This window comes from Mycobacterium sp. NGS40 (assembly GCF_059812735.1).
Map to the genome: position 1 here is coordinate 1 of NZ_JCALDG010000014.1, position 115343 is coordinate 115343.

At 64.7% G+C, this 115343-nt stretch carries 101 protein-coding genes, 1 tRNA gene, 1 other RNA gene and 1 pseudogene (1 of these 104 running past the window's edge); 44 read left to right on the plus strand and 60 right to left on the minus strand.

Going from position 1 to position 115343, the window contains the following annotated elements:
- Nucleotides 1-14 precede the first annotated feature (14 nt).
- Nucleotides 15-359, plus strand: a complete 345-nt coding sequence (locus AC5Y5O_RS20730; protein ID WP_096285796.1) for a Zn-ribbon domain-containing OB-fold protein — start codon at nt 15-17, stop codon at nt 357-359.
- A gap of 4 nt (nt 360-363) precedes the next feature.
- On the opposite strand, the gene AC5Y5O_RS20735 is transcribed toward AC5Y5O_RS20730, so the two are convergent.
- Entirely contained in the window at nt 364-1188 is an 825-nt protein-coding gene (locus AC5Y5O_RS20735; RefSeq protein ID WP_096285794.1) for a class I SAM-dependent methyltransferase, read from the minus strand.
- A 153-nt stretch (nt 1189-1341) separates the two neighbouring features.
- Between AC5Y5O_RS20735 and AC5Y5O_RS20740 the strand changes: the two genes are divergently transcribed.
- A complete protein-coding gene (locus tag AC5Y5O_RS20740) occupies nt 1342-2016 on the plus strand; it encodes a winged helix-turn-helix transcriptional regulator (protein ID WP_096290944.1) in 675 nt (224 codons plus the stop codon).
- An 8-nt stretch (nt 2017-2024) separates the two neighbouring features.
- Here the strand turns inward: AC5Y5O_RS20740 and AC5Y5O_RS20745 are convergent, their stop codons facing one another.
- On the minus strand, nt 2025-4190 hold the full coding sequence (locus AC5Y5O_RS20745) for an acyl-CoA dehydrogenase family protein (RefSeq protein WP_500027146.1): 2166 nt from the start codon (nt 4188-4190) through the stop codon (nt 2025-2027).
- 136 nt (nt 4191-4326) lie between these two features.
- Nucleotides 4327-5085, minus strand: coding sequence for an SDR family NAD(P)-dependent oxidoreductase (locus AC5Y5O_RS20750; protein ID WP_096285790.1), 759 nt, complete (start codon nt 5083-5085; stop codon nt 4327-4329).
- A gap of 112 nt (nt 5086-5197) precedes the next feature.
- Here AC5Y5O_RS20750 and AC5Y5O_RS20755 point away from each other — a divergent pair, with 112 nt between their 5' ends.
- The 5 genes from AC5Y5O_RS20755 to AC5Y5O_RS20775 all read left to right on the plus strand — a co-directional run bounded on the left by AC5Y5O_RS20755 (nt 5198) and on the right by AC5Y5O_RS20775 (nt 12502).
- A complete protein-coding gene (locus AC5Y5O_RS20755; protein ID WP_500027149.1) occupies nt 5198-6727 on the plus strand; it encodes an ATP-dependent DNA ligase in 1530 nt (509 codons plus the stop codon).
- A gap of 36 nt (nt 6728-6763) precedes the next feature.
- A complete protein-coding gene (locus AC5Y5O_RS20760; protein ID WP_500027151.1) occupies nt 6764-9031 on the plus strand; it encodes a carbon starvation CstA family protein in 2268 nt (755 codons plus the stop codon).
- Nucleotides 9032-9068: 37 nt separating this feature from the next.
- Nucleotides 9069-10592: an Hsp70 family protein gene (locus tag AC5Y5O_RS20765; RefSeq protein ID WP_500027155.1), complete on the plus strand. Its 1524-nt coding sequence runs from the start codon at nt 9069-9071 to the stop codon at nt 10590-10592.
- A 151-nt stretch (nt 10593-10743) separates the two neighbouring features.
- Nucleotides 10744-11622: a polyphosphate kinase 2 gene (ppk2, locus tag AC5Y5O_RS20770; RefSeq protein ID WP_096285782.1), complete on the plus strand. Its 879-nt coding sequence runs from the start codon at nt 10744-10746 to the stop codon at nt 11620-11622.
- Between the two features lie 52 nt (nt 11623-11674).
- Complete coding sequence (locus tag AC5Y5O_RS20775) at nt 11675-12502, plus strand: oxidoreductase (protein WP_096285780.1); 828 nt, start codon at nt 11675-11677, stop codon at nt 12500-12502.
- Between the two features lie 48 nt (nt 12503-12550).
- On the opposite strand, the gene AC5Y5O_RS20780 is transcribed toward AC5Y5O_RS20775, so the two are convergent.
- Together AC5Y5O_RS20780 and AC5Y5O_RS20785 are read right to left on the minus strand one after the other, a co-directional pair.
- Nucleotides 12551-14134 carry an AMP-binding protein gene (locus AC5Y5O_RS20780; protein ID WP_500027158.1) on the minus strand — a complete coding sequence of 528 codons (1584 nt, stop codon included), beginning with the start codon at nt 14132-14134 and terminating at the stop codon, nt 12551-12553.
- 46 nt (nt 14135-14180) lie between these two features.
- Nucleotides 14181-15362: an acyl-CoA dehydrogenase family protein gene (locus tag AC5Y5O_RS20785; RefSeq protein ID WP_500027161.1), complete on the minus strand. Its 1182-nt coding sequence runs from the start codon at nt 15360-15362 to the stop codon at nt 14181-14183.
- A 279-nt stretch (nt 15363-15641) separates the two neighbouring features.
- Between AC5Y5O_RS20785 and AC5Y5O_RS20790 the strand changes: the two genes are divergently transcribed.
- From AC5Y5O_RS20790 to AC5Y5O_RS20810, 5 genes are all read left to right on the plus strand, one after another.
- On the plus strand, nt 15642-16661 hold the full coding sequence (locus tag AC5Y5O_RS20790; RefSeq protein ID WP_243393943.1) for an AraC family transcriptional regulator: 1020 nt from the start codon (nt 15642-15644) through the stop codon (nt 16659-16661).
- Between the two features lie 149 nt (nt 16662-16810).
- Complete coding sequence (locus AC5Y5O_RS20795; protein WP_207768520.1) at nt 16811-18019, plus strand: acetyl-CoA C-acetyltransferase; 1209 nt, start codon at nt 16811-16813, stop codon at nt 18017-18019.
- Nucleotides 18020-18026: 7 nt separating this feature from the next.
- The gene (locus AC5Y5O_RS20800) at nt 18027-18821 is read left to right on the plus strand and encodes an enoyl-CoA hydratase/isomerase family protein (protein WP_096285772.1); all 795 of its coding nucleotides are present in this window, start codon (nt 18027-18029) and stop codon (nt 18819-18821) included.
- Entirely contained in the window at nt 18818-19960 is a 1143-nt protein-coding gene (locus AC5Y5O_RS20805) for a CaiB/BaiF CoA transferase family protein (RefSeq protein WP_500027164.1), read from the plus strand. The genes AC5Y5O_RS20800 and AC5Y5O_RS20805 overlap by 4 nt, the downstream gene beginning before the upstream one ends.
- 3 nt (nt 19961-19963) lie before the next feature.
- A complete protein-coding gene (locus AC5Y5O_RS20810; protein ID WP_096285768.1) occupies nt 19964-21256 on the plus strand; it encodes an acyl-CoA dehydrogenase family protein in 1293 nt (430 codons plus the stop codon).
- Nucleotides 21257-21263: 7 nt separating this feature from the next.
- Here the strand turns inward: AC5Y5O_RS20810 and AC5Y5O_RS20815 are convergent, their stop codons facing one another.
- From AC5Y5O_RS20815 to AC5Y5O_RS20830, 4 genes are all read right to left on the minus strand, one after another.
- Nucleotides 21264-21683 carry a nitroreductase family deazaflavin-dependent oxidoreductase gene (locus AC5Y5O_RS20815; protein ID WP_096290942.1) on the minus strand — a complete coding sequence of 140 codons (420 nt, stop codon included), beginning with the start codon at nt 21681-21683 and terminating at the stop codon, nt 21264-21266.
- Between the two features lie 58 nt (nt 21684-21741).
- Complete coding sequence (locus AC5Y5O_RS20820; protein WP_096285766.1) at nt 21742-22380, minus strand: MspA family porin; 639 nt, start codon at nt 22378-22380, stop codon at nt 21742-21744.
- 532 nt (nt 22381-22912) lie between these two features.
- Nucleotides 22913-23872 carry a phosphotransferase family protein gene (locus AC5Y5O_RS20825; protein WP_500027168.1) on the minus strand — a complete coding sequence of 320 codons (960 nt, stop codon included), beginning with the start codon at nt 23870-23872 and terminating at the stop codon, nt 22913-22915.
- Nucleotides 23872-24672: an SDR family NAD(P)-dependent oxidoreductase gene (locus AC5Y5O_RS20830; RefSeq protein WP_500027173.1), complete on the minus strand. Its 801-nt coding sequence runs from the start codon at nt 24670-24672 to the stop codon at nt 23872-23874. The genes AC5Y5O_RS20825 and AC5Y5O_RS20830 overlap by 1 nt, the downstream gene beginning before the upstream one ends.
- Before the next feature lie 179 nt (nt 24673-24851).
- On the opposite strand from AC5Y5O_RS20830, the gene AC5Y5O_RS20835 reads away from it, so the two are divergent.
- A complete protein-coding gene (locus AC5Y5O_RS20835) occupies nt 24852-25487 on the plus strand; it encodes an HD domain-containing protein (RefSeq protein WP_500027177.1) in 636 nt (211 codons plus the stop codon).
- 3 nt (nt 25488-25490) lie between these two features.
- On the opposite strand, the gene AC5Y5O_RS20840 is transcribed toward AC5Y5O_RS20835, so the two are convergent.
- Entirely contained in the window at nt 25491-25910 is a 420-nt protein-coding gene (locus AC5Y5O_RS20840; protein WP_096285758.1) for a DoxX family protein, read from the minus strand.
- Nucleotides 25911-25963: 53 nt separating this feature from the next.
- On the opposite strand from AC5Y5O_RS20840, the gene AC5Y5O_RS20845 reads away from it, so the two are divergent.
- The gene (locus AC5Y5O_RS20845) at nt 25964-26302 is read left to right on the plus strand and encodes a DMT family transporter (RefSeq protein WP_096285756.1); all 339 of its coding nucleotides are present in this window, start codon (nt 25964-25966) and stop codon (nt 26300-26302) included.
- 195 nt (nt 26303-26497) lie between these two features.
- Nucleotides 26498-27208: a cysteine peptidase family C39 domain-containing protein gene (locus AC5Y5O_RS20850; protein ID WP_500027180.1), complete on the plus strand. Its 711-nt coding sequence runs from the start codon at nt 26498-26500 to the stop codon at nt 27206-27208.
- Here the strand turns inward: AC5Y5O_RS20850 and AC5Y5O_RS20855 are convergent.
- Nucleotides 27205-28038 (minus strand): alpha/beta fold hydrolase, encoded by an 834-nt coding sequence (locus tag AC5Y5O_RS20855; protein ID WP_500027182.1) that lies wholly within the window; start codon nt 28036-28038, stop codon nt 27205-27207. The two genes, AC5Y5O_RS20850 and AC5Y5O_RS20855, sit on opposite strands and share 4 nt — an antisense overlap.
- A gap of 423 nt (nt 28039-28461) precedes the next feature.
- Between AC5Y5O_RS20855 and AC5Y5O_RS20860 the strand changes: the two genes are divergently transcribed.
- Nucleotides 28462-30897, plus strand: a complete 2436-nt coding sequence (locus tag AC5Y5O_RS20860) for a glycogen/starch/alpha-glucan phosphorylase (protein WP_500027334.1) — start codon at nt 28462-28464, stop codon at nt 30895-30897.
- Between the two features lie 46 nt (nt 30898-30943).
- On the opposite strand, the gene AC5Y5O_RS20865 is transcribed toward AC5Y5O_RS20860, so the two are convergent.
- From AC5Y5O_RS20865 to AC5Y5O_RS20875, 3 genes are all read right to left on the minus strand, one after another.
- A complete protein-coding gene (locus tag AC5Y5O_RS20865) occupies nt 30944-31150 on the minus strand; it encodes a long chain fatty acid-CoA synthetase Faa4p (protein WP_096290940.1) in 207 nt (68 codons plus the stop codon).
- A 173-nt stretch (nt 31151-31323) separates the two neighbouring features.
- The gene (locus tag AC5Y5O_RS20870; protein ID WP_096285748.1) at nt 31324-32130 is read right to left on the minus strand and encodes an SDR family oxidoreductase; all 807 of its coding nucleotides are present in this window, start codon (nt 32128-32130) and stop codon (nt 31324-31326) included.
- A complete protein-coding gene (locus AC5Y5O_RS20875; protein ID WP_500027184.1) occupies nt 32127-33005 on the minus strand; it encodes an HpcH/HpaI aldolase/citrate lyase family protein in 879 nt (292 codons plus the stop codon). The genes AC5Y5O_RS20870 and AC5Y5O_RS20875 overlap by 4 nt, the downstream gene beginning before the upstream one ends.
- A 187-nt stretch (nt 33006-33192) precedes the next feature.
- Here AC5Y5O_RS20875 and AC5Y5O_RS20880 point away from each other — a divergent pair, with 187 nt between their 5' ends.
- The 3 genes from AC5Y5O_RS20880 (at nt 33193) to AC5Y5O_RS20890 (ending at nt 35129) form a co-directional block, all read left to right on the plus strand.
- Complete coding sequence (locus AC5Y5O_RS20880; protein ID WP_096285745.1) at nt 33193-33378, plus strand: hypothetical protein; 186 nt, start codon at nt 33193-33195, stop codon at nt 33376-33378.
- 150 nt (nt 33379-33528) lie between these two features.
- Nucleotides 33529-34221 carry a PAS and ANTAR domain-containing protein gene (locus AC5Y5O_RS20885; protein WP_096285743.1) on the plus strand — a complete coding sequence of 231 codons (693 nt, stop codon included), beginning with the start codon at nt 33529-33531 and terminating at the stop codon, nt 34219-34221.
- Nucleotides 34222-34268: 47 nt separating this feature from the next.
- Nucleotides 34269-35129, plus strand: a complete 861-nt coding sequence (locus AC5Y5O_RS20890; protein WP_500027187.1) for a pyridoxamine 5'-phosphate oxidase family protein — start codon at nt 34269-34271, stop codon at nt 35127-35129.
- 6 nt (nt 35130-35135) lie between these two features.
- On the opposite strand, the gene AC5Y5O_RS20895 is transcribed toward AC5Y5O_RS20890, so the two are convergent.
- The 7 genes from AC5Y5O_RS20895 to pgm form a co-directional block, all read right to left on the minus strand.
- A complete protein-coding gene (locus tag AC5Y5O_RS20895; RefSeq protein WP_500027189.1) occupies nt 35136-36026 on the minus strand; it encodes a DUF1295 domain-containing protein in 891 nt (296 codons plus the stop codon).
- A gap of 248 nt (nt 36027-36274) precedes the next feature.
- Complete coding sequence (locus tag AC5Y5O_RS20900) at nt 36275-36730, minus strand: hypothetical protein (RefSeq protein WP_133160829.1); 456 nt, start codon at nt 36728-36730, stop codon at nt 36275-36277.
- Between the two features lie 80 nt (nt 36731-36810).
- Nucleotides 36811-37116 (minus strand): hypothetical protein, encoded by a 306-nt coding sequence (locus AC5Y5O_RS20905; RefSeq protein WP_207768479.1) that lies wholly within the window; start codon nt 37114-37116, stop codon nt 36811-36813.
- A gap of 189 nt (nt 37117-37305) precedes the next feature.
- Complete coding sequence (locus AC5Y5O_RS20910) at nt 37306-38556, minus strand: MgtC/SapB family protein (protein WP_500027191.1); 1251 nt, start codon at nt 38554-38556, stop codon at nt 37306-37308.
- A gap of 195 nt (nt 38557-38751) precedes the next feature.
- Nucleotides 38752-38827 (minus strand) — tRNA-Ala (locus AC5Y5O_RS20915).
- A 56-nt stretch (nt 38828-38883) separates the two neighbouring features.
- Nucleotides 38884-40053: an MFS transporter gene (locus tag AC5Y5O_RS20920; RefSeq protein ID WP_096285722.1), complete on the minus strand. Its 1170-nt coding sequence runs from the start codon at nt 40051-40053 to the stop codon at nt 38884-38886.
- Between the two features lie 92 nt (nt 40054-40145).
- Entirely contained in the window at nt 40146-41777 is a 1632-nt protein-coding gene (gene pgm / locus AC5Y5O_RS20925) for a phosphoglucomutase (alpha-D-glucose-1,6-bisphosphate-dependent) (protein ID WP_096285720.1), read from the minus strand.
- An 80-nt stretch (nt 41778-41857) separates the two neighbouring features.
- Here pgm and crcB (AC5Y5O_RS20930) point away from each other — a divergent pair, with 80 nt between their 5' ends.
- From crcB (AC5Y5O_RS20930) to AC5Y5O_RS20940, 3 genes are read left to right on the plus strand one after another with little or no spacing between them, the layout of a single operon-like run.
- Nucleotides 41858-42256, plus strand: a complete 399-nt coding sequence (gene crcB, locus AC5Y5O_RS20930) for a fluoride efflux transporter CrcB (protein ID WP_096285718.1) — start codon at nt 41858-41860, stop codon at nt 42254-42256.
- Complete coding sequence (crcB, locus tag AC5Y5O_RS20935; protein ID WP_096285716.1) at nt 42253-42621, plus strand: fluoride efflux transporter CrcB; 369 nt, start codon at nt 42253-42255, stop codon at nt 42619-42621. The genes crcB (AC5Y5O_RS20930) and crcB (AC5Y5O_RS20935) overlap by 4 nt, the downstream gene beginning before the upstream one ends.
- Entirely contained in the window at nt 42618-43715 is a 1098-nt protein-coding gene (locus AC5Y5O_RS20940; protein ID WP_500027197.1) for a DUF190 domain-containing protein, read from the plus strand. Before crcB (AC5Y5O_RS20935) ends, AC5Y5O_RS20940 begins: the two co-directional genes overlap by 4 nt.
- 25 nt (nt 43716-43740) lie before the next feature.
- Here AC5Y5O_RS20940 and AC5Y5O_RS20945 read toward each other — a convergent pair whose 3' ends face one another.
- From AC5Y5O_RS20945 to AC5Y5O_RS20955, 3 genes are read right to left on the minus strand one after another with little or no spacing between them, the layout of a single operon-like run.
- Nucleotides 43741-44799: a hypothetical protein gene (locus tag AC5Y5O_RS20945; protein WP_096285712.1), complete on the minus strand. Its 1059-nt coding sequence runs from the start codon at nt 44797-44799 to the stop codon at nt 43741-43743.
- Nucleotides 44800-44824: 25 nt separating this feature from the next.
- Nucleotides 44825-45451, minus strand: a complete 627-nt coding sequence (locus AC5Y5O_RS20950) for a GNAT family N-acetyltransferase (protein WP_096285710.1) — start codon at nt 45449-45451, stop codon at nt 44825-44827.
- Nucleotides 45452-45484: 33 nt separating this feature from the next.
- Nucleotides 45485-46357 (minus strand): LLM class F420-dependent oxidoreductase, encoded by an 873-nt coding sequence (locus tag AC5Y5O_RS20955; RefSeq protein WP_096285708.1) that lies wholly within the window; start codon nt 46355-46357, stop codon nt 45485-45487.
- Between the two features lie 299 nt (nt 46358-46656).
- Between AC5Y5O_RS20955 and AC5Y5O_RS20960 the strand changes: the two genes are divergently transcribed.
- The 3 genes from AC5Y5O_RS20960 to AC5Y5O_RS20970 all read left to right on the plus strand — a co-directional run bounded on the left by AC5Y5O_RS20960 (nt 46657) and on the right by AC5Y5O_RS20970 (nt 50335).
- Complete coding sequence (locus AC5Y5O_RS20960; protein WP_423790886.1) at nt 46657-47214, plus strand: hemerythrin domain-containing protein; 558 nt, start codon at nt 46657-46659, stop codon at nt 47212-47214.
- A gap of 87 nt (nt 47215-47301) precedes the next feature.
- Nucleotides 47302-48702, plus strand: a complete 1401-nt coding sequence (locus AC5Y5O_RS20965) for a protein adenylyltransferase SelO (RefSeq protein ID WP_423790885.1) — start codon at nt 47302-47304, stop codon at nt 48700-48702.
- Nucleotides 48703-48811: 109 nt separating this feature from the next.
- The gene (locus tag AC5Y5O_RS20970; protein ID WP_500027198.1) at nt 48812-50335 is read left to right on the plus strand and encodes a flavin-containing monooxygenase; all 1524 of its coding nucleotides are present in this window, start codon (nt 48812-48814) and stop codon (nt 50333-50335) included.
- On the opposite strand, the gene AC5Y5O_RS20975 is transcribed toward AC5Y5O_RS20970, so the two are convergent.
- Entirely contained in the window at nt 50307-50702 is a 396-nt protein-coding gene (locus AC5Y5O_RS20975; protein WP_096285700.1) for a DUF4267 domain-containing protein, read from the minus strand. The genes AC5Y5O_RS20970 and AC5Y5O_RS20975 overlap by 29 nt on opposite strands.
- A 20-nt stretch (nt 50703-50722) precedes the next feature.
- Nucleotides 50723-53005, minus strand: coding sequence for an SDR family oxidoreductase (locus AC5Y5O_RS20980; RefSeq protein WP_500027199.1), 2283 nt, complete (start codon nt 53003-53005; stop codon nt 50723-50725).
- A gap of 373 nt (nt 53006-53378) precedes the next feature.
- On the opposite strand from AC5Y5O_RS20980, the gene AC5Y5O_RS20985 reads away from it, so the two are divergent.
- Nucleotides 53379-56264: an MMPL/RND family transporter gene (locus AC5Y5O_RS20985; protein WP_096285696.1), complete on the plus strand. Its 2886-nt coding sequence runs from the start codon at nt 53379-53381 to the stop codon at nt 56262-56264.
- Nucleotides 56265-56303: 39 nt separating this feature from the next.
- Entirely contained in the window at nt 56304-56930 is a 627-nt protein-coding gene (locus AC5Y5O_RS20990) for a DUF732 domain-containing protein (protein ID WP_500027200.1), read from the plus strand.
- 114 nt (nt 56931-57044) lie between these two features.
- Here the strand turns inward: AC5Y5O_RS20990 and trhA are convergent, their stop codons facing one another.
- Nucleotides 57045-57737: a PAQR family membrane homeostasis protein TrhA gene (gene trhA, locus AC5Y5O_RS20995; protein WP_500027201.1), complete on the minus strand. Its 693-nt coding sequence runs from the start codon at nt 57735-57737 to the stop codon at nt 57045-57047.
- A gap of 205 nt (nt 57738-57942) precedes the next feature.
- Between trhA and AC5Y5O_RS21000 the strand changes: the two genes are divergently transcribed.
- Nucleotides 57943-59229, plus strand: a complete 1287-nt coding sequence (locus AC5Y5O_RS21000) for a cytochrome P450 (protein WP_096285691.1) — start codon at nt 57943-57945, stop codon at nt 59227-59229.
- A gap of 8 nt (nt 59230-59237) precedes the next feature.
- Here the strand turns inward: AC5Y5O_RS21000 and AC5Y5O_RS21005 are convergent, their stop codons facing one another.
- Nucleotides 59238-59570, minus strand: a complete 333-nt coding sequence (locus AC5Y5O_RS21005; protein WP_096285689.1) for a DUF732 domain-containing protein — start codon at nt 59568-59570, stop codon at nt 59238-59240.
- A 191-nt stretch (nt 59571-59761) separates the two neighbouring features.
- Here AC5Y5O_RS21005 and AC5Y5O_RS21010 point away from each other — a divergent pair, with 191 nt between their 5' ends.
- Genes AC5Y5O_RS21010 through AC5Y5O_RS21025 form a run of 4 tightly spaced genes read left to right on the plus strand, consistent with a single transcriptional unit; the run spans nt 59762 to nt 63777 of the window.
- Nucleotides 59762-60511, plus strand: coding sequence for a CDP-alcohol phosphatidyltransferase family protein (locus AC5Y5O_RS21010; RefSeq protein ID WP_096285687.1), 750 nt, complete (start codon nt 59762-59764; stop codon nt 60509-60511).
- Entirely contained in the window at nt 60508-61143 is a 636-nt protein-coding gene (locus tag AC5Y5O_RS21015; protein ID WP_096285685.1) for a lysophospholipid acyltransferase family protein, read from the plus strand. Before AC5Y5O_RS21010 ends, AC5Y5O_RS21015 begins: the two co-directional genes overlap by 4 nt.
- A gap of 1 nt (nt 61144) precedes the next feature.
- Entirely contained in the window at nt 61145-62053 is a 909-nt protein-coding gene (locus tag AC5Y5O_RS21020; RefSeq protein WP_096285683.1) for a phosphatidate cytidylyltransferase, read from the plus strand.
- 8 nt (nt 62054-62061) lie between these two features.
- On the plus strand, nt 62062-63777 hold the full coding sequence (locus AC5Y5O_RS21025; protein ID WP_096285681.1) for an ABC transporter ATP-binding protein/permease: 1716 nt from the start codon (nt 62062-62064) through the stop codon (nt 63775-63777).
- Nucleotides 63778-63795: 18 nt separating this feature from the next.
- On the opposite strand, the gene glnA is transcribed toward AC5Y5O_RS21025, so the two are convergent.
- Nucleotides 63796-65232, minus strand: a complete 1437-nt coding sequence (glnA, locus tag AC5Y5O_RS21030) for a type I glutamate--ammonia ligase (protein ID WP_096285680.1) — start codon at nt 65230-65232, stop codon at nt 63796-63798.
- 318 nt (nt 65233-65550) lie between these two features.
- Between glnA and AC5Y5O_RS21035 the strand changes: the two genes are divergently transcribed.
- Together AC5Y5O_RS21035 and AC5Y5O_RS21040 are read left to right on the plus strand one after the other, a co-directional pair.
- Nucleotides 65551-67329, plus strand: a complete 1779-nt coding sequence (locus AC5Y5O_RS21035) for an NAD-binding protein (RefSeq protein ID WP_500027213.1) — start codon at nt 65551-65553, stop codon at nt 67327-67329.
- 149 nt (nt 67330-67478) lie between these two features.
- Complete coding sequence (locus tag AC5Y5O_RS21040) at nt 67479-68255, plus strand: hypothetical protein (protein ID WP_243393811.1); 777 nt, start codon at nt 67479-67481, stop codon at nt 68253-68255.
- Between the two features lie 33 nt (nt 68256-68288).
- On the opposite strand, the gene mtf2 is transcribed toward AC5Y5O_RS21040, so the two are convergent.
- From mtf2 to AC5Y5O_RS21070, 6 genes and pseudogenes are all read right to left on the minus strand, one after another.
- Nucleotides 68289-69110: a fatty-acid O-methyltransferase Mtf2 gene (gene mtf2, locus AC5Y5O_RS21045; protein ID WP_096285676.1), complete on the minus strand. Its 822-nt coding sequence runs from the start codon at nt 69108-69110 to the stop codon at nt 68289-68291.
- A gap of 83 nt (nt 69111-69193) precedes the next feature.
- Entirely contained in the window at nt 69194-70024 is an 831-nt protein-coding gene (locus tag AC5Y5O_RS21050) for an LLM class F420-dependent oxidoreductase (RefSeq protein WP_096290934.1), read from the minus strand.
- 165 nt (nt 70025-70189) lie between these two features.
- Nucleotides 70190-70369 (minus strand): annotated as a pseudogene (locus AC5Y5O_RS21055) (hypothetical protein); the annotation flags it as partial.
- Nucleotides 70370-70505: 136 nt separating this feature from the next.
- Complete coding sequence (locus AC5Y5O_RS21060) at nt 70506-70910, minus strand: hypothetical protein (RefSeq protein WP_096285672.1); 405 nt, start codon at nt 70908-70910, stop codon at nt 70506-70508.
- 2 nt (nt 70911-70912) lie between these two features.
- Entirely contained in the window at nt 70913-72829 is a 1917-nt protein-coding gene (locus AC5Y5O_RS21065) for an Rv0964c family protein (RefSeq protein ID WP_165796325.1), read from the minus strand.
- Between the two features lie 3 nt (nt 72830-72832).
- Nucleotides 72833-73141, minus strand: coding sequence for an RNA 2'-phosphotransferase (locus tag AC5Y5O_RS21070; RefSeq protein ID WP_243393809.1), 309 nt, complete (start codon nt 73139-73141; stop codon nt 72833-72835).
- A gap of 191 nt (nt 73142-73332) precedes the next feature.
- On the opposite strand from AC5Y5O_RS21070, the gene AC5Y5O_RS21075 reads away from it, so the two are divergent.
- Nucleotides 73333-74148 carry an SDR family NAD(P)-dependent oxidoreductase gene (locus AC5Y5O_RS21075; protein WP_165796324.1) on the plus strand — a complete coding sequence of 272 codons (816 nt, stop codon included), beginning with the start codon at nt 73333-73335 and terminating at the stop codon, nt 74146-74148.
- Nucleotides 74149-74183: 35 nt separating this feature from the next.
- Here AC5Y5O_RS21075 and pstS read toward each other — a convergent pair whose 3' ends face one another.
- Nucleotides 74184-75305 (minus strand): phosphate ABC transporter substrate-binding protein PstS, encoded by a 1122-nt coding sequence (pstS, locus tag AC5Y5O_RS21080; RefSeq protein ID WP_096285666.1) that lies wholly within the window; start codon nt 75303-75305, stop codon nt 74184-74186.
- Nucleotides 75306-75479: 174 nt separating this feature from the next.
- Here pstS and AC5Y5O_RS21085 point away from each other — a divergent pair, with 174 nt between their 5' ends.
- Nucleotides 75480-76019 carry a restriction endonuclease gene (locus tag AC5Y5O_RS21085; RefSeq protein ID WP_096285664.1) on the plus strand — a complete coding sequence of 180 codons (540 nt, stop codon included), beginning with the start codon at nt 75480-75482 and terminating at the stop codon, nt 76017-76019.
- A gap of 75 nt (nt 76020-76094) precedes the next feature.
- On the opposite strand, the gene AC5Y5O_RS21090 is transcribed toward AC5Y5O_RS21085, so the two are convergent.
- The 3 genes from AC5Y5O_RS21090 to AC5Y5O_RS21100 all read right to left on the minus strand — a co-directional run bounded on the left by AC5Y5O_RS21090 (nt 76095) and on the right by AC5Y5O_RS21100 (nt 78699).
- Complete coding sequence (locus tag AC5Y5O_RS21090) at nt 76095-76565, minus strand: CAP domain-containing protein (RefSeq protein ID WP_165796378.1); 471 nt, start codon at nt 76563-76565, stop codon at nt 76095-76097.
- Nucleotides 76566-76678: 113 nt separating this feature from the next.
- On the minus strand, nt 76679-78097 hold the full coding sequence (locus tag AC5Y5O_RS21095) for an SDR family NAD(P)-dependent oxidoreductase (RefSeq protein ID WP_096285662.1): 1419 nt from the start codon (nt 78095-78097) through the stop codon (nt 76679-76681).
- Between the two features lie 101 nt (nt 78098-78198).
- A complete protein-coding gene (locus AC5Y5O_RS21100) occupies nt 78199-78699 on the minus strand; it encodes a peptidoglycan recognition protein family protein (protein WP_243393807.1) in 501 nt (166 codons plus the stop codon).
- Between the two features lie 361 nt (nt 78700-79060).
- Between AC5Y5O_RS21100 and AC5Y5O_RS21105 the strand changes: the two genes are divergently transcribed.
- Entirely contained in the window at nt 79061-80608 is a 1548-nt protein-coding gene (locus AC5Y5O_RS21105; protein WP_096285658.1) for a class I adenylate-forming enzyme family protein, read from the plus strand.
- Nucleotides 80609-80654: 46 nt separating this feature from the next.
- Here AC5Y5O_RS21105 and AC5Y5O_RS21110 read toward each other — a convergent pair whose 3' ends face one another.
- A complete protein-coding gene (locus AC5Y5O_RS21110) occupies nt 80655-82148 on the minus strand; it encodes a serine hydrolase domain-containing protein (RefSeq protein ID WP_243393806.1) in 1494 nt (497 codons plus the stop codon).
- A gap of 142 nt (nt 82149-82290) precedes the next feature.
- Here AC5Y5O_RS21110 and AC5Y5O_RS21115 point away from each other — a divergent pair, with 142 nt between their 5' ends.
- The 4 genes from AC5Y5O_RS21115 to AC5Y5O_RS21130 all read left to right on the plus strand — a co-directional run bounded on the left by AC5Y5O_RS21115 (nt 82291) and on the right by AC5Y5O_RS21130 (nt 93042).
- Complete coding sequence (locus AC5Y5O_RS21115) at nt 82291-83184, plus strand: universal stress protein (RefSeq protein ID WP_500027224.1); 894 nt, start codon at nt 82291-82293, stop codon at nt 83182-83184.
- 115 nt (nt 83185-83299) lie between these two features.
- Entirely contained in the window at nt 83300-86440 is a 3141-nt protein-coding gene (locus AC5Y5O_RS21120; protein ID WP_500027226.1) for a patatin-like protein, read from the plus strand.
- A 279-nt stretch (nt 86441-86719) separates the two neighbouring features.
- On the plus strand, nt 86720-90118 hold the full coding sequence (locus AC5Y5O_RS21125; RefSeq protein WP_500027228.1) for a beta-propeller fold lactonase family protein: 3399 nt from the start codon (nt 86720-86722) through the stop codon (nt 90116-90118).
- Complete coding sequence (locus AC5Y5O_RS21130; RefSeq protein ID WP_500027229.1) at nt 90115-93042, plus strand: peptidoglycan-binding domain-containing protein; 2928 nt, start codon at nt 90115-90117, stop codon at nt 93040-93042. The genes AC5Y5O_RS21125 and AC5Y5O_RS21130 overlap by 4 nt, the downstream gene beginning before the upstream one ends.
- Nucleotides 93043-93318: 276 nt before the next feature.
- Here the strand turns inward: AC5Y5O_RS21130 and AC5Y5O_RS21135 are convergent, their stop codons facing one another.
- The 17 genes from AC5Y5O_RS21135 to prfB all read right to left on the minus strand — a co-directional run bounded on the left by AC5Y5O_RS21135 (nt 93319) and on the right by prfB (nt 110410).
- A complete protein-coding gene (locus AC5Y5O_RS21135) occupies nt 93319-94128 on the minus strand; it encodes a hypothetical protein (protein ID WP_500027231.1) in 810 nt (269 codons plus the stop codon).
- Nucleotides 94129-94490: 362 nt separating this feature from the next.
- Complete coding sequence (locus tag AC5Y5O_RS21140; protein WP_096285654.1) at nt 94491-94724, minus strand: ferric uptake regulation protein; 234 nt, start codon at nt 94722-94724, stop codon at nt 94491-94493.
- A gap of 140 nt (nt 94725-94864) precedes the next feature.
- The gene (locus AC5Y5O_RS21145) at nt 94865-97810 is read right to left on the minus strand and encodes an MMPL/RND family transporter (protein WP_096285652.1); all 2946 of its coding nucleotides are present in this window, start codon (nt 97808-97810) and stop codon (nt 94865-94867) included.
- Nucleotides 97807-98229 (minus strand): MmpS family transport accessory protein, encoded by a 423-nt coding sequence (locus tag AC5Y5O_RS21150; protein WP_207768518.1) that lies wholly within the window; start codon nt 98227-98229, stop codon nt 97807-97809. The genes AC5Y5O_RS21145 and AC5Y5O_RS21150 overlap by 4 nt, the downstream gene beginning before the upstream one ends.
- A 1120-nt stretch (nt 98230-99349) precedes the next feature.
- Entirely contained in the window at nt 99350-100513 is a 1164-nt protein-coding gene (locus tag AC5Y5O_RS21155) for an aldose epimerase family protein (protein WP_500027237.1), read from the minus strand.
- A 158-nt stretch (nt 100514-100671) separates the two neighbouring features.
- Nucleotides 100672-101046, minus strand: coding sequence for an FKBP-type peptidyl-prolyl cis-trans isomerase (locus tag AC5Y5O_RS21160; protein WP_096285644.1), 375 nt, complete (start codon nt 101044-101046; stop codon nt 100672-100674).
- Nucleotides 101047-101197: 151 nt separating this feature from the next.
- Nucleotides 101198-101564, minus strand: a transfer-messenger RNA (tmRNA) gene (gene ssrA, locus AC5Y5O_RS21165).
- Between the two features lie 115 nt (nt 101565-101679).
- A complete protein-coding gene (locus AC5Y5O_RS21170; RefSeq protein ID WP_096285642.1) occupies nt 101680-102525 on the minus strand; it encodes a maleylpyruvate isomerase family mycothiol-dependent enzyme in 846 nt (281 codons plus the stop codon).
- Between the two features lie 18 nt (nt 102526-102543).
- The gene (locus tag AC5Y5O_RS21175; protein WP_096285641.1) at nt 102544-103581 is read right to left on the minus strand and encodes a tetratricopeptide repeat protein; all 1038 of its coding nucleotides are present in this window, start codon (nt 103579-103581) and stop codon (nt 102544-102546) included.
- A gap of 6 nt (nt 103582-103587) precedes the next feature.
- The gene (locus tag AC5Y5O_RS21180) at nt 103588-104829 is read right to left on the minus strand and encodes an AAA family ATPase (RefSeq protein WP_096290930.1); all 1242 of its coding nucleotides are present in this window, start codon (nt 104827-104829) and stop codon (nt 103588-103590) included.
- A gap of 53 nt (nt 104830-104882) precedes the next feature.
- Complete coding sequence (locus AC5Y5O_RS21185) at nt 104883-105728, minus strand: EamA family transporter (protein WP_480212824.1); 846 nt, start codon at nt 105726-105728, stop codon at nt 104883-104885.
- Nucleotides 105725-106234 carry an SsrA-binding protein SmpB gene (smpB, locus tag AC5Y5O_RS21190; protein ID WP_096285639.1) on the minus strand — a complete coding sequence of 170 codons (510 nt, stop codon included), beginning with the start codon at nt 106232-106234 and terminating at the stop codon, nt 105725-105727. The genes AC5Y5O_RS21185 and smpB overlap by 4 nt, the downstream gene beginning before the upstream one ends.
- A 2-nt stretch (nt 106235-106236) precedes the next feature.
- Complete coding sequence (gene ftsX, locus AC5Y5O_RS21195) at nt 106237-107130, minus strand: permease-like cell division protein FtsX (RefSeq protein WP_096285637.1); 894 nt, start codon at nt 107128-107130, stop codon at nt 106237-106239.
- Nucleotides 107130-107819: a cell division ATP-binding protein FtsE gene (gene ftsE, locus AC5Y5O_RS21200; RefSeq protein WP_096290928.1), complete on the minus strand. Its 690-nt coding sequence runs from the start codon at nt 107817-107819 to the stop codon at nt 107130-107132. The genes ftsX and ftsE overlap by 1 nt, the downstream gene beginning before the upstream one ends.
- A 44-nt stretch (nt 107820-107863) precedes the next feature.
- Nucleotides 107864-108337, minus strand: coding sequence for an Rv3103c family proline-rich protein (locus AC5Y5O_RS21205; RefSeq protein ID WP_165796323.1), 474 nt, complete (start codon nt 108335-108337; stop codon nt 107864-107866).
- Nucleotides 108334-109314, minus strand: coding sequence for a mechanosensitive ion channel family protein (locus AC5Y5O_RS21210; RefSeq protein WP_243393804.1), 981 nt, complete (start codon nt 109312-109314; stop codon nt 108334-108336). The genes AC5Y5O_RS21205 and AC5Y5O_RS21210 overlap by 4 nt, the downstream gene beginning before the upstream one ends.
- On the minus strand, nt 109304-110410 hold the full coding sequence (prfB, locus tag AC5Y5O_RS21215) for a peptide chain release factor 2 (protein ID WP_096285633.1): 1107 nt from the start codon (nt 110408-110410) through the stop codon (nt 109304-109306). Before prfB ends, AC5Y5O_RS21210 begins: the two co-directional genes overlap by 11 nt.
- A 183-nt stretch (nt 110411-110593) precedes the next feature.
- Here prfB and AC5Y5O_RS21220 point away from each other — a divergent pair, with 183 nt between their 5' ends.
- Nucleotides 110594-111955, plus strand: a complete 1362-nt coding sequence (locus AC5Y5O_RS21220; protein WP_096285631.1) for an FAD-dependent oxidoreductase — start codon at nt 110594-110596, stop codon at nt 111953-111955.
- 42 nt (nt 111956-111997) lie between these two features.
- Here AC5Y5O_RS21220 and AC5Y5O_RS21225 read toward each other — a convergent pair whose 3' ends face one another.
- Nucleotides 111998-112201: a hypothetical protein gene (locus tag AC5Y5O_RS21225; protein WP_103175401.1), complete on the minus strand. Its 204-nt coding sequence runs from the start codon at nt 112199-112201 to the stop codon at nt 111998-112000.
- A gap of 217 nt (nt 112202-112418) precedes the next feature.
- Nucleotides 112419-112748 carry a hypothetical protein gene (locus AC5Y5O_RS21230; protein WP_096285629.1) on the minus strand — a complete coding sequence of 110 codons (330 nt, stop codon included), beginning with the start codon at nt 112746-112748 and terminating at the stop codon, nt 112419-112421.
- Between the two features lie 118 nt (nt 112749-112866).
- On the opposite strand from AC5Y5O_RS21230, the gene AC5Y5O_RS21235 reads away from it, so the two are divergent.
- Entirely contained in the window at nt 112867-113295 is a 429-nt protein-coding gene (locus AC5Y5O_RS21235) for a pyridoxamine 5'-phosphate oxidase family protein (RefSeq protein ID WP_096285627.1), read from the plus strand.
- Between the two features lie 5 nt (nt 113296-113300).
- Here the strand turns inward: AC5Y5O_RS21235 and AC5Y5O_RS21240 are convergent, their stop codons facing one another.
- Nucleotides 113301-114689 (minus strand): WS/DGAT/MGAT family O-acyltransferase, encoded by a 1389-nt coding sequence (locus tag AC5Y5O_RS21240; protein WP_096285625.1) that lies wholly within the window; start codon nt 114687-114689, stop codon nt 113301-113303.
- Between the two features lie 285 nt (nt 114690-114974).
- Between AC5Y5O_RS21240 and hisN the strand changes: the two genes are divergently transcribed.
- On the plus strand, nt 114975-115343 hold the start of the coding sequence (hisN, locus tag AC5Y5O_RS21245) for a histidinol-phosphatase (RefSeq protein ID WP_096285623.1). Its footprint extends 414 nt past the window's final position; 369 of the gene's 783 nt are visible here — the first part of the coding sequence; it begins with the start codon at nt 114975-114977; the stop codon falls past the right edge of the window.

Below are 115343 nucleotides of genomic sequence, written 5' to 3' on the forward strand. Positions count from 1 at the left end.
GTACTGTATTGCCCGTGTCAGCCGAGTCGACATCACCGCTGCTCATCGAGCATTGCGCCGATTGCTCGCGCTGGGTGCATCCCGCGACCGGCGAATGCCGCGAATGCGGCGCCAGGCTGGTCGCGCGCCCGATTTCCGGACAGGGCACGGTGTTCACCTACACCGTCAACCACCATCCGTATAACCCGGAGATCCCCGTCCCCTATGTGATCGCCATCGTCGAGCTCGCCGAACAGGCCGGGCTGCGGGTTGCCGCCAATATCGTTGACTGCGAACCGGATTCGGTGACGTGCGGGATGCCGGTCAGCATCAAGCCGCACAAGGGCGCCGGCGGGGCGCCGTTGTTCGCACCGCTCTAGTTGATCAGCGCTTGCGCGCAGTCACCAACAAGTACTCCCACTCCATCTTCGAGGACCCGACCAGGTATCGGCTGCCTAGTTCGGCCAGCTGCGTGTCCAACGCGGCAACGCGCTCCGGCTCGTCGGCGATACCGCGGTACGCGGCGAGCGTCGGCCCGTAATTCGCCTTGAAGAAGTCGCGGAAAGCTGCCCCGTCGGCGAAGCAATCCACTTGCAGCACACGGCGTTGCGCGCTGAACTCAACGACGCGGTCCGACAGCAGGGCACGCACGTAGTCGGTGTCGCCCCACATCGTCGCGGGCTGCGCACCAGGTGGTGGCGCCGCAACGTAAGGCTGCATCGTCGCGAACATCGCACCAACGAATCCTTCCGGTGTCCAGCTGATCAACCCGATCGTCCCGCCGGGCCGACAGACCCGCACCAACTCGTCGGCGGCGCGCTGGTGGCGCGGCGCGAACATCACACCGACGCAGGACAGCACCGCGTCGAACCCGTCGCTATCGCACGGCAGCGCTTCGGCGTTGGCCTCGAGCCATTGCAGCTCGATGCCGCGGGTCCGAGCAATCGCTTGACCGCGGTCCAATAGGTCGGGGCACAGATCACTGGCCACCACATCGGCACCGCTTTCCGCGGCCGGTATCGCGACATTGCCGCTGCCCGCGGCGACGTCTAGCACCCGATCGCCCACGCCGATCCCACTCGCCTGCACCAGTATCGGCCCCAATGGCGCCGCGACCGCGGCTGCTACCGCGCTGTAGTCGCCCAAAGCCCACACCGCCCGGTGCTTGCTTTCTTCGCCGATGCGGTCAGCTTTCGCTGCTGCGGTCATGATGGCCTTCCCTTCCGGTCGTTGGCCACCATCGTCTGCTTGACCGATCAACCGATTAAAGTGCCAGATCTGAATCCCTTGAGGTACACAATTTGTACTAGTTAATCCCGCTGGTATGGCGTGTACTGGACACACGTGAAGGGAAGCGCCCAGATGACGACATATGGTCAGTTCTGTCCGGTCGCCAAGGCGATGGAATTGCTCGATGAACGGTGGACACTGCTTGTCGTGCGTGAATTACTGCAAGGCAGTGCGCATTTCAACGATCTACGACGCGGAGTCCCGAAGATGTCGCCGGCACTGTTGTCCAAGCGACTGAAGTCGCTCAGCCGCGCCGGTGTTGTCGAGCGCACCGATGTCGACGGCCGAACCTCGTATGCACTGACACCGTGCGGGCGGGAACTCGCGCCGGTGGTGGATGCACTCGGCGAGTGGGGGCTGCGTTGGATGCCCGAGATTGGTGACGACGATCTGGATCCGCACCTGTTGATGTGGGATATCCATCGCTCGATCTCCATCGACGAGTGGCCGCGAGCGCGCACAGTGGTGGCGTTCCGCTTCACCGAGGTGCCCGTCAAGGCCTCGCGCTGGTGGCTGATGGTGTCCGAAGGATCTGCTGACGTATGCGATTTCGACCCGGGGTATGAGGTCGCCGCGACGGTCGAGACGCCCCTGCGCACGCTGACCGAGTTGTGGCGCGGTGACATCTCGTGGTCGCGCGCCATGCTGAGCGGCACACTGACTATCCACGGAAGCGCCGGGGCTCGCCGGGCCGTGCAGGGCTGGATCGGTCAATCACGATTGGCGGCGGTGCCCCGCCCGGCCTGACGGGACCGCTAGTTGATCAGCGGGTCGCGCGGCATACCCAGAATCCGCTCGGCGATCTGGTTCCGGGTGACTTCCGAGGTGCCCCCGGCGATCGCCATGCCGCGTGCGCCCATGATCAGCCGGCCCGGCGCGGCCCCGGCGCCGTCCACCAGCGCGACCTCGGGGCCGGTCAGGGCCGCCATGATCGCGGCGCCCTCCACCATGTGCTCGGCTAGCTTCAGCTTGGTCACGTTGCCTTCCGGCCCCGGTCCCGCGCCTTCGACGCTGCGGGCCACCCGGCGCAGGTTGAGCAGGCGCAACGCGGTCTCGTTGGCCAGGTAGGACCCGACTCGAATGTCGGCGCCCGCCAACCGATCTGCGTGCTGCTTGGCCAGCTCGACCAGTGCGGTCGCCAATCCCTCGTAGAACGACCCGCTGCCGCCGATGCTGACCCGCTCGTTGCCCAGCGTGGCACGGGCGACCGTCCACCCCGAGTTGGGAGTGCCGACCACGTCTTCGTCGGGAACGAACAGATCGTTGAAGAACACCTCGTTGAAGTCCGAGCCGCCGGTGATCTGGCGCAGCGGCCGCACCTCGACCTCGGGCGCTTTCATGTCGACGATCACCGTGGTGATGCCGGCGTGCTTGGGCGCATCGGGGTCGGTGCGCACGGTGGCCAGGCCGCGCGCGCAGTAGTGGGCTCCGCTGGTCCACACCTTTTGCCCGTTGATCTTCCAGCCACCGTCGACGCGAGTGGCCTTGGTTTTGATGGACGCCGCGTCCGAGCCGGCCTCGGGTTCGGAGAACAGCTGGCACCAAATCTCGTCTTTGCGTAACGCCTTCTCGACGAATCTTTCGATCTGCCAATCAGTTCCATGCTGGACCAGGGTCAGGATCACCCAGCCGGTAATGCCGTAGTCCGGACGCTTGATGCCGGCCGCCTTGAACTCTTCCTCGATGACCAACTGCTCCACCGCATCGGCGGCCAGGCCCCACGGCTTGGGCCAGTGCGGCATCACGTAGCCGGTCGCGATCAGCTTGTCGCGTTGCGCCTCCTTGTCCAGGGCGGCGAGTTCGGCGGCGTCGGCCCGGATCCGGGTGCGCAGTTCCTCGGCCTCGGGAGGCAGATCCAGACTGTTCTCCCGGACGGCTCCCGCCGCGGTGCGTTCGAACACGTCGCGGGCCGGAGTGTCGCCGCCGAAAAGCGCGGATGCCACGAGTGCCCGGCGCAGATGCAGGTGCGCGTCATGCTCCCAGGTGAAACCGATGCCGCCGTGCACCTGGATGTTGAGTTCGGCATTACGCGCGTAGGCCGGAAATGCCAGTGCCGCAGCGACTGCCGAGACCAGGCGGAATTGCTCCTCGTCTTCGGAGGCCGCGCGCGAGGCGTCCCAGACCGCGGCCGTCGCCGACTCCACGGCGACGAGCATGTTCGCGCAGTGGTGCTTGACCGCCTGGAATGTCGCGATGGTGCGGCCGAATTGCTGGCGCACCTTGGCGTACTCGACGGCAGCGTCGACGCAGTCGGATGCTCCGCCCACCGCCTCGGCGGCGAGCAAGGTCCGCGCCCGGGCCAGCGCCGATTCCCGTGCGCCCGCGATGATGTCGGCGGAACCGACGCTGACGTTGGTCAGGTGTACGCGCCCGGAACGGCGAGTGGGGTCGAGATTGTCGGGCACCTCGATGGACACGCCCGAGCGGCCACGGTCCAGCAGCAGCACGTCGTCGCCGGCGGCGACCAGCAGCAGGTCGGCCAGCCCCGCGCCCAGCACGACTCCGGCCTCGCCGTCCGCGACACCGTCTTTGACCTGCACCCGGCTGTCCAGCCCGATGCCCGCGGTGACGGATCCATCGATCAGCCCGGGCAATAACCGTGACTTCTGTTCGGCAGAGCCGTCTTTGGCGATCACGGCCGAGGCGATCACGGTCGGGACGAACGGGCCCGGGGCGACGGCGCGACCGAGCTCTTCGATCACCACGACCAGCTCGGGCAATCCGTAGCCGGAGCCGCCGTGTTCCTCGTCGACGTGCAGGCCGAGCCAACCGAGTTCGACGATGTCGGGCCAGAAGGTGGGCCGGCTCTCGTCGGGGCTGTCCAGCAGGGCTCGCGCCGCCGGGCGCGCCTTCTGCGAAGTCAAGAATGACCGGGCGACCTCGGCGAGCTCACGATGGTCGTCGGTAAGTGCGATACCCATGGGGACCTCCTCGCGCCAGTACCCACCCCGCAGCGTCGCCGGGTGGTCAGCCGGCCCCGCTCCGAGGGGGAGCGGGGCGGCTGCCTAAAGAGTGTACTTATTGCGCTGAGACTTCTAACGGGCCCCTCGCGGGTCGCTACTTGGGTGCGAAGCGCTGTCCGGCGTCCAGGCGCAGGCACTGGCCGTTGAGCATCGGGTTGTCGACGATCGCCAACGCCAGCTTGGCGTACTCCTCGGGACGGCCCATCCGCTTGGGGAACGCCGCGTCTCGGGTCAGCGTCGCCGCCATCTCGTCGGGAACCATCGACGTCAGCCCGGTGAGGAACAGGCTCGGGGCGATCGCCAGCGCCCGGATCCCCATCGAGCCCAGGTCGCGGGCCATGGTCAGGCACATGCCCGCGATCGCCGCCTTGGCGGCGGTGTAGGCGACCTGCCCGATCTGGCCCTCGAACGCGGCGATCGACGCGGTGTTGATGATGACGCCGCGCTCTTCGTCCTCGGGCTCGTTCTTGGCCATGTGCGCGGCGGCCAGCCGACTGATGTTGAAGGTGGCGATCAGGTTGAGATCGATAACCGATTGGAAGGATTCGAGGTCGTGGGGGCCCGACTTGGTCAGCGTGCGCTTGGCGATACCGCCGCCGGCGGTGGTGACCACGACATGCAGGCCGCCCAGCTTGTCGACCGCGGTCTGCAGTGTCTCCTCGGTTCCCGCGTAGTCGGTGACGTCTACCGGGTAGAACGCGCCACTGATGCCTTCGGCAACGGCTTTACCGTCGGAACCCTCGCGGTCGAAGATGGCAACATCCGCACCACGCTCGGCGAACAGTTCGGCCGTGGCCCGACCCATCCCCGACGCGCCGCCGATGATGACGGCCTTCTTCCCATTGATCTCCATCCGGGCCTCTCCTTTTCGGGTTGTCAGATCGTGTGCAATCTGTAACGTTACGCAGGAACGCTAGCGTGTCCGTCCGGCAGGGTTGTCACCGAGCCGTGCCAAGCTGACAAACGTGCTCCTTCTCGAGGTGGTAGCCACATCGATCGACGTCGGCGCCACGTCGTCGCGGCTGACCAAGGTCGCGCGCATCGCCGACCTGCTCAGCCGCGCCGCATCCGACCCCGAAGTGGTCGCCATCGTCGTGTCATGGCTTTCCGGTGAGCTCCCGCAACGCCAGATCGGCGTGGGCTGGGCATCGTTGCGGACGCGGCCACCGGCGGCGGCCGAGCCGCGGCTGACGGTGACCGGTGTGCACGCCAGCTTCACCGAGATCGGCGCGGTCGCGGGCAAGGGATCGCAGGCTCGTCGCGCCGAACTCCTCGCCAAGCTGATGGCCGCCGCGACCGAATCCGAGCAGACCTTCCTGGTGCGGTTGCTGTCCGGCGAACTGCGTCAAGGAGCGCTGGCCGGGATCATGGCCGACGCGGTCGCCAAGGCCGCCGAGATTCCGGCCGCCGCGGTCCAGCGCGCGGCGATGCTGGGCGGCGATCTGCCCTCGGCGGCGGCGGCCGCCCTGTCCGGCGGAGCGGTGGCGCTGCAGGCCTTCGCCCTGAAGGTGGGCCAACCGGTCGGCCCGATGCTGGCACAGACCGCCACCAGTGTGACCGACGCACTTGAAAGGCACAGCGGTACAACGATTTTCGAGGCCAAGCTGGACGGCGCGCGAGTGCAGATCCACCGCGCCGGTGATGTCGTCACCGTCTACACACGAAGCCTGGACGACGTCACCGCCCGGCTGCCCGAGGTGGTGGAGGCGACGCTGGCGCTGCCCGTCACCGACCTCATCGCCGACGGTGAGGCGATCGCGCTGCGGCCCGACAACCGGCCGCACCGCTTCCAGGTAACCGCATCCCGGTTCGGCCGATCGGTCGACGTGGCCGCAGCACGGGCGGCGCAACCACTTTCGGTGTTCTTCTTCGACCTCCTGCACCGCGACGGCGTCGACCTGCTGGACGCCCCGACCATCGAGCGGCTGGACGCGCTGGACGCGCTGGTGCCGGCCCGGCAGCGGGTCGACCGGCTGGCCACCGCCGATTCCGCCGCGGCCACGGCCTTTCTGGAGGCGACGCTGGCCGCCGGTCACGAAGGCGTGATGGCGAAGGCGCCGGGTGCGCCCTACCTTGCCGGCCGTCGCGGCGCGGGCTGGCTCAAGGTCAAGCCGGTCCACACCCTCGACCTGGTGGTGCTCGCCGTCGAGTGGGGTTCGGGGCGCCGAAGCGGCAAGCTGTCCAACATCCATCTGGGCGCACGCGATTCGGTGACCGGCGAATTCATCATGGTGGGAAAGACTTTCAAGGGGATGACCGACGCGATGCTGGACTGGCAGACGGCGCGGTTCACCGAGCTCGCCGCCGGATCGATGGACGGCTACGTGGTCCAACTGCGTCCCGAGCAGGTCGTCGAAATCGCGCTCGACGGTGTGCAGAAGTCCACGCGCTACCCGGGCGGCGTGGCGCTGCGATTCGCCCGGGTCGTGCGCTATCGCGACGACAAGAGTCCGGCCGATGCCGACACGATCGACAACGTCCGTGCGCTGTACTGATTCGCCTGGGCGGCAAACCTCTCGTCGTCGTAGGGTTTGACCGTGACTGTGCACGACAACGATGTCCGCTACATCCACACGGACGATGACCTGCCCCCCGTCGCCATCATCGACCACTCCCCCATCAGCTTCCGCCACAAGATCTTGTTCGGGATCATCGCGGTAATCGGCGCCCTTGCCTGGGCCGTCGTCGCGTTCCTGCGCGGCGAGACGGTCAACGCGGTCTGGATCGTGGTCGCCGCGATCTGCACCTACATCATCGGATTCCGCTTCTACGCGCGGCTGATCGAGACGAAGATCGTCCGCCCGCGCGACGACCACGCCACGCCCGCCGAAGTTTTCGACGACGGCACCGACTACGTGCCGACCGACCGTCGGGTGCTGTTCGGCCATCATTTCGCCGCGATCGCCGGGGCGGGACCGCTCGTCGGCCCGGTCCTGGCGACCCAGATGGGCTACTTGCCCTGCAGCATCTGGATCATCGTCGGCGCGGTGTTCGCCGGCGCCGTCCAGGACTACCTGGTGCTGTGGATCTCCACGCGGCGCCGGGGCCGGTCCCTGGGCCAGATGGCCCGCGACGAGCTCGGCGCGGCAGGCGGGGCCGCCGCGCTGGTCGGCGCCTTCGTCATCATGGTGATCATCGTCGCGGTGCTGGCGCTGGTGGTGGTGCGAGGCCTGTCCCAGAGCCCGTGGGGTGTCTTCTCGATCGCGATGACCATCCCGATCGCCCTCTTCATGGGCTGCTACCTGCGATTCTTGCGCCCGGGGCGGGTGGCCGAGGTGTCGGTGATCGGCTTCATGCTGCTGATGATCGCCGTGGCCTCCGGCAATTGGGTCGGCGAAACCTCTTGGGGCGCATCCTGGTTGAACTTGTCAGCGGTCACGGTGTCGTGGTTGATCATCATCTACGGCTTCGTGGCGTCGGTGTTGCCGGTGTGGTTGCTGCTGGCACCGCGCGATTACCTGTCGACCTTCATGAAGGTCGGCGCCATCGCGTTGCTGGCCGTCGGCATCTTTATCGCGCACCCGCTGATTCAGGCGCCCGCCGTCTCCCGGTTCGCCCACACCGGCGACGGGCCGGTCTTTCCCGGCGCACTGTTCCCGTTCCTGTTCATCACCATCGCGTGCGGCGCGCTGTCCGGGTTCCATGCGCTGATCTCCTCGGGGACGACGCCGAAGCTGCTGGAGAAGGAAAGCCAGATGCGCTTCATCGGCTACGGCGGCATGCTGACCGAATCGTTCGTCGCGATCATGGCGCTGATCAGCGCGGCGATTCTGGACCAGCACGTGTACTTCGCACTGAACGCCCCGGCCGCGCAGACCGGCGGCACCGCGGCCACGGCCGCACACTACGTCAACGGACTCGGCCTGTCCGGGGCGCCGGCGACCGCGGACCAGCTCAATCAGGCCGCCGCCGGCGTCGGTGAAAAGTCAATCGTGTCGCGCACCGGTGGAGCCCCGACGCTGGCCGTGGGCATGTCCGAGGTCCTGAACCGGGCGTTCGGCGGCGGCGGCCTCAAGGCGTTCTGGTACCACTTCGCGATCATGTTCGAGGCGCTGTTCATCCTGACCGCCGTCGACGCCGGCACCCGGGTCGCCCGCTTCATGCTCTCCGACGCGCTCGGCAACCTGGGCGGTCCGCTGGCCAAGCTGCGCAATCCGAGCTGGCGCCCCGGGGTCTGGGTCTGCAGCCTGATCGTGGCAGTGGCATGGGGCAGCATCCTGCTGATGGGTGTGACCGATCCCCTCGGCGGAATCAACACGCTGTTCCCGCTGTTCGGGATCGCCAACCAGCTGCTCGCCGCGATTGCGCTGACGGTCGTCACCGTGATCGTCGTCAAGAAGGGCCTGCTGAAGTGGGCGTGGATCCCGGGCGTCCCGCTGCTGTGGGATCTGACGGTCACCCTGACCGCGTCGTGGCAGAAGATCTTCTCCGCCGACCCGGCGATCGGCTACTGGTCCCAGCACTTACAGTACTCAGCGGCCAAGGACGCGGGCAAAACCGCGTTCGGTTCGGCCAAGAATGTCCATCAGCTCGACGCGGTCATCAGGAACACCTTCATCCAGGGAACGCTGTCGATACTTTTCGCGGTCGTGGTGGTCATCGTGCTGGTCATCGGAATTGTCGTCGCGCTCAAAGCAATTCGCGGCGGCGGCCGGCCGTTGACCGAGGACGACCCGATCCCGTCGAAGAAGTTCGCGCCGTCGAGCCTGATAGCCACCCCCGCGGAGCGAGAGGTGCAACGCCAATGGGCGACACCGCAGGCAGCGTCGTCCGGCGAGCGCCACGCCGGAAATCGATAGTCCCGAAGTTCGCTGCACCACACTAAGATCGTGCGGAATGAGAGTCGGTATCGACTTCGGCACCACCCACACTGTCGTCGCGCTCGTCGACCGTGGTAACTACCCGGTCGTCTCGTTCGACGGCGTCGATGCCTGGCCGTCACTCATCGCCGCCAACACGGCCGGGGAACTGCGCTTCGGGGTCGACGCCGCGGCCGTTCGCCACGATCCGGAATGGTCGGTGCTGCGATCGATCAAACGCCTGCTCAACGACGCCGGGCCACAGACCGAGGTGACGCTGGCCGGCCGCAGCTATCGGTTGACCGACTTGCTCACCGGATTTCTGGCCCAGCTCAAAAGCGATCTTCTGCAGCGCTCGAATGGCAGCCTGACGGCCGGTGACACCATCGAGGCTGCCATCAGCGTGCCCGCCAATGCCGCCAGCGCCCAGCGCCTGTTGACGCTGGACGCCTTCGTGGCGGCGGGTTTTCACGTCGTCGCACTGCTGAACGAGCCGTCCGCGGCCAGCCTCGAATACGCCCACCGATACCGCTCCACCATCACCGCCAAACGCGAATACGTGCTCATCTACGACCTCGGCGGCGGCACCTTCGACGCGTCGCTGCTCAAGATGACCGGGCACTCCAATGAGGTCGTGATCAGCGAGGGCATTCAGCGACTCGGCGGCGACGATTTCGACGAGGCGATTGTGCGACTCGTTTCCGAAGGCGCGAAACTTCGCGACGTGGACTCCGCCGCGCTGGACCTTCTCCGTGAGGAGTGTGCGCTTCGCAAGGAGGCCGTCGGGCCGCAGACGAGGCGCTTCCTGGTCGACATGTCCGGGATCGACGACGGGGTCGACCGGGCACCGTTTTCGTGCGGCATCGACGACGTCTACGCGGCCTGTGCGCCGCTCGTCGAGCCCACGATCGAACTCCTCAACCGCATCCTGCGCGACGGCAGCGGGGACGTGGCGTGGTCCGAGGTCGCCGGCATCTACGTGGTGGGCGGGGCCGGCGGCTTCCCCCTGATCTCCCGGATGCTGCGCAGCACCTTCGGCGAGAAGCGGGTGAAACGCTCCCCTCATCCGTTTGCCGCCACGGCCATCGGCCTTGCCGTCTTCCTGGACAAAGAGTCGGGTTTCGCGCTGTCGGAACGCTTTTCGCGACACTTCGGGGTGTTCCGCGAGGCCGAAGCCGGCGCCGGCGTCGTCTTCGATCCGATCGTGGGCAAAGACGTCTCGCTGCCCGCCGACGGCCAGACGCCGCTCATCGTCCGGCGGACATACCAGGCAGCGCACAACATCGGGCACTTCCGCTTCGTGGAGTGCAGCCGCCTGGTCAACGGCCGCCCCGACGGGGACGTGACGCCCTACGATCCGGTTCTGTTTCCCTTCGACCCCGCGCTCTACGACCGCGACGACCTCGGGCGCCAGCCGGTCGGCCGGTGCACGAACGGGCCGGATGTCGAGGAGCGCTACGTCGTCGCGCCCAGCGGCGCGGTCGAGGTGACGCTCACGACGCACCCGGGCGGATTCATGCGAACCTATCGCCTGGAGCGGCGCGCCGCGTCGGTGTCGTAACTGGGTGACGGCCGGGACTACGCGCCGCTGGATCGAATGATTCAGTGCACCATGGGCTTTGGCGTGCAACCGGTAGCCGGAGTCGCCGCCGCGGGCACCGAGCGTACGTCGCCGGCCACCGGCGCCGTCCCTGGGACTAGCGTCGGATGACATGGCAGAGATAGACCTCGAGGCCCTGTCCACTCCCGAACACGGCTACACCGTCAGGGACGACGATGACGACGACCCGATCCTGCTCGACCGGGAGGGGAATCACATCCAGACGTGGCGTGAACGGTATCCCTACGAGCACCGGATGCCGCGCGACGAATACGAGGATTTGAAACGGCGCCTGCAAATCGAGCTGCTCAAGCTGCAGAACCACAGCAAGCGCAACGGATGCAGGCACCTCATCGTGTTCGAGGGACGCGACGCGGCCGGCAAAGGCGGCACCATTCAGCGGTTCATGGAACATCTCAATCCGCGCGGGGCGCGAGTCGTCGCGCTGGAGAAGCCGACGGAGCGTGAACAGACACAGTGGTATTTCCAGCGCTACATCAGTCACCTGCCGTCCGGTGGCGAGATGGTGCTGTTCGACCGGTCGTGGTACAACCGGGCCGGCGTCGAAAAGGTGATGGGTTTCTGTTCACCCGAGCAATACGCCGAATTCATGCAACAGGCACCGCTTTTCGAGGGGATGCTGGTCGCCAACGGCATCAGCCTGACCAAACTGTGGTTTTCCGTTTCCCCCGCCGAACAACGGACCCGCTTCGCCATCCGGCTGGTCGATCCCGTCCGGAACTGGAAGTTTTCGCCGATGGACATGGAGTCGATAGATCGCTGGAACCAGTACACCGAGGCCAAGGAAGCAATGTTCGAGGCCACCGATACCGATGTTGCGCCGTGGATCGTGGTGCGCAGCAACGACAAGAAACGGGCACGCATCAACGCCATGCGCTATGTGCTCGCTAAATCCGACTACGACGACAAGGACGACGAGGTGGTGAGCGAACCGGATCCGTTGATCGTGGGCCGCGCACTGACCGACTGAGCTAGAAACGATGCCGGAGCTGATTGCGCCACCACACCGAAGGGGATCGCCCATGCCCACCTGGCTCGTCACCGGCTGCTCAACCGGACTCGGCAGAGCCCTCGCCGAAGCCGTCATCGACACCGGCCACAATGCCGTCGTCACCGCACGCGACGCCGCGAAGGTCGCCGAACTGGCCGACATCGCTCCGGATCGGGTGCTGACCGTCGCGCTGGACGTCACCAAACCCGACCAGATCGCTTCGGCCGTCGAGCAGGCCGACGAGCGGTTCGGCGGCATCGACGTGCTGGTCAACAACGCCGGATACGGCTATCGAGCCGCAGTCGAAGAAGGCGACGACACCGAAGTCCGCGCCCTGTTCGACACGCACTTCTTTGGTGCCGTCGCGATGATCAAGGCCGTGCTGCCCGGCATGCGGGCGCGCCGCAGCGGCGCGATTGTGAACATCTCCTCGATCGGCGCCCAGGTGATGCCGGTGGGATCGGGCTACTATTCAGCCGCCAAAGCGGCACTCGAGGGCATGAGCGGCGCGCTTCGCGGCGAGTTGGCCCCGCTCGGAATTTCTGTGACGGTGGTCGAACCTGGAGCGTTTCGAACCGACTTCGCCGGACGCTCGCTCGTGCAGTCGGCCACGGTCATCGACGACTACGCCGGGACCGCCGGACAGCGCCGCAAGGAAAACGACACGATGCACGGCAATCAGGCCGGTGACCCGGCCAAAGCCGGTGCCGCGATCGTCACCGCCGTCGAATCCAGCGAACCGCCTGCATTCCTGCTCCTGGGCCCCGACGCGCTGGCTTTGTATCGCTACACCGCGGACGCCCGCGCGAGTGAGATCGCGAAATGGGAACAGCTGACCGGCGGCACCGACTTCGATTGAGTCAACCCTGGGCAGCGATGCGTTTGGCACGTGTTGTCGAAGTGCTCGTCACGGTTGGCGCGCTCGCAGATCCCTGCGCAGAATCTTGCCCGTCGGCGACTTCGGAATCTTCTCGACGAACTCAACCTGACGAATCTTCTTGTAGGGAGCCACTTTCGCTGCGACGAAGTCGATGACCTCACCTTTCGAGAGTGCGGCGCCAACCTGCCTTACCACGAAGGCCTTCGGGATCTCCTCGCCCGAAACATTATGAAAGACACCGACAACCGCGACGTCGGCGATCCCCGGGTGGGTCAACAGCAGCGCCTCGAGTTCGGCGGGTGCGACCTGATATCCCTTGTACTTGATCAGCTCCTTGAGCCGGTCCACGATGTACACACAGCCCGCGGCATCCACCCGCGCCAGATCACCGGTATGCAGAAACCCGTCGGCGTCGATGATCTCCGCCGTCGCGGCGGCGTTTTCGAGATAACCCGCCATCACGTTCGGTCCCCGGAAGCACAGCTCACCCGGCTCACTCAAACCGGAAGAGGGAACCGGTATTTCGTCCCCCGTCTTGATGTCGACAAGCTTGCTCTGCGAGTTAGGCACCGTCCACCCACACGAACTGACCGGTGCCTCGGCGCCTGCCGGATGCCGGCCGTGCAGCGGAATGACGTGGCTGGCCGGACTCAATTCGGTCATCCCGTATGCCTGCACGATGCGGCAGCCGAGTCGCTGGGTGACCGCGGTGGCCAGTCCCTCGTCCAGGGGCGCGGCCGCCGATGTCAGGGTATGCAGGGAAGACAGGTCAAAGGAATCGACCAGCGGGTCTTTGGCCAATGCGACCGCCACCGGCGGTGCGATGTAAGCCTGGGTGACGCGGTACTTCTCGATGGCGGCCAAGAACGCGCTCAGGTCGAACGACGGCATGACGATCAGCCGCGCTCGGTTCCGTAGCGCGGCGCACAGGAGCCCGGTCAACCCGTAGCTGTGAAAGAAAGGAACCACCGCGATCAGTGTGTCATCGGGATCCACGCCTGACACTGGGTGTAATTGGGCTACGTTGGCGACGAGATTGCGATGAGTAAGCATCACGCCCTTGGGTTTTCCGGTGGTTCCGGAACTAAAGGGAAGCACCGCCACCTGTGTTGCGGGATCAAACTCGATCTCCGGACCCCGACTGCCCGTTGAGTTTGCGAGATCGCCAATATCCAGCGGCAACACATCGCCACTGGACAACCCCGCCGCGTAAGCCGCCTCCTCGGCCTGCTCCCGCAGTCGCGGGGCCGCGATCAACAGTCGCGCACCCGAATCCGCTATCTGGCGTGCGATCTCGTCCACGGTGGACAAGACACTGATGGGCGTCACCGTCGCGCCGGCCCGCAGGATCCCGTGCAACGCGGCTGCGAACGCCGCACTGTTCGGTGAGAGCAGCGCCACCACGTCGCCCACGCCGATACCGCGCCCCGCCAACGCGGTGGCGAAGGACTGGATCCGGGTGACCAGCGCGCGATAGGTCACTTCGGTTCCGGTTGCGGCCTCGACCAGGGCTACCCGATCGGCGTCGGCGTCGGCGAGGTCGCCGAACACGTACTCGTACACACCGGCGTCCGGGATGACGACGTCGGGAAATGGGCTGCCGAAATTCATGATTCCTCCATACCGGGGTGTCCAGTCGCGATGGCCGGCTCCCTTCTCACACCAGCGGGGCGATGCGTTCGGGCACACCCAGCATTGACTTTCCATAGATCTCGTAACCGACATAGGCATTCAATGCGGCATGGCGCGCCCCGACGTTGGCGTCACGCCAATATTGCTGCATCGCACTGGAATCGGCGAAGCTGCCCGCGCCGTGGACGTTGATCAGCGTATGAATCGCCTCGAGCACTTGACGGGCGGCGTAGCCACACTGCGCTCGCGCTTGGGCGCGAAGCGGGTATCCCGCTTCGCCGTTCACGATCTGACCCTCGTCCAACGCGTCGGCGACCTCGAAGGCGTGCAGCCTGGCGGTCCGTAACTTGAGTTTCGCCTCGGCGAGCTGTATCTGCACGCCCGCCGAATCACTTTGGTGGGCAAAGAATGTGTTGGCCAATGACTTCGACGGAGCCGTCTGAAGCACCAGGTCCGCGGCAGCTTGGCCAAGGCCGAGCAACGGCCCCACCAGAAGCAGAGCGGCCATCGGCGCCAATGGCAGCCGATACCCGGATTGGTTTCCCGACATCCGCCCGCTGATCAATGTGTCCAACCCGATAGCGCGGTGTTCCGGAACGAAAACATGTTCAGCCAACCATGTTTGGCTCGCGGTGCCGCGCATGCCGGCCGTGTGCCAGGTGTCGCGCAACCGCACTTCGGAGGCCGGTACGAAGCACAGAAAGTTCTCCGTTCCCCCGTTGTCCTGGTCGGGTACCGCGACGCTGATCGATGCCCAGTCGGCATGCGGGGCCCCCGATGCGTACGGCCAGCTTCCGCTAATCGAGAATCCGCCGTCCACCCGCCGCGCGTTGCCGGGAGTCAGCCCACCGGCGATCCGGGAGTCGGGCACGCTGAAGATTTCGGATTGCGCCTGCGGCGAGCCATGCCGCGCCACCACCGCGGCGGTGGCGGCGATGCTCACCAGCCAGGCCGCCGATGCGTTTGCCCGGCCGAGTGTTTCAACGATCTCGAGCACCGTCCGTTGCGGGGCGTGCACACCGCCGAATCGACGGGGCTTGAGCAAGCGGAAGAAACCGGCGTCAGTCAGTGCATTGATCACTTCGTCCGGCAGCTTGCGCATCGCCTCACTTGCCAACGTGCTCTCGCGAAGTAGCGGCTGCAACCGCACCGCATCGGCCAACAGTTCCTGGTGCGCTGTGGGACACTGCGCTGACGATGTTGTCATGTCACTCCGATGCGAAATCCGTTGTCGGATAACGCTTTCACAGCGAGATTAGAGCCACTGGAGCCGCGATACCTCTTCTCGGTACAGTTCGCGCAACGTTTGAGACACTTTGCTGCGCGCATGTGGGTCGGCCTGTTGCCGAGTCCGGCAGGCCCGGACCCCGGAAGGTGCCGGATCCGCAATCGATGTGACGTCCGCCACACAAGCGATCCGTACGCTTAGTCGCCGCGAATGCCCGAGGAGTGCGGTCAAGCGGGCGCAGGAGAAGCGGGGTTGGAAATGGACGAGAAAAGCCAGCCGGCTACGGTTGCGGAACTCAGAACAACCGACGCCTTCAAACAAGTCGCCAAATTATTTCCGTGCCTGCAAACGCTCGGTCCCGTTGACCGCCGCAAGCCGTTTTCGCTGAGCCAGCGGGTCGGTGCGGTCGGGCCGATTACGGTGTTTGACCTGGCTCTCAACGTCGACGCCCGCATCCGCTGTGCACACGACCGGCCGTTTTACCAAGTCAATATTCTCGCGTCCGGCCGAATGGAGTTATTTCAGCGCGGTTCCTCGATTACCTATGCGCCCGGCCTTGCCACGATTTGTCTCCCCGAAGGTGAACTGATCGTTCCCCGCTGGCAAGCGGGCTGCCGAATGATTGCATTGCGGGTGAGCCGCAATGCACTGGAGGACACGCTCGGCGAGGCGCTCGGGCGCCCGCTGACCACACAGATTGAATTCAGCACGTCCATGGTCACTACCAAGGGGCCCGCACGCAGCTGGATGCACATGTTCACCGTGTTCGCCCAGGAGCTCTTTCGAAGCGACAGTGCCCTGACACAACCGCTGGTCGCAACGCCTTTCGTGGACAGCCTGCTGCATGCGCTGCTGCTCGCCGCGGACCACCCGCACCGGGAGGCGCTCGCAGAAAGAGCCAAAAATGTTGCACCGCACACTATTCGGCCCGCGGTTGACATCATCGAGTCGGAGCCCCATCTCCCGCTGACGATTGCCTGCCTGGCCGCCGAATGCCACGTCAGCTCACGCGCACTGCAGCAGAGTTTCATTCGCCACATGGGCATGTCGCCGATGACGTACCTGCGGCAGGTGCGGCTGCGGCGTGCGCATCAGGAGCTGCTCGAGTCCGATCCCTCGGTCGAAACCGTCGCCTCGATCGCCAAGCGCTGGGGATACTCGAACCCCGGGCGGTTCGCCGCGGCGCACGCGAGCCGGTACGGCGAGACGCCGGCCGCCACGCTGCGCCGGGCCGGGCGGTCCACCACCACGCCGCAACGCGACACTGCCCCGGCGTAGCCGCGGCACCGATGGCCGAACCGTGCCGAGAATGGCTTCGCTGTTTTGGAGAGGGTTATTCTCCAAAGTCGAGAGACGAATTACGATCACTAGGGATTCGCCGCATCGAACCCCTAGCCCAACGATCGGAGCCCACCATCGACGCCTGGATTCTCGACGCGGTGCGCACGCCGCGCGGGCGGGGCCGCCCCGACGGCGGACTGCACAACGTGCATCCGCAGACGCTGCTCGCCACCTGCCTGACCGCCCTTGCCGAGCGCACCGGTTTCGACCCCGCGGACGTCGAGGACGTGATCGCCGGCAACGGCATCCTGTCCGGTGACCACGGTGACGACATCGCACGCCTATCGGTCCTGCTCGCCGACTGGCCGGAGACCGTGCCCGGGATGACACTGAATCGCTTCTGTGGATCCGGTCAGCAAGCCGTCACCGTCGCGGCGTCGTCGATCGCGGCGGGCATCAACGATTTGGTGATCGCGGGCGGAGTCGAATCGATGTCACGTTGGGACGTCACGGCCGGAGTGCCGACGATCGATGGCAACAACGCGGACTTTCGCGCACTGTATCCGTCAGTACCGCAAGGTATTTCGGCTGACCTCATCGCGACGCTCGAAGGCTTCACTCGCGAGGTCGTCGACACCTACGCCACACTGAGCCAAAACCGAGCTGCCGCCGCCATCGACGGGGGAAGATTCGATCGCTCCCTGGTCGAAGTCGCCACGCCCGAAGGTCCATTCGCCCGCGACGAGCACCCCCGCCCCGGCACGTCCCCGGAGTCGCTGGCACGGCTGCGGCCGGCGTTCGCCGCGATGGGCGCCGCCGGTGTCGACGGGGAGCACCGCACGTTCGACGAGATCTGCCTGCAGCGCTACCCCAGCATCGACCACGTCGACCACGTTCACCACGCGGGCAACTCCTCCGGGGTCGTCGACGGCGCGGGTACGGTGTTGCTCGCGTCGCCGAACTGGGCGCGCTCCAACGGCGTAGAGCCGAGGGGGCAGATCCGGGCCGCCGCCACGATCGGCAGCGAACCGATCATCATGCTCACCGCGCCGGGGCCGGCCGCGCAGCGCTGCTTGCAGCGCGCCGGCATGACCGTGGCGGACATCGACCTGTGGGAGATCAACGAAGCGTTCGCCGCCGTCCCACTCAAGGCGATCCGCGACCTCGACCTCGATCCGGATCGGGTCAATGTCAACGGAGGCGCGATCGCGCTGGGCCACCCGATCGGCGCGACCGGCGCGATGCTGATCGGGACCGTGCTCGACGAGCTCGAACGTCGCGACCTGACAACAGGACTGGTGACCATGTGCACCGGTGGCGGCATGGGTACCGCGACGATCGTCGAGCGGGTGTGACCCGGATATGACTCAGGCCGACACACTCGTTCTCGACCGGCCGCGCGACGGCGTCGTCGTCCTGCGATTGAATCGACCCGAGCGACTCAACGCGATCAACGAGGCTATGCAAACCGAATTAGTGCAGACGCTAAGCGCTTTGGCCGGCGACAGCGCGGCGCGGGCCATCGTTCTCACCGGCGCCGGTCGGGGCTTCTGCGCCGGGATCGACCTGCGCGACTTCGGCCCCAGCATGCTCGAGGCCACCGCGCCCGCACTGGACCGGATGCGGTTTCAGGAGAGGATGGCCGCGCTGGCCGAGGGCCTGCGTGCGCTGCCCGCGCCGGTGATCGCCGCGATCAATGGCCCGTGTGTCGGCGCGGGATTGGCCTTGTGTCTGGCTTCCGACATTCGGATCTGTTCGACGACAGCATCGTTCGGTAACGCCGCGATCCTGCTCGGCTTGTCGGGCGCCGAGATGGGCATGAGCTACCACCTGCCCCGCATCGTCGGGACCAGCGTCGCCGCGGACTGGATGCTTACCGGACGCACCGTGTCGGCGACCGAAGCCGATCGGCGCGGGCTGGTCAGCGAGCTTGTGCAGCCGGATCGGCTGACCGACCGTGGGGTTCAGTTGGCGTCGCTGATCGCGGACCTGTCGCCACTGGGCGTGCAGCTGACTAAGCGTGCGTTGCAAGTCAACACCGATGCCGCGAGCTTGTCCGCGGCGCTGGAGCTGGAGAACCGCAATCAGGTGATCTCGCACGCCAGCGACGAAGCGAGCGCACGCCGGCAAAAGTGGTCTTCGGGACAGACCCAGTGAGCGGTCCGCTGCGCGGGGTCCGCATCGTGATGATGGGCGGCTTGGGGCCGGCCCCCTTCTGCGGGATGGTGTTGGGAGACTTGGGCGCAGACGTCGTGCGCGTCGATGCGTTAGCGGGCGTGGACGGTCCGCAGCCGATCGATTACACGGTCCGCCGGAGCCAGCGGTCCGTTGCCGTCGACGTCAAGGATGCCCGCGGCCGCGACCTCGTGCACCGGCTGGTCGCCGACGCCGACGCCTTTGTCGACGTGTATCGACCGGGCGTGGCCGAACGGCTGGGCATCGGCCCCGACGCACTGCGGACGCACAATCCTCGTCTGGTGTACGCCCGCATGACGGGCTACGGGCAGGACGGGCCGCTGGCCGGACACGCCGGCCACGACATCAACTACCTCGCGCTCGCGGGTGCCCTGCACGGTATCGGCACTGCCGAAACACCCGTTCCGCCACTCAATCTGGTTGGCGACTACGGCGGCGGCGGAATGCTGCTGGCGGTGGGCCTGCTCAGCGCGATTCTCGAGGCCCGCGAGTCGGGCGAAGGTCAGGTGCTCGACGTCGCGATGGTCGACGGCGTCGCGACCCTGCTGGCGCCGTACTTCGGCATGGTGCCCGCCGGTACCTGGCGCGATCACCGCCAGGACAACCTGCTCGACGGCGCGGCACATTTTTACGGCGCCTATGCCACCGCGGACGAACAGCACGTCGCGGTCGGCGCGATGGAACCGAAGTTCTACGCCGAACTCTGTGATCGTCTCGGCGTCGACGTTCCGCATGACGACGACGAACCGGCCGCCTGGCCGGCGCACCGCGCCGCGCTGGCTGCCCGTTTCGCCGAGAAGTCGCGCGACGAGTGGGAACCATTTCTCGACTCGCCGGAATGTTGTGCGACACCGGTACTTTCGCTATCGGAAGCGCCGCGGCATCCGCATCTTGCCGCACGCGCGACATTTATCGCCGTTGACGGGATCACCCAGCCGGCGCCGGCTCCACGGTTCTCGCGCACCAGGCCCGATACGCCCTCGTCACCGTCGTTGCCGGGCGATCACTCGCGTGCCGTGCTGCGCGAATTGGGATTGGACGCAACAGCCATCACCGAGCTGGAAGGCGCCGGCGTGGTGGCACAGAGCAAGAAGGGATAACAGATGTCGTGGGATTTCTCGACTGATCCGCAATGGGCACAGCAACTCGAATGGGTCGAGGACTTCGTGCGCACCGAGTGTGAGCCCATCGACCTGATCGTCAAGGAGTCACATGATCTGGGCGATCCGGTGCGCCAGGCGCTGATCCCGCCACTGCAGGAGATCGTGAAGCAGCGTGGGCTGTGGGCCACGCACCTGGGTCCACATCTGGGTGGCCCGGGCTACGGCCAGGTGAAACTAGCCCTGCTCAACGAGATTCTGGGCCGTTCGGAGTGTGCACCGATCGTATTCGGCTCGCAAGCACCGGATTCCGGCAATAGCGAGATCCTTGCGCACTACGGCACGCCTGAGCTCAAATCGCGCTATCTTGAGCCACTGCTCGATAACCGGATCGTGTCCTGCTTCTCGATGACCGAACCGCAGGGCGGCGCGGACCCGAAGGTCTTCACCACCTTCGCGGTGCCCGACGGTGAGCATTGGATCATCAACGGGGAGAAGTGGTTCTCGTCGTTTGCCTCGATGGCGTCGTTCATCATCGTGATGGCGATGACCGACCCCGATGCGCCACCCTACCAACGATATTCGATGTTCGTCGTCCCCGGGGACACCCCCGGGATCAATGTGATGCGCGATGTCGGACTGGGGTACCAGCCCCTGGGCGGCGGGCGCGAGGGCTACGTCCGCTACGAGAATGTCCGGGTGCCGGCCGATCATATGCTGGGCCCGCGGGGCGGTGCGTTCGTCGTCGCGCAGACGCGTCTCGGCGGCGGACGCATCCACCACGCGATGCGCACGGTCGGCTTGGTCCGCCGAATCTTCGACATGCTCTGTGAGCGGGCCGTGTCGCGCTACACCCAGGGCGAGGTGCTCTCCAACAAGCAACTGGTGCAGGAGATGATCGCCGACTCGTGGATGGAGATCGAGGCGTTCCGGCTGCTGACGCTTCAAACCGCTTGGAAGATTGACCAATTCAACGACTATCAGGCGGTGCGCGCCGATATTTCCGCGGTCAAGGCGATGATGCAGAAGGTGCTGCATGACGTGTCGGCGCGGGCGCTGCAACTACACGGATCGCTGGGCACCACTCACGAGATGCCGTTCGTGCAATATCTGGTGGAGTCCTTCGTGCTGGGCCTCGCCGACGGACCGACGGAGGTGCACAAGGTGACGCTGGCCCGCATGCTGCTCAAAGACCGCGAGCCCGCACCCGATCTGTTTCCCTCCGAGCACCTGCTGCGGCTGCGCGCGGCCGCCGAGGCCAAGTTCGCCGACAAGCTGGCGGGTATCCCCCGCTGAACCACCGTTACTGCGCTTGCTGCGGGATCAGCGCGAGAACGGGAATCGTTCGGGTGGTTTTACGTTCATAGTCGGCGAAGCCCGGATACCGCGACGCTTGCATCGCATACATCTGGTCGCGTTCGTCACCGTGCAGTTCGACGGCCCGAACCTCGATGAGGTCGTCCCCCACTTCAATCCGCGCGTCGGGGTGAGCCACCAGATTGTGGTACCACGCCGGGCTGCGGTCGGCGCCCGCCGCGGACGCGAACACCAGATAGCGATGCCCGTCGGCCAGATACATCATGGGACTCACGCGTTCCTCGCCGCTGCGAGCTCCCTTGCTGTGCAACAGCAGTACCGGTGCGCCCTCGAACTGTCCCCCGAGCCGGCCGTGGTTGGCGCGGAACTCTTCGATATTGCGACGGTTGAAATCGTCGTCGGCCACGATGCCTCCCACCCATTGAGTTGCTCGATTCTATCGGCGCCCGCGACCGGCGAAAGAGTTAGACGGCCATGGTCACGCCGACGTAGGACAGCACCACGTCGGACTGATCGGTCATCCGGGTCAGCGTCGCGTAGGAGCGAATGAACGACTGGCCCACGCAACCATCGATTTTGACGTGGAAATTGCTGATCATCACCCAGGGATTGGAGCCTCTGAACTGCTTCTTGGTTACCGGCACCACGATCACGAAGCCGGGTTTGAGGCCCACGTTGATCGTGCCCCCCACCGGTGCGGTGATCACCGGCAGGAAGTTTCCCGGTATGGGAAGCCCGGCCGTGATACCGAGCGATGGGGCAAGGCCGGCATTGCCGCCTATCTCCACGCCGTTGGACGTGCTCATGTCGATTCCACAACCGATCTCGTAACCCACTTCGAGCAGGCCCTGCCCTTGTTCGGGTCCCCTCAGCGAACCGACGAAGGTTCCGCTGGAGAGATATTCGCGAGACGAGATCGCGGTGGTCAACGGTGCCACCGGGACCTGCATCTCGTCCTTAGCCCCGAGCCCGAGGATCCAGCCATCGGGTGTATTGACCGATACCGGGGGATTCGAAGCCACCCGACCGTCGTTGGGTGCCGAGGCGGCAACGGGCTCAGCCTCCGGATCACCGCCCGCTGCGGGAGCCACGATGACGGACATCGCGAAGCACAGAGCGACTACCGCAGCACGACGTACGACCTGGTCGATCGGCCTCACGAGCAACAAGGTATGCGTCGCGATATTCGATCGGCAGAATTTGCCGGCCGGTCCGGCAAAGTTGTGTTGCGTTCGTAACGGATACGCGATGTAGGCCCGGCACGCTGGCAGTGCCGCATGGTCGGCAATTTTTGCGTTGTGCGGATTGGCCCGCCGCTAGAATTGCAACAACGATGCACCCGACTGGGCAGAGAGGGCGGCGATGAAACCTCGTTCGTACGCTCGTGGACTGCTTGCCGGTGTGTTCAGCCTCGTGGCGCTGGGATGCGGGACCGGCACGGCTCAGGCGGCGCCAGAGCCCACTCCGCCGCCGATGCCGCCCACCCTAAACCAGTTGGAGACGGTCGACGCGCCATCGATCTTCACAAATCCGGCCGATCGCGGCCGTCCCATCCAAAAAAACTGGGACGGTTTCGGAATGTATTGCCAGAATCTTTTCGTCCGGTGCGGTTAACCGGCCCACGTCCAGGGCGGCTCAGTCCACCATCGACCGCGCCCGCTGCAGCAGTCGCGGCAACGTCGGCGCCATGGCTTCCCATTCATCGCGCGGTGTCCTCCGTCGGCGGTTGTGTTTGACGATCAGCGACCAGGTCGCCGCCGACTTGAAACAGGCCAGTGCACGAAACCAGGCCAGATCGGCGACTTGATGCCCCAGCTCCTGCTGATAGATCTCGGCGAGTTCGTCGATCGGCGGCGCCACGCCGACGGCGTCCGAAACACGTTGGTAAGTTTCGGGATCGCAGTTGATCAGAAACCAGCCCGCATCGATCCGCGGATCTCCTACCGACCAGATCTCCCAGTCGATCACCGCGTTGACACTCGCCCCGGCCGCCATCAGGTTGCCCAACCGAAAGTCACCGTGTACCACGCTAGGCGCGATAGCCTTTGGGGCGCAACGCACTAACGCGTCGCGTACCCCCTGCCAGCCGGGTACCAGTGCTGCATCGACGGTCTGCAACGTCTGACACCAGCGCTCGACTTCCGAGACCGCATCGATGACCGGTTCAAAACCCAGTCCGAGGTCACCCGGCGACAGGCTGTGCAGTGCGGCCATGACCCGGCACGCGTTGCGGTAGCGCTCGGCCAGCTCCGGCGCGGGCGGGCAACCGTCGAACAGCGGCTCGACGCAGTCACCGTCAACGTGCGACATCACGAACAGCGGCGCGACCATGGGCGGATCTCCCGAATCCTCCCACAGCACCTCGGGCACCGGAACCCGGGTCGCGGCAAGCGCTTTGAGAATGCGAGCCTGCCGCAGCACATCACGGTGCGCGATCGGCTCAACCCCTGGCGGTGCGAGCTTGACCACCACGGGCTCACCGGATCGCGTTCCTCGAAAGGTGAAGCTGGAGGCGCCTCCTGCCAGCGCGGTGACGTCGGCGACGTCGGCGGCCGCGAGTCGGCGGCGCAGCTCGTCGAGATCGACCTCCACCATCAGCCGGCGGGCTGAAACCAGCCGACCTCCGCGAGGAAGGGCTGGGTATGCGCAATCCGGCCGGTCAGGGTCTTCGGATCTCCGGTGCACAACCGGAACGCCGTCTCGGTGATCAGTTCGATGTCCTCGGTGTCCGTCTTGGCAAGGTCGAGGGTGCCCGCACCCGGGGTGGCCACGGGATTGGACGGAGCGGCGGCGTTGACCGCGATTCCGTCGTCATACAGTTCTGCCGCAAGGCTTTTGGTGAGCCGGTTGAGTGCGGCCTTGGCCGTCCCGTAAATGCCGAAGCCCGCGGTCCGGTCGAATTCGGAGAAGGGCGGGCCGGGCGGTAGGTCGCCGCCCACTGAGGTCAGGTTCAGAATCCAGCCCCGCCCGCGTTCGCGCATCGCGGGAATTGCCAACTGGCTCAAGTGCAATGGCCCGAGCACATGCATTTCCATCATCAGACGGGCGCGGCGCTCGGGGAACCCGTCGAGGGGTCGCAGGAAGGTGACCGCGGCATTGTTCACCAGGATGTCCGGAGCGCCGACGGTGTCCACGACTTCACCGAACAGCCGCTCGCGTTCCTCGGCCTGGGACAGATCTGCCTGCACGGCGATGGCCCGGCCCCCCGCGGCGACGATCTCGTCGGCGGTTTCGCGCAGCGACCCGTGGTATTTGGGGTCGGGGTCCATCGTCCGCGCGGTCAGCGCGACCGTGGCACCGTGGGCCGCGAACCGCGTGGCGATCGCCTTGCCCAAACCTCGGCTGCTCCCGGTAACCAGGGCCACCAATCCGTCGCATCGTTGGTTCGCGGTCATCGTCGGCGCTCCTCGGCGGGATCCGGTAACGGAAATGGCTTCTCCAAACTAGAGAATGTCATTATCACCGATCCGTCCTAAGGACAAGCACGCCGCCTGGAGCACCGTGGCCTAAATCGTGGGACTCGCGTCTTTTTAGCCGCTCACGACATGGCAGCCGCGGGCCTACCGTGGCTTTCATGCAGGTGATCTCCACTCTCCCCGACACCTCCGTCGCGCAAGCCGCCATTCGGTTGGCACAGTCGACCGAGTCGCCGTCAGTGTTCAACCACAGCGTCCGCAGTTACCTGTTCGGTGAGCTGGTCGCCGCGCACGAGGGCATGCGTCCGGGCGCCGACTACGACGCGGACGCCCTGTTTCTCGGATGCGTCATGCACGATCTCGGAGCCGGGGCCGCGGCGCCCGGTAAGGCGAGGTTCGAGGTCGAAGGCGCCGACCTCGCGGCGGCGCTGCTGACCGAACACGGCTGCAAGCGCCCACTCGTGGACGGCGTGTGGGAGGCGATTGCCTTGCACACGTCGATGGGCATCGCGGATCGGCGCGGAGCGCTCTGTCATCTGGTGCGCAGCGGCGTGGGTGTGGATTTCGGTCGCAACGCCGAATTCATCGACGAGGACATCGCGGCCGGGATCCACGCCCGCTACCCGCGATTGTCCATGGCGCGCACGTTGATGGATGCAATCGTCGCGCAGGCACAACGCAGCCCCGAGGCGGCGCCGCCCTACACATTTCCCAACCAGGTGCTGCGCGAACGCCAGACCGACGGCATCACCTTGCTGGAACTTGCGGCCACGCATGGTCGCTGGGGCGACTGATCCCTAGTGTCGGCGCCGGGCGTCGATCGAATAGCGGCCGCCGCCGACGAAGACCAGCAGCAAAAAGCCGAAGCAGAACAGAATCGCCGGTGTTCCGGCGTTGCCGCCCGGTGGATCACCGATCGGCCACAGCGCATGCGGCTGATGCATCCAGAAGTAGGCGACCGCCATGGTGCCCGAGGCGACGAATGCCGCAGCGCGAGTGAATAATCCGGCACCTATTAGTAGTCCCGTAACGAATTCGATGAGCCCGGCGTACCAGCCGGGCCACGACCCGAATTCAACGGGTCCCGGCGTGGCGACGGGCCAGCCGAACAGGATCATCGAGCCGTACCCGGCGAACAACAAGCCATAGACCAACCGGAACAGACTCACCCCCACCGGTGCGTAGCCGTCGAGGCGGTGATCGAGATTCGTCGTCATCACCCAGCCAACGTTACGGCCGTCGTCGCGAAGCGTGGTGTAGACACATCCGTATGCAAGGAGGCGCTTTCACATACCTGCTTTTGTTCGGCGCGATCATCGCGGAAGTGGTGTCGACCAGCCTGCTCAAGAGCACCGAAGGTTTCACCCGGCTCTGGCCTACCGTGGTGTGCCTGGTCGGCTACGGCGCCTCTTTCGCACTGCTGGCGTGGTCGATCCAGCGGGGCATGCAGACAGACGTCGCCTACGCGTTGTGGTCGGCGATCGGCACCGCGGCCATCGTGCTGATCGCGGTGCTGTTCTTGGGCTCCCCGATTTCGGTGACGAAGGTCGTCGGCGTCGGGCTGATCATCGTCGGAGTGGTCACGTTGAACCTGTCCGGGGCCCACTGACGGCCACTTCCACCCGGGCGGGCAAGCGCCTGATATCGGTGAAACCGAAATCAATTGCCGCTTTTGCGCTTTCACCGGTGCCTGGCGGGTCGATCGCGAGGACTGGGTAACCGTCCTCGGTGGCGAATCCGGCGCACCCGGCATGCCGATCAGGACTCCAAGAATTCGTAGAGGCTCCGAAGAGAACCTGTTCTCATGATCAGGATTGCGACCGTGGCCCGCGCCGTTGCCATTGCGGTGCTGACCGGCGCGATCGCACTCGGGTCGACGGTGGGCACAGCCCAGGCCGCCCCCGGCAATCCACCCAGTGGTGCCGGCACGCTTTACGGCGACCCCGTCGCGGCCGCCCCATTCTGGCGTTATCAGCAATACGACGACGACTGCGTCGAGATGGCGGTCGCCGACGTGGTCGGGGAACAGACCGGCACCCAGCCGTCCGAGCATGAGATCGTCACGCTGGCTCAAACAACGCCCAGCAGCGTGCACCCCGGGCCGATCTACAACAAGCCGAAGAGACGCAAGAGCGGCGAGGGCACCTCGTTCGACGATGAGCCGGCGTTGCTAGCGCACTACGGAATCCGCGCCGTGAGCACCGACAAGTCAAGCGCCGCATCGACCCACGTTCCGACGGGCATGGTGGCCCTCGAGCAGGACCTGGTCAAGGGCCGCAAGGTTATTGCCGGGGTCAACGCCGAAGTCATCTGGGGCGACCCCGTCGAGGACAAAGACTCGCACGGGCAACCGCTGGCCAACCACGCCGTGGTCGTCACCGGTGTCGACACCGCGGCAGGCATCGTGCACCTCAACGACAGCGGCAGCGAGCAGGGCGCCGACGAGCAGGTGCCGATCGACGTCTTCATCCGCTCCTGGGATGGCAGCGACGAACAGATGACGGTCACCGGCTAGGTGCGACTGGATACCGGCGTGCTCAGCAGCCGAGTCAGGGCATCGGTCACCTCGACGGGGCGCTCCTCCATGACGTAATGGTCGGCACCCCGCAGGCGGATCAATTCGGCGTTCGGGATCTGCTCGGCCAGCTCGCGTGCGGTGCGCAACGGGACATACGGATCGCGGTCGCCCCAGACGACGGAGACGGGGCAGTCAATGGTTCCGAGGCCGTCGGCGAGCCATGGGACCGCGGGCACCCGATAGTGCGCGAAGAATTCCCAAAACGTGCGCCTGCCTTGCGCAGTGTTCATCCAGCCCAGGTACTCGGCTTCCAGCGCGGTGTCAAAGCAGCCGATTTCGCGATAGCGGGCCAGCGCCCGATGGTGGATCGCGGCCAGCGGCAGATGTCGCGCGCCCGCGGATAGTAAGGGGTGGACGGCGATCCAGTGTTGACTCTGCGAGAAGCGGTAGAACCACGGACGGAAGACGCGATGCGCGCGGGTGTTCAACAGACCCAGTCGCAGCACCCGTTCGGGGTGGCGAATGGCGTAGCCGAGTCCGATGAAGCCGCCGTAGTCATGGGCGCACAGGTTGAATCGCTGCCACCCCAACTGCTGCACGAACCGCTCGATCCGCTCCACTTCGTTGTCATAGGTGGGTGCGGTCGCCGGCGGATCGGACCGGCCGAAGCCCGGCCAGTCCGGCGCCACAACGTGATGGCTGCTGGATAGCGCCGCGATCTGGTGGCGCCAGCAGGACGAGCTCTGCGGGTAGCCGTGCAGCAGCAGCACCGGCTCTCCGCTGCCAGCGGCCACTCCGAACACCTTGCGCCCGTCGACATTCCACATGGCCACAACGTATTCGAATCCGGCGCTACCCGACCCCGCACATCGAGACGGACGGCGCTCCGTTACGGACGGCGCAAGTGCAGAAAACCTGGAGGACCTCACCGGCGCCAAAGAGTCTTTGGAGCTGGACGCGCGGTCGTCATCCTCGCCGACTCAGGCAGCGTCCGGGCGGCTGCCCCGTCAACGCCGTTTCGTCGCCAGTGCGTGAGGTTGCGTTCACGTGACGGTCGTCAATTTCGCGCCTGGTGTGCAAACACCGCTGCCAGACTGACGAACTGCGCGAAGCTGGGCAGATCGGTGCGATACTGCCACCACCTCTAGGGAGTAGGAATCACTATGACCGATCTCGACCAGACCCCCTCCGACGGATTGTCTGCCGCCCCTTCCCGGCCCGCCGACCTGGCCGAGCACTCTCGCACTGGGATGGGCGCGCCCGCGCTGCAGCGCGCGATCACCGATCACCTGCGCTACTCGATCGGCCGCCCGGCCGCGGCCCTGCGGCCGGAGCACTACTACCGGGCGCTGGCGCTGGCCGTGCGCGACCGCATGCAGGACCGCCGGGTCGCCTCGACGCAGACCTCGCTCGACCTCGGACGCAAGGTGACCTGCTACCTGTCGGCGGAATTCCTGATGGGCCCGCAGCTGGGCAACAACCTGCTGAACCTGGGCCTGGAGGGTGCGGCGAAGTCCGCGCTGGCCGCGATGGGACAGCGGCTTGACGAGGTGCTGGCCTGCGAGGAAGAACCGGGGTTGGGCAACGGTGGCCTGGGCCGGCTCGCGGCCTGCTACCTGGACTCGCTGGCCACCCTCGAACGTCCGGCGATCGGTTACGGAATCCGTTACGAATTCGGCATTTTCGATCAGGAGATCCACGACGGCTGGCAGGTCGAGCAGACCGATAACTGGCTGGACCGCGGCAACCCGTGGGAGATCCCCAAGCCCGACGTCAACTACTTCGTCAAGTGGGGCGGCCACGTCGAGCGCTACACCGACGACGCCGGGCGCGAGCGTTCCCGGTGGGTGCAAGGGTTGCTGCTGAAGGGCACCGCCTTCGACACACCCATCCAGGGCTACGGCGTCAACACCTGCAACGTGCTGACGTTGTGGAGCGCGAGGGCGGTCAAGTCGTTCGCCCTGGACGCCTTCAACACCGGCGATTACTACAAGGCGGTCGAGGACGAGGTGACCTCGGAGACCGTCACCAAGGTGCTCTACCCCAACGACGAGCCGGAGGCTGGCAAGCGCCTTCGTCTGCTACAGCAGCACTTCTTCGTGTCCTGCTCGCTGCAGCACGTGCTGCACATCATGGACGATCTGGCCGACGCGGGTGTGCGTGAGCTGCCCCAGCGATTCGCGTTGCAGCTCAACGACACTCACCCGTCCATCGGGGTCGCCGAGCTGATGCGGCTGCTGATCGACGAGCGGCACCTGGAGTGGGAAGAGGCGTGGGACATCACCGTCGCGACGTTCGCCTACACCAACCACACGCTGCTGCCGGAGGCACTCGAGACCTGGCCGCTGGACCTCTTTGGCAGCTCGCTGCCCCGCCATCTGGAGATCATCTACGAGATCAACCGACGCTTCCTCAACGAGGTGCGTACCCGGTTCCTCGGCGACGCGGAGCGGGTGCGCCGGATGTCGCTCATCGGCGAGGACGGCGCCAAGTTCGTACGGATGGCACACCTGGCCACCGTCGGCAGCCACGCCATCAACGGTGTCGCCGCGCTGCACTCGGAGCTGCTGAAAGAGAGTGTGCTCAAAGACTTCTACGAGATGTGGCCAGAACGGTTCAGCAACAAGACGAATGGCGTGACGCCGCGGCGGTTCCTCGCGCTGTCCAACCCCGGTCTGCGCGAGCTGCTGGACCGCACCATCGGGGACGGCTGGCTGAAGGACCTGGGCAAGCTGCGTGGGCTGGAGCCGTTCATCGACGACTCGTCCTTCCGCGAGCAGTGGCGCGACATCAAACGCACCAACAAAGCGCGACTGGCCAACTTCATCCACGACACGACCGGTGTCGAACTGAACCCCCAGTGGATCTTCGACATCCAGGTCAAGCGGATTCACGAGTACAAGCGCCAGCACCTCAACGTTTTGCACATCATCGCGCTGTACTACCGGCTCAAGCAAAACCCGGAGCTGTCGATTCCGCCGCGCGCCTTCATCTTTGGCGGTAAGGCAGCGCCGGGCTACTTCTTGGCCAAGCGGATCATCAAGTTGATCAATGCCGTCGGGGAGACGATCAACAACGACCCGGTGGTCAACAAGTACCTGAAGGTCGCCTTCATCCCGAACTTCAACGTGCAGAACGCGCACCTGATCTACCCGGCCGCCAACGTGTCCGAGCAGATTTCCACTGCGGGCAAGGAAGCGTCAGGAACCGGCAACATGAAGTTCATGATCAACGGGGCCCTGACGGTCGGCACGCTCGACGGAGCCAACGTCGAGATTCGTGAAGAGGCCGGAGCGGAGAACTTCTTCCTGTTCGGCCTGACCGTCGAAGAGGTCGAGGCGCTCAAGGCGAGCGGTTACCGCCCGTCGGATTACATCGACAGCAATGACGAGCTGGCCGCGGTGCTGAATCTGATTGCCGACGGCACGTTCTCGCACGGCGACACCGAGGTGTTCAAGCCGCTGGTGGACAACCTGCGTTACGACGACCCGTTCCTGGTGTGCGCCGACTACGCCTCTTATGTGGAGTGCCAGAGCCGGGTGAGTGCCGCGTGGCTGGATGGGGAGTCGTGGACCAAGATGTCGATCCTGAATACCGCACGCAGCGGCAAGTTCTCGTCGGATCGCGCCATCGCCGAGTACTGCGACGACATCTGGAAGGTCTGGCCGCTGACGGTGAAGATCTAAGTCGCCAGGGAGATCGACCGCTGGCGTCGCAACGCAGATTGCGGCGCTAGCGGGTCTCTTTCGAGACGTAGACGATGATGTAACCGACCGGGATGCCGGTACGCGCGGCGATGCATTCGCGCGCCACCGAGTCGACCGCGGCGCGGCGGCTAGCGCGCGCGACGGCGGCGATCTCGGGGACCCGGACTATCCATCCGTCGCTGTCGCGAGTGATCTCGATGTCGAAGCACTGACCGACCTTTGGGAAGGTCACACGCGCAGCGCTGCGCGGCGATTGCGCGCGTCGCAGGGTGGGCTGAATAAGCATCTGCTTTTCCTGAGTCGACAATGGGCCGCGGGCAAGAATAATGCGAAACCGCGCGAAACACCTAATCGGCAGCACCGGCTGGGACCTCACCCGTGACCGCAACGTTGTGTGACCGTTAATCAGCCATAGCCCGGCAGATCAGGTACACCGCTGGCGGTCAGCCAGCCACCGCCGTCGACGACCAGCACCGCCCCCGTCACATAGGACGCGGCGTCGCTGACCAGGAACATCACCGTCTCGGCGACCTCGGTGGTCGAGCCGGGGCGACGCAGCGGGTTCTGAGTGGCCCGGTGCTGATCGTCGCCGGCGATTCTTCGGACGCCCTCGGTCCCCGACATCGCTCCGGGGGCAACGACATTGACCCGAACCCCATCGGGCCCCCATTCGATCGCACATGCGCGGCTGAACGCGTCAACGCCGGCCTTGGCCGACACTACGTGCGCCTGCAGCGCCATGCCCCGGTACTGGATCGCCGCGCTGATGTTCACGACGGCGCCACCGTGCTCGCGCAGCCAAAGGTCGTACGCGGCTTTGGATACGTTGAAAGTGCCCAGTAGATCGATGTCGACCACCGCTTTGAATCCGCCCGCGCTCAGCTCGCTGATCGGGACCGGGAAATTCCCGGCGGCGTTGTTGATGACAATGTCAAGTCGACCGAAGGCGGCCAGCACGTCCTCGACGACGACCGCGACCTCCTCGCTGCTACGGACATCGCATACGCCGTAAACGGCCTCAATCCCCTCTTCCCGCAACGTCCTAACCGCGGACTGAAGATTGGGTTCCTTTCGGCTGCAGATGGCCACGCGAGCGCCATGGCTGCCCAATACCCGGGCGATCTCCAAACCCAATCCGGTGGCCCCACCGGTTACCAGCGCCACCCTGCCCTGCAGCAGGTCCGCCCGAAATGGGCTCGGGCGGAACGTCATTGGGATTCCAGCTCGGAGATGAGGTCGGCCAGGGCGAGGATCCGCTGCGCGTCACGCACATGCAGGCTTTCGATCATGCGGCCATTCACGGTGATAACGCTGTTCCCCGCGGCCTGCGCCTGCTCATACGCGGAGACGATCTCGCGGGCATCGGTCAGCTCTTTGTCCGACGGACCGAACAATTCGTTGGCGGGGGCAACCTGGGATGGATGTATCAGGGTCTTGCCGTCGAAACCCATCTCGCGGCCCTGCTGTGCCTCGGCCCGGAAACCCGCTTCGTCGTCGATGGTGTTGAAGACGCCGTCCAAGATCGCCTTACCCGCCGCTCGCGCACCCAGCACCGCAAGCGCCAACGCGGGTACCACCGGTGCCCGTCCAGGTACATGCAGACCATGCAGGTCGTTGACCAGGTCGTTGGTGCCGACGACCAGCACGGTCAGCCGATCGCTGGCCGACGCGATCTCCTCCGCGCGCAGGATGGCTCGCGGCGTTTCGATCATGGCCCACAACTGCATCGACTGCGGTGCATCGAGAGCATCGAGAGCATCCGCCAGCGTTTGGACGTCTTTTCCCGTCTCTACCTTCGGCACGAGCACCCCATCGGCCGCCGAACCGGCCACGGCGGCGAGATCGTCGTCGTGCCAATCGGTGCCCACCCCGTTGATACGCACCACGACCTCGCGAGGTCGATAGCCGTCTGAGGAGACCGCGTCGCACACCTTCGCCCTGGAGCCGACCTTGGCGTCGGGGCCGACGGCATCCTCGAGGTCGAAGATCAGCACGTCGGCCGGAAGCGATTTCCCCTTTTCGAGTGCGCGATCTTTGTTGCCGGGGAGATAGAGAGCTGATCGGCGCGGGCGCGGCGTCGTTGCCATGGGGTCAGCGTAGAGCTCCGGCGTAGCCGGCCCGGTTCGTGGTGGCGGCCCGCATTGTGAAATCGACGAATTCGTCGCACCATTCGCGCCATTTTCGCGACGCGCGAAATAGGGCAGTGAGAATCCGCGTTGACGGGTTTATGCTGGTACTCGCGGCGTAGTGCCGACCGAAAAGATAGGTCGAAGCATGAGCACTGACAAAGTCAATCGCGGCATCTTGCTTACGATGGTGGCGCTCGTAACGATCGCCTACATCGCGCTTTACGAGCAAGCCTCAACCAACTTCAGGCTGTACGTCCCACTGTGCGTGGCGGCGTTGGTGGGATTGTTGATCCACGACGCGGTGACCAGCCATCGGCCCCGTAGGCACTGAGTCGATACAGAACCCGGAGAACGGGTTTCGGGCCCCTTGGCTCGATCCCTCCGGCTTGTCACCCGGCCTTGGCCGGGACAGCGGGCCCAGCCCCCGAGAGCGTGATCTGGATCACCCATCCGTGGGTCGCACGGCTCCGAATGCCGAATTATGAGTCGACTGCAGCGTGCCGACGACCTGGCGGCACCCCGGAATGCGGATGACCCCGGTGACGCCGCTGAGCTCGCCACGCTTTCTCCGCAGGGCGTGGGCTGGTTCCGCTTCTACTTCGATGACCGCCGCTGGGAGTGGTCTGAGCAAGTGCAACGGTTGCACGGGTATGAGCCGGGAGCCGTTACGCCGACGACCGAGCTGGTGCTTTCGCACAAGCATCCCGAAGACCGCGATCGAGTCGCCGCGGCTATCGACGCAATCACGCACACCCGTGGGGCGTTGTGCAGCCGACACCGGATCGTCGACACCGGCGGCGTGGTGCGCTGGGTGGTCGTCATCGGGGATCAGTTCTTGGACAGCCGCGGTGAAGCGATCGGCACCCACGGCTTCTACCTCGACGTCACCCCCGCCCATCATTCACGCGAGGCCACCATCACGGCGCGGTTGGGTGAGATAGCGGACAAACGTGCGCCAATCGAGCACGTCAAAGGCATGCTGATGCTCGTCTACGACCTCGATGAGAAGGCGGCCTTCAATTTACTCAGTTGGCTGTCCCAGAAAAACAATGTCAAATTGCGCGTCCTGGCCGAACAAATCGGTGTCACTTTGCGGTCGGCAGCGGCAAGCGCGATGGTCGATCGAAGTATTTTCGACCATGCGCTCATGACCGCGCAGCGTCGCGCCGATTAGGGCCGAACACCGGGAAGTTCTAATGCGCCGGCCGCGTTGCTCAGCGCGTGACAGAAACGGGTTTTCATGAGGGCGAGGTGGCCACCCAACGCCGAGCCGGCGTCGAGATCGTCGCAAAACGCCTGGAAAGCATGCTTGGTGCGCACGGCTTATCCAGCGGCGCGGCGCAATTCCTGACAACTCAGCGTTTTGCCGCGATCACCGGACGTGACCGCCGGGGCGTGCTGTGGGTCTCCCCGTTGTCGGGACAGCCAGGGTTCCTGCGCGGCGGCGAAGACACCTTGCGAGTTTCGGCTGTTCCGCGCGAGGGTGATCCCCTGCACCGGATGCCGATCGGCCAACAGATCGGATTGATCGCCATCGACTTCGCCGCCCGGCGCAGAATGCGCATCAACGGCAGCCTCACCGAGAGTGACGATGTGAGCATGACCGTGCACGTCGACCAGGCGTACGGCAACTGCCCCCAATACATCCACCGGCACAACGTCAACGTCGCCGCGGTTACCGACTCTCCCGAAAACCCAAGCCAAACAACGTCTTTGAACGCCACCCAACGGGCGATCATCGAAGCCTCGGACACATTCTTCCTCGGTACCACGCATTCCACCCGGGGCAGTGATGCCTCGCATCGCGGAGGTCCACCGGGATTTGTACGGGTCGAGAGCGCCGAGCGGCTGTGGTGGCCGGATTACCCCGGCAACAACATGTTCAACAGCTTCGGCAACCTGGCGGTCGACGACGAGGCCGCACTGTTGTTCGTCGACGTCGCCACCGGCGCCAGCCTGCAGCTGTCCGGTACCGCCCAGGTGGAATGGACCCGCCCCGGCGCCGAGGGTGACGACGGCGGCGTGGGACGGCGCGTCGCATTCACGGTCGGCTCGGTTGTGGCGTCCTCGCCGACCGCGTAATCCCGTTTAAGTCTTCGCTTTTCGGGGCGGGCGGGGCAGGAATCGGGGCACCCGGTCGATGACGTCCTGATAGGACGGGCGGCGTTGCAGGCTGCGCTCTTCCATCATCGGAATGCTCGCGCCCAGGAACATCGCCAGCATCGCGACCGCTCCCAGGATCAACCACCACCAGTCCGCGGGCGCCGCCGCGATACCGAATAACGCGACCGCCACCCAGAAACTGAACTCGCCGAAATAGTTCGGGTGCCGCGACCAGCTCCAGAGGCCTCGGTCCATCGCCGCACCAACCTGTCGCCGCGCGACGAACCGATGCATCTGCACATCGGCGATGAGCTCCAGCGCGACGGCGGCCACGCCGACGACGAAACCAACCCAGCTGAGCCACACCCACCCGGGGCCGGGCCGGGTCACCGCGACGTATGCCGGGACCATGCCCAAAAACACCTGCAGCGTCGGAATCAGGTGGATCGCCGACAGATCGGCGAGAAATTCCCAGCGGCCGGCCCGCTGCTTGAACATCGGATACCGCCAGTCCTCGTGGTGCAGGCCCGGAAACGCATAGACCCAGTTCGCGGTCAGCCGCACCGCCCACAGCACCACGACAACGGACAACAACGAGCACCGCAGCTGGTCGACCGCGGGCGAGACGCGGCTCCACCAATAGAACAACAACAGTGGCGGAACGACGCTCCAGTAGGCGTCGTAGAAGCTCGAATTCCGGTAGGCACGGCTGAATGCGAAAACAACGAAGGTAGCCAGCACGTCGGCGATCAACGTATCGAGCCAGAGCTGCCCGGTGTCCGGCCCCCAGGTCAGCCAGACCGCGGCCACCGCGAGGGCGACGAGGTACGCCACCGTGACTAGCCCCAGGGACCGCGCCTTACTGACCGTCGTCATGGTCGCAGCGTAGCTAGCGGGACTCGGCCGACGACTTCCGGCGCGTGATCCGGCCGTGCCGAGGCACGGGCCGCTCGGGTGCCCCTTTACCCGGTTGCGGCCGTTGGCTCGGGATTCGGGCCGAACGCATTGACAGCTCAATAAGGAAGTCGCCCAACGGTAGAGAGTCATGTCACGACCCGTACTGGGCACGAACACCGTGACGGCGTCGAAGAGGTGCGGCCGACCGTAAATTCGCCGCGGGGGCATCAACTCAGGTCGGTGGCCAGAATGGCGTCGACGGTTCTCATGTGAAGATTCGCCTGCTGCATAAACGAATCGGCTCGCTCTAGATCGGCCAGCGTGCTGTTCGGACCGAGTGACATGCAAATGTGCATCGCACTGTGCACATCATCGATCTCCGATTGCAACGCGGTAGTCAGGGCCGGGTCCGGCGTAGGCAGGTGGGACTGCAGGTTGCCGCTCAGTTCGTCGTGGGCCACTGAACATGCCGACCGGAGAACGTTGATGTCATTGGCGGCGATCGCATCGATCACCGCCTGCATATAGTTCCTTGTATTGTCGAAGTGCTCTTTGGCTTGTGAATACCATTCTGGGACGCCGGGATAGACGGCGCTGGCCGTGGCAGATGTTCCGACAGCGAGAAGAGCCGCGGCAGCTAAAGCTGCGCCACCCCGCAGCCGGTGATACTTGTGCCTGGCCATGAGTGAACCTGCCTGTAGTCGGGTCGTCTTTTTGGGCTAGGCAAGGGATTGTGTGGGTGCACCCGGGCATTCGACCTAACTCAGCGGCCTACGAGCTGCGACCCGTCACCCGAGCCCACAACGTGCGCGCTTTGCCCGTTTGTCGCAATCAGAGACGACTTCTCTAGTGGCTCTTGAGGTTTGGAGATCCAGCCGAAATACCCGAGCACCAGACCGAGCACCGAGTAAATAGCGGCCTCGGTCCACATGAACTTGATACCCCATCGTCTGTCGAGGAAGATCGGCTCATCGACGATGCCCTGATCGGTCGCAACGGCATACGCGGCGTGAGCATAGGCCAGCGCGGCAAATGCTCCGGAGAAGAATTTGCAGACTTCGCGCTTCATGTTGTCATTCCTTCCACTACCTAGAGCACCTCGATCACAACCGATGCGATTGCTATGCGGCTCAGTGGATCCGGGTGGTACCGCACCGGTGACACTCACCTGAGCGTGCTCTGGGAGAAGGACCAGCGACAGGGTCGCAAGTCCTTACTGGACAGGTCTTTTGATAGCCGCCTCGGAGATTGCGGCGGCTCACACCACGGCCACGGCCGCGGTCAAGGCGACACCGAACACCACGGTCGGCACGGCCATGGCGGCAAGAAAACCGAGCCCGAAGCGACGCCCGCCGGCGGTGAAGGCCAACACCGTCTTAACCAGCAGGTTGGAACCCAATGCCGCAGCCACCGCGACCAGCGCGGTGTCGACGGTAATGTCGCCCTTGGCGGCGAGGCTGGCGGCTGCGACCGCGCCGGCGTGGGCATCGGCGAGGCTCGCAGCGAATGTCGCAAGCACAACCCCTTTCGGGCCCAGCATGTCAGCGCCCCAACGACCGACGAGCAGGGCAAAGGTCAGCACCGCGGCCAGAACGAGCGCGGGCCGCAACGCGAACGGTCGGCTCGCCTTCGTCGCCTCGGCTTCCTTGCCCTCCGCAGCATTCTGCCGGTGCGTGCCACCCCGGTAGACGAAGGCGGCGGCGCCCACCAGCACGACCGCTCCAGCGACCACGGGCGGCCACAGGCGGCGCAGCACTTCGATGTCGACGAGCGCGATCACGATGAGCAGCTGCACAAAGGTCGCGAGGCTCGCGAGCACTGCACTGGCGAGCGGGGCACGCATGCTGGTCGCCGTCCGGCTGAGCCGGCCCATCGACGCCGTCGTCGCCGTCGCCGAGACGAACCCGCCCGCCAAACCGGTGACGAGCACGCCCCGTTCGGGCCCGAGGGCCCGAACACCGATGTAGCCGACCCAGCCGATGCCCGTGAGCAGTACCACCAGGAGCCACACCTTCGCCGGGTTCAGTACGCCATATGGCCCGAGCTGCTGATCCGGGAGCAGCGGCAGGATCACCAGCGCCACCACGAAGAACTTGATGGCGTCCTCTACCTCGACGTCGCTGACGATCTCGCGGGCAAAGCGGTGGATGCGGGTCTTCGACACGAGCAGGCCCGCGACGACCACGGCGATGGCCACGGCTACCGCCGGGCGGGTGTAGGCGAGCGCGCCGAGCAGGTAAGCCGCAAGTGCGGCGATCGCTGTGGTGGTTCCGGGATCTCTTTCGCTGCTGCGAAAGTAGGCGAGCGTCATCAGCGCCCCGACGACCACGAGGCCGGCCAGCACTGCCCACTCGCTGAAGCTGGCGGTGATGGCTCCGACCAACGACAGGAGCGCGAACGAGCGTGTCCCAGCAGGGAGCCTGCGGCTGTGGCTGCGCTCGCGCTCCAAACCGAGCAGCAACCCTATGGCCAGCGCCACCAGGAACGGCTGGATTTGCTGCCAGCTCACAAGGACTCCCGTTCAGCAGACCAGTGCGTCGCGGCCCAGAATAATTGACACCGGACGCCCGCGAACTGAACATCCAGACGGGCGAAATCAACGGCTTGTACAGCTCGAGTCGGCGTGCAACGACAGGGAAACGTCGCAGCCCGACCCCGCGAACGAAGAAACCCGCCGCCGACCGAGGATCGGAGCGATTTCCATTGGTGGAGCTAAGGGGATTCGAACCCCTGACCCCCACACTGCCAGTGTGGTGCGCTACCAACTGCGCCATAGCCCCGAGAAGTTGTGCCAATCGAAGCTACACCACTGGCAACGGTCCTTCAAAACCGCTGATCAGACCGGCTCGACGTCCACCTCAGACGCTGCGAGGTCAGCATCGGGATCCAACGCCGGCCGCGTTTCGGGCGACACCACCCAGCCGATGGCCGCGATCAGCAGCGCGATGCCGCTGATGGTGAAGCCCCAGCCGAAGTTCAGCTGCTCGGCCACCCAACCGACCGCCATGGACCCGACGATGGCGCCCAGATCCGTCACCATCTGAATCGCTGCCACTGGAAGACCCGCGCGGGCCTCGCTGCCCAGGATGTCGGCGACCGCGGCCTGTAGCGGCGACATGAAGATGCCCGTCGTCGCACCGGACACGCCCGCTACGACCAGAAACATCGGCAACGACGACACGAAGGCCAGCCAGACCGTCGCGGCGCCGGATGCCGCCAGGCCGACGATCAACAACATGCGCCGGCCCATCCGGTCGGACAGGTAGCCGCTGGGGACCACCGCCAGGGCATTACCGCCGGCGAACGCCGCGAGCACGGCGCCGATGACGCCGACGCTGCGGTGCATCACGTCGGAGATGAACAACGGGACCAGCGCGATGCGCAGCCCGAACGCGGACCAGCCCGTCGCGAAATTGGACAGCAGCGCCGACCGGTACGCGCGCACCCGGAGCGCCTGCCGCATCGTCACCGTCGAACGCGTGGGGGGCGGCGGCGCGGCCAGCACCGAATTGCGCAGGCTGTAGAACAGCACCACGGCCACACCCAGCAGTGCGACGCCGTAGACGACAAACGGAGCGGTCAGCCCCCAGCCCGCCGCCAGGCCGCCGACCGCGGGTCCGCCGACGGCGCCGATCATGAATGAGGTGGTGAACAGACCCGCGATCCGCCCGCGTGCGTCGGCCGGGCTGATGTGGATCATCAGCCCCAGCGCCGAGACGTAGAACATCGTCGACCCGACGCCACTGAGAACGCGGAAAAGCAACAGTTGCCAGTACGTCTGGGAAAAGGCACATGCGGCTGTGGACAACGCCACGATCAGCAAACCACCGATATAGATGCGCCGCTCACCCAACCGCTGCGCCAGTAACCCGCTTACCGGTGCGAAACACAATCGGGCCAACGAAAAGGCGGTGACCAAGAATGTCACCGCCTTGATGCTCACCCCAAAGGTACGTGCAAAGGTCGGCAAGGCCGGTGAGACGACGCCATAGCCCAGCGCGATCATGATGTTCGCCCAGCTCAGAATCCAAACCTCGCGCGGCAGGCGAGCCGAACGGGACCCGCGCCCCGTTGCGCGGGCACGACAGAGGGTGAAGGTCACCCAATGACTTTATTAACCACCTCGCGCGCAGTTTCCTGCACCTCGGCCAAATGCTCGGGGCCGTTGAAGGATTCGGCATAGATCTTGTACACGTCTTCGGTACCCGAAGGGCGCGCAGCAAACCACGCATTGGCCGTCGTCACCTTCAGTCCCCCCAGCGCGGCGCCATTTCCGGGGGCCGCGGTCAGCTTCGCGGTGATCGGCTCCCCCGCCAACTCCGTCGCGGTCACCTCGTCAGCCGACAGCTTGGCCAGCCGCGCCTTCTGCTCGCGGTTGGCCGGTTCGTCGACCCGGGCGTAGAAGGGCGTGCCGTACTTGTCGGCCAGCGCCTGATACCGCTGCGACGGCGTGGATCCGGTGACGGCCAGAATCTCGGAAGCCAACAGTGCCAAGGTGAGGCCGTCCTTGTCGGTGGTCCACACCGACCCGTCGCGCCGCAGAAACGACGCTCCGGCCGACTCCTCACCGCCGAAACCGATGGTGCCGCCGATCAATCCGTCGACAAACCACTTGAATCCGACCGGCACTTCGACGAGTTTGCGCTCGATACCGGCGACCACCCGGTCGATGATCGACGAACTGACCGCGGTCTTGCCGACCGCGATGCCCGCCGGCCAGGACGGCCGATGGGTGTAGAGGTACTCGATGGCCGCGGCCAGATAGTGATTCGGGTTCATCAGCCCGGCGTCGGGCGTGACGATGCCGTGGCGGTCCGAGTCGGCGTCATTGCCGGTGGCGATCTGGTAGCGGTCCCGGTTGGCGATCAGTGAGGCCATCGCATTCGGCGAGCTGCAGTCCATCCGGATCTTGCCGTCGTGGTCGAGCGTCATGAACCGCCACGTCGCGTCGACGAGCGGATTGACCACGGTCAGGTCGAGGTTGTGCCGTTCGGCGATGGCGGCCCAGTAGTCCACGCTTGCCCCGCCCAGCGGGTCGGCGCCGATCCGCACCCCGGCCTTGCGGATCGCGTCGAGATCGACCACGTTCGGCAAGTCGGCGACATAGGCGTCCATATAGTCGTGGCGCTGGGCGGTCTGCAGCGCGCGCGCCAGCGGCACCCGATTCACCCCCGAGCCGCCCTCACGCAGAATTTCGTTGGCACGCTTGGCAATTGCGTTCGTCGCATCGGTGTCCGCCGGGCCGCCGTTGGGCGGGTTGTACTTGAAACCGCCATCGTAGGGCGGGTTGTGCGACGGCGTCACAACGATTCCGTCGGCCAGCGCATCGGTGCGGCCGCGGTTGTAGCGCAGAATCGCGTGGCTGACCGCCGGAGTCGGCGTGTAGCGGTCGGCCGAGTCGATCATGGCGACCACGTCGTTGGCGGCCAGCACCTCGAGCGCCGACACCCACGCCGGCTCGGAGAGGCCGTGGGTGTCGCGGCCGATGAACAACGGGCCGGTGGTGCCGTGCGCGGCCCGGTATTCGACGATCGCCTGGGTGATCGCCAAGATGTGGGCTTCGTTGAACGCGCCCCCCAAAGCCGAGCCGCGATGACCGGATGTGCCGAAGGCCACCTGCTGCGCGACGTCGTCGGGGTCGGGTTGGATGGTGTAGTACGCGGTGACTAAATGGGATAGATCGACGAGGTCTTCGGGCTGGGCCGGTTGACCGGCTCGCGGGTTGGCCATGTCTACAGATTGTGCCCGTGTCGGACGCGCACGTCGCTCTACGCTGCGTAGCGCATTGGCAAACGAAAGGGAACCAACCGGTGGCACGACCTGACTATCGCGAGTTGGGCGCGGTTTTTGCCGGCGGAGCGGTGGGCTCGGTCGCCCGCGCGGCCCTGAGCACGCTCGCCCAACCGGACCCGGCGACGTGGCCATGGCCGACGTTCGTCGTCAACATCGTGGGCGCCTTCCTGGTCGGCTACTTCACCACGCGCCTGCTGGAACGGTTGCCGCTGTCGAGTTATCGACGACCGCTGCTCGGCACCGGATTGTGCGGCGGTTTAACGACTTTTTCGACCATGCAGGTCGAGACGCTGAAGATGCTCCAACACGGCCACTGGCTGCTGGCACTGGCCTACACCGTATCCAGCATCGTGCTCGGGTTGCTGGCCGCACACCTGGCGACCGCGTTGGTGCGCCGGGTGCGGGTGCGCTCATGACGACGTTCTTGGTCTGGGCCGGGGTCGCTTTGATCGGCGGCATCGGTTCGGTGTCTCGTTTCCTGGTGGACCGCACGGTCACCCGCCGGGTGGGCCGGCCTTTTCCGGTCGGCACGCTGGCGGTGAACATCAGCGGCGCCGCGCTGCTCGGATTCCTCGGCGGCCTGGCGTTGAGCAAGGATGCGGCGTTGCTGACGGGCACCGCGTTCGTCGGCGCCTACACCACCTTTTCCACCTGGATGCTGGAGACTCAGCGGCTCGGCGAAGAGCGCCGGACGTGGGCGGCGATTGCCAACATCGTGGTCAGCGTCGTACTCGGCATCGCGGCGGCGTTACTCGGACAATGGTTGGCGGAGCAGCTATGAACCAGCCCTGCCTCAAGTTGACCGCATACTTCGGCGAACGCCAGCGCGCCGTTGGCGACGCCAGACGCTTCCTGGCCGACGCGATGTTCGACTTGTTCGGCGCCAACGATGTTGCGACCAGCGTGATGCTGCGCGGCATCGCCAGTTTCGGGCCGAGCCATGAGCTGCGCAGCGACGTGTCGTTGAGTTTGTCCGAAGATCCCGCTGTCGCGGTCGCCGCGGTCGACGTGGAGCCGAAGATCCGCTCCCTGGTCGACGAAGTCGCCGCGCTGACGGGACGTGGGCTGCTGACGCTGGAGCGGGCGCGACTGGTCACCCGGCAACGGGGTACCGACGCGCTCGGCGACTTCGACGCGCACAACGGCGATGCCGCAAAACTGACGGTGTATGTCGGCCGGCAAGAGCGCGTCGCCGGGAAGGCGGCATATTACGCGGTCTGCGAACGGATGTATCGGCACGGATTTGCCGGTGCCATAGCGCTTCTCGGGGTCGATGGCACCGTCGACGGACAACGCCGGCGGGCGCGATTCGTCGGCCGCAACGCCAATGTCCCGATGATGATCATCGGCATCGGGTCGACCGAGCAGGTTTGTGCTGCCGCAACGGAATTGGCCGACGTGCTGGCTGAACCCCTGCTGACGGTCGAACGGGTGCGCTTGTGCAAACGCGACGGTGAGATGTTCGTCCGCCCCCAGCAGCTGCCGATGACCGACGACCAGGGACGCACCCTGTGGCAAAAGTTGATGGTGTACACCGCCGAAGCCACCCGGCACGACGCGCTGCCGATCCATCGTGCCCTCGTGCATCGCCTGATGAGTTCGGGAACGGCGCGCGGTGCCACCGTGCTGCGTGGCATGTGGGGGTTTCACGGAGACCATAAACCGCACGGGGACAGACTATTTCAGGTTGCGCGACGGGTTCCGGTCACGACCATCGTCGTCGACACGCCGGAATCGATCGCGCGCAGCTTCGACATCGTCGACGAGCTGACCGGCCGCCACGGGTTGGTCACCAGCGAAATGGTTCCGGCGGTGCTGTCACTCGACGAGACGCAGCGCCTGGGCGACATCTCGTTGGCCCAGCACGACTACTGACGCCAAAACGGTTGCGGGACAGCCGCTAACGGCGCGGATGACACGGCGGAATGAGGGCCTTGTCCTCATCGATCAGCTGGCTGACGAGGCCGTGGTAAGCATCTCGACGAGCAAGCATTTCGTCGGTGGACTGGGTCGCGAACGAGTCACGTCGCGCGTCGGTCACCACCCCCACCGCATCGGTGGAAATCTTGGCGATGCGGTGCAGGTGCGGTGCGAGATCCGGCGCTGACACCTGCTGCGAGTACGCGACGAGCCGATCCGACCAGTCCTGGTATTTATCCAGGCCGGGGCCGCCGGGCGTGATCAATGAGGCATCGAGCATGTCGGGGTGCTCGTGGATGAACCCCACCACCGCGTCGGCGGTGCGGCAGTCCCGGCTGGGCTGTCCCTGCCGATACGCCGCGAAAACTGCTCCGGCCACCGCGATCACGACAACGACGACAAGGGCTAGCCGAAACCGCCGATTCGGCGGCGGCGCTGCGCAGTCGTGCGCCTCGGCCAGCACCGAGAGCGCTTGCGGGCTGGAATCGGCCGCCGAGCGCAGTAGCTGCAGACGTCCGGGCAACTCGCGCACTTTGTGCATCGCCCAGGCCATTCGAGTCGCCACCAGTAACGCCAACCCGCTCCAGGTCAGCCCGGCCCGCAAGTCGTTGCCGATGAATTCCAGCACCGCGGCAACCGCCCACAGGACGGGGACGACCCATGACATCCTGCGCTGCCATACCGGCACTCGGCGCTGGTACGCCATCGAAAGGTCACCGATGCGGATGGCGGCCGCCAACACGGCCGGGTCCGACGGAACCTCACCACAGCGCAGCGCCTTGACAGCTTGCGATCGCTGCGCCAAGTCCAGGCCGGCCACGGTCCGCGCGTAGCTTTGCTGAATCGGACGCCGGGCGCCCGTCAGCAGCGCGGTCACGATCAGGCTGAACACCAGCACCCACAGCAGCGGCCAGGCCCAGCCGGAGGCCCCAAAGCCGGGCAGCCCCAGCCCAACAATCACCGACAGCGTGATCGCGAACGTTGCCGCATTTACCAACCACAGCACCCACCACGGCGCCACCACAAGCCGAGCCCACATGGCTACTCACTTTCGCAGAGACAGCTCAGCTCTCGCGGGCCCGGGGCACGTCGTCGGGCGTGCGGGGCAAAACGTACAGCGCCATCCGCCGGTTGGACATGTCGTGCTCGCCGAGAAAAGCGCAGCCACCCCGCTCACAGAACTTGCGCGCCAAGACGTTGCGGTGGTCGGGATCGAACATGATTCGGCGGCATTGCGGTTCAAGGCTGAAGATGCTGACCACCAAGTGCGGCAGCAAGTAGCTGACGTGTCCCTGACTGATGTAGTCCAAATCGGCCACCGCGACGTGCAGGCCCAAATCGTGGGGATCGTAGTCATATCTGGCCGCGATGGAATCCTTTGCTGCCCTATACAGTTCCAGGTACCCGCGGTCTACCCCCTCCAGGCTGGCCAGCAGCGGGCGAGAGAAGCCGCTCTCGAGTTGCGCACGCAGATAGCGGCGCCAGCGCTCCGCCGGCCAGGGATACTCCCACGATTCGGCCAGATGCGGTCGGTTCATCCACTCGGAGATCATCTCGGCATCCGCATCCGGATCGACGAGACGCAAACCGTACGGCTCGGGCAATTGCGGCATCGGCGGCGGTGCGACATTGCGAACCTCGGCGCTGATATCGGTCAATTGCCGGGGCAGAAGCACTTCAAAGTCTGACATGTCTTCCGCGCAGCCTACCCCCGTCGCCGCAGGCTAACTGCAACTTCTGAGCCATCGGTCGGCGAGCGCGGCAACCCAGGCGGCCGCCGCGTCCGCGCGCTCGGGCGGGGTAGCCACCACGACCAGTTCGTCGACGCCCAATTCGGCTAACGCTTCGACGTCACTCTCGCGCGGACTGCGCAGCGCCACCGCCAGCCGCAGTTCGGCACGGTCGCGACCGGCCTGGCCGCACAGTCGACTCAGCTTGCCGATGCACTCGCGCACCGCCGCCACGTCGTCGAGGTTGAACCCGTACCAGCCGTCGCCCCAGCTTGCGATCCGCTGTAGTGCCGGATCGCTGTTGCCTCCCAACATGATTGGGATGCGACAACCACGAACCGGTTTGGGATTGACCCGGATCGAGTCGAAACCGACGAACTTCCCGCCGAACGAGGCCACGTCGTCGCGCCACACGGTGCGCATCGCGGCAACGTATTCCGCCGTGCGCGCCGCGCGATGCTCGAAAGGCACTCCAAGAGCGGCGAATTCTTCTTTGGACCACCCGATCCCCACTCCGAGGGTCAACCGCCCGCCGCTCAACCGATCCAGGCTCGCGGCCTGCTTGGCCACTACCACCGGATTGTGCTCGGGCAGCAGTAAGACGCCCGTCGCGATGTTGATCCGCGACGATGCCGCCGCGGCGAACGCCAGCGCGATCATCGGGTCGAGCCAATCCGCTTGTGCCGGAACGGCAATGACACCGTCGTCCGAGTAGGGGTAGGTCGAGGCGGATCGGTCCACCATGACGACGTGCTCGCCCGCCCAGAGCGTGGCGAAACCGCATTCGTCCGCGCTGGACGCCACCGCATCGATCACCGCGCGGTCAGCGCCGGCCCCGATTCCCAGCGCGTGCAATCCGAGCTGCATCGCACGATGGTCTCACGCCGGGATTCAGCGGCCGTTGAGCAACTTCGCCTAGGCCTGCGCGTGGCGACCATTCAGCTCGCGCCCCGCGGTAACCAGCGTCACGGCCGGGCTCCTGGTCAGCTCGCGCAGCTCGTCGAGCGCGGAGTTATCGGTCAGTTCGGCCCGGTAGCGCGAAAAGGGGTGCTGATCAGCACACGGGCGTTTATTTAGGCCTCACCCGGGTACGCGTTAACCGACGGCGCCCAGCCCGGCGCCGACAGTTTTATACCGCCCTGATTCCGGAGGTACCCGTGACCGAGATGATCATCGAATCCCCCGATGAAGTGATCGCATTTCTCAAAGCGCAGCACAACCTGATCGAGGACATGTTCGACGAGGTGCTGTTCGCATCGGACCCCCAAGCCCGGGAGAAGCCGTTCGCCGCTTTGCGTCAATTGCTGGCCGTCCATGAGACCGCCGAGGAAATGGTGGTACATCCTCGGGTCCGGCGCGAGGCCGATGCCGGCGACGCAGTCGTCGATGCTCGACTCGAAGAGGAGCACCAAGCCAAAGAGCTGCTATCGCAAATCGAAAAGCTGGACATCACCTCGCAAAAGTTCATCGACGAACTCACCAAGTTGCGAGAGGCCGTTCTCGATCATGCGGCAAACGAGGAGAACAACGAATTCCCGTTTCTGGAAAAGGTTCTGGACGCAGACGATCTCAAGCGCATGACCACAGCGGTTAAGGCGGCCCAGGCGATCGCCCCGACGCACCCCCATCCCGGTGTGGAATCGGCGAAGTTGAATTTCGCGCTCGGGCCGTTCGCATCGATGCTCGACCGTGCTCGCGATGCGCTGCGCCAAGTCATCGGCTAACCCAATGCTCGTAGGCTGGACGACGTGAGTGTTGCATCGGAGATCCGCGTCCCCCTGCAAGACCGCTTCGCCCGCGAACTGCCCGAGATGGGTGTGCGCTGGCAGTCCGAGACCTCCCCGGACCCGCGGCTGCTCGTTCTCAACGAGTCGCTGGCGACCGGGCTAGGCCTCGATGCGTCTTGGCTGGCCGGCCCCGACGGCCTGCGATTTCTCGTTGGCAACCTGGTACCGCCCGGCGCGGTCCCGGTGGCGCAGGCCTACGCCGGGCACCAATTCGGTGGCCTGCAGCCGCGGCTGGGCGACGGACGCGCGTTGCTGCTGGGAGAGCTGTCCGACGAGCTGGGACGGATTCGCGACGTCCACCTCAAAGGCTCCGGCCCGACGCCGTTCGCGCGCGGCGGCGACGGCCTCGCGGCGGTGGGCCCCATGCTGCGCGAGTACGTGATCAGCGAAGCGATGCATGCGCTGGGTGTGCCGACGACGCGCTCCCTTGCCGTGGTCGCCACCGGGCGACCGGTACAGCGCGAGACACTGCTGCCGGGCGCCGTGCTCGTTCGGGTCGCCAGTAGTCACCTCCGCGTCGGCAGCTTCCAATACGCGGCCCTGACCCGCGACGCCGACTTGCTGCGACGCCTCGCCGACCATGCGATCGCACGCCACTATCCCGCGGCGGCCGACGCCGAACATCCTTACCGCGAGCTGTTCGAAGCGGTGGTCGGTGTCCAGGCCTGCCTGGTCGCGCGGTGGATGCTGATCGGATTCGTCCATGGGGTGATGAACACCGACAACACCACCATCTCCGGCGAGACGATCGACTACGGTCCGTGCGCGTTCATGGAGGCCTACGACCCCGACACGGTCTTCAGTTCGATCGACCACTGGGGCCGCTACGCGTACGGCAACCAGCCCGCCATTGTCGGGTGGAATCTGGCCCGGTTCGCCGAGGCTCTGTTGCCCTTGCTCGCCGACAACCTCGACGAGGGAATTGCGTTCGCCGAGAAGGCATTCGGGGTATTTCAGACCGAATACGACGCCACGTGGTCGTCGGGCATGCGTGCCAAACTCGGCCTGCCCGCGGACACGGAGGCAGCGACGCTGGCGTCATTGGTCGACGAGTTGCTGCGCCTGCTCAGGGAAAGCCGAGTCGACTACACCTCGTTTTTCCGCCAACTGGGCCGGGCAGCCCGAGGGGATGCCGAACCCGCGCGCGGCCTCTTCATCGACCTCGCCGGCTTCGATGAATGGATGGCGCGCTGGCGCCGGTTGGGCCCCGACGCCGAATCAATGGATCGCGCCAACCCGATCTACATTCCGCGTAATCATCTGGTCGAGGAAGCCCTGGCCGCCGCGACGGAGGGCAACCTCGACCCGGTTCGCCAGCTGCTGAACGTCGTGGCCGCCCCATACGACGAACGGCCGGGCCTCGAGCGCTACACGAGCCCGGCCCCCGAGGATTTCGGCAGCTACCGAACCTTCTGCGGTACTTAGCTTTACGCTAGCTCGACGATCTCGTCCCGCGGCCCGTCCAAAGACGAAGCGTCTCGCATGTGATCGGATCAGGTCCCGGGTGGGCCGAAGTCGTGCGACAGTTTCTCCGATGACGAACGACGTTGCGGTGATCGGCGCCGGGCCGAGCGGACTGGTCGCCGCCCGTTGGCTGTTACAGCAGGGATTTGAACCGACGATCTTCGAGCAAGCTCCGATGTTGGGCGGGCAATGGACCGGCCTGGACGGCCATAGTGGCGTCTGGCCGAGCATGCACACCAACAGCAGCCGCACCCTCACGGCCTTCAGCGACCTCGAACACACGACGGACCACGTCTACCTGTCCAATCGGGAAGTTCTCGACTACTTGCACCGCTACGCCGACACGTTCGGGCTCACCCCGCGTATCCGCCTGGGCACCCGGGTCGGACTGGTCAGCAGGAATGGAGTCGACTGGGTCGTGACCCATGCTGGCGCCAATGAACACTTTGACCGAATTGTGGTGGCCAGCGGGCGGTTTCATGCCGCCGCCGTCCCCGCCGTGCCAGGACTCGAGACCTTCTCCGGCTCGGCGGGAGCCATCTCCACGTATCACTACCGCGGCGGGTTGGCGTATCACGGCAAGCGAGTTCTCGTCGCGGGCTGCGCGATCAGCGCCCTGGAAATCGCCTCCGAAGTCGCCGAACTCGGCGCGGCGCGCGTCGTCGTAACTCAGCGGCGGCAACGCTACATCGTGCCGAAGTTCGCCGCCGGCGTCCCGTCCGACAACCGGCTCTACACCCGCTACGGCGCCTTGGCGACCGAGGCCCTGACCACGGCCGACGTCGACGAATTCCTCAAGGAGATCGTCGTCGGCGCCGCGGGCAGCCCGGATCAGTACGGAGCACCCGCGCCTGATCCCTCGTTGTCCGTGGCCGGTGTGACGCTGAGTCAGCACTACCTTCCTCTGGTGGCCGAGGGCCGAATCTCCGTGCGCCCGTGGATGAAATCCGTCGCGGGCCCGACCGTGACCTTCGCCGACGAGCGCGCCGAGGATTTCGACGCAATCGTGTTCGGCACCGGCTACCAACTGCGCCTGCCGTTCCTCAGTGAGGACATCCGGGCGATCCTCGACCTCGATGCGGTGCACATGAATGTTGACCGCTACACCTTTCATCCCGACCTTCCCGGCCTGGCGTTCATGGGCCTGTGGGACCAGTCGGGCGGATACTTTGTGCCGCTGGAACTTCAGGCTCGGTGGATCGCGTACACCTGGGGAGGCACGATCCCGCCAATCAGTGCGGGCGCCCAACGGTCGGCGATCGATGCGTACCGCGCCAATCGCGGAACGCCGCAGAAAACCCGGATGGACCTCGCGGCACTCACCTTCGCCCGAGCCGCCGGGGTCGAGCCCGACCTGAATAACTGGCCACGGCTGCGTCGCGCGCTGCTGTTCGGTCCGCTGGCACCGAGTTGTTTCCGTCTCGAGGGGCCGGACGCCTTGCCCGACGCCGCCGAGCGGTTCGCCCGCGATGCCGCCCGCTTCGGTGCGATCACTTCGAACCACATGACCGAGCGCGAACAGCGCAATTGGTTGCGGGTCCGAGCCGCTGGCCCGGTGCCGGGGCTCAGTCCGCGGGGGCCTGCACCGGTTTAGGTCCGGGCCGCGCCGCGCCCCACAACCCGACGCCTATTCCGATGGCGGCGCCGCCGAGGCCGATCACCTGCTGTGATCGTTTGAGCTCGTTGTGGACACTGAGTCCGCCCAGCAGATCTGCCGCGTCGGCCCCACCGGATGCCAGGAACCAGCCGCGAGTGTTCTTGCCGCGCAACGCCGCCGACAAAAGCAGCCCGCCGATCAACGCATCGCGGTAGCCCATCGATCGCAGCAGCAGCCGCGCCGTCGGGGTCGGCTCCCCTGGGTCGCCCCAGAGCTTGTTGGCACCGAGGGGATCGACGAGAAAATGGACACCTGAGGCGAGTCGGATACTGCCCGCGACGAGCGCGGCACGGTCGATCGGCATGGCCGCAGCCTATCCCTGCCTCACCGGGCCGCGGTAACCCCATCCGCTCCGGCGCCCACGGCGTGCTTGGCAAGGCAGGCCGCGCCGGGAGCACAGCTTTCGATGACTGCCCGCAGGTCGTCGGCGGACAATCGAGCGGAGGCGCCGGTGAACTTCGGGTCGATCACGCTGGTCCCGAATTCCAGCCACTTCGGGTCCGCCTCGACGCTGAGGAAACTCGCCAGCCGCGCCAGCGACGAGCGGGTGTCAGCGACCAGGTCCGCATACGACAACGGAAGGTAGCGGTCTGCGGGCAGGTCGGCGAGCTCGGATTCGCCGGTGGCGATCAGCTCGCTCCACATCCGGCCGAAGCGGGTGATCGGCAGGTTCTGCCCCATCAGGGTGTCCACCTCGCAGGTGTCGCCGATCAGCGACGCGAGCTCGATCGGTATCGCCGTGGGATCCAACCGCAGCCCAGGGTGCCGTCGCTCCGGGTCGAGATCGAGCAGCTCCAGCGCGTCTTGAATCAGCGCCATCAAGCGAAATCCGGTGTGCTCACTCATCGAGACGGCCGTATCCGGACCGTTGCGGTACAGGTGCACGAACTTCGCGTCCGGGAACGTCTCGCGCAGCCACGGGACACTGCTCAACGACATGGCCGAGCGCTCCACCACCACGGTCCCACCGAAATGCCTTGCAAGCCAAGCGAACAGCCGCTCATAATGCAGTCGCGACGTCTGCTCCGGCCACGTCGGAACCTCTGCGGCAAGGGCATCGAACACTGCGTCGGGGTCCGACGACAGATGCGGCAGCGTCATCATCGAAATCGCGGGGATCCCGGTGGTGCTCGCATCGAATCGGGTTCCGCGCAGCCGCGGGTAGATGAATTCCGGCATGGCCGAACCACCCCGGACCATGGAGTCGAAAATCGGGTGAGGTTCGGCCAGCATCCGCCAGAACTGCTCGCCCGACAGCATCTGGCCGGCCGCAGAGGACGCCCGCACCGAGAGGTAGAACTCGTTGAGGCTGAGCACATCTGGGTGAGCGGTGAGGATGCGCGACAGCGCGGTCGATCCGCTTCGTCCTACCGTGACGATGAATGTCAGCCCTCGTATCGGGCGTGGCGCGTCAGCACTGTGGGCACTGACGTCGAATGGTCCCTCGACCGAGACCAGGGGTGCGATCGTTGACGCCGACTCCCGGGGTTCATGCTTCTCGGGCCTGAAGGTGAGGTAGCGCTTGTACCGTCCCACGCTGCCCAGGAGATAGTCGAAGTCGACGATGGTGCGGCGATGTGGCTCGCCAATGACCGCTCGCGTACCGGTCGTGTCGTAAGTCCGGCTGTGCGCGAGGTAAGGAAAGAATCCGCTGGCCCACCGCAGCCGCCGCTCCAGCAGATTGGGGTCCTCGATCGGGCCCTCGACCAACGTCAGCGGGATCGGTGAGAGCGCATTGAACAGATCCACCAGCGTCTGCACCGCGACGTCCTGGTGGTGGACGACGTGGTAGGTATTCAGGCCTTCGGGGGCCAGCCGCAGCAGGCGGACCATCTCGTCGGCGGCCTCGTCGGCAGGCATGTAGTTCAGATGACCGTTGAGGTCGCCTCGGAGCCTGATCGACATCTTGGTGCGCATCGGCCGCCCGGAGACCGAGAACAGACGCATACCGCTGTCCGCGGACGTCGACAGAAAGGAAAGCGGGTGCAGCGGGAAGTCCGGATGTGGTGGGCGATCGACGATCAGGGCGCTCGGTCGCAGCACCACCACCCGGCGCCCGGTGCGCTGCGCCCAGTCCCGCACCAGCGACTCGGACTCGAATTTGGACTGCTCGTAGTTGTTCTCGAAGCCCTGGACGTCACTTAGCTCCGTCTCGTAGATCAGACCCGACCGACGCTTCCCGGCCACGAAGGCGGTCGACACGTGGAACAGATCCGGCTCCCGAGATCCGGCCTCGGCGAGTTCGAGGATCCGGGTAGTTCCACCGACGTTGGTCAGGCGAAGCTCGGCAAGGTCGGCGTCCAGCTCGATGCTGCCGGCACAATGCAATATCGCATCCGCGCTGTCGGCAAGTTCCTGGAATCGCTCGTCAGGCAGCCCCAACTTGGGTGCGACGAGATCGACCGGCACGACGGTGAGCCGTTCGCGCAGCTCCTCCTCGGTCCACACCTGCCCATCGGTGACCGCCAGCGGGAGCGCCTTGGCGATGCGGTTGACGGGGTCCGACTGCGGCCGGGTCAGCAGGGTGAAGGTTTCGTCCCCGCGGAGGAGTTCGCCCAGGATGTGAATCCCGAGAAACCCGGTCGCGCCGGTGATCGCCCAATGCATTGACACCCGTCCTCGCGCGAAATTTCGCGCTGAAACTGCCCGATTAACCCCCACGCGAACTTACTTGCCCATCAGAGGCGCCGCCATCTGATGGGCGAACTTGGACCCGTTATCGCAGCTCATTGCCCTGGCGAGCGCCCGGGTCGGCGGGCCGCTACGGTCGGCTGTAATAGGTTTCCTGTCGCGGCCGATGCATCAATGAGAGACTTTGGAAGCCTTACCTGGAAGTCACCCGTCTCGCGGCGGGTTGATCGCATCACCAGAGGAGACGAGCAATAGTGACAGCAGCTGCTGGCGCACCGGGGTGGACGGGGTGGTCATGGGGGACCACGCCTGATGTGAACGCCGACAACTTCTGCTGCCCGAGGGCCGCATGAGCGATCCACGCGTGGCCGGTGAACGCCGCACGCCCTTCGTCGCACGGTCGATCCATGCGTTGTCGGTGCCCATCATCCTGGCGTGGCTGGCCCTCACCGTCATCGTGACGATGGCGGTCCCCTCGCTCGATAAGGTGGAGCAACAGCGTTCGGTGTCGCTGAGCCCCAAGGATGCGCCGTCAATTCAGGCCATGCAGCGCCTGGGCCAGGACTTCAAAGAATCCAATTCGGACGCTTTGGCGATGATCGTGCTGGAGAGCCAGCAGCCGCTGCGCGACGATGCTCACCATTACTACAACCAATTGCTCAAGCAATTGGAAAGCGATCCGGAGCATATTCAGCATATTCAGGACCTGTGGGGAAATCCGGTCACGGCCAGCGGTGCCCAGAGTGACGACGGTAAAGCCGCGTACGTACAGCTGAAGCTGGCCGGCAACCAGGGCACCAGCCTGGCGAACGAATCAGCGGACGCCGTCCGCGACCTCGTCAATCGGGTTCCTCCGCCGCCAGATGTCAAGGTCTACGTCACCGGTCCGGCGCCGCTCATTTCGGACCTGAATCACAGCGGCCAGAAGACAATCCTCAAGGTCACCCTGGTGAGCCTGGCGGTGATCTTCCTGATGCTGCTGATGGTCTATCGGTCGCTCATCACCGTCATTCTGCTGTTGCTGATGGTCGGAATAGAGCTCCAGGTGGCGCGGCAGATCGTCGCATTCTTCGGCAATATTGGCGCCATCAGCCTCTCTACTTTCGCCGTTAATCTGCTGGTCACGCTCGCGCTGGCGGCCGGAACCGACTACGGCATATTTTTCGTCGGCCGGTACCAGGAGGCTCGCCAGGCCGGTGAAGATGTGGAAGCGGCCTTCTACACGACCTACCGCAGCACCGCGAAGGTTGTCTTGGCTTCCGGTTTGACGATCGCCGGATCGGTTTTCTGCCTCAGCTTCACCCGGATGCCCTACTTCCAAACGATCGGTATCCCCTGCGCGATAGGCATGCTCGTCGCCGTGGCGATCGCGCTCACGCTGGTTCCGGCGGTTCTTGCGATCGGTGGCCGCTTCGGCCTGTTGGAGCCCAAGCGAACGATCTCGGATCGGCGCTGGCGACGGATCGGCACGGCGGTCGTCCGCTGGCCCGGACCCATTTTCGCGGCGGCGTGCGCGGTTACTCTGGTCGGCTTGCTCGCGCTGCCCGGATACACGACCAATTACCACGACCGGGTGTATCTGCCTGAGGACCTTCCGACCAACCAGGGATACGCGGCCGCGAATCGGCACTTCCCGCTCGGCCGGATGTTGCCCGAGTTCGTATTGGTCGAAGCCGATCACGATATGCGCAATCCGTCAGATTTTCTGGTGCTGGAACGATTGGCCAAGGGTGTGCTCGCGGTTCCGGGCGTTTCCCGGGTGCAATCTGTTACCCGGCCCTCGGGGACCGCGATGGCGCATACGACGATTCCGTTCAGGTTCGGCGTGATGAACGCGAGCCAGCTGGTCAACATGGAGTATCAAAAAGCCCGCATGAACGACATGCTCGTGCAGGCCGATGAGCTGAACAAGACGATCGGGATCACCACCACGCTGTATCACCTGATTCTGCAGCTCAACGCCGTCACCCATGATCTGGCCGGCAGGACGCACGAAGTTCAGGCCATCACCGGCGAATTGCGAGACCAGATTTCGAATTTCGAGGATTTCCTGAGGCCGATCCGCAGCTACTTCTACTGGGAAAAACACTGCTACGACATTCCCGTGTGCTTTGCGATCAGGTCGCTTTTCGATTCATTCGACGGGATCGACGCGATCAACGACAAGCTGGGCGAACTGGTGGTGAACATCGACAAGATCGATGTGCTGATGCCGAAACTGGCTGCCGAGCTTCCGATTCAGATCGAAACCATGAAGAGCATGCGCACCATGATGCTGACCATGCATTCCACCATGAGCGGCATCATCGGCCAGGCGGACTCGCAGGGCAGTATCTCCACGGAGATGGGTGAGGCGTTCGACGCGGCGAAGAACGACGATTCGTTCTACCTGCCGCCGGAGGTCTTTAAGAACCCCACCTTCCAGAAGGTGATGGGTCTGTTCATGTCACCGGATGGGAAAGCGGCACGCATGACCATTTCGGACCGGGGCGACCCCGCAACTCCCGAAGGCATCGCGCGTGTCCAAGCGATTAAAACCGCGGCCGAGGAAGCACTGAAGTCGACTCCGCTGGAAAACACCAGTATTTACGTCGGCGGCGTCTCCGCGACCTACAAAGACCTGCATGACGGCTCCCGCTACGACCTGATGATCGCCGGAATTGCTTCGCTCTGCCTCATTTTCGCGATCATGCTGATGATCACGCGAAGTTTTGTGGCCGCGATGGTGATCGTGGGTACCGTGGTGACCTCGCTGGGCGCGTCCATCGGATTGTCCGTGCTGCTATGGCAGCACATCATCGGGCTCGGGTTGGAATGGCTCGTGTTGCCGATGTCGGTGATCATCCTGTTGGCGGTGGGGTCCGATTACAACCTGCTGCTCGTCTCACGAATGAAAGAAGAACTCGGCGCCGGTATCAACACCGGCATCATCCGGGCAATGGGCGGCACCGGAAAGGTCGTTACGGCTGCGGGCCTGGTATTCGCCGTCACCATGGCCTCGATGGTGGTCAGCGACCTGACCGTGATCGGCCAGATCGGGACCACGATCGGTCTGGGCCTGCTGTTCGACACCTTGATCGTGCGCGCCTTCATGACGCCATCGGTTGCCGCGCTGCTGCGACGCTGGTTCTGGTGGCCGTTGAAGGTGCGGCCGCGACCGGCCAGTTACCTGCTGCGGTCCGAGGGCACCCGCCCGCAGGTCCGCGAACTGCTGGGCACCCGGGCGCCGGACTAACACCCCGGGTCGACGTTCGCTGCCCGTACCATGGCCGTCATGCCCGAGCCGGGACCAGCTACCGACAAGACTGCCGAGCTCAACGGTGGCGAAACGGTTGCCGCGCCTACTGCCGCTGAACCCGAAACGGCCACTTCGGCGAACTCGGCCGGCCTGGCGTGGTCGCGCGACGATGACGACGCCGTGGCGCCGGGCGACGCGGCGAATCCGCGTCAATCATGGCGGGCTACCTGGCGAATCGCCGCCGCCGTGCTGGCGGCCGGACTGGTGGTCGCCGGTGCGATCGTCCTGGGGCGCTCGCTGCTGACCGCGCATCCCAAGGCCGCAGCGCCTCCGCCGGCCGCGACCCCGACATCCGCAGCGGCCCCGGCACCGGGAACCGCGTCGACGGCCGCCCCGTCGTCGATTGTGTCCACACCCGGCCAGGACAATAAGTACGTTCAGGACCTCAACGACCAGGGAATTTCCTTCGCCAATCCGGACGCCGCCATCTACAACGGCAAGATGGTGTGCGAGAACATCCGTCTGGGCATGACAGTGCAGCAGATCATCGCGGACTTCCGGTCGAGCAACCCCGCGCTTGCCGGCCATGCCGAGGCGTACGTGACCACCTCGGTCCACGCCTACTGTCCGCAGCACAATAACCTGGTCGGCAGCGGGCCGTAACGACCGCGCCGAGCCGGCGACAGCAGCCGGAGCAGCGCGAGGCATGCGAATCCGACGATCAACCCGACCAAAGAGGTTGAGCTAGAACATATCTGAAGCGCTATTTCGCATGCGCTACTGAAGCCAGTTAGAAACGGCGAACCACATCGCGATGTATTGGCAGATCGCCGCGACCGCGGTGCACGCGTGGAAGACCTCGTGGTAGCCGAATGTCCTCGGCCACGGGTCGGGCCAGCGCAGTCCGTAGAACACCGCCCCGACGCTGTACAGCGCGCCGCCGACCGCCAGCAAGACTGTCGCGGCCACTCCGGCGTTGTGCAGAATCAACGGGCTGTACCAGATCGCAACCCAGCCCAGCAGTAGGTACAGCGTCACACCGAGCCACCGCGGCGCCGACGGCCAGAACAGTGTCAGCGCGGTTCCGGCCGCCGCGCCACCCCACACGATCGCCAGCACCACGTATCCGGTCCCGCGCGGCATGTCCAGTCTGGCAAACGGTGTGTAGCTGCCGGCGATGAACACGAAGATCATCGAGTGGTCGAGCCGCCGCATCCATTTTCGGGTCGTGGCCGACTCCCAGTAGACGCGGTGATATATGGCGCTGACGGCGAACATCGCCACGATTGACAAGGTATAGGTCAGCGTCGAATGCCCGGCCCGCTTCGATTCCAGCGCCCACGACACCACCACCAGCGCCGTACCGGCGATGAAGGCAGCTACGGCGCAATAGAGATGGATCCATCCGCGCAACCGCGGCCTCGTGAGGGCAACCGAGTTGCCTTGGTTAACCATGGTCCCCCTCACCACTGGCCCGCCTACCGTCACGTGTTAGTCATCCCGCGGTCGAACTACGTCTGGTTACATCGTGCTGCCGTACCGTGGGCAATGGCTGTGTCGCGCCTATGGATTACCTGTACCGCGCGTGACCGGAGCGCCGGTGATATGTTCCGGCGACGACGTCGCCGCCTCGCCAAGGAGGATCGTTATCCGGACGAGCATCTGGTTTCGCTGGATGGCGAGGTACGGTGCGCCGCGCGCATTCCTGGCGGTGCAGGCCCGCCGCGGACAACCCTTGGCCCGGTTCCTGCTGGGCCGGGCCCGCGGAGACGAGATGTATCGCCTGGTCGACGACATCAGACAGCAGGGACGTCTGGTGCGCCGGCCCTTCGTGTGGGTGAGTGCCGACCACGAAATCTGCCGGATGGTGTTGCGCGATGACCGCTTTGGGGTCACCAACATCGTGAATGCGCCTCTGCCGCAGCCATTTCCGGCATTGCTGGACCGAACGGATCCCGGCCTGCCGAATCCCGTGGAGCGCCCGGCGATGGTGATGTCCAATCCCCCGGATCACACCCGCTATCGGCGCTTGTTTGCGCAGAGCTTCACACCACGGGCCATCGACCGGCTCGGCGCGCGGGTCGAGGAGATCACGGCGGAACTGCTGGACGGATTGGAGCGCAACCCGCGCCCCGATCTGGTCGCCGACTTCGCGACGGAACTGCCGGTCGCCGTGATCACCGAAATCCTGGGGTTGCCGGTCGATGCGCGCCCGCAGGTACGCGAATGGGGTTACGGTTTGGCCCCGCTTCTGGATTTCGGCACCAGCTGGAAGACGTTTCGCCACGCCGTTGAGCGTCTGCACGAGGTCGACAGCTACGCCGCCGCTTTCATCGAGCGGGCGCGTGCCGGTGACTCGCGCGACGACCCGTTCGGCCGCGTGGCGGCCGGCGGTGAGCTGACCCATCGCGAATTCGCTGCCAACGCCGCACTTCTGGTCGGAGCCGGGTTCGAGACGACGGTGAACCTGATCGGCAACGGAATTGTGCTGCTGCTTCAGCATCCACACCAGCTGGCCCTGTTGCGCGACGACCCGGGACTGTGGCCCGCGGCGGTCGAAGAGATCCTGCGATTCGAAAGCCCGGTGCAAATGCTGGTGCGCAGCGCACGCCGCGATGCGGAGATCGCCGGGGAGCACATCCGCGCCGGCTCGATGTTCGTGCTGCTGATGGGCGGCGCCAACCGCGACCCACGGGTTTTCAGCGATCCCGGCCGGTTCGACATCACCAGGCCCAATGCGCGAGACCACGTGGCATTTGGCTCCGGAATTCACGGTTGCCTCGGCGCGGCCTTGGCACGGGTCGAGGGCGTGATCGCCCTGCGCACCTTATTCGAGCGGTTCCCCACCCTGAGCCTGCGCGAACAGCCCGAACCGCTTGAGCTGGTCACCTTGCACGGGTTCAAACGCCTACCGGTCGAATTGCGAACACGGCCGGCTGGAGAGGTCAGCCAAGCCCAATAGCAGTTTGACTACGCGGCGGGCGCCGGTTGGGTAGTCAGTTCCCCTTCGTGTTGGGGGCAGTAGGCCTTTACCGCGATCGTGGTGAACTGGACGGGGCTGTCTCCCTTGAATGCGGGATTGCTCTCCTCGAGGTCCTTGATGACCTCGGCCTCGGGCATGCCCTCATCCATTAGTTTGCATTCGCTCTTGCCGACCCCGATGGCGACGCTCGGCGTCTGATAGCTGATGCCGGCATTCTTCAGCTCGGTCAAGAAGTTCGTATCCGGACTGGGATCGGCCTGCGCCGGTGCAGCAACGGCGATGACAGCGGCGAAACTCGCAAAAACGATAACCCCTCGCATCGCTTCATCTTCCTATAAGCCGGCGCCGTTGTCCCGTCGAGGTTTTTTGGGATCGGTAGTCGCTGCGGCTCGATGTACTCGTCGCAATCACGCCGCCGCCGAGGCGGCGAATGTGCAGAACGACAACGCGAAAGGAGTCAGCCATCAGTACGAACGTCGCCACCCCGTCCCCGATGCGCCGGGGATCTCGAATGTCTGGCCTCTATGCGCTCAAGCCCTGGTTCACCAAGCGGTTGACACCCATCGTCGACGCCGCCGTGGCGCGACGGGTCTCCCCGGACGTGTTCACCGCTGCCGGCGTCACCGCCGCCGCGGCAGCGGGCGTAGCGGTCGCGTTCGGATGCTGGTCACTCGCGGCGCTGTTCATGGTGCTGCGGCTGGCCGGAGCCAACCTCGACGGCGCCGTGGCCCGCGCCCGTGGCGTGAGCCGGCCATGGGGATTCGTCGTCAACGAGCTCGGCGACCGCGCCGCGGATCTGTTCGCCTTCGCGGGTTTGGCGGTGTGGGCGGCGCGTCAGCACGGCCCCGGACTGCACTGGCTGTCCTGGCTCGAGTTTCAGGTCCTCATCGCCGCGCTTGCCGCGACGCTACCGACATTCGCGTCGCTGGCCGCGGCGGCTGCGGGCGCAACTCGCCGCAACGGCGGTCCGCTGGGCAAAACGGAGCGGTGCCTGTTCGTCGTGCTGGCCACGGCGTTTCCGGTCATCATGCCCGTACTGCTGGCGCAGCTGGTGAACGGTTCGCTGATCACCACGGTGTTGCGGCTTCGGGCGACGCGCCGCGAGCTAAATGCCCAGCGGGGCAACGAATCCCGCCTGAGCGACCAGCTGTCCCAGCGTGTCGTCTTGGTGGAGCATTTCGATGCGGTCACGCAGCCGATCAACACGATCACCCAACCGCTGAACCTCGTCACGCAACCCCTTACCGGAGTGGCGGCATGACCACCAACCGGATGCAGAGCGTGCTCCGGCACTGGCTCTGGCGGATCGTGTGTGCCGCCTCGGGTGGGCTGACCGTGAGCGGGCGCTGGAGCGTCGCGGGTGGTTGCGTGGTCGTAGCGAACCACAGCTCGCATGCCGACACCGCGGTGCTGCTGGCGGCGCTTCCGCCGACGGCCCGCCCGGTATTCGGCGCCGCGGCCGACTACTGGTTCGACGTGCCCGTGCGGCGCTACGTCGCGACGTCACTCGCGGGGATCCTGCCGGTCCGGCGCTCCGGCGACGGCACCTATGCCGCGTTGCTCGCTGCGGCCCGCCCCGCGCTCATGGCCGGCCGTACCGTCGTCATCTACCCCGAGGGCACCCGTTCGACCGACGGCACCATCGGCGAGTTCCGTTCCGGTGCACTACGACTGGCACGCGACTGCGGTGTGCCGATCGTGCCCGTCGCGATCACGGGGACCGCCGACGTGCTGCCCAAGGACGGCCGCTACTCCCCCGCCCCGATGCACGTCCAGGTGGGCGCGCCGCTGGACCCGCACACCACGTCGGCCCCGCAACTAAGGGCACACGTGCTGGCCTTGCGCGACGGCGCCGTTGCCGACGCCGCCGACCGCTACGCGCTGGCATCCTGACATGGCGATCGTCGAGAACTACCTGTCCTTCGTCCGCCGGGATCGGCGCATGCCGCTCAACGTCGACCTGGGTCCCCTGCACATCCACCTCTACTCCCGGGCCGTGTTTCTGCTGTGGGTCACGGTGGCGATCCTGGCCCTGGCCGGCATCGTCGTCCTCGTCTCCCGCAAGCGTGAGCTGATCCAGAAGTGGCGCACCTGGGCGCTGATCGCGCCTGCGGTCGGCCTTCCGGTGTGGATCGGCCACGGAACCACCGCCGCGCTGGCGGCCGCACTGGCCGTCGTCGCGGTGACCGAGTACGCGCGATTGGTTAGGCTGCGCCGACTGGATACCTACCTGCTCGTGGCACTGGCGATGCTCTACCCGATCGCGGCGTGGTTGCGTCCGTCGCTGTTGCAACTCGCGCCCGTCGTCGTGCTGCTGTGCTCGGCCCCTTCGGTGCTCGGTGGCGACGTGGATCACGGCGCCAAGCGCACGGCTTTCGCCGGCTTCGGATCGGTGTGGATCTGCTGGTCGTTGGCACACCTCGTGATGGTGTGGCCGGACGCGTATCTACTGTGCTTCGCCGTCGCGGCCACTGACGTTGCCGCGTGGTGTGGCGGAAAGGGGCTGCGCCGCATGGCTTGGGCGCGTCGTCCGTTGTCTCCACTGAGCCCCAACAAGACCGTAGGCGGGATGGCCGGAGCGATCATCGGAGCGTTCGTGGTCCTCTCGCTGCTGGGCACGATTTCGATCGGACTGCTTGTCGCCGTCTCCCTCGGCGGCCTCTTCGGCGACCTGCTGGAGTCGATGTTGAAGCGGCAGGCGCAGGTGAAGGATGCCGGCTGCTGGCTCTCGGGCTTCGGAGGCCTGCTCGACCGGATCGACTCGTTGCTGCTGGTACTCCCGCTGGCCTACCTACTCGGATAAGGAATCAGATGACCTGTTCTGTGGCACCCGCCTTCGCCACCCGTATCCCGCCGACCACCAGGGTCGGCGGCCTCGACGTACGTGACGTGAGCCTTAAACTGGAGCGCAATATCGTTGCACTGGAGGGAATTTCGTTCACCGCACGCCCGGGTACGTTGACTGCGGTGATCGGCCCTTCGGGTGCGGGAAAGTCCACCCTCGCCAGAGTGATCACCGGAGCCGCACGTCCGAGCAACGGCGCAGTGTCGTTGGACGGTCGTAACCTCCACACCGCAGGCGCGGCGTTGCGCAACCGGATCGGGATGGTGCCCCAAGACGACGTCGTGCATGGTCGGTTGACCGTCGGCCAGGCGCTGGAGTTCGCGGCGCAACTGCGGATGCCCGCCGACATCGCCGGCGGCGATCGCCGCCAGGTGATCGCATCGGTCCTCGAGGAACTGGAGCTGACAGCTCACGTCGCGACGCGCATCGAAAAGCTGTCGGGCGGGCAACGCAAGCGCGTCTCAATTGCCTTGGAGCTGTTGACGCATCCCGCGCTCCTCGTGCTCGACGAACCCACGACCGGGCTGGACCCGGCGCTGGACCGCGCCGTCATGACGATGCTACGCCGGCTCGCCGACGCGGGCCGCGTGATCGTGGTGGTGACGCACTCGTTGACCTTCCTCGAGGTGTGCGACCAGGTGCTGTTACTGGCGCCCGGCGGCAAGACCGCGTTCTGCGGTCGCCCCAACGAGATCGCATCGGCCATCGGAGCCGACGACTGGGCCGACATCTTCAACATCGTGTGCGCCGATCCCGACGGCGTTCGACGGCGCTTCACCGAAGGCGTTGGGTCGCGGGGGGAAATGACTGCGGTACAGCTCATTTGCGCCCAGCCCGCAGCGCCGGTTGATGCCGCGCGGGCCGGCCTATGGCGTCAGCTGTCGACGCTCGCGCACCGGCAGGTTCGGCTCCTTGTCGCCAACCGCGGCTATTCCGCTTTCCTCACCGTGCTGCCGTTCATCGTCGGGCTGCTGCCACTGACCGTGGCCGGTCATGCGGGACTCGGCCATGCGGATGCCGCCGTGCCGCTGGAAGCGAAGCATGTCATTGCACTGACGAGCTTCGCCGCAATCCTGATGGGCATCACCCTCACCGCGCGCGACCTCGTCGGTGAACGTCCGATCTTTCGCCGCGAGCATGCGGCCGGATTATCTTCCACTGCATACCTTCTGAGCAAGATCGCGGTCTTCGGCGGGGTTGCGACGATGCAGTCGGCGATCCTGGTCCTGACCGTCACCGCACCTGGGATCGGCAAGCCAGGACCGTCGACGGCGGCGGCGATGGGCAGCCCGATGCTGGAACTTTTCGTCAGTGTCGCCGCGACATGCGTGGTGGCGATGATTGCGGGGCTTGCGATTTCGGCGTTGGCACGTACCAGCGATCAGGTCATCGTGCTGCTGGCGATGACGCTGATGGCGCAACTGGTGCTCGCCGGTGGGTTCATCCCCGTGACCGGCCGGCCGTTGTTCGAGACCCTCGCCTGGTTCACGCCCGGGCGATGGGGCTTCGCGGCCACCGCGTCGACGGCGGACCTGACTCACCTGGTCGTGGGCATCGCAGACGATTCCCACTGGCACCACGCCGCGTCGACATGGCTTCTCGACATGACGATGTTGGGCGCGCTGGCCGTTGCCTTCGGGGGCTTCGCATGGTGCAGGGTGCGACGCGATGAGCGAGCCTGAGCGGCCGGCTCGGCTGGCCTAGACGTCGTAATAGAGCTCGAATTCGTACGGGGTCGGCCGGAGATTGAACGGCGCAAGCTCGTAGTCGCGTTTATAGCTGATCCACGCCTCGATCAAGTCGGGCGTGAAAACGCTTCCCTCGGTGAGGTATTCACTATCTTCCTCCAGCCGGTCGATCACCGCGGCCAGCTGAGTGGGCGCCTGCGGAATCTCGGCGGCCTCCTCGGGCGGCAGCTCGTAGAGATCCTTGTCGACCGGGGGTGGGGGTTCGATCTTGTTTTTGATCCCGTCCAACCCGGCCATCAATTGGGCCGCGAACGACAGATACGGGTTGCCCGACGAGTCGGGACAACGGAACTCCAGCCGTTTGGTCTTCGGGTTGGTGCCGGTAATGGGGATACGCACGCACGCCGAGCGGTTGCGCTGGCTGTACACCAGGTTGATCGGAGCCTCGTAGCCGGGCACCAGCCGTTTGTAGGAATTCACGGTCGGGTTGGTGAACGCCAGCAGCGACGGCGCGTGGTAGAGCAATCCGCCGATGTAGTGGCGCGCGAGGTCAGACAGGCCCGCGTAACCCGTGTCGTCGTACATCAGTGGGGTGCCGTCTTTCCACAGCGACTGGTGGCAGTGCATGCCGGAGCCGTTGTCACCGAACAGCGGCTTGGGCATGAACGTCACGGTTTTACCTGCCTGCCAAGCGGTTTGCTTGACGATGTACTTGAACATCTGGTGATCGTCCGCCGCATGCAGCAATGTATTGAACTTATAGTTGATTTCGGCCTGACCGCCGCTGCCGACTTCGTGGTGGCCCTTCTCCAGAGCAAACCCGGCGTTCGTGAGATGGGTGAGAATCTCATCGCGCAGGTCGACGTAATGGTCGGTGGGAGCCACCGGAAAGTACCCGCCTTTCGGCCGAACCTTATACCCGAGGTTGGGGGTGCCGTCGGCCTCGTTCGCCTCTCCGGTGTTCCACCACCCCGACGTCGCGTCCACTTTGTAGAAGGACCCATTGGTGCGGGAGTCAAAGCTTACCGAGTCGAAGATGTAGAACTCGGCTTCCGGGCCGAAATACGCGATGTCCGCAATGCCGGAGCTGATCAAGTAGTTCTCCGCCTTACGCGCGACATTGCGCGGGTCACGCGAATACACCTCGAATGTGAAGGGGTCGTGGACGAAGAAGTTGACGTTGAGTGTCTTGCGCGCACGAAACGGGTCGATGGTCGCGGTCTCCGGATCGGGAAGCAGCAACATGTCGGACTCGTGGATCGATTGGAACCCACGAATCGAGGAACCATCGAAGGCCAAGCCCTCCTCGAATACGTTCTCGTCGAAGGCGTAGATCGGAATCGTGAAGTGCTGCATGGTTCCGGGCAGATCGCAGAAGCGAACATCGACGTACTCGACGTTCTGGTCCTTGGCGAGTTTGAAGATGTCGTCGGGCGTCTTGTCGGACAAGGAATGCTCCTTTTCTTGATGGCGCGACAGCGCTTTCTACGCCTCAACTATTTCGTCCGCGTGACGCATTCGAGTCGAACCTGTTGCGCCTCATAAAGATCGGGGTTGGCTTTCACTAGCTCCTCCGGTGGCGCTATCCGGCGTTGTGCCCGATAGTCATATGAGCCAGCCGAAGCTGGTGTAAGTAGAGGTCGGAGTACTCATGGCGCAGAACGCAAAGCCACATCCGAATGGCAAACAGCCCGAACACCTACCGCAGACCTGTGTCGACTAGTCGTCGCGATCTGCTGGCGGCAAAGAAACGAACGATCACGCGAAATGGGCGAAGTCTTCCAATTCCATCGCGAAATCATCGTGAGCGGCGACGACCCGCTGTCCAAGACGATCGCTGAGGAGCTCAGAGGCGCAGGCGCGCGGATCATCAAGATCAACACTGCCGCCGATCTCCTCGGCGCCGGGGTGCATCGCGCCCGCGCGGTCGTCTGTGCCGGACCCAATGATGCGGTCAACCTCGAAATCGCTTTGCTGGCACGCGAATACAGCCCCAATGTCCGGGTGGTAGCCCGGCTGGCCAACGACGTGCTGCGCGAAGCGGTTACCGCCGTCAACGGCCCTGGCGCGATCTTGGACGTCGCCGACCTCGCGACGCCATCCCTCGTCGAGGCGGTGCTGTCACGCAACGCGCACCAGTTCGACACGGCCGGCATCGAATTCGTCGTCTGGGGGTCCGAAGCGCCCTACGACGCAACGCTTCGCGAGATCCATGCTGACCTGGCACCCGTGGCAGTGGTCCACGGCAAGAACTCACCCGCACCGGGCGAGGTAGTGCCCTGCCCGGGACGGGATCTGCGGGTCTACGCCGGCGACTGGACGTCGATGATCGGCGTCAAAGACGAATTGCAGGCCCGCGGGATCACGGTGCCTCCTGCCACCGCCAGGCGCTCTCGTCATTCCCGGGTGCGACGCGTCATCGACGCTTTGCGCGCCATGCGCGACGACGTGAACCCGATGCTGTTTCCCTCGCTGGCCTTCGCGCTGCTATTGACACTCGGCTCGACCGCCGTAGTTCGGTTCTACTACCAGCACCCGAAAATGTCGTGGATCGATGCCCTGTACTTCGCCTCCGAGACCATTACGACCGTGGGCTACGGCGATTTCAGCTTCGCGCAACAATCTTCTTGGCTGCGGCTGTTCGCCGTCGCGGTGATGTTCGGCGGCGTCATAGTCACTGCACTCCCGGTCGCATTCCTGGCCGACCTGCTCCTGTCGCGGCGATTCGTCCAAACGGCCGGGCTGCGGCGAGCACGTCATATGCGCGACCACGTCGTCGTGGTCGGACTGGGCTCAATTGGCGTCCGTGTGGTGACCGACCTGACCGCTGCCGGATACGACGTCCTGGTCATCGAGCCGAACGAGAACAACCGGTTCCTTTCGACCATCGCCGAACTCGATGTGCCGGTGATCTTCGGGGATTCAACGATGCGGCAGACGCTGGAATCGGCGCACGTCGAGCGGGCCCGGGGCGTTGCGGTGGTGACCAAGGACGACATGGAGAACATCGAGACCGGCATCGTCTTGCTGGAGATCTTGGGTGCCGACACCAAGGTGCCGATCGTGATGCGCGTTCAGGGCCGCGCACTCGGCACCGCGGTCCATCGGCGGTTCGGTTTCGAGAACGTGCGGTCGATCGTCGATCTGGCGGCGCCCTGGTTCATCGGCGCGGCGATGGGGTTGCAGGTGCTGGGGACGTTTTGGGTCGGGCAGCGCTCCTTCATGGTCGGTGGAATGCTGGTGGCGGCGGGCAGTGAGCTGGATGGCCTGCAAATGGTCGAACTGTCGACCCAGACGCGCGTCATCGCGATCACTCGACCCGAAGGGCCGATCAGGTTGCGCCCTCGCCGCGACGCCCGACTGAAGGCCGGCGACACTGTCTACCTCGTCGGGCCTTACCGCGAGCTGATCGCGACGCTGCGCAAGGGTCAGCCTCCCCCGCTGACCGCGATCAACGGTCAGCGCGCCGCGACGCTCGCCGCGGCGCGCTCGGCGCACCGGCCAGATGTGCGCCCACCCCGATGGGCGCCCGACCCCGACGCTTGACGAACCGGTCGCCCGCCGATCAAATCGTCGGGGTGAAGACGGATGACATGCCGTTTGACGATCCAGGTGCGTCACGCGCTTCGGCCGCGGAACACGCGGAATCGCTCGTAGCGGCCGTGCGGGATGACCCGGCGGCGAGGCTGACGCTGATGCGTCGGCTATACGAAGTTCCGCGCGGTGTCGACCAGGGCTACTTGCCCTACCGCCGCGCGGCATCGGCGTTCATGGGGTGGCAGCTGCGCCGCGGGCTGCTCAATCCTCAGGACGACTCTTGCCCGGGGAGCCCGTGGTGGCGGGCGGTGAACGAGACCCTGTTGCGCGATACCGCCGAAGCCCGGGCGTTCGCATTCGGGCATTCGGGCGAGCCCAGCTCATCCGCGGTCGGCACCCACCTCGCATTCATCCGGCAACCAACCGCACGCAACTGGTACCGCGCGCACAACGCCTCGATTGCCGCCGCCTATTTGGCCAATGAGGAACTGGCCCGTCAGGAAACGCGGGTGGAACGGTTCTTCATCAACGTCGTCCTCATCCGGGTGCTCTACGCCCACGCCCTGGTGGCCGCGCCGCGCCTGGCCCTGGGCTGGCTCGCCCCGTTTGGGCGGCCCCTCGGTGACCCCCGCTTGGGTATGACCGGGATCTTCTTGTCGCTCTCGCGCATCCTTCCCGACCGCTATCCGCTGGGCGATGACGTGGAAACCTACATCGCGCTCGAGCACGGTTTCGGTCACATGCTCGACATCGGAGTCATCCAGCCCAGATGGGGTCGCCTCTACGAGTGGTCCTCCGACGAGCTGAGCCTGCCGGGTCTTCGCGACCTCTTGACTGACAACACGCCCACGTATGCGTGGGATATCTGGGACGAAGTCTGGCAGTTCAAACCGTCCCGATTGGCACGTACCGCACGTCGGTTAGTCCCAGCCTGAAATCCAGTTTCCGCCAACCTTTTCGGGCAGGTGTCATGCTTTGGCGAAGCAGTACATCCGGTAGTCGGTGGATCCGCCGCTTTTCATGTCTTGGTGAACCCGCCACACCAGCACGTACCCGTTGACCAGAAGCCACCTGTGCAGGAGCGCCGGCACCAGGCGATCGACCGCACGTACCCACCACTGTGAATTCTTTTCCATGCCGCGGACGACCTGCTCATTGATTGTCGTCTGCGAAAGCATCGTCATCGGCGCGTTCGCCAGTTGTTTTTCCCAGTCGGCAACGGTGTCGGCGAAGCGGAAGTCGGCATATAAGAAATGGCCTCCGGGGCGTAGCACACGGCTTACCTCATCGAGGAAACGCGGGAAGTCGCGGTAGAGATGTGAGGATTCGATATTGATGACCGCGTCAAATGATTGGTCGGGGAAGGGCAGATGCTCGGCGTCACCTTTGATGAATTCCAGGCCGGCCAGACGGTGCCGTTCTTGGCAGAAAGCAATCCCGACCGGGTTCAAGTCCAATGCGGTGTAAGAGGCCGGACGTGCGGTACGCATCAGGTAGGAGGCCCCGCCGCCGTGGCCGCAGCCGATCTCCAGCACCCGCTTGCCGGCAAAGTCAACCTGGGTCGCAACCCGGTGGTAGAGCTGGATGAAGTAGCGGTCGTGCTCGTCGGAGGCCGACAGCGGTATGTCTAACGGCGGATCTTCCTCGTACCCGTAATTGAGGAACAGAACGTCGTCGGCGCGAAGCCGACGGGTCAGGTAGGGATAAAAATATTGGTATACGAACTGGATGAATTTCGCTTTGAGAGTCCCAAGCCGCGAAGGACGCAACTCTCGGGCCTCGAGTTCCATGGTCGGAGTGTAATGCCGTGATCACCAACCCGAGCGAATTTATCCGAATTCGCATATTGATAGTGGAGGGACGAAACCGTGGCCTAACCGTTGTAGCTGGCGACCTTTGAGGCGTGGTCGTCGAGTATCCGAAGCGATTCGTCAAGCGGCTTGGTCGGCAACAACAATGCGACTCGCTCGTATCCCAAGCCCGCCAGCGAGTCCCAATAGTCAGGATCGGCCGGCGTGCCAAACGTCGCCAACGGAACCGCCTTGCCCCCGGCCTCACGCATTTGGTCGATCCGCTTGGTCAATCGCTCCACCGGAAGCGGGTTGGACATCCAACCGGCGTCATGGCGGATCACTCGTTTGACGGTGGCGTCCGAGTCGCCGCCGATGAAGATCGGCGGATGCGGTTTCTGAACCGGCTTGGGGCGCTGATAGGAAGCGTCGAAGTTGACGTACTTGCCGTGATACTCGGCGGGTTCGGTTGTCCACAGCGCTTTGATGGCCTCGATACGTTCGTCGAGCAGTGCGCCACGCGTTTTCGGGTCAGTTCCGTGATTGCGCAATTCCTCGATGTTCCATCCCGCCCCTACGCCGAACACGAACCTCCCACCGGAGATCAGGTCGATACTGGCGGCCTCCTTGGCCGTGGTGATCGGATCCCGTTCAATCAGCAGCGCGATCCCGGTGACCAACTCGATCGACGAGGTCACCGCGGCCGCCGCGGCCAACGTCACGAACGGGTCGAGAGTGCGGTAGTAGATCGAGGGCAGCTTGCCACCCTGCGGATAGGGAGATTCCCGACTCGCCGGAATGTGCGTGTGCTCCGCGATCACCAGCGACTCAAAGCCTCGCTCTTCGATGGCGCGCGCCAGCGAGATCGTGTCGATGGTGTCGTCGTTGACGAACGTCGCGATACCGAATTTCATACTCATCCCTGTCTGTCGCCGATGATCCGTCGTCTACCCGTCAACCAACGCCCGCACGCACAACGGTAATTCCGAGCCACTCGCGGTCGTCGCAGAGCCACACTGGCCTCGCAGCGGGAGGATGTGCGTAAATGCCCGCCTCCGAGCGACAGACACCGGCGAGGTCTAGAGCGGTTCACCGATGTCTGGCAGTAGCGCGATGCCTTCGGGCTGGCCGTTGCGGAAAAGTGCTGCGAGCTCACGCACTCGCCTTTTCGCCCAGTCAGCATTGAATCGGCTCAGGACTTGATACTCGTACTTGAAGCGCGCGGCACGATCGCCAACCAATTTGGCAGCTTGGCTTGAGTATCGATCGCACTTGTTGCTGCGCGCCGGCACTCGCCGAGCCGTAATGAGAGTCGAACTCCTCCAGATTCGTTCCAGGATAACGCTTCAAGTACACACAGATGGCATGGCTTAAAATCCAAGTCGTCGCTCGGCATCATGGCGTGTCGCTAGTGCCCGCCTGAGATCGCAGTGCATCTCGGGCAGCCTCGAAATGTATCTTGAACAGCGCCTCGAGCCACGACATCACTTCGTTGTCGTCGGCGTCGAGCCCGGGTGTCGTCAAGTCATCGTGCGCGGCACTGAGCAGCAGCATGAACTGCCATTTTTTTGATCGGTTCAGCAATCCGAACTCGTTCGGCGCATCGAGCGGTGCCAGCATGAAATCTATCCCACCATCGCGCGCCGACCAGCAAACCTGGAGTTTGCTGTCATGACCGCGATAGTAAACTGCCCAGGCGGGCCTATCTCCATAAATCTCATCGCCTTGTATTTCGTCGAGCTTCAAACCGGCGCGCGTCAACGTGGGCTCCAAAAACCGTTCCACCTCAGCTGGTTTCATAGCTAGCCGCCTCCTATGTATACCCACACATTCCCGCGCTGCTCGTACCCGAACGCCGCAGCATTGTCTTTCAAGAAGTTAATCTCAAGGGCTGAGTAGGATCTCCTCTGCACGTTGGCTAGCTGTTCAACGCTGTCGAATCCTTCCGGCAACCGGAACTCGATCCGAGGAACGCCGTTCTCCATTTGGGTACGGAGGAAACGCTCGTTGACTTGCCACGCCAGGCCTTGTTCTTGTGATTCACTCAGGCCCACGGTGAGCGCTTTCCATGTCGAATCGCCAGTATCGAAGTAGATCCCGCCCGCAGCTCTGGCTTCACCGATGTATCCACCCTCGGGACCGCCGAATTTGCCCAGGACTACTCGGTCCGGATTGTCCCCGACGTAGTGGGTCGACATATCGGCGAGTTGTTCGGCGAGGCCTCGCGTGCGCACACCGTTCAAAAACGCGTTATTCAGATCGGTAGCCGCTCCCTCTGCCCACGAGTGGTAGCCAACGGGGTGATCGAAGCCGATGGGCGCGTGCTGTGAAACCACCGGACCGACATCGAGTCCGCCCAGGTCGGCTAGTTCGCTTGCACGAAGTGCGGCCGCCCCTTCTCCGCCGAACAGCATCGCGGGCAAGGACACCGCCGCGTCGGCGGATTTGCCGCCCAGATAGTAGGCCGGACTCGGCGAGTTCAAGGCATTTTGCACTTCGCCGATCGCCGTACCCGCCGGGTTTTGGACAGTCTCGACAGTGCCTTGGATCATTTGCTTCCACGCGTCGAGCGCGCCGGGCAACCCGCGATTTCCCACTCCGAGGAGGTTGTGAACGTTCTCTTCGGTGGCGAACCAGCGGTCAGCGAAACCTTCGCCGAATCCCGGCGGTGGCAACGGCTTTGCCTCGGGAGGGAGGTATGGAGGTATTCCGCCCTGATCGATCCACCGCTGTGCGCCAGCCACCACTTCGTTCACCCGCGCTTCGATCTGATCCGGCGGCACGCCATCGCCGAGCATCACCTTGCGCAACAACCCCTTGGCGCTCTCCAACTCCGCCGGGCTCGGCTGTGGCAGGGGTACGGGGCCACCGGGCAACAGCATTTCCTGGAGCGACCGCGGCTTGCCCCCAGCTGACGGAACCGGCGGCACCTTTGGCGGTGTACCACCCGGCGCCACAGCCGCCGGAGCGGGTGCGTCCTTGGGCGGGACACCGCCAGGCGGGGTGTTAGCACCGTCGGCGGGCATCAACATGTCTTGCCAGGTCTTTGGCTTGCCCGCGGGCACCGGGGCGTCCTTCGGCGGAGCGCCGCCCGGTGCAGCGTCCGCGCCGCCACCCGGCACCAACATGTCCTGCCACGTCTTCGGCTTGCCCCCCGGCGCCTGGTTCGGCGGGCCTGGCGGTGCCGGGGCACCGCCCGGCGCGGATCCAGGAGCACCCGGCGGGGCTGCGCCGACGGCAGCGTTCACCGCCGCGGCAAGCTCGTGATCGGCGGTGTGGGCGTGGAGTTTGCAGGCGTCGAGCTCTCCCTGCAGGTTCTGCAGCTTGTACTCGAGATCGAGTCGATTCGCGGGAATCCCTCCGGGGCCAACGTCGATCCGCCAGTCCGGCGTGATGGACCAACCGTTAGCCTGGGCGGCCCGTTCGACGTCATCCAGCTCGCGCTTGCACGCGCTCACATCCGCCTCGGCGCGCGACACCGCCGCTGCCACCTGCTGGGATTCCGCGCCGTCCGCCTCGATGTCGCGCCGAATCTTTCCGACATCGACGCGAAATGCGTCGCCTGCTTCACCTTGCCACTCGGCGAGCACGTTGTGGGCCTGCTGCAGGCTTTCCCCCAAGCGCTGCAACGTATTAGCGCGTCCGGTGGCCGTCTCGAACACCGCGCGAATCGCGTTCAGATCCCAGCGCTTGACATCCGCGGGAGTCAGCGACCCCACTCGCTACCCCTGTTCCTGCACCGACCTGAGCATGCCGGTCGAACGGTCCTCGTTCGTGGAGTAGACGACTAGCGCCTCCGCGACGTGCGTCCCCAATCCGCCTACCTGAAGCTTGTGTTGGCTGTGCCGGGCCTCCCACCGCGCCGCGAGTTGACCCAACGCCAGCTGCGAGGACCCCACCCAACCCGGCGCGGCGTCGGCCAGCCCGTCTTCATGGCCGACGAAGTCCACAGCGGCCTCGCCGATCCCATTGAGCACGTGATTGCTACCAACGTGCAGCGCGACGAGATCGGATTCCAATTCATCAGCCACGATGGCCCCCCCTTCGATCCCCGGCACCGCGCCGTGAAGCTTAGCTGGTTTTGCGAGGCGACGCCCCTCACCCTCGCTTACCGAGGCGACCGCGACGCCCTCAATGGCGGGTTGTACAAGTCGCCGACCTTGCACGGCAGCTGGGCCGTACGATTCGCACGCTTGGACGGGAACACGTTTTTGGAGGTTTCGTGAGTCAACACCATCCGCTTGATCGGTACGCGGGTTCCTGGGCACTGGTCACCGGCAGCGCCGGGGAACGAGGACTCGGGTTTGCTTATGCGCGCGAAATCGCCAGTCGCCGTCTCAATCTCGTGCTTGTTGACATCCTGGCAGAGGAGCTGGAAGCGCGAGCCACGGCGCTTCGGACGGAGTACGGCGTCGAAGTCCGCACTATCGCGGCCGATCTCGGCGACTTGTTGGTCTATCCGAAGATCCTCGACCAGCTCGCCGACCTCACCGTCGACGTCCTTATCTGCAACCACATGTACACCCCGAAGGACACGCCGAAAATACTGGACATGTCGTTAGACGTCCACAACGCCATGATCGACATCAACGCGCGCGCGTACGTCAACCTCATCTACCGCTTCGCGCATTTGATGACGCGGCGGGGCCGAGGAGCCATCGTGATCGTTGCGTCAGGTGCGGGACTGATTCCCGCGCCGTACACCGGCGCGTACGCGGCCAACAAGGCGTTTCAGATCGTGTTCGGTGAGGTGCTGTGGTACGAAACCCGCGGTAGCGGCGTTGACGTACTCGTCATGTCCGCCGGACTGATGGACACGCAGGGCGACGCGTTGTCGCAGTATCCCCGCTGGCAGATCGCCGATCCGCGCGACGCCGCGGCGGAAACGCTAAAAGCCATTGGCCGTAAGCATCTCGTCATGCCCGGACGCCCGAACCGCTTCGTCACCTTGCTTAGCACCCGGTTGATGCCACGCCGCCGCGCCGTCATGGCCATGGGGCGCTTCATGGAACGTGGGTTGGGCAAGGACTCCGCGTAGGTGTCTTAGGGTTTCGGCATTCGGCGCACGTACGCCTAGCCGGCGATCTTGGCAATCTGGGCGTCCGACAACTTCGCAACCCCGCCGGGCAGGGGCCAAACGTAGGCATGAACGGATTCCAAGAACGAGGCACTGCTCCCGTCGGTCACCGCCCAGTGCAGAAACGCCTGCAGCGTCTGCGCCGTGGCGGGATCCTTCTGGTTGCCGTAGACGACGGCGTACAGATAGCTCACGATCGGATATCCGTCCGCGGCGGGCGCGTTGACCAGCGAGATCGACTGGTTCGGCGGGGTCTGTGCGGCCAGGCTGGCCGCCGCGGCCCCAATGCTCTGGGGGTCGGCGAGCAGGAAATTGCCTGCAGCGTTACCCAATTGGGCTTCACCCAGTCCCTTCTGGTGGGCCACGTCGAGGTAGCCGCTACCGTGGTACGTGACACAGCCGGGGTTCGCGGCGCAGTCGTTCAGCATGCCCGCCTTGCCCTCGGCATCGTCCTCAACCCGTGCACCCGGGACCGCGGGAAAATCGACGGTGGTGCCGGCGCCGGGTGACTTGCCCCAGCCGTCGGGGTCTTGCTTCGACAAATACTCGGTGAACAAGAATGTGTCGCCGGATCCGTCGGAACGATGTAGCGGAATCACCGCGGTAGCGGGCAAATTCACGCCCGGGTTGAGCGCAGCGATCTGCGGGTCGTTCCAGGTTTTGACCGTGCCCTGGTACATCGCCGCAAGGACTTTGCCGTCCAGCTTGAGGTGCTCGGTGATGCCGGGCAGGTTGTAGCTGATGTGCAGCGCCGAAATGGCTACCGCGATGTTCATCAGCCCTGGGTGCGCGGCGACGTCGGCAGCGGACAGGTAGGCGCCCGAGGCACCGATATTGACTGCTCCGGCGGCCGCTTGCGAGATCCCGAACGCGGACACAGTGCCGTCCGTTGTGATCGTGACGTTTGGATATTTCACGTGATACGCCGCGGCCCAGGCATCGATCAGCGGGTAGAGATCTTTGGAACCGGTTTCCCACAATGTCACCTTTGACGTCGCGGGCGCGGTGACCACGGGCGCCGTAGATGACCCGGGAGAACCGCCGGTCTTGCTTGACCCGCAGGCCGCGACCAACGCCAGCGACACCAAAACCAACGCCGTGCGGTAGCGAAAGTTCACGTCCTCCCCTTTATTTTCGGCCCGTTGCGGGACACGTACTTCAAGCGCGCGACATCCCCGTCGTCGGACGACGTTGTATGTCGTCGCTCATCTTTATCATCGGCTCATGAATAGGGCGTCAACGATCGTCGCTTCCGCGACCGGCACGCGGGGCCTGCGAGACGTCTCGACGGCATGAGGACGGCCTTCGCTTTTCTACCGCTCTACTTCGGGCTGCTGTTTGGATTCTTCACCCACCGCGTCGCGCTGGGTGTGGTGGGAGCTTGTTGTGGACTGCTTTTCGCCGGCTTGATTCAGCCGGCCTACCGTCGGTCGCGGCGGCGATTACGGACCTATGCGGGCATCGGGGAAATCGACGCGATGGACGGCGTGGAGTTTGAAGATTACGTCGCGGCACGCATGCAGCGCGCGGGCTGGCAGGTCAGCTTCACCCCTGCCGTGGGTGACTACGGCGTCGACCTGATCGCGCAGAAGGACGGCCAGTATGCGGCGGTCCAGTGCAAGCGGCACGGTAAGACGATTGGAGTCGCCGCTGTCCAGCAGGTGGTGGCGGGTGCGCGCCATCACGGGTGCACGCGCAGCATCGTGGTGAGCAATCAGGAGTTCACTACTGCTGCAAAGCAGTTGGCCTACACACACGGTTGTCAGCTGATTGGCCGCCGGGCGTTGCAAAGCTGGGTCCCCGCGCCCACTGGAAAAGTGTTGCGTAACTGACGTTCTGGGCTCAGATTTGCGCCGAAATTCGAATCTGATTCTCCACCAGGCGTTTTGGTATGGCCACCGAGGGTATCAAGCGGCGAAGTCGCCGACGATGGTCATCTTGTTGCCGTCGGAGGCGGTGGCGAAGCCCGCTGCCGTGTATGCGCAGTTCAGGATGATCGCGCGGTGCGGAGGACTTTGCATCCACAAGTCGAGAGCTTGACTCGGATTCGCCGCGGATCCGGTGCCCCAGAAGACGACCTCACCGCTGTAGGGGGTCCGGTAGCCCGCGTCGGTGATACGCACCTGCGGTGACGAACCGTCCGAACCGATATGGCCGTTCACACCGTTGCGCAGCATGTCGTCCGCGTGCCGCTGGGCCGCTTCTGTCAACCGCGGGTCGGCGCCGATTGCCCCGCATGCGTCGCGCACCCGGTTGACGCCGCCGTACAACGCGGCCCCTGCACCGTCGGCGCGCGCCGCAAACTCAGCAACCGTCCCGGGAGCCGTGATGAGCAAAACACCGATCGAGACCACGGCGACAGTTTTGATTTTCCCCATCGCGTTGCCTGTTGCCACGTATTGTTCATCGATCCCAGGCATGCCAGCGTTACCGACTTGTGACCATGGACGTTCGAAGCCCGTGGCGCTGAGCGGCGCCGCTGTGTCCGCAGCTACCAATTGCTGGGCGAGTAGTCCTTGAGGAAGCAGCCGTGCAGGTCTTCGCCGGACTCACCGCGGACGATCGGGTCGTAGACGCGGGCGGCGCCGTCGACCAGGTCGAGCGGGGCATGGAAACCCTCGTCGGCAAGCCGCAGCTTCGTCGGGTGCGGGCGCTCGTCGGTGATCCAGCCCGTATCCACGGCCGTCATGAGAATGCGGTCCTGCTCCAGCATCTCTTTGGCGCTGGTGCGGGTAAGCATGTTGAGTGCGGCCTTCGCCATGTTGGTGTGTGGATGCCCCGGGCCCTTGTAGGCACGGCTGAACTGTCCCTCCATCGCAGACACATTCACCACGTACTTGCGGCGCGCGGGTGACGCGGCCATCGCCGGGCGCAGGCGGCTCACCAGAATGAACGGCGCGGTCTGATTGCAGAGTTGAACCTCGAGCAATTCCATCGCATCGACCTCGTGCACGCGTTGCGTCCAACTGTTGATCGGCGCGGTGTCGGGCAACAAGCCACCGGCGTCGATGGCGGTGCCGGCGACGATGCGGTCCGGCGACGCGCTTCGGGCGGTAAGGGCCAATTCGGTTACAGCATGCGGAGTTTGGTGCTCGGCGAGGCTTCCGGCAAGCGCGGCGGGATGGGCGTCGCTGACGCGGTCGAACGTGATCACGTCGACGAGTTCGGGCGCCGGGCTACGCTCTGCCGCGATGAGCGCCGCGTAGGAGCCGGGAGCGCGGCGCACCGTCTGGGCCGCGTTGTTGATCAGGATGTCCAGCGGGCCCTGCGCGGCCACGGTGTCGGCGAGCGCGACGACCTGGGCTGGGTCGCGCAGGTCGATGCCCACGATGCGCAGCCGGTGCAGCCAGTCGGCACTGTCGGGCATCCCCGCGAACCGGCGCACGGCGTCGTTGGGAAAACGGGTGGTGATGGTCGTGTGGGCGCCGTCGCGGAGCAGTCGCAGCGCGATGTACATTCCGATCTTCGCGCGGCCGCCGGTGAGCAGGGCCGTCCTACCGGTGAGGTCGGTGCGGGCATCGCGCTTGGAGCGGTTGAGCGCGGCGCACTCGGGGCAGAGCTGATGGTAGAAGGCGTCGACCACCGTGTAGCGGTGCTTGCACACGTAGCAGGAGCGCGGCCGCAGCAACGTGCCGGCGCTGGCACCCACCGCGGTCGACACGAGCGGCAGGCCCCGGGTCTCGTCGTCGATGCGGCCGGGCGCGCCGGTGGCGGTAGCCGCGGTCACGGCATCGTCGGCGGCTGCCACTGCGTCGCGCTTGGCGGCACGGCGGGCCTTCCTGACTGACTTGAATATGCCCGCGGTGGCCCGGCGCACCGCAACGGCATCGGGGTGCTCGGGCGGTAGTGACTCGACATCGGCCAGCACCTGCAGGCAAATGTCGAGCTTGTCCGGGTCTATCGCATTCACGGGGGAAGACTACGGCCTTTTTCGCGTGCTTTCGTCCTCGACGTCCGATGGCGGGAATGCTGAGCGCTGCAGCGATCCCTGGTACGTCGCGCTGAAAGCGATCAGCCCGCCTCGATCGCGGCAACAGTTGCCGCCGCGTCCGGCCCACAGATGCGTTGGAGATTCACGGGTCCCGCTGCCACGAGATCGTCGATGCGGTGCTTGAGGTCCCCCGACGAAAGATGGGCGTACAGGCTTGCACCCGGGCATGAGGTTTGGGCCAGGTCGCGGTGGCCGGCAAGAGTGTTGCTGGCGATGTGAAAGGTTTGCGTGGCCCACGCGAAAGCCAATGCGGCTCCGTGGAGTTGGGCTTCGGAGACGGCTTCTTTGTCGAAGTCTCCCTCGCAGAGGACCAGAAAGTGACCCGTCGTGTCGTAATCCGTTGCGGTGTCCCCGGCGATCTGCGGCGTCCGCAGTTCGTAGATGTTGCCGTCGCGGTCGATCCCGACGTGATAAGCGATGTCGACCCATCCCTTGTCTTGGTGATAGCGCTGGTCCTGACGGAGACGTCCGGGGGCGTTGCGGTTGTCTCCCAGGACGACAGCCTCGTGGTGAAGCGTCATTCGCATGATGGTGTGAGGCCTGCCGCCGGCCAGGGCGGGCCGGGCACCCCATGCATCGCGACACAACATGACGGCAGAAGTCGCGCTAAGCGGGACGACGGGCTCAACGACCGATCGAGAGCACCCGCTCACGATCGCCAGTGCTCCCGCCCCACCGGCCAGCTTGAGCAGCCGACGACGGTTGACCGGCGCACCGCCGCCGTCGCAGCGGCCAGGTATGTCGGTGTCCACGATGAACACCATACGAAGCTCAGGGGCTGCCGGGGGTCGCCACCGCGAAGCTAACCCCTGGAAGCCGTCTTTGGACTCAGCGATCGATCGCCTTTAATTGGGTTGCCCCCGCTGCTGGATAGGACCCGGTGTGACCCAACCACGACCACTCACCATCCGCACGCTCCTCGCGGAGAGTGTTCGCCTGTTCGGCCGGGAGACGTACGTGGTCACACCGACGGAGCGACTCACATACGAGCAGGCAGAACAGCGCTCGGCGCATATCGCGCGCCGGCTGCTACAAGAAGGCGTCGGCAAGGGCAGCCGGGTGGGACTGTTCTTCCCCAACGGCGTGGAGTGGATCATTTGGTGGATTGCTGTCTCACGAATCGGCGCTGTGGCCGTCCCGATGAGCACCATGTACACCCCGGCGGAGATCGCAAAAGTATTGCGGCTGGCTGATATTGGGCTATTGGTCGCCCCCAGCCAGGTCCTCGACATCAATGTCGCCGCACAGTTGGAAGCCGCGCTGCCTCAGCTGTCCGATCAGCAGGCCGGACGTCTGGCCCTACCGGTGGCGCCGTACCTGCGTCGCATCGTGATCACCGGCGAGCCCGAACGGGCATGGGCGACCCGCTGGGATGGGAATACCGCCTCGGGAGTCACAGACGAGGTGTTGGCCGCAGCGGAGGCCGAAGTGTCACCCGCCGATCTGGCCATCATGGTGCACACCTCGGGGTCCACCGCGGATCCCAAGGGTGTTCTGCACACCCACGGCACCGTGGTCCGGCAGACCTCGACGTGGCCGAGCGCCATTCGAGCGCTCACCGGGCCGGCGTCCCCGACCAAAATCCTCTGCGCGATGCCGTTCTTCTGGATCGGCGGCTTGCTCGCTGCGACGGGGGCTTTGCACGAACCGGTGACGCTTCTGGTGATGGCGCGGCTCGACGCTGGCACGGCGTTGGATCTGGTGGAACGCGAACGCGCGACCGGGATCGTCGGATGGCCCGCGTTCACCCAGCGCTTGCGCGAGCACCCGACCTTCGCCAGTCGCGACCTGAGCAGCGCGCCGATGCTGCGGGATGGTCCGCTGGACTTGGCGATGATCGACGCACCGGACGGATTTCCCATACACCGCACCATGTCTGAGACCGCCGGCGGTTTCGTCTGCACCGAGATGAGCATCGTGGACGAGCAGGGTGCACCCGTCCCGCCAGGGTCCACCGGCGAACTCCTGGTCCGTGGGATTGGCACAATGGCCGGCTATAACAAGCGCGAGAGATGGGAAACCTTCGACGCGGACGGCTGGTATCACACCGGGGACCGCGTCTATCGCCGAGAAAACGACCCGCGCTTGTTCTACGTCGGACGAACCAGTGAGCTGATCAAATCGGCGGGCGCCAACGTCTCTCCGCTCGAGGTCGAGGCGGTCATCGAGGATTTCGACGACGTCGCACAATGCGTCGTCGTCGGCGTCGACGACCCCGAGCGCGGCGAAGAGGTGTGCGCAGTCGTCGTAGCGGCGAACGCGACGATCGATGTTGCATCCCTAGCCGAGCGCGCACGAAAGCAGTTGTCCAGCTACAAAGTACCGACGCGCTGGGCCATCGCAACCAGCGACCAAATTCCCACGTTGCCCAGCGGCAAGCTCAACCGAAAGGCGCTGCAGACGATGTTGACCAGCGGTCTACTGGACTGAGTCGATCTGACGCCAATAGCGTGACGGCGAACCGCTGCGAACGCCCTCAAAGATGTAGGGCGCGCGCCGCTGCCGTCGCAACCTCGCCCCGCAGCTTCGACATGGGCGGACTGCCTCGCACATGGATCGAATTCGACAGCAGAACGATGTAGGTATCGGAGCCGGGGTCCATCCAAACCGAGGTTCCGGTAAAGCCGGTATGACCAAAGCTTCCGATCGGGAAGATCGCGCCGCGCGCCGTGGAGTCGGTCGTATCGATATCCCAGCCGAAACCGCGCAGGTTTTCACCCGCGATCGCCGGATAGTGGTCAGCCAGAAGCGGATTCGTCGTATTCGGTCCAGCTTCCCGGGCGGCGGCATTGGCAGCTTCGAGTTGTCGCGGGCTGCGCCCCGGCTGCTGCGGACTTGTCATCATCTCCAAAGTCGTTTGCAGCAAAGGAAATTCACTCGGACGGCCCGCGAGCCGATCGAGCAGGGCCTGCGCAAAGACACTCACATCGTGTGCCGTCGAGAACACACCGGCATGCCCCGCCACTCCACCCATGCGCCGCGCTGTTGTGTCCTGCACGGTGCCCCGAAGCAGGTGATCGAGATCGGGATTTCTGCCGGGATCGGCTCGCCCTTCTTCGTCACGGGCTGTCGGTGCGATGCGCGGCAGCAGACCGACGTCCCAGGTACCGGCAGGGCAGGCGTCCCGCGCCGACCCGTGAGGCGACGGAGCCCAACTGACGGCCGATCCGATGGTCTGGTGCGGACCGCATGCTTTCGCCGGCGGAAGGTAGCGGGTATCTGTCATGCCGAGCGGCGCGAACACACGGCGCTGGACGTAGACATCCAGGTCTTCACCTGTGACCTTCTCGACCAGCGCCCCCAGCAGAACGAAGTTGATGTCTGAATAAGCAAAGCCGTCGCCGGGGCCAGACTCCAGCGGTGTGGTAAGCGCGCGGTGAATGCCCTCTGCTTTATCGGCTCCATCCAGTCCCCATGGATCTCCCAGATTGACATCGCCCGGTAGGCCCGACGTGTGTGTGAGCAACATGCGCACGGTCACCTGAGCGCGCCGAGGATTGCTCGCGGTATTGAAGTCAGGCAAGTAATGCTGCACCGGATCGTCGAACGCAATCTGGCCTTGTTCGTAAAGCTGCATGACGGCAGTCGCCGTTGCCAGGCTCTTCGTCAGCGACGCCAAGTCGAAGATCGTGTCCTCAGTCATCGGCTCCGCGGGTGCGGGCAACCCGTCCAGCCCGGGTTCGTCCGCAAGCTTGCGCGAGCCGTAAGCCTGATGAAAGGCGACCTTGCCGTCGTGCCCGATCACCGCTACCGCCCCGGGCAGTCTGTTTGCCGCGATCGAATCGTTGATCAGCTCGGAGATATTTGAGAAATCAGCCGCGGGGGCCGCTTCTGGTGTCTGCGTTGCCTGCCCTGCGCGACTCAACGGGTGGTGTGCTGCCTCGCCATGCGAGCACGCCGCAACGAATGCCAGCGCGACGATTCCGAGACCGGTGGCCTGTCGGATGGATTTGCCGGCACGATTCGTCAACTGCGGGCCTGGGGTGAAGGACGCACGATCTCAGTGTCCACGGCGTGGGTGCCTTTAGTCCTGCGGCTTGGATCTTTTCGGCCCTGACGATCACCGCCTCCGCAAGTGATCCTGTCGGTGGGGCCGAGAGAGAAGAACCGAAATGCGGCAATCACCACATGGCGCGACCCTCGTAGGTGTTGACGGCTCCGCAGCGGCACTCGGTGCTGTTCGGTGGGCGGCCCACGATGCGGCACTACGGAATGTGCCCCTCACGCTGGTCCACGCCTTCGACACGCCGTTACCGGAGTGGTTCGAGTTCGCCGGGCTCGCAGGCTCTCGGCATTCGCAAAAACAGCGGGCGCACAGCGTCATCGATTCGGCGATCAATGTCGCCGCGGAGAGCGCCGGTGGTTCATTACAGATCGATAGCACGTTGTGTCATTCGGCCGCCGTCCCCACGCTCGTCGACCTATCCAAAGACGCCGAGATGGTCGTGGTTGGTTGGCGGGGGCATAGCGGCGTGGTGTCACACGGTTTCCTGGGCTCCGTGAGTTCGGCATTGGTCCACCACGCGCATTGCCCGGTCGCGGTAATCCGTGACGACCACGCCATCGCGGCCAACGTCGCACCGGCGCCCGTGCTGGTGGGCATCGACGGCTCACCGGCCTCGGAAGCGGCGACTGCTATCGCGTTCGAGCAGGCCTCCCGGCGAGGTGTCGGCTTGACGGCGCTACACGCGTGGATGGATCCCCGTTCTGCCCGTTCCAGGGAGTTGATCCAGGACGCCAAATGGGACGCCGAGCTGTCCCTGGAAGAGGAGACTCTCGCTGAGCGGCTGGCGGGCTGGCACGAGCGCTACCCCGAGGTGGGCATCCGTCGCAGAATAGAGATTGGCGATCCGGCACGTTGGTTGATCGCCGCATCCGAACGCGCGCAATTGGTTGTGGTCGGCAGCCACGGTTGCGGCTGGTTCAGTGGCAGGTTGCTGGGATCGGTCGGCGCTGCGGTGGTCAACCGTGCCAAGTCCTCTGTGATCGTGGCTCGCCAGTGCTGACGGTGAGAAGGGAAACCGACCATGTACCAAGTATTTTCGGGCCTGATCATTCGTTCGTTCCGATTCAGTCCCAGTTGGGGTATTTGGATACGGCATCGGTAAATCTAGGAGTGCCATGACAATTCATGAGCCATCACCAGTGACGGAGTCGACGCAGGAACTCCGGCTTGCCACGACGATGACCGGCGGTGTCAGTCTCGCGATCTGGATGGCCGGTGTCACGCGGGAGATCAACTTGCTTGCTCAAGCGTCGCAGTGGCGCAGGCTCGGGACAACATTCCCGACCCGAAGCAATCTCTCCAAAGAGTCGACCGATTGCCTGAAGCTTTACGCCGAACTCATCGACCTGCTCGACACGGTCGTCGACGTCGACGTCTTGTCCGGGACAAGCGCAGGTGGCATCAACGCCGCCGTCCTTGCGTCGTCGCGTGTCACGGGCGCGGACCTAGGCGGGCTTCGCGACCTCTGGCTAGATCTCGGGGCTTTGACTGATCTCATTCGAGACCCGAGAGACAAACATACCCCGTCCCTGCTGTACGGCGACGAACGCATGTTCGCTGCGCTGGCTAACGAGATTCCTAATCTCGAGACGGGTCCATTCCCGCCCACCGCCTTTCCGGAGGGTGCCCGTACCCCTTCCACCACGCTCTACGTCACGACGACATTGCTGACCGGAGAAACCAGCAGGTTCACTGACTCATTCGGCACGCTCGTGCAAGACGTCGACCGGCGCGGCCTCTTCACCTTCACCGAGTCCGACCTCGCAGCGAATGGCACGTTCCCGGCGCTGGCATTGGCCGCTCGCAGCTCTGCGTCTTTCCCCGTCGCGTTCGAACCCTCGTTCATTCCGTTCACCGCCGGAACCCCGAAGCAGGGCGCGGTGCCCGCCCGGCCAGCGATGGCTCCCTTCACGAATCTCACTCGCCCACACTGGGTTACCGATGGTGGCCTGCTCGACAACCGGCCCATCGACGTGCTGCTCCAGCGGATCTTCGATCGCCCCGCCTCCCGGTCGGTCCGCCGGGTTCTTCTCTTCGTGGTGCCTTCCTCCGGCCCGGCACCCGATCTTGTGCAAGAGCCACCCTCGGATGACGTCAACAAGCCTTTTGGACTTGTGGACGGACTCCTCAAGGACTTGGCCGCGATCACAACGCAGTCGATCGCAGCGGACTTGAGGGCGATTCGAACCCATCAAGACCGGATGGAAGCGCGAACCGACACCCGACTGCGTCTAGCCGAGCTGGCGGCCAGACTGCCCGCAGGATCGCGGCTCCTGACCACGTCATTGCTGACTGATTACCGAATCCGCGAGGCGACCAGACAGGCTCATGCACTCACTACTGCTCTGCTGCGCCAACTCGGGACGTGGCCGCCGGCGCCTAGCGCATCCAACGAAAGCGTTCCCGAGAACTGGCTGAACGACCTCACGGTCGGAGGTGACCCCGCGACGGTCTGCCAACAACAGATCACAGAGGCGATCCTGGGTCGTTGGTCGCAGGCGCCCAACCAACCGCTCCCCGAGACTACAGCCGATCTTGCTCGGTATGGCCAACCGGCGTGTGACTTAGCGAAAGCATTGGCAATCAGCGTCGCTCAGGCGGCATACCAGCTCGCAAAGTCCGACGCCGAGACCGCCGCTGTTGCGGAGATCATCCAAGGAATCTTCAGAGCTTTCCAACCACCCAAATTGCTAAATCTGGGGGACCTCGTTCACAAGGTATGCACCGACCCTGCGGTCCGGCAAGGGTCACTTCAGAACGCCGCCAGTGTTCTGGCTGCGGAGTATCTCAAACGATCCGCAGTGAAAGAGGAAGCATGGGAAAGGCTAGGCGGTGTTTTCGTCGACGGCTCTGCGGCCTTGACACGACTTGCCACAAGCGCAACGTCCGCTGTTGGCGCCCAGTCGAATTCCCTGCTCGGACAGGACCATATTGCGGCCAGCCAGCTCGCTACCTACCTCGATTATCTGGGGCCTGCGAGCAGCGCGCGAGCCGTGGCAACGAAATTGTTCGACCTGGCCGCTTCTCAGCGTGCGATGCTCCGGGCCGACGCCGAGGTCGAGCAGTCCCTGGACCTCGTGCAAGTCAGCGCCGATACGCGCAATCTGCTCGCACCTGATTGGCAGACAGCCCAGCAAAAGCTCACCGGCATGCAGTTCCATCATTTCGGCGCCTTCTACAAGCGATCATGGCGAGCCAACGACTGGATGTGGGGTCGACTCGACGGCGCAGGATGGCTCGTCCATGTTCTGCTCGACCCGCGCCGCGTGCTACGGGCTGCCCAGGCGCATGCCGAAAGTAAGGAGAGCACCAACGGTTCCCAGACCGGAGCGCAATGGTTTCTGCGTAGACTTAAAACCCTTGGGGCACCAGAATTCCCGAGTTCGGGCTACCGCATTCCAGCTGTCGATGCTGGGTCCGACCTGTACCTGACCGAAGACATGCTGCTCGACGAACTTGCTTTCCTCGACGACCCATCCATAGCGATGCCCTCAAGCATTCCCATGACATCGCTGTGGCTTGCCCAAGCATGGCAGCAACGAGTTCTTGACGAGGAATTGGGCGGCCTGGCCGACGCCGTTCTCGATCCACAGCCAGGACAGAAACCGGATTGGAGTCCTGCGCGTTCCCGAACATGGGCCAAGAAGGTCTTGGCCGCTGGCCCGGGAGACGCCAAATACGCTCTCCTGAACGATGATCCGGTCGCATGCGAGACCTTTGCGACCGATAAGGGCTCACCGCTGATGGCACACACCATCACGAAGGCCGCGGCGACGTTATCCGGAACAATTGGTTCCGTGCGACAACTGCCTGGCGCCCTCAAGCCTGCGCTGACGACCCTGCGAACACTGACGCTCGGCGGATATCACGTGGTGTCGGTAACCAAAGGCATTGCCCGGTCAATCATCATCGTCGGCGCCGTCCTCCTCGTACTGGGGGCTGCCGCCGCGTTCCAATCCGGAACGCTGTTCGGAGTCACCGGCCTAATCATGGCTGGGACAGGCGGATATCTCATTGCCCTCGGCACCTGGCAGCGCTCTAACCGGCTGCTTTTCGCACTACTCTCGCTAGCCCTTGTCGGCGCAACACTTTCCCTGACCACGCCAGTCGTACGTAGATGGCTGTTCGGCGAAGGCGGCGTAGTCGGCAGGCATGTCTACTGGCTGGGGGCGCAGTGGTGGCACCCCCTGGTCGCAGTCGGGGCGGTCGCCTTGATCCTCACCGTGGTTGCTGCAGCCAAGCCACGCCGAAGATGACCACGGCGCTCTGAGCGACCACGTAGCGGAAATTTGGCGATACTCGCGATCAGGTTCTCCGGCCAGCGTGGCCGACCGGCCGGTCGTGTACCGCCGTGCTCTCACACAGAGCCTGATCACGTTCCACTGTGCACGCGGGCGCCGATTACCAGGGCTTTGCCCTAATTGCTCTCCGTCAAAAGGACTTTGGTCACTATTGCTTCGCAGGTGCGGGTGACTAGCGTTACGCACCGACAAAGTAACCCAGGCCATCCCGACACAGCCACCTAAGGGGACATCATGGGTTCAGGGTCTGTTGGCACCATCGACCACACGCTTCAAGCGGCAGTTGCACGTGCCAAGGAAAAAGTAAAAGTCGGATCTGTCATTGATACCGTCGCCGTCGGCCACGGGCCGACCGGGTTGGCGATCAAAGGTGATCACCTCCACGTCACCAACAGTCTCGACAACGCCGTGCGGGTGATCAACACCAAGACGGACGCCCTAGAGGGCGAACCCATCGCTGTCGGTAATGCCCCGGGGGGCATAGCCGACAGCGGCAACCGTGGTTACGTCGCCAACTTCAACGACGGCACCGTGACGGTGATCAACACCAAGGCCAACACCGTTGAGGGCACACCCATCGCCGTCGGCGGCCAGCCGGCGGCAGTGGTGGTCCACGGTGAACGCCTGTACGTCACCAACCACATGAACGGCACCGTGACGGTGATCGACACCAAGAAGAAGAGGGTCCTCGCCACCATTACCGTGGGGAGCCGCCCTCTCAATGCCGCCTTCAGCGGTGACCGCCTCTATGTCACCAATTACGGCAGCAATACGGTGTCCGTAATTGACACCACCGCCAACAGGGTCACAGCCACAGTCGCCGTGGGCAAGAGCCCACATGGGGTGGCACCCCGCGGGAATCACCTCTACGTCGCCAACGCCGACAGCAACACGGTGTCGGTGATCGACACCACCACCAACAGGGTGACCGCCACCGTTCCTGTCGGCAACCATCCGATCGGAGTGATTGGCAGCGGTCAACGCCTCTACGTCACAAACTTCTTCGACGGCACTGTCACTGTCATCAACACCAGGAACTACGCCGTGCTGGGCGCGATCACGGTTGGCAATAACCCGATCGGGATGGCGGTGCGCGCCAAGCACCTCTACGTCGCCAACTACGGCGGCAACACCGTTTCGGTAATCGACACTCAAGGCATCACGCCTCCGTCGAATAGGCCTCCGGTAGTTGAAGATCCGGCCTACACCATCGCACTCGGGCATGCCGACACCGGCGTTGTCAACGGCGCACTGCATGTCACCGACCCCGACGGCGACACCTTAAGCTATGCCAGCCCAGTCACCAGCGAGAGGGGCGGCAACGCAGTCATCTACCCGGATGGCTCGTTTGCCTACACGCCAACCGCCGCCTCCCGCCTACACGCGGGCCAAACGCCTGAAACCGACACAGACAGCTTCACCGCCACCATCAGCGACGGCCATGGCGGCACCACAACTGTCGCAGTCTCCGTGCCAGTCTTACCGACTCAAGCGATGACCGGCACAATCCTCGTCGGCAGCACCCCTTACGGAGTGGCCTTCAGTCCCGAGGGCCATCGCGCCTACGTCGCCCAGGCCGCCGGCACAGTGTCGGTGATCGACACCGCCAGCAACATAGTCATGACCACCATCGCCGTCGGCGGCTCTCCGACATTCGTGGCAGTCAGCCCTGATGGCGCGCACGCCTATGTCGCCAACAGCGGCGACAACTCGGTGTCGGTGATTGACACCGCCACCAACACCGTCACCGCCACCGTGCCCGTCGGCGTTGGTCCACAGGGTGTAACGATCACCCCGGACGGCACCCGCGTCTACGTCAACAACTTCAACTGGCATGGCCCCGGATCGGTGTCGGTGATCGACACCGCCACCAACACCGTCACCGCCACCGTGCCCGTCGGCTCCAGCCCGTGGGGAATTACGGTCAGTCCCAACGGCGCTCGCGCCTTCGTCGTCAACACCTTCGGTAGCTCGGTGTCGGTGATCGACACCGACACCGCCAGCTCCACGTACAACACTGTCATCGCCACCGTCGGCGTCGACTACTACTCGCACGGGGTGGCGATCAGCCCCGACGGCACCCGCGTATATGTCGCCAGCTCCAACAACAACAGGATGTCGGTGATCGACACCGCCACCAACACCGTCATCGCCACCGTCGCCGTCGGCAGTTTCCCCAGTCAGGTGGCATTCAGCCCGGACGGCACGCTCGCCTACGTCGCCACCGAGAGCAGCAACGCGGTGACGGTCATCGACACCGACCCCACCAGTGCTAGTTACAACGCCGTCATCGCCACCGTGCAAGTCGGCAACTCGCCTTGGGGGGTGGCGGCCAGCCCCGACGGAACCGTCTACGTCACTAATGTTGGCACCGGGGATAATTCGGTATCGGTGATCTCCCTTGTTGCGCCCGGAATCAACCATCCTCCGGTCGCGGGCGCCCCCACCATCGGTGCCCCAGACCCGGCCACCGGTGTGGTATCCGGCACGCTGGGCTTCACCGACCCCGACGATGACCCCCTGACCTACACCGTCACAGGTGCGCCGCTTAGCGGGGCGGTCACCATAGACTCCACCGGAACATACATCTACACCCCAACCCAGGCCGGGCGCCTGTGCGCCGGGCTGACTCCAGAAGCCGACACCGACAGCTTCACCGTCGCCGCCAACGATGGTCGAGGCGGCACTACCGCAGCGACCGTCACCAACATCTCAATAGCGCCAACACATTTGACCGTCACAACCACCATCGCAATCGGTGACTACTCCGGTCCGTCTCGTGTGGCGTTTAGCCCCAACGGATCCCGCGCCTACGTCACCGACTACGCGGCCGGTGCGGTGTCGGTGATCGACACCGCCACCAACGACCTGCTCGGCGAACGGATCCCGGTCGGCAGCCAACCCCAAGGGATCGCAGTTAGCCCCGATGGCGGACTCGTCTACGTTGCAAATCTTGGCGTGGGCGCCAATTCGGTGTCGGTCATCGATACCAGCATGCAGGCCGTGACCGTCACGATCGCGGTCGCGAGAACCCCCTGGGGGGTCGCGTTCAGCCGAGACGGAACCCGGGCCTACGTCACCAACAACGAGTCCGACTCGGTGTCGGTGATCGACACCACCACCAACAGCCTTAGTAGCATCCCGGTCGGCGGCGGCCCACGCGAAGTGGCCGTGAGTCGCGACGGCAACCGTGTCTACGTCGCCAACGCATCCGGCTCGGCTTCAGTGATTGACACTGCCACCAACACCGTCACCGCGACCGTCGATCTCGTCCCCAACGTGTACGGGGTGGCAGTCAGCCCCGACGGCACCCATGCCTACGTCACTAACAACGAGCTAGACACCGTGTCGGTCATTGACGCCGCGACCAACACCGTCGCCGCCACCATCCCTCTCAACGGCGCGGGCGTGGTGGCGGTCAGTCCCGACAGCAGCCTCGCCTACGTCACCGGTGGCGATTTCAATGCCGCCAACGTGTCGGTGATCGACGCGGCCACCGACACCGTCATCGTCACCATCCCGATCGGTCAAGCTTCGAGCGGACTCGCGGTCAGCCCCGACGGCAGCACCGTCTACGTCGCCAACTGGGCTAACAACACCATTTCGATGATCGCGATGGAGGTACTCCAATGAAATCCGACGATTACGCAAGAGCCATCATCGCTGAAGGTCAACGGCGAGGAATTACGCCCAAGGGAATCCAAATCGCCTTGGCCACAGCACTTGTCGAATCCAACTTGACGATGTATGCGAACAAAGCCGATCCACCAAGCATGGATTTTCCATACGACGCTGTCGGCTGTGACCATCAATCTGTCGGACTGTTCCAACAACAACCTTGGTGGGGCAAAGTTGAATGCCGCATGGACGCCGCGTGTTCGGCAGGCCAGTTTTATGACGGAGTCGGTACCAACAGAGGATTAAGAGCGTTCGATTACAACTCAGATGCCCAAAGCCCAGGTTCATACGCGCAGGCTGTGCAAGGCTCTGCAGTCCCCGACGCATATGACAAAAGGTGGAATGATGCTGTCGCCCTTTACAATCGATTGGTAACCCCCCTTGATCCCGACGCTTGGCCGCTGCCGCGTCCACCGAAGGTCTATTGGGGACCCCAGCAGGGCCCAGACGATGCCTGGTCCAATTTGGATGGGTCTGAGCCGCAGGCTTCTCGTGATGGGCTCATCCGCTGGCAGACGGCGCTGGGCATTCACCCCAGTGGCGTATTCGATGCTGCTACCAAGGCCGCAGCGATCCTGTGTCAGCAATCCCACGGCTGGCCCGTAACGGGCAATGTCTACAAAGGTGAATGGGATGCCGTCATCAAAGACTGTTGGCGGCTGCCTGATGGCGTGCCGCTGCCGACGACCGGAGTTCTACGGGCCAATATCGATTACGCCAAAAAGATCTTCACCGCCCGAATCGGCAATCCTTACGCCTATGGCGATGTACTCGTTCCCAACAATCCCGGCGCCGGAACCGACTGCTCAGGCCTCGTATTCGCAGAGCTAGAGGCATTGGTTTACGGGCCCACCAACATGGACTGGACTCGTCGGGGTACCACCGAGATGTGGCCCTATGACTACGCCAACAATGCTGCTGCGACCCCTGGCACGAGGGGCCCGTACGGCACGGTCTGCGCCGGCGGAGGTCCCGGCGGCCTGGCCGCTGTCCCTGCTGACGCGGTTGCGATCATCCCGATCATGCATGGCGGTGGGGGCGAAAACTCCCACATGGAAATCCAGGTCGACGGAATGTTGATGGAATCGGGCGGCAATCACAACAATGTTCCGCTCGGGGCGTCGGGTTCAATCGGTGGGGCAGCGCAAGGAGCCGCCCCCCTGAACCATCCTCAATGGACTGACTACTGGTATCTGCCCGGGCCGGTGATCGGGAATGAATTGCCCGGCCCCGCAAAACCTCCCGTGGTGCCCCCGGACTACCTGCGACTCATCTACGAGCAGTTGGCCGGACCAGTGGGGGCGGATGGATACGGGCACGGGTGGCCGCAGCTTGGCTCCGACGCCAGCGGTGCCAACCTGACCCTGGTGGACTTCCTGGCCAAATACAAGCCCGCACTGGACGAGCTGCTTGCCCAGGCCACCGCGCCCCCCAAAAAGGCCCTGTCTCGGGAGACCAAAACCGACTGCGAAAAATGCGGCACCCGTCAAGGCAATTCCGCCCGTGAAAACCGCAGGGCCCGTCAAGACGATCACTGCTGCAGCCGATGGCACAAACCGTCCCTTGTCGACGAAGAAATCGGTTGCGGCGAAAGCAAATTCAAAGAAGGCGTAAGAGATGCGCGGAGCCGAACTGACGACCTCAGTGCCTGTGGCGCATTAGGACGGACAGAAAGCGAGTTTTCGATGTCCCTGCCCTATCGACTCGGATCGAGTGGACCAGAGATCAGCTACTGGCAGAGCTGGTTTCAGCGGTGGTACCCCGTGTATGCGCCACCGGCCGACGGCTCCTACGGCAACGATGAAGTGGTCGCGGTCAAAGAGATGCAGCGCCGCCTGGGGCTGCCACAGACCGGTGAGTTCGATGTGGTGACCGCGGCCCGGGCTGGCTACACCGCCCCGGTCGGCACACCGCCACCCGCCGTCCGAGCGGCAGGCCCGCGTCATTTAGCCGTGGTCCATCGCGGCACCGGCGGCATCATCGGCGAGGACCCGGTCAGCAGGGTCTGCCAGGCTGTATCCGATCTGGTCGAAGAGCAGAATCCGACGTGGGCGGCAACAATGGGCGGGATTCCGGTCGGCACCGCCGGCAACCCTGCAGACCCGTCGATGAACGCGGCGGTGGCCGAAGCACTTACCGCGGCCGAGAAGATGATTGGGAGCGCCCTGCAGGCCAACCCCAAGCGGAAAGTCATCCTCGGCGGCTATTCCTCCGGCGCCGAGGTCACCGCGCGGCTACGCAAGTGGATGGCCGAAACCCACGCCGACAACTACTTGTGCAGCTTCTCGATGGGCGATCCGACGCGCCCTCCGGGCGGATGTTTCTACCCGTTCGACGGATGGGATCCCGGCGGCCAGGGCATCGCCTCGTGGCACTACGGTGACATACGCGATGCGCGGCACTGCTGGCTGACCAACGTCAGTCCGCCCGGCGACATGTATGCGCGGGTGCCACGGGGCAAGACCGGCGAAATCATGCAGGACGCCTACGATATGGTGACCAACTTCAGCTTCCGCGACCCCGTCTCCGCCGCGCAGGCGATCGTGCAAGCCATTCCTAAGATTGCGGAGGATTCCGGCATCGAAGTGCCCGATGCCCTCAAGGCGGTCGCCGGCGGGGTCGGCGGCATCGCGCAGTACATGATCCCGCTGCTGCTGGCCGGGTTGGCCGGGCTGATCGGTCTCGGCAACCCAGACACCTTGACCGGCACCGCCGCCGCGGCCGCGGCGGCCCGAATCGGCTTGACGTTCTTGGCCGCCGGCACCGGTCCGCACATCCGCTATCCCTTTGACGAAGTCTGGCCGGGCCAAACGTATCTCGGGCTCGCAATTCAGCACGTGCGCGACTGGGCGACGCGGGTAGCACCCGTCGCTGCCTGAACACATGCGCGTCGCATCCACAGTGACGCGAGTGCCAGAGCAAAATAGCTTTCGGCGCAATGCCATCGAAGCATCCGAACTGCTCGCCACTTGACTGGCTTGCCCGTTGACTAAAGCAGAATTCTCTTGGGTCAAGCAGCACGTAATGGGTCCGCCACCTCATACTCAATGACGCGTGCGCACGGAGCTTTTGGTCGTCAGGGGCGGCATTCTGCCGGATATGCGATAACCCGTCGGACAATATCGAGGCCGTCTCGGTTGCAACTGGCCGCGGGTCTACCTCTGCGGTCTAACGATCATCCATTGGTTGTCACCGGGCAACACGCGGGTGGAGCGGGTGACGGCCGCTACCCGGAAGGGATGGCCGTGGTCGGTGATGTCGGTATGGCCCTGCTTACCCCCCGAGGTCCAGTTCAGGGTTGCGGTCCATTCGCAGGTGCATGTAGTCGTAGTCGCTGTCAGATACCAGACTTCGGTTGCCTCGTCACTGATTGTGTGGGGCAAGCTATCCAAAATCCGGTCCCCCTGGTCGGCGACAACAGCCGATTCTGCGGGGACAGCAGTGACAGCAACAGGTGTCGTGTCCAAGTTTGCCTCGAAGCCATACCTCGGGGTAGGTCCGCACTGTGCCCAGGTGTTCGCCCACGTTCCCTGCGGCGCGTCTGTGTGGGAGCGCACGTTAACCGAGATGCTGTCGACGATAACGGTGTGTTTATTCAGTCCCTGCAAATCCACCTTGACATGGTTGCCGCTTGCCGGGATGCCTCCATTCGCTGCAGCCCACGCGTCCGTGTTATCCCCGGGACGCACCATAGGCAACTGCTGGGGATCTTTGTTGAAAACCCATCCTTCCCCACCAAGCTGACAATTGGCTTTGGGCGACAGAACCGTTACGGTGGCAGCCAAGTACTCCTGCGGACTGATTGTATTGGTGAACCAGCCAGCGGCCCAAGCAACCGCCGGGATCACCACTGCCGTGGTCAATACGCCGCCAGCCCACACTAGGACCTGCTTCCAACGCCTTTGGGAAGGTGCAGTGACCGCATCATCCGGCAGCTTCTCATTTGCATCCTTCGTTGCTGACACTGTGTCCCTCGTTCTCATCAGCGATATGACAGCTGCGACGTCTCGAACAAATGCTCGGTGGTAAGACGAGACCCCAAAGGGGGTCCAGACCTCCCATAAGACGTTTGCTTATTCACTGATGTTGCGATTGCACGCCAATCATCAACAGGGTCTTTGGCCCTCAGATCTGCGGATCTTCAGGGCTGCGCTTGACCCGCAGAATGCGGCCGTTTGCGTCGCGCTCGTGGATCACGTAGCTAAAGGTTTCTAGAACGCGTCTCCAGCGCGGCGGAGCCGTAAGATACCGAACCACATCCAGAGTGTTGGCCCCAATGCCAGAGCAGCACAACAGATTCAGGGTGCCCAGACGGTTCGACGGCCGGTCAACGACTCATTGCTTCTTGCCGAGCCTGTGCCGCTTTGGCGGCCTCGCGCTCAGCCTTCTCTTTCACATGGGTGGAGCAGCTATGCACCATTTCGCAATGGTACCGGTCACTGCATTCATGCGAACAATAGGCGGAAGCCGTCGGAAGCCATTCCGGATCAGAAACGTCGCGCGGCCGCTCGGCTGGATGAAACGTGTGCCCGCAGTGCACGCAGGCCTTGGTCTTGACCATAACGGTCAGAGTACGCGCGAAACCCCACTCTGTGACGTGCAATACAACCCGAATTCGTTGGCGCCGTTCTCGAATTCGTTAACCAAGCTATGTAAAAGGGTTGTTGTCAGCGCGGCACATTTCCAAATTGACGGGGTGGACTATTCCGAATGCGTCCGCGGAGCCGTGTGCCGCGGTTGGTGCAACAGTGCGCGGACCAACGGACGTGGCCCCAGGGAGCGAAGCATCTGGCTGGCTGGGCGCACGCGTACCCGTTTCGGCCACCAGAACCAGCGTCCCATCACCGTCATGATCGACGGCGTGATGAGCGTACGAACGACGAACGTGTCGAACATCAGACCGATACCGATCGTGGACCCGAACTGGCCGATCGCCCGCAGATCGCTGGAGAGCATCGCGGCCATCGTGACGGCGAAAACCACACCGGCAGCGGACACCACCGGGCCCGTCACGCCGACGCCGCGGATGAGCCCGGTGTTCAGGCCGGCCCCGATTTCCTCCTCGATTCGGGACACCAGCATCAGGTTGTAATCGGACCCCACCGCTAAGAGCACGATCAACGCGAATTCCGTTGCCACCCAGTGCAACTGGAAGTGGCCCAAGTGCTGCCAAATCAATGTCGAGAATCCGAACGCTGCGCCTAGCGACAGCACGATCGTGCCGACGATGACCCCCGCTGCTACCAGTGCGCGGGTGACGATCACCATGATGATGAAGATCAGCACGATCGACGCCGCCGCGGCGATCAGCAGGTCATACCAGGCGCCAGTGGCGATGTCGTGGAATGTTGCGGCGGTGCCGCCGAGGTAGATGTCGGCGTTCTCTAGCGAGGTGAGCTTCAGCGCCTCCTTGGCCGCGTTGCGCTCTTGCTCGACGGACTTGATGCCTTCCGCGGTCGCCGGGTCCACGGCGTGAGTGATGATGAAGCGCGCGGCCTTTCCGTCGGGCGACACCATCAGGCTCAGCCCGAATTGGAAGTCCGGGTTCTGGAAGATCTCGGGCGGCAGGTAAAACAGGCTTTCCACCCGAGCGTCGTTGAACGATTTACCCATCACGGCATTGGTGTCGGTGAGCCGGTCGAACTGGTCGATCAGACTGTTGAACGAGCTGTAGATGGTCAGCGTCGTATCCCGGATCGACTTCGAGACGGCGATGTTCTCCGGAATGATCGCCAGCAATTCGCGGGTGGCGCTGGCCGTGTTGGTCAGGTCGCCGGTCAGGGCGTGGAACTTTTCGGCCAGCTGATCGAATCCGTCCAGCGCGTCGAACAGCGACCGTAACGACCAGCAGATCGGGATGTCGTAGCAGTGCTTCTCCCAGTAGAAGTAGCTGCGAATCGGCCTCCAGAAGTCGTCGAAATCCGCGATGTGGTCCCGGATCTCGTCCGTGATCTTTGCCGTCTCCGCGGTGGTTTTCGAGCTGTCGTCGGCGGCGTCGGCGAGCTTCTGGGTGATCGCGTACTGGCGTTCCAGCAGAGAGATCTGGGTGTCGAGGAACCCGGTGATCTTCTTGATGTCGCCGACGCGGTCCCTCAAATAATTGAGGTTGTCGCGGATCGGCGCGGTTTGCACACTCAGCTGGAATGGAATGGACCCGTCTTCGATTGGTGGGCCGAGCGGTCTGGTGATGCTCTGCACCCGTTCGATGCCCGGCACCCGGAAAATGGCACTGGCAACCTTGTCCAACACCAGCATGTCTCGGGGATTGCGCAGATCGTGGTCCGATTCGATCATCAGCAGGTCCGGGTTCAGGCGGGCCTGGGTGAAGTGCCGATCGGCCGCGTCGTACGCCTGCACCGAGGCCGCGCTCTTCGGCAAGTAGTACAGGTCGTTGTAACGCGGGGTGAAGCCCGCTAGACCAAGGGCGCCGACGATCGCCAGGATGACGGAGGTCGCGAGGATGGGCGCCGGCCAGCGCACGATGGCCGTCGCCAGGCGGCGCCAGCGGGTGTAGTTGAACTTGCGCTTGGGGTCCAAAAGGCCGAAGCCACTGGCGACCGCAATGAGAGCGGGCGTCAGCGTGACCCCAGCCGCCACCACCACCAGCAGTCCCACCGCGCACGGGAACGCCAGCGAACTGAAGTAGGGCAGCCGGGTGAACTTCAAGCAGGCCAGCGCCCCGACGATGGTCAGACCGGAGCCCAGGACCACCTTGCTGACACCGGCGAAGGTGTCGTAATAGGCGGCCTCACGGTCCAGACCGCGTTCACGGCCCTCCTGGTAGCGGCCGACCATGAAAATCGCGTAGTCGGTACCCGCTGCGATCGCGAGTGAGGTCAGCAGGTTCACGGCGAAGGTCGACAACCCCATGACGCCGGTTTCGCCCAGCAGCGAAACCACGCCACGGCCGGACAGCAGCCCAATGAAGAGGATGAACATGGTCAGCAACACGGTGCTGATGGACCGGTAAACGAACATCAGCATGAGCGCGATGATGACGACCGTGATGAGCGTGATCTTGGCCAGGCTCTTGTCACCGACAACGATTACGTCGGCGGTCAGCGCTCCCTGGCCCGCGACGTAGGCCTTGACGCCGGCGGGCGGCTTGGAGTCCGCGACGATCTTGCGCACCGCGGCAACGGATGCGTCGCCGATCGCCCCACCCTGATCGCCTTTGAGGTTGACCTGGACGTAGGCGGCCTTATGGTCGTAGCTCTCCACACCTGAGGACGTGAATCGCTGGCCCCAGAAGTTCAGCGCATGCTCGACGTGTTCGTGGTCGGCCTGGATCTTTTTGACCAGGTCGTCGTAGAACCGGTGGGCGTCCGGGCCGAGCGGTTTGTCACCGACCAGGGTGACCAGGACGAGGTTGTCGGAGTCGTACTCCTTGAACTTCTCGCCGATGTGTTTCATCCCGGTTACCGATGGTGCGTCCGACGGCGAGAGCGGGACCGAGATCTCCTCGGCGACCTTCTCCAACTGCGGGACGAAGACGTTCACCCCGATCGCGATCAGCACCCAGACCACAACGATCGGCAGCGCCAGGACGCGGATGGTGCGGGCCAGGCGCGGTCGATGCTCAAGCTCGTAGGGCTCGGCGACGGGGATATCGGCGGTGTCGTCAGCGTCGCGCGCGTCGCTCGTCATGCGGACTTGTCCAAGCAGGAAACCTGAGCGTCGCGGGTGTTGACCTGCTGTTGATCGACCAATTTGCCGTCGACGGTGATCCGGCAGCCAATGGTGGGGCTGTCACCCTGGGCGACAACGTAGGCGAAGATACCGGGCATCTCCGCGACGATCGTCGTCGACCACGGCAAGGTGGTGAAGTCCGCCTTTTGCGGTAGCGACTCCGCGTCCATCCAGTTGACGACGCCGGTCGTTCCGGGCGGTCCAAAGATTTCGTAGACGGCGGTCTTAGCCGCATACGGCGGCGTCGCATCCCGGGGATCGGGCTTGGCCAGGCCGGGTCCTGGGAAGACGTCGTGGAGTCGGTCGACTGCGATGCCGCCGATGATCAGCGCCACGACCACGACCACCGCAACCCAGCCTCGCTTGAGAAGTGTCAGCAATTGAATGCCCCCCGCCCCCGAATGCCCGATGGGCTGATATTAAGACAAATCGTCGACCTCGCCACCGCAGCGCAAACGCCACAGCGGCCGGGATGATTCCCGGGGTGGCACATTGCGACAGCAGTTTTCACCTCGCGGCCGAGGGACTGCCAGCGCGGGCGGGACCTTCGGCAGTGACGACCGCCACACCATCGACCTCCTGACGGCCGCCTCGGTCTGGAGAAAATCGAGCGCGAAAGAATCCTGGTCCGAGCGCGAGCGCCGCACTGGCGTCGCGGTGACTTCGCGCAACGAAGGATGCCCACGGTGAAGCTAGGAGGTTCTTCGTCGGCTGCAGACCCGGTTATCGCGAACGGAAATCGTTGCGCGGCTGCACGTTTCGCTCGATAGCGTGAAGAACCACCGGCGCGTCGGGTACCGCACGCTGCGAGTTGCGCACCGCGGGGCGGCAGTTCGCTTACTCGGTCGAGTTCGCCGGGCTGGTGGGAGTCGTTGGAGTCGCAGGGATCGTTGTCGTTGGAGTCGCAGAGCTCGTCACGGAACTCGTAGGGCTCACGGAACTCGTTGGGCTTACGGACGTCGTCGGCCGCGTCGGACTCGTGGGGCTGGTAGTCCCGGTCGGGCTCGTCGGGGTTGTCGGAGTCGTAGGCGTGGTGGAGGTTGGAGTCGCCAGGCCGGGGCCTACGCCACACCAGTCGGCCACGTCTTTCGGGTACTGCTCGAGCGGTGGCGGACAGCGCTGCCCCGGCGGGAAATTGGCGCCGGCATTGAGCAGATCGCAAGGCACGTAGACCTGCTTTCCGGTCTGAGTGTTGGTCAGACACTTCGTCGGCGGTTGGCCATGGGCCTGGACCGGAATGAGGGCCGCCAGCACCGCCACCACCACCGCGCCGAGCGCGCAAGCTAGACGGCGGTAAGTCATGAAAGCTCCTCGTGATGCGGTGTCGGGCGTGCACGACGTGACGTCGCCGCCTTACGACGATTAAAGCCGCTCACCCCAGGCGCGATCCAACCCGCCGCTGTGACCTGCACCTTCTCGGTGGAGCTGTCGGAATCGAACCTCAAATTCGCGCTGGCCCACAGGCCCGACGGCATTTATTGAGCGCCGCACCGGCCCTCATTCCGTGCCGAAGGCGAAAACCGTTGTCGAGTCGTAGGTCTGGCCCGGGTTGAGCGTGGTGGTCGGGAAGTTCGCGTGATTCGGCGAATCCGGGTAGTGCTGGGTCTCCATCGTGAACCCCGCGCCCTGCCGGTAGATGCGCCCGCTGGTGCCCGTGAACGCCCCGTCGATGAAGTTCGACGTATAGAACTGCACACCGGGCTCGGTTGTGGAGACGGTCAGGGTACGCCCCGTCTGCGGATCCTCGGCCCTGGCCGCCTCCACCAGCCCAGTGTTGTTGCCGCGGTTGATCACCCAGTTGTGGTCGTAACCGTGGGCCGACAACAGCTGTGGGTCGTTCGCGGCGATGTGCGCACCGACCGCAGTCGCTGAGGTGAAATCGAACGGTGTGCCCTGCACCCGGGCGATCTGACCGGTAGGGATCTGCGTGGAGTCGGTTGGCGTGTAGTTGTCGGCATGGATGGTCACCCGGTGGCCGTAGATGTCGAGCGTGTCCTCACCTGCCAGGTTGAAGTAGCTGTGATTGGTCAGATTGATCACGGTCGGCGCATCGGTGGTCGCGTGGTAGTTGATGCGAAGTTCGTTCTTCTGGTTCAAGGTGTAGGTGACCGTGGTCGTCAGTGTTCCGGGGTAGCCCATTTCGCCTGCGGGGCTGACATATTGGAGCTTCAGGCTCACGCTGTCGCTAGTGTGCTGCGGACTGGCCTGCCACACCTTCGTATCGAAGCCCGCGCTGCCGCCATGCAGGCTGTTGCCGTTATTGTTGATCGGCACGTGATACTCGTTGCCGTTCAACGAGAATGCCCCCTTGGCGATCCGGTTGCCATAGCGGCCGATGATCGCGCCGAAATAAGTCTTGGCGGTTCCGGAGTTGTTGAGGTAGCCGTCAAGCGTCGGAAAGCCCAGCACCACATTGCCGACACGGCCGGTGCGATCGGGAACCTCGATTGTCTGAATGATGCCGCCATAGGTCAGGATTCGCACGCGCATGCCGTGCCCGTTGTTGAGCGTGTAACGGGTCACCGGGGTCCCGTCCGCCTGACCGAACGGCTCGCTGGCGATCGACGGCGGCTCCGCGGGCGTGGTGCTCTTTGTACTACATGCGGCCAAACCAGCGACGCCCGCGATCGCGATCAGCAGAAGCAAGCGATTGCCGCCCACGGGCGCTCCTCGCACTCGTACAAACCACCTGTGCGCAGTGGTCGGGGACATTAATTCGTGCCTGGCCCGCCGCGACCCGCCAAACCGCAGCCGGCAACGGAGGGCTGGTCCGGAAGCCTTGGCCAAGTGGCCGAACCGCCTATCTAGCCCGGGTCGAGCTACCTGACCTCGAGCAGATCCACCACGAAGATCAGCGACTCGCCGGGCTTGATGACGCCACCGGCGCCACGGTCGCCGTAGGCGAGGTGGGCGGGGATAAGCAGCTGTCGGCGGCCGCCGACCTTCATGCCCTGCACGCCTTGGTCCCAGCCCTGGATGACCTGGCCGACGCCGAGTTGGAACGTCAACGGGTCACCGCGGTTGTAGGAAGCGTCGAACTCCTCGCCGGTGGAGTGCGCCACGCCGACGTAGTGCACGACCACCGTGTTGCCGGAGGTGGCCTCGGTGCCGTCGCCCACTACGACGTCGGTGATGACCAGGTCGGTGGGCGGCTCCCCGCCGGGGAAGTCGATCTCAGGCTTCTTTGCAGTCATGCTCACCACACTGGCAGATGGTCGCCGACGGGCTTGCCGACGGGTGGTTCAAGATGGGCGCGCACTCAGCGTCGCCGGCGAGCTCAGTTCGATGAGATAGTGATGAAAATGAAAACTGGTCAGAGCCTTGAGGCCCTGACCAGCACATTCTCGGTGGAGCTGCCGGGAATCGAACCCGGGTCCTACGGCATTCCCTCAAGGCTTCTCCGTGCGCAGTCCGCTATGCCTCTACTCGGATCTCCTGATCACGCGAACTAGCCAGGATGACGATCCCAGTCGCTGTTGGTGTCCCGATGAGTCCCGCGACCGGACTCATCGGTGGATCCCTCTAGCTGATGCCGGGGTCCGGGGCGAGGGCGTTCCCGGTCCGACAGACTAGCTTCGCTTAGGCAGCGAGAGCGTAGTCGCGCTGATGAGAATCGGCGCTTATATGGTTGCAACGACGCTTACGGTGGTCTCTTGCCTGCACCGGCACGCTTCCCTTGATTCGATGCGCGAAGTCGAAACCGTTCAGCCCCTTGTCTTGTGTTTTCGCGCTCTAGCTTTTCTGCACCTGCCGATTTTCGGCAGGACAACCATTCTACGGCAGCCTTAACGAGCGGCAACGGAATTATGTTCCGCACCAGGACGCGGTCAGATCACGAAGTTCAGCCGCTCGACGATCCGCGCGGCGACGTCCTTGTCACCACCGAGTTCGACGTCCTGTGGGCGGGCCGGGCACATCGGGCGTCCCCCGGCGAGCCGGGTGAACTGCAGGGCGTCCGCCCGGACCGTCGCGGTCGGCTCCAGCCCGCCGAAGTCATCCACCACCGCAGCGCGTCCGTCGACCTTGACCCGGATGTTGCGCGCCAGCGGGCCGGTCAGGTCGAACAGGATGCGGGAGCCCTCGGGCGCTTTCGCGAGTTTGCCGACCACGAACCCCAAGGTGGCCGCGACCTCATCCAGCGACAGCCGCGACGCGGCCCCCTTCAGCTCGGCATCCGACGACGGCCGCTGGACCGCCACGCGGATGTCCTGCTCGTGCATCCAGCAGTCGAAGACCCGGATTCGCATGAACCGCCCATAACTTTCGGGGCCGGCAGGCGTGAAGGTCTCGGCGTTCCATTGCTCGTCGGACATCGCCTCCAACGCCTTGCGGCGTCCCTCGGTCACCGCACGGAATCGCTCGAGCACGCTGCTGCTGGGTTGCGTGCCGAGATGGCGGACCCAGCACTCGTTCATTGCCCCGATGTCGTTGCGCACATGGTCGAGCGTCTTGACATCGATGTCCGGTTCGGGCGCGGCGATGCCCTCGAGGAATGACTCGGTGCCGACGATGTGCGACGCGACGCCCTGTACGTCCCAGCCCGGCAACGGCGTCGGCGCCCGCCAGTCGGCCTCGGACAGCCCGCCGAGTAGCGCTTCGATGGAGTCCCAGACGGCGAACAGCCCGTCGAGCACGTCGGATTTGTCGAGTCTGGTAACAGCACGCGTGGTCATGGTCGGATGCTAGGCCGATTACCGTCCGATCGTTAGCCCCACTCGCGCCAGAATCAGACCGGCGATCATCAGGGTGCCTGCCGCCGCGATCGTCCAGGTCATTCCGCCCAACGCGGTAACACAGGCTCCCAGGCCGATCACCAGCAGCGCATGGACCAGACGGGCAACGACAAAGGCGCGCTCCCTTAAGACCGACGCGAGCACCGTGCGGGGGATGGCAGACAGGAATCGGCCAAGAATGACGATCAGCGCCGCGGTCACCACTCCCGTCGCCACCCGCAGCACTACCGTGGGATGACCGTCGCCGTGGTTGAACCCGACGAATTGGATCAGGACCGCCAGCACGGTGGCGACGACGGTCAGCCGACGCAACATCTTCGCCAGCACCGCGCCGATATTGCGGCGGACGAGATCACCCAACGTCGGGTCGCTGCCCGCGGCGCCGAGAAACCCGCGCAGGGCGTGGCCGAACTTGCCGCGCTGCAACCGATTGACGGCCATGTTGTTCAGGGCCGCGGCGTGGTTTGCGTCCAACGCCAACGCTTGCCGGTACGAGTCCGTCGATTCCCGGATGCGGCCCAGATCGTGCAGGATCGAGCCGCGCAGAACCAGACCGTCGGGGCTCGCGGGGTCGAGACGCAACGCCTCGTCGACGACCACCAGCGCCGAATTCAGCTGATGGGACTTCTGCAGCAGGCGTGCGTAAACCCGGTGTTGCAGAGGCTCATTCGGATGAGTCCTGACTCCCTGCCATGCCATCCACAGCGCGTCGCCGTGGCGGCCCAGGCCTTCGAGCGACAACGCATATATCCGCATGGCCAACTCATGCTGTGGCGCCGCGGCCAAAGCGGCGTACGCACTGCGCGAGGCGCCGTCATAGTTTTCGAGCAGGTATTCAGCGCGCGCGTATTGAGCGAGTAGACCGGGATCGTTCGGGTTCTGCGACAACGAACGGCGCAGAACCTCACGCCCGCGTTCGTAGTTTTCGGTGTCGAAGTACGCCTCGGCAACATGAATGGCCTGATCGGCTTGGTCGACACCGGGCTCCGATGTCATCGACGGTTACCGAATTTTCCTGCGCCGCAGGTATTTTGCCAGATCGTCGTAGGTGCCGTCGTTGTTGGCGAATTCGACGATGTTGCGTGCGACCTCGAACCACGGCCCGGTGCTGGGACGGATCTGCGCCGCCGCCTCGTCCACATCCGCCATCGTCACCGGGCGGACCTGCCCGCTGCGCATCGACGCCGACATCGCCAATTGCGTTGCGCTGTCACACACATGCGCGAGGTCGGCACCCGAAAACCCGTCCGTGCGCTTCGCGATCGATTTCAAATCGATCCCCGCCACCGGCCGATCCTTCAGGTGCGAACGCAGAATCCCCGTCCTGGCTTCGGCATCGGGCAATCCCACGAAGACCATCCGGTCGAACCGGCCAGGCCGCCGCAGCGCGGGGTCCACATCCCAAGGTGCATTCGTGGCGCCGAGCACATACACCCCGTCGTTGGTCGACGTCGCCGAATCCATTTCCTCCAACAACGTATTGACCACCGGCCGCATCCCGGAGCTTCCGCTCAACGCCGAACGCCGATGCCCCAACGCGTCCAGTTCGTCGAAGAACAACACGCAGGGAGCGTTGCGGCGCGCGCTATCGAAAACCGAACGGATGCTGCGTTCGCTCTCCCCGAACCAATGGTGCAAAACGTCGGCAATCCCCACCTGATAGAAGTTCGCCCCGAGTTCACCCGAAATAGCCTTGGCGATATAGGTTTTGCCGCACCCGGGCGGCCCGTAGAGCAACAGGCCACCGCGGGCTGAGACCTTGTAGGCCTTCATCAACTCGGGATTGCGGATCGGGCCCAGCAGCGAAAGTTCAATCTGTCGTTTGACATCGGCCATGCCCGCGACGTCGTCGAGCCGTACGCCGCTGCGCTCGAGAACGTCGAAGTCGCCCTCGTTGACGACGTCGGCGGGCGCGTCGACGAAAGCCGGCTCGATGATGTCGGCGACCTGACGTTCGGCACTGGACCAATCGAACTGGGCATCGCCGGCTGATCGCCCGGCCACGGGTGTCCCGTCGGCTGATGCCTGAGGGGGCGCGGCAAGCGCCGTACTGCAGCGCTGCACCAGACTCAGCGCGTTGGCGTTACCGGCGTCTTGGTGCAGCGCCGCGCTGCAGTGTCCCAGCGCCTCGGCATAGCGTCCTCGGTCGGCCAGCAAGCCGGCCAGATGCAATCGCAACTCGACCACGTCGGGGCTGCGCTCCACGGCAGCGGACAACTCGCGAATTACAGGGTCTTCACCCAACGTCTTCTCCCGACCTAGTCCCGCCGGGACCATAGTAGGTCGCAGAACAGAAGTTAGTTGGCGGCGATCATGGCCACCGATCCCATGGCCATCACCATGCCGATCCCCTGCCAGCGAGTCACTCGCTCGCGCAGAACCATCATCGCCAGGACGACGGTGGCGGCGGGATACAGCGAAATCATGATGCTGGCCAACGACAGCAGCCACGACTGCAGCGCTATCAGTTGCGTCACCAGAGCGCAGATGTCGAGCAGCGCAATGGCCAGCGCCAGCTTCATCGACTCCCCACGCGGCAGCTGCAAGCTGCGGCGGGACGCGGCCAGCGCGGTGACCACCACCGTGGCCGACAACCGCGCGAACATCAACGGCCACAGCTTGGAGTCGTGTGGTGATTGGTGCAGGAACACCAAGTCCAGCCCGAACGCACACCCGGCCAGTACGGTCAGCCAGGCAATTTTGGGCGTGAAGCGGAATCGCGTCTTGCCTTCCACGGTGGCCTCACGGCTGACCAGCATCACCGCGACGATGGCCAGCACCACGCCGGCCGACGCCGCCGGGCCGGGTCTCTCCCCCAACGCGATGCCGACCGCCACGGGGACCGCGGCATTGAGCACGCCCGCCAGGGGGGCGACCACCGAGATGGGCCCAGACCCCAGCGCGGCGTAGAACGCCCACATGCCGAAGGCCTGACCGATGCCGTACAGGCTGCCCCAAAAGATCGCGCCGGAATGGATCGGTCCGCCCGCGCACAATGCGATCACGCCGAGCAACACGGCCTCGACCGGGTACGCCGCCAACATCACGCGCAGCGCTGCCACTCGTCGCGCTGCCACGCCGCCCACGAAATCGCTGACGCCGTAGGACACGGCAGACAGCTGAGCGTACGCGGCTCCGATCAGTTCATACCCTTTGCTCGTCGCCCCAGTTCACGCAAAACTTCACGCTGGGCGTCACGGCGCGCCAGGTCCTGGCGCTTGTCATGTGCTTGCTTGCCTCGCGCTAGTGCGAGTTCTACTTTGACCTTGCCCTCAGAGAAGTAGAGCGACAGAGGCACTAGCGTCAGGTTACCATCGCGGATTTTTCCGATCAGTGTGTCGATCTGTCGCCTATGTAACAACAACTTCCGGTTGCGACGGGGATCATGGTTCGTCCAGCTACCGTGTTCGTACTCCGGAATGTGCAAGTTACGCAACCACACTTCGCCGTCGTCGACGGTTGCGAACGCGTCGGCGAGTGAAGCCTGGCCCAGCCGTAGGCTTTTCACCTCGGTGCCGACTAAAGCCACTCCGGCCTCGAATGATTCCAGGATCGAGTAGTTGTGCCGGGCCTTGCGATTGGAGGCCACGATCTTCTTGCCGCCCTGCTTGCCACCACTGGCCTTGCCCCCACTGGACTTTGCGGCCACAGCTAACGCCGTACGTAGAGGCGCAGTGTTGCGTAAGCCGTCATCCCTGCCATCGACACGCCGAGCAGGAACAGAATCGGTGAGATGTAAAGGATGTCGGCGTAGTCAACGCGAGCGATCAGATTGGCTTGGTAGAACTGGTTTAATGCGTTGTCCAGGAACAGCGCGCGCACCACGATCAAGCCGCCGACCGCAATCGCCACACCCAGGGCCGCCGCGAGCATCGCCTCAACCAGGAATGGCAGCTGGGTATACCAGCGACTTGCCCCCACCAGGCGCATGATCCCGATCTCGGTGCGCCGCGTATACGCCGCGACCTGAACCATGTTGGCAATCAACAAGATCGCGCCGACAGCCTGCACCAATGCGACGGCGAACGCGACATTGCTCAAGCCGTCCAGCACCGCGAACAGCCGGTCGATCAGGTCTTTCTGATTGAGCACCGAGAGCACTCCGGGCTGGCCCTGCATCGCAAGGTCGAAGTCCTTGTGCTGCTCCGGATTGTTCAACTTGACAATGAAAGACGCGGGGAACGAATCCTTGCCCGCAACGTCCTTGTACTGCGGGAACTTTCGGATGGCGTCGTCGTAGGCGTCCTGACGGTTAAGAAAGCGAACCGATTTGACGTCATCGCGGCCCTCGATCTTCGTCCGCAGCGCCTTACACGGATTAGTGCCGCACGCCGGGTCGTTCGCGGACACGTCGTCGGTGAGGAAGACCTGCGTCTCGACGCGGTCGAGGTAGATGGCGCGGGAGTGCTCGGCCAGCCGCACCACCAGCAGACCACCGCCGAACAGGCCGACCGAGATCGCGGTCGTCAGGATCATCGCGACCGTCATCGTCACATTGCGACGAAGACCGGTGAGGACCTCGTTGAGTAGGAAGCCGAAGCGCACTAGCGGTCCATCCCGTAGACGCCGCGCTGCTCGTCGCGAACCAGCCGACCCAGCGACAACTCCACGACGCGCTGGCGCATCGAGTCGACGATGTGGTGGTCGTGCGTCGCCATCAGCACCGTCGTCCCGGTGCGGTTGATCCGCTCCAGCAGGTCCATGATGTCGTTGCTGGTGTCGGGGTCCAGGTTTCCGGTGGGCTCGTCGGCCAGCAGCACCAGCGGCCGGTTGACGAACGCACGCGCGATCGCGACGCGCTGCTGCTCACCACCCGACAGCTCGGCCGGCAGCCGGTTGGCCTTGCCCGACAAACCGACCGTCTCAAGCACGTCGGGTACCACCCGGTTGATCTGATCGGCGCGCTTGCCGATGACTTCCAGCGCGAAGGCGACGTTCTCGTACACCGTCTTTTGTTGGAGCAGACGAAAGTCCTGAAAAACGCAACCGATCACTTGGCGCAGCTTGGGCACATGCCGGCCGGGCAGCTTGTTGACGTGGAACTTCGAGACCCGCACGTCCCCAGTGGTCGGCGTTTCCGCGGCCAGCAGCAGCCGCATGAAGGTCGATTTGCCCGAACCCGAGGGCCCGATCAGGAAGACGAATTCACCCTTGTCGATTTTGACGTTGACGTCGTCTAACGCCGGACGCGCCGACGCTTTGTACTTCTTGCTGACATGGTCAAGGGTGATCATCACGGCACGCCAGTGTAGCGGTGAATTTCGCTGGACCGCGAAGATCAGCGCGCCGGTGGCGCCGACGTGGGCGACGGCGCCGGCCCCAGCATCGGTTGCTGCGGGGGCGGTGAAGTGGGGCTTGGGCTGGGCGGACAGAACGGTGGCGGCAGCAGGCAGGGCAGCTGGAAAGGCGGCGGTGACGTCGTCGTCGTTGGCGGCTCGGGCGGCGGCGTGGTGGTCGAGGTCGGCGGCACCGTGCTGGTCGGCGTCGGCACATACGTGTTAACCGGTGGTTGCACCCTGGTCCGCGGCACCCAGGTGTAGTTCGGGTCGGGCACGAAGCCCGGCGGCACCACCTGCGTCGGCGGCGCCTTGGGCGCCGGCTCCGGCCGATTGGCGTCGTAGACCCACCACACCGCGAGGAAGGCGAGGATCAACGCCACCGTCGAGGTGCGCATCCGGCCGCCGAACACATAGCGCGGCCAGCGGCGGTCCTCGTCGCGGTGCTTTTCGAGGACGTTGAGGGTCAGCTTCACTTCGTCACCGACTCGTGCGCGAGCTCATCCGGCTCTTCGGCGGACTGCGCCACGCTGGCTTCGTCCTGAACGACGCTGACCGTCGCGTCGGCCGTGGTGACGATGCCGGCGCCGGCGAGTGCCCGCATGATCAGCACCCGCAGCTGTCGGCCGGCCTCGAACTGTTTGCCGGGCAGCGTGCGGGCCACCATGCGCAGCGTGACCGTGTCCACCTCAATGCTTTCCAGGCCCATCAGGGTCGGTGCGTCCAGCAGCAACTCGCCCAGCAACGGATTGTCCATGGCGTGGTCGCACACGTCGTGCAGAACCTCGTTGACCCGGTTGAGGTCGGCGCTGGTGGAGACCGGGATGTCGATCACCGCTCGCGCCCAGTCCTTGGACAGGTTGACGGTCTTGACGATCTGACCGTTGGGGATGGTGAACAGCTCGCCGTCCGACGAACGCAGCCGGGTCACCCGCAGCGTCACGTTCTCCACCGTGCCGCGCGCCTCGGCGTTGACCCCGGCCACGGTCAGCGAGACCAGGTCACCGAAGCCGTACTGCTTCTCGACGATGATGAAAAAACCGGAGAGCAGATCCTTGACCAGCTGCTGAGCACCGAAACCCAGCGCCGCACCGATGACGGTGGCGGGCGCGACCAGGCCGCCGACGGAAAAGTTCAGCACGTCGCTGATCTGGACGACACCCCAGATCGCGATCAGGACGATCGACACCCACTGAATCACCGAGGCCACCGCCTGGCGGTGCTTGGTCGCCTCCGAGCGCACCAAGGCGTCGCTCTCGGCGAAGCCCACGTCGAGCTGCCGGGTGACCTGCTGGGCCACCCAGGTCACGAAGCGGACCGCGAGCACCGACGCGATCAGCAACATGACGACGCGCAGGCCCTGGTCGAGAATCCAGCCTCCGATGTGACCGCGCCAAAAGTTGTGCCACGGCTGCGTCATCGCGATAGCAACAAGAGTTGTATTAGTCGTCATCTTTTCGGTTGCGCCACCGGATCCCAGCTTCCAGGAACCCGTCGATGTCTCCGTCCAATACGGCCGCCGGATTGCCGACTTCGTACTCGGTCCGCAGATCCTTGACCATCTGATACGGATGCAATACGTAGGACCGCATCTGGTTACCCCAGGAGCTGCCGCCATCACCTTTGAGCGCATCCAGCTCAGCACGTTCTTCTAAACGCTTGCGCTCCAACAACTTTGCTTGGAGAACCCGCATCGCCGCAACTTTGTTCTGCAATTGCGACTTTTCGTTCTGGCAAGTCACGACGATACCGGTCGGGATGTGGGTGAGTCGAACCGCCGAGTCGGTGGTGTTCACCGACTGGCCGCCCGGACCGCTGGACCGGTACACGTCGACGCGCAGATCGCCTTCCGGAATATCGATGTGGTCGGTGGTCTCCACCACCGGCAGCACCTCGACTTCGGCGAACGACGTCTGGCGCCGGCTTTGGTTGTCGAACGGGCTGATGCGCACCAGCCGATGCGTGCCCTGCTCCACCGACAACGTGCCGTAGGCAAATGGCGCATGGACGGCGAAGGTGGCGCTTTTGATGCCGGCCTCTTCGGCGTAGGACGTGTCGAACACCTCGACGCCGTAGTGGTGTTGCTCGGCCCACCGGATATACATCCGCATCAGCATCTCGGCCCAGTCCGCGGCGTCCACCCCGCCCGCGCCGGAGCGGATGGTCACCAGCGCCTCGCGCTCGTCGTACTCGCCCGACAGCAGGGTGCGCACCTCGGCGGCTTCGATGTCGGCACGCAGCGCCTTCAGCTCGGCGTCCGCTTCGGCCAGCTCGTCGGCACCGCCCTCCTCGGCGGCCAGCTCGTAGAGCACCGGCAGATCGTCGACCCGTTGCCGCAACTGCTCGATGCGGCGCAGCTCGCCCTGGGTGTGTGACAACTCGCTGGTCACCCGCTGCGCGTTGGCCTGGTCGTCCCACAGCTTGGGATCGGACGCCTCGTGTTCGAGCTTCTCGATGCGGCTGCGCAGACCGTCCACATCGAGCACCCTCTCCACCGTGGTCAGGGCGGAGTCGAGGGCGGCGATATCGGCTTGACGGTCGGGTTCCACAGCCGACCACGTTACCGGCGCGCTGGTCGGCAGCGAATGCTCAGGTCGCGACGCGCGGCACTTTGACCACCAGCCGGGGTCCACCGTCTAGCATCGAATCACCATCGTGTGCGCCCGCGACTGCGACGCCCAGCCGCTCTCAGCCCCTAGCGTCGCGGCCGGGCATGGACAGAAGGCTTGGGTATGCGTCGATTTCATGTCGCCATCGTCGGCTCCGGACCATCGGGGTTCTTCGCCGCAGCATCTTTGCTGAAGGCTGCCGATAACTCCGATGAGATCGATGTCGCGGTCGACATGCTCGAGATGTTGCCGACGCCGTGGGGACTGGTGCGCTCGGGCGTGGCACCCGACCACCCCAAGATCAAGTCGATCAGCAAGCAGTTCGAAAAGATCGCCGGCGATCCCCGCTTCCGGTTCTTCGGCAACGTGGCGGTGGGTGAGCACGTGGCTCCCGCCGAACTCGGCGAGCGCTACCACGCCGTGATTTATGCGATCGGGGCGCAATCGGATCGGTCGTTGCAGATTCCCGGCGAAGAGCTGGCGGGCAGCATGGCCGCCGTCGAGTTCGTGGGCTGGTACAACGCCCATCCGCACTTCGAGAGCGCGACCCCGGATCTGTCGGGGGCCCGCGCGATCGTCATTGGCAACGGCAATGTGGCCCTCGACGTCGCCCGCATCCTGATCACCGACCCCGGCGCGCTGGCCGAGACCGATATCGCTGATCACGCGCTGGAATCCCTGCGCCCATGCGGCGTGGAAGAAGTGGTGATCGTGGGCCGGCGCGGGCCCTTGGAGGCCGCGTTCACCACGCTGGAATTGCGCGAGCTGGCCGACCTCGAAGGGGTCGACGTCATCGTCGATCCCGCGCAGCTGGAGGGCATCAGCGACGAAGACGCCGAGGCCGCCGGCAAGACCACGAAACAGAACATCAAGGTGCTGCGCGACTACGCCAACCGCGAACCCCGCCCGGGACACCGGCGCATGGTGTTCAGGTTCCTGACCTCTCCGATCGAGATCAAGGGCGACGAGAGGGTGGAGGGCATCGTCCTCGGCCGCAACGAGTTGGTCGCGGACCAGAGCGGACGGGTGTCGGCCAAGGACACCGGGGAGCGCGAGGAGCTGCCGGCTCAGCTGGTGGTGCGCTCGGTCGGCTATCGCGGCATGCCCACCCCGGGATTGCCCTTTGACGACAAGACCGCGACCATCCCCAACACCGACGGCCGGGTCGAGGGCAGCCGCAATGAATACGTGGTCGGGTGGATCAAGCGGGGGCCGACCGGCGTCATCGGCACCAATAAGAAGGACTCCCAGGACACCGTCGACACCCTGATCAACGATTTGACCGCCGCCGACGAACTGGTCACCTTCCCAGACGACCATGCCGACAAATTGGCCGACTGGCTGGCCTCGCGCCAACCGAAGCTGGTCACCTCGGCTCACTGGGACATCATCGACGCCCATGAGCGGGCGGCCGGCGAATCGCACGGGCGTCCCCGCGTCAAACTGCCGAATCTCACCGACCTGCTGCGCATCGGCCACGGCTGATCGCAGGCCTGTTGGCGCATTCGCGATGGGGCTGAACTCGACCTAGCCGCGGAAGACGATGATGCCCGCGCTTGCGAGCAGCAGGACGATCGCCGCGGCGATTGCCCAGCCCGCGCCGGCCAGCCACCAGATGACGCCCAGCACCGCAAGCGCCGGCGACACCGCGAACAGCACCAGGACGGGGTGCTGCCTGATCACTTGCAGAGCGCTTGTTGCCCGGATGCGCTCGATGTCCTTGTCCGCCATGACATCAGAATGCCACCTGCCACCCACAAAGCAAGCGAGGTCGTCAATCGTGCGAGCACCCTTGATCCGCCGGCGCGGCAGCTACTGGGCCGTCGACGCCGAGCGCCATACCCTCTATCATCCACGAGGTTTGTGACACAACGGGTTTCGTCTTTTTCGGGGCCTGGCCCCCTACCGAGAGCGACTGACGCGCCCGCCGGCGGGTGGGTGTGGGCGACTAGCCCGCAGGAGATTCGGGCGGAGCGAACTTCCAGTTGTCCGGATTCTTCGAGGAATACACCACCTCGTGCAGTTCGCCCATGCTCGGCCAACGATCGACGTCGACCACCATCCGCCAGTAGACGGGATATTCGTTGACGGTGGGTCCGTTGATCACACCGGTGATGGTGACGTACTGCTCGCCGGTGACGTCGGGCCGCGGGCTCACCCCGGTCACCAGCAACGTGCCGCGCAGCGACTCCCCCCGCGGGCCGCGCGGAATGAACCGCTGAGCGAGAAATCCCGCCAGCACCACGACGAGCAGAAGTAACAGCGCGAATTCCCACACGTCGCCATGGTAGGACGGCCGGGGCGATGTACGGTCAAATTGACCTAGGACCCTACTGTCCCACCCGGATTCGCCGTAGCGTCATGGGTACTGGCGCGCCCGAGGAAAGGTGAGGTCGATGACGGATGAGCCCGCGGTCGTTTTGTCGGAGGACGAGAGTTGGCGCAGGCTGAGCGGCGTCGCCTTGGGCCGACTGGTGACTAGTTTCGCCGGCGAACCCGAGATCTTCCCGGTGAACTATGCGGTGCAAGACCGAACCGTGCTGTTCCGCACCGCCGAGGGCACCAAGTTGTTCTCCGCCGTGGGGAACAGCGTGGTGGTATTCGAGGCCGACGACCACGACGTCGCCGAAGGCTGGAGCGTGATCGTCCGGGGCCGCGCTCGAGTGCTGAAGACCGCGGCGGACATCGAGCGCGCCGACCGCGCCGAGCTGATGCCGTGGACGGCGACCGTCAAGAAGCATTACGTCCGGGTTACCCCGACAGATATCACGGGGCGTCACTTCACATTTGGGCCGGAACCCGATCCGAACGCATCGTTTGCCTGACGCGCTCACACGACCAGGGACAGCGGTCCGCGGGCGTAATGAGCCTTGCGCCGCTTGCTGATGGCCACCAGGCGAGCCACCGCGGCTTCGATCCCGCGGGTCAGCTCGTCGACGTCGGCCACCTCGTCATAGTCGGCAAGGATTCCTATAAATAGGTCGTCGGCGTAGCTGAGCATCGCGACGCCGGTTCGCAGTTGCATCGCGATGGGTGGGACCGGGAACACGCCCAGCACCTTGTTGCCCATCACCCGCAGGGGGCGCCGCGGACCCGGGACGTTGGTGGCCAGCGTGGCGACGCCGCGTTGTGGCAGTCGCGTCAGAAACCCGAGCGCCCAGCCGGCCAACGCGAACGGAATGCGATTGGCCATGGCCACGAACGCGTTTCCGGCCTGACGTTGTCCACCGGCCTTCGTCCGGCCCAACCGCGAATGCACGATGCGCAGCCGCTGCACCGGGTTCTCCTCGTCGATCGGCAACTCCGCAAGCATCACCGACACCCGGTTGTCGGTCTTGTCGAACGCATCGGCGGACCGCATCGACACCGGCACCAAGGTGCGCAACGAACCGGGCTGCAATCGCTCGCCACGCTTGACCAGGACGTTGCGATAGCTTTCCGTAATTGCCGCCAGCGCAACATCATTGATGGTTACGTCAAACGCCGTGCATACTTTCTCGATGTCGGCCAGCGGCACTCGCGCGCCGCTGTATCGACGTAAATCTCCGATCCGTCCGTTCAGTGGTGACGGATCCGAGCGCAGCAGACCGGTGGCGATTTCCGCGGCGCCCAGGGCCGCTCGCGCGGCGCCGGCAGCCACCGAGGTCGACGCGCTCCACAACGCGCCCAGAATCGCCAGCGGGTTGACTTCTGCCGCATGCGTTTTCGCGTCTTTCGCCGGACCGATATGCGGGGCAAACCTGTCACTGACGCCGTCATCACACAGTCCGGCGAGCATATGTGTGGCCGCGATCCCATCGGCCATGCAGTGGTGGATCTTGGTCAGCATCGCCCATCGACCGTCGCTAAGACCTTCGACTACCCAGATCTCCCACAACGGCCGATCGCGGTCCAGACGCCTGGCCATCAGATCGGCGACCACCCGGAACAACTCCTGGTCGCCTCCGGGCTGCGGCAGCGCAACACGCCGCACGTGCCGGCCGATGTCGAAGCCGAGGTCGTCCACCCACTGCGGAGCGCCGAGGTCGAACAGCCGCAACCGCAACCGTTGTCCCATGCGGGGGCAGGCGCGTATGCGTTCGGCGAACGCCGACATCAGCGCGCCCTGGTCCGGCGCCGGGCCTTCGATGACCGACAGTCCCCCGATGGCCAAGCTGACCCGCGCATCGGCGTCTTCGGCTTTGAGGAAACCGGCTTCCAGTGTCGTCAGGCGGTTCATGATCAGCGACCTTCCAGCTGCGCGGGGCTTATCTGCAACTCGTAGTAACATCATTCGTCGCGAGACGGTGCGCCGTTAGGGCCGAAGGTCCCTTCGGCAGCGCGCCGTGCAGCGGCCAAACCCGAAGCCCGGCGTCGTTGCAATTGCGTTATCTGCAAAACGCTGTTGGAGCTGGGCGCCGACCAGAGCACCACGGTGTGTTTGCCTCCCGGTCGGCATCGTCACGCCGTTTCCGCGCAACCCGGGGATGACGGACGCGGGCCGGCCCGTGGTAGGACTGCTGGCATGAGTCAGGACGATCTCGCATTGGCGATGGCACTTGCCGACCGTGCGGACATGCTGACCCGCGACCGGTTCGGCGCGCTGGACCTGCACGTCGACACCAAGCCGGACCTGACCCCGGTGACCGACGCCGACCGGGCGGTCGAATCCGAGGTCCGCGAGGTGCTGGCGCGCGAGCGACCCGACGACAGCGTCGTCGGCGAGGAGTTCGGCGGGACAACCAGCTTGGCCGGCCGGCAATGGATCGTCGACCCGATCGACGGCACCAAGAATTTCGTGCGCGGGGTTCCGGTGTGGGCCAGCCTGATCGCGCTGCTCGACGACGGTGTGCCCGTGGTCGGTGTGGTAAGCGCGCCGGCGCTGCAACGACGG

Coding starts and splice junctions, on each gene's coding strand:
- AC5Y5O_RS20735 (WP_096285794.1), bottom strand. CDS start 1,188: ATGACCGCAGCAGCGAAAGCTGACCGCATCGGCGAAGAAAGCAAGCAC.
- AC5Y5O_RS20740 (WP_096290944.1), top strand. CDS start 1,342: ATGACGACATATGGTCAGTTCTGTCCGGTCGCCAAGGCGATGGAATTG.
- AC5Y5O_RS20745 (WP_500027146.1), bottom strand. CDS start 4,190: ATGGGTATCGCACTTACCGACGACCATCGTGAGCTCGCCGAGGTCGCC.
- AC5Y5O_RS20750 (WP_096285790.1), bottom strand. CDS start 5,085: ATGGAGATCAATGGGAAGAAGGCCGTCATCATCGGCGGCGCGTCGGGG.
- AC5Y5O_RS20765 (WP_500027155.1), top strand. CDS start 9,069: ATGAGAGTCGGTATCGACTTCGGCACCACCCACACTGTCGTCGCGCTC.
- ppk2 (WP_096285782.1), top strand. CDS start 10,744: ATGGCAGAGATAGACCTCGAGGCCCTGTCCACTCCCGAACACGGCTAC.
- AC5Y5O_RS20775 (WP_096285780.1), top strand. CDS start 11,675: ATGCCCACCTGGCTCGTCACCGGCTGCTCAACCGGACTCGGCAGAGCC.
- AC5Y5O_RS20780 (WP_500027158.1), bottom strand. CDS start 14,134: ATGAATTTCGGCAGCCCATTTCCCGACGTCGTCATCCCGGACGCCGGT.
- AC5Y5O_RS20785 (WP_500027161.1), bottom strand. CDS start 15,362: ATGACAACATCGTCAGCGCAGTGTCCCACAGCGCACCAGGAACTGTTG.
- AC5Y5O_RS20790 (WP_243393943.1), top strand. CDS start 15,642: ATGGACGAGAAAAGCCAGCCGGCTACGGTTGCGGAACTCAGAACAACC.
- AC5Y5O_RS20800 (WP_096285772.1), top strand. CDS start 18,027: ATGACTCAGGCCGACACACTCGTTCTCGACCGGCCGCGCGACGGCGTC.
- AC5Y5O_RS20810 (WP_096285768.1), top strand. CDS start 19,964: ATGTCGTGGGATTTCTCGACTGATCCGCAATGGGCACAGCAACTCGAA.
- AC5Y5O_RS20820 (WP_096285766.1), bottom strand. CDS start 22,380: ATGTCCGTCATCGTGGCTCCCGCAGCGGGCGGTGATCCGGAGGCTGAG.
- AC5Y5O_RS20825 (WP_500027168.1), bottom strand. CDS start 23,872: ATGGTGGAGGTCGATCTCGACGAGCTGCGCCGCCGACTCGCGGCCGCC.
- AC5Y5O_RS20830 (WP_500027173.1), bottom strand. CDS start 24,672: ATGACCGCGAACCAACGATGCGACGGATTGGTGGCCCTGGTTACCGGG.
- AC5Y5O_RS20835 (WP_500027177.1), top strand. CDS start 24,852: ATGCAGGTGATCTCCACTCTCCCCGACACCTCCGTCGCGCAAGCCGCC.
- AC5Y5O_RS20840 (WP_096285758.1), bottom strand. CDS start 25,910: ATGACGACGAATCTCGATCACCGCCTCGACGGCTACGCACCGGTGGGG.
- AC5Y5O_RS20845 (WP_096285756.1), top strand. CDS start 25,964: ATGCAAGGAGGCGCTTTCACATACCTGCTTTTGTTCGGCGCGATCATC.
- AC5Y5O_RS20850 (WP_500027180.1), top strand. CDS start 26,498: ATGATCAGGATTGCGACCGTGGCCCGCGCCGTTGCCATTGCGGTGCTG.
- AC5Y5O_RS20855 (WP_500027182.1), bottom strand. CDS start 28,038: ATGTGGAATGTCGACGGGCGCAAGGTGTTCGGAGTGGCCGCTGGCAGC.
- AC5Y5O_RS20860 (WP_500027334.1), top strand. CDS start 28,462: ATGGGCGCGCCCGCGCTGCAGCGCGCGATCACCGATCACCTGCGCTAC.
- AC5Y5O_RS20870 (WP_096285748.1), bottom strand. CDS start 32,130: ATGACGTTCCGCCCGAGCCCATTTCGGGCGGACCTGCTGCAGGGCAGG.
- AC5Y5O_RS20875 (WP_500027184.1), bottom strand. CDS start 33,005: ATGGCAACGACGCCGCGCCCGCGCCGATCAGCTCTCTATCTCCCCGGC.
- AC5Y5O_RS20880 (WP_096285745.1), top strand. CDS start 33,193: ATGAGCACTGACAAAGTCAATCGCGGCATCTTGCTTACGATGGTGGCG.
- AC5Y5O_RS20885 (WP_096285743.1), top strand. CDS start 33,529: ATGAGTCGACTGCAGCGTGCCGACGACCTGGCGGCACCCCGGAATGCG.
- AC5Y5O_RS20895 (WP_500027189.1), bottom strand. CDS start 36,026: ATGACGACGGTCAGTAAGGCGCGGTCCCTGGGGCTAGTCACGGTGGCG.
- AC5Y5O_RS20900 (WP_133160829.1), bottom strand. CDS start 36,730: ATGGCCAGGCACAAGTATCACCGGCTGCGGGGTGGCGCAGCTTTAGCT.
- AC5Y5O_RS20905 (WP_207768479.1), bottom strand. CDS start 37,116: ATGAAGCGCGAAGTCTGCAAATTCTTCTCCGGAGCATTTGCCGCGCTG.
- AC5Y5O_RS20920 (WP_096285722.1), bottom strand. CDS start 40,053: ATGATCGCGCTGGGCTATGGCGTCGTCTCACCGGCCTTGCCGACCTTT.
- pgm (WP_096285720.1), bottom strand. CDS start 41,777: ATGGCCAACCCGCGAGCCGGTCAACCGGCCCAGCCCGAAGACCTCGTC.
- crcB (WP_096285716.1), top strand. CDS start 42,253: ATGACGACGTTCTTGGTCTGGGCCGGGGTCGCTTTGATCGGCGGCATC.
- AC5Y5O_RS20940 (WP_500027197.1), top strand. CDS start 42,618: ATGAACCAGCCCTGCCTCAAGTTGACCGCATACTTCGGCGAACGCCAG.
- AC5Y5O_RS20945 (WP_096285712.1), bottom strand. CDS start 44,799: ATGTGGGCTCGGCTTGTGGTGGCGCCGTGGTGGGTGCTGTGGTTGGTA.
- AC5Y5O_RS20950 (WP_096285710.1), bottom strand. CDS start 45,451: ATGTCAGACTTTGAAGTGCTTCTGCCCCGGCAATTGACCGATATCAGC.
- AC5Y5O_RS20955 (WP_096285708.1), bottom strand. CDS start 46,357: ATGCAGCTCGGATTGCACGCGCTGGGAATCGGGGCCGGCGCTGACCGC.
- AC5Y5O_RS20960 (WP_423790886.1), top strand. CDS start 46,657: ATGATCATCGAATCCCCCGATGAAGTGATCGCATTTCTCAAAGCGCAG.
- AC5Y5O_RS20965 (WP_423790885.1), top strand. CDS start 47,302: ATGGGTGTGCGCTGGCAGTCCGAGACCTCCCCGGACCCGCGGCTGCTC.
- AC5Y5O_RS20970 (WP_500027198.1), top strand. CDS start 48,812: ATGACGAACGACGTTGCGGTGATCGGCGCCGGGCCGAGCGGACTGGTC.
- AC5Y5O_RS20975 (WP_096285700.1), bottom strand. CDS start 50,702: ATGCCGATCGACCGTGCCGCGCTCGTCGCGGGCAGTATCCGACTCGCC.
- AC5Y5O_RS20980 (WP_500027199.1), bottom strand. CDS start 53,005: ATGCATTGGGCGATCACCGGCGCGACCGGGTTTCTCGGGATTCACATC.
- AC5Y5O_RS20985 (WP_096285696.1), top strand. CDS start 53,379: ATGAGCGATCCACGCGTGGCCGGTGAACGCCGCACGCCCTTCGTCGCA.
- AC5Y5O_RS20990 (WP_500027200.1), top strand. CDS start 56,304: ATGCCCGAGCCGGGACCAGCTACCGACAAGACTGCCGAGCTCAACGGT.
- AC5Y5O_RS21000 (WP_096285691.1), top strand. CDS start 57,943: ATGGCGAGGTACGGTGCGCCGCGCGCATTCCTGGCGGTGCAGGCCCGC.
- AC5Y5O_RS21005 (WP_096285689.1), bottom strand. CDS start 59,570: ATGCGAGGGGTTATCGTTTTTGCGAGTTTCGCCGCTGTCATCGCCGTT.
- AC5Y5O_RS21010 (WP_096285687.1), top strand. CDS start 59,762: ATGTCTGGCCTCTATGCGCTCAAGCCCTGGTTCACCAAGCGGTTGACA.
- AC5Y5O_RS21015 (WP_096285685.1), top strand. CDS start 60,508: ATGACCACCAACCGGATGCAGAGCGTGCTCCGGCACTGGCTCTGGCGG.
- AC5Y5O_RS21020 (WP_096285683.1), top strand. CDS start 61,145: ATGGCGATCGTCGAGAACTACCTGTCCTTCGTCCGCCGGGATCGGCGC.
- AC5Y5O_RS21025 (WP_096285681.1), top strand. CDS start 62,062: ATGACCTGTTCTGTGGCACCCGCCTTCGCCACCCGTATCCCGCCGACC.
- AC5Y5O_RS21035 (WP_500027213.1), top strand. CDS start 65,551: ATGGGCGAAGTCTTCCAATTCCATCGCGAAATCATCGTGAGCGGCGAC.
- AC5Y5O_RS21040 (WP_243393811.1), top strand. CDS start 67,479: ATGCGTCGGCTATACGAAGTTCCGCGCGGTGTCGACCAGGGCTACTTG.
- mtf2 (WP_096285676.1), bottom strand. CDS start 69,110: ATGGAACTCGAGGCCCGAGAGTTGCGTCCTTCGCGGCTTGGGACTCTC.
- AC5Y5O_RS21050 (WP_096290934.1), bottom strand. CDS start 70,024: ATGAAATTCGGTATCGCGACGTTCGTCAACGACGACACCATCGACACG.
- AC5Y5O_RS21060 (WP_096285672.1), bottom strand. CDS start 70,910: ATGAAACCAGCTGAGGTGGAACGGTTTTTGGAGCCCACGTTGACGCGC.
- AC5Y5O_RS21085 (WP_096285664.1), top strand. CDS start 75,480: ATGAGGACGGCCTTCGCTTTTCTACCGCTCTACTTCGGGCTGCTGTTT.
- AC5Y5O_RS21090 (WP_165796378.1), bottom strand. CDS start 76,565: ATGGGGAAAATCAAAACTGTCGCCGTGGTCTCGATCGGTGTTTTGCTC.
- AC5Y5O_RS21100 (WP_243393807.1), bottom strand. CDS start 78,699: ATGACGCTTCACCACGAGGCTGTCGTCCTGGGAGACAACCGCAACGCC.
- AC5Y5O_RS21115 (WP_500027224.1), top strand. CDS start 82,291: ATGCGGCAATCACCACATGGCGCGACCCTCGTAGGTGTTGACGGCTCC.
- AC5Y5O_RS21120 (WP_500027226.1), top strand. CDS start 83,300: ATGACAATTCATGAGCCATCACCAGTGACGGAGTCGACGCAGGAACTC.
- AC5Y5O_RS21125 (WP_500027228.1), top strand. CDS start 86,720: ATGGGTTCAGGGTCTGTTGGCACCATCGACCACACGCTTCAAGCGGCA.
- AC5Y5O_RS21130 (WP_500027229.1), top strand. CDS start 90,115: ATGAAATCCGACGATTACGCAAGAGCCATCATCGCTGAAGGTCAACGG.
- AC5Y5O_RS21140 (WP_096285654.1), bottom strand. CDS start 94,724: ATGGTCAAGACCAAGGCCTGCGTGCACTGCGGGCACACGTTTCATCCA.
- AC5Y5O_RS21145 (WP_096285652.1), bottom strand. CDS start 97,810: ATGACGAGCGACGCGCGCGACGCTGACGACACCGCCGATATCCCCGTC.
- AC5Y5O_RS21160 (WP_096285644.1), bottom strand. CDS start 101,046: ATGACTGCAAAGAAGCCTGAGATCGACTTCCCCGGCGGGGAGCCGCCC.
- AC5Y5O_RS21170 (WP_096285642.1), bottom strand. CDS start 102,525: ATGACCACGCGTGCTGTTACCAGACTCGACAAATCCGACGTGCTCGAC.
- AC5Y5O_RS21175 (WP_096285641.1), bottom strand. CDS start 103,581: ATGACATCGGAGCCCGGTGTCGACCAAGCCGATCAGGCCATTCATGTT.
- ftsE (WP_096290928.1), bottom strand. CDS start 107,819: ATGATCACCCTTGACCATGTCAGCAAGAAGTACAAAGCGTCGGCGCGT.
- AC5Y5O_RS21210 (WP_243393804.1), bottom strand. CDS start 109,314: ATGACGACTAATACAACTCTTGTTGCTATCGCGATGACGCAGCCGTGG.
- AC5Y5O_RS21220 (WP_096285631.1), top strand. CDS start 110,594: ATGCGTCGATTTCATGTCGCCATCGTCGGCTCCGGACCATCGGGGTTC.
- AC5Y5O_RS21225 (WP_103175401.1), bottom strand. CDS start 112,201: ATGGCGGACAAGGACATCGAGCGCATCCGGGCAACAAGCGCTCTGCAA.
- AC5Y5O_RS21235 (WP_096285627.1), top strand. CDS start 112,867: ATGACGGATGAGCCCGCGGTCGTTTTGTCGGAGGACGAGAGTTGGCGC.
- AC5Y5O_RS21240 (WP_096285625.1), bottom strand. CDS start 114,689: ATGAACCGCCTGACGACACTGGAAGCCGGTTTCCTCAAAGCCGAAGAC.